We start from the raw sequence: 110,709 nt of genomic DNA, 5'->3' as shown, positions 1-110,709 counted from the left end.
GCATCGGCGGCATCGGCCTGAACGGCGAAGAGGCTGGCGAGCAACAGGGGAAGGATGCGCAGTGGGCTCATGACGGAATCTCCTGATGATTGGCTAGTGATAATCGTAGTCTGCTTTGGGGAATGCGTCATGGGATAATCCGCGCTTTTTACGGGAACCGGCATGGCGCTCAAATCCACCATCTTCAAGGCCGAATTGCAGCTTGCCGACCTCGACCGTTCGCATTTTGGCGACTACACGCTGACCATTGCCCGACACCCATCGGAAACCGATGAGCGAATGATGGTTCGCCTGCTCGCCTTCGCGCTGAATGCGTCGGAGACGCTGACTTTCGGGCGCGGCCTGTCGGCGACCGAGGATGAGGCGGACCTGCAGGAACTTGACCCGACGGGCAGCGTCGAGCGCTGGATCGACGTCGGGCTGCCTGACGAGAAGGCGATTCGCCGGGCCTGCAACCGTTCGCGGCATGTGATGGTGCTCAGTTATGGCGGGCGGACCGCTGAAATGTGGTGGCAACAGACTCAGGGCAAGGTGTCGGGGCAGAAGAATCTGCGCGTGCTGTCGTTGAGCGTCGAGGAGGGCAAGGCGCTGGCTGCGCTGGCGGCACGCGGCATGCGCCTGCAATGCACGATTCAGGATGGGGTGATCTGGCTCGGTGGCGATCAGGAACACGTCGAGCTGGCACCGAGAGTTCTCTTCGATAGCGATTCGGCATAGAATCCGAAGACGTTTTTGTGGCTCCGAGCAACTTTCTTGAGAGGTGACTATGGCTGCTAATGATGAAGACGAATCAACCGCGGTAATCGTCGGGGTATTGGCCGGGATCGTGCTGGCCGTTGTGGCGGTGGTTTATGGGGCGAGCGCCGGCAAGAACGTTCAGGCTGCGGCAAAGCCGGTTGCCGAGCAGGGCGAGATCGCACCGGTAGGCGAGGCGCTGGCCAAGGTTTATTTCGCCCTTGGCGCTGCGGTGCTCGACGAGGCGGACAAGGGCGTCGTCGCCAAGACGCTGGAGGCATTGGCGGCCAACCCGAAGGCCATCGTGCTGCTTTCCGGGTTCCACGATACTTCCGGCGATCCGGCCCAGAATGCCCAGCTGGCCAAGCACCGTGCGCAGTCGGTGCGCGATGCGCTGGTGGCGGGCGGCGTTGCTGCCGAGCGGATCAAGTTCCGCAAGCCGGAATCGACGCTGGGTACGGGTAGCCCCGAAGAGGGCCGGCGGGTCGAAATCCGCGTCCAGTAAGGGTTTTGTGTCTGGCGCAGGGCGAGCCTGAATGGCTCGCTTTTTTTTGCCATGTGAAATCCGTGTTTGGTATTTACTCCTGAGGCTGGCCCATGGATTGGGTGGAAAGTTGACTGGTCCCATTTTGGGACTATACTTCACCAATGCATATCGTTGCCGTCAAATTCTTGAGAGCGTTCTGGGAAAAGTACCCGGATGCAGAACAATCGCTCAAGTCTTGGGCCGATGAAGCGAAGAGGGCCAGGTGGGCGCAGCCCTCGGAAATCAAGGAGCAATACCGGAGCGCAAGCATCCTCAAAAATCGCCGGGTAGTGTTCAACATCAAGGGCAATGATTACCGACTGGTGGTGTCTGTTGCCTACCAATACCAAGCGGTCTATGTGAAATTCATCGGTACACACAAGCAATACGATGCGATAGACGCTGAAACTGTAGAAATGGAGGTCTGACATGGAAATTCGCCCGATTCACACCGAGGAGGACTACAAGGTGGCGCTACGCGAAGTCTCTGCCTATTTCGACAATGAGCCGGCTCCCGGTACCCCGGATGGCGACCGTTTTGAAATCCTGCTGACGCTTGTTGAGGTCTACGAAGCCAAGCGCTATCCGATTGATTTGCCCGATCCGGTCGAAGCCATCAAGTTCCGCATGGAACAGGCTGGGCTGACCCCGAAAGACTTGGTGCCAGCCATCGGCCGGCTGAATCGTGTCTATGAGATTCTGAACCGCAAACGGCCACTGACCTTGAGCATGATTTGGAAACTGCACCAGAAACTGGGCATTTCCGCTGAGTGCCTGATTCAGCCGCCCAAATTGCCATTGGCCGCCTAATCCCAATTGTGTTTGCACTAGGCTGCGTGTATCTGGGATGGGAGTTTTTGCTGCGCGCTTATAACGCGCAGGCTGGTCATTTTTAAAGAATGACGGTGATTTCTTCGCGGCGGACGAGATCCTGTTCCATCTGCAGGCCGTCCATATCGAGGGCGTCGTGCGCTGCCAGCAAGCCGACCGGGTGGCCGGCCTCATCAACGACGGGAATGTGCCGGAAGCCGCCTTCGTACATGAGGTGCAGGGCATGGCCGAAAGGCTTGTCGAGGCCGACGGTCTGGATGTTTCGGGTCATGATGGTGCTGACTGCGGTATTGGCCGGGTCGCAGTTGTTGGCGACCGCACGAAAAACGATGTCGCGTTCGGTGCAGATGCCGGCGAGAACGCCATTGTCTACGATGAGAATTGCCGATGAATGCCATTCCTTCATGATGATCGCAGCTTCACGCACGGTGGTGCCGGAGACTGTGGTGGGGAATGGCCGTCCTTTAATGACTTCACTAACCAGGCGGTTTGGCATGTTGGATCCTTTCGCTTCGGGTTGAGTAAATTTGCAGCATCAACCTAGGACATGGGGTAGCTACCTAAGTTCGCTTGCTGTTGGGCTCAATCCGGAAAGAACGACGTGCCTCGCTCTGGCCTCTGCTTCCGGCCGTTCGCCTAGCGCTTGATCAACGTCCAGACAAATTCGGCGCCGGCTGAAAGCAGGTCGATGGCGTCGATGATGCCGGCGTTTTCCGGCTCCTTCAGGCGTTTCTGGCGTGAGATTTCACGTTCACGCATCACGATGGCGTCGCCGAGCGCTTCGACGTCGCGTGTCGTGCGGCGTACTTCGGCATGCTGGTAGCGGCTGAGCGCCTGTTCGACGGCGGACGGGTCGAGGATGGTGATCGGCGCCCGGCAGTGGCCACAGGCGTGGTCCTTGCGGATATCGACCGGGGCGCCGCAGCCCATGCAGCGGATGATGCCGACTTTGGCCGACAGTTCGTCGATTTCGGCCGGGTTGAGCTGGCGGACGAAGCCCTTTTCGATCATGAACTGGGCGAAGGTGGTGAAACGACCATGTTTTTGCAGGCAGCGATGGTAGTTGAACTTGCCGCCGTGCTTGGCGACATCGAGGCCATGCAGGAGCTTTTCACTGCAGCGCGGGCATTTCAGCGGGTCGCGCAGCGGAGTGCGTTGGTCGTCGTGGTGTTCATGCAGCAGTTCGAACAGTTTGATGGTGCCGCCCGGTGTGATCTGCACGCTTTCAAACTCGTCGAACCAGATGCCTTGGCAGTTGAAACAGAGGTCAAGGACGACAGTGCCATGCAACAGGCGCTCGAAGGTCTTTTTGACCATCGGCTGCTGGCAGGAGGGGCAGGGCGTGGGTTTCATGGTGATTGGATACGGGGCAACAGGCAAGACTATAGCCGGGCTTTGGGCGTGCTGGCGCGCCTTCCTGCATCAGCATCCGCTAAAATTCGGGCTCCACCCAATTTCCCGGATGTGCCATGAAGATCGCTGATCCCGCGCAGACTGCGCTGTGCAATGAAATCAAACTGTTGCTCGACACATTGCCGCTCGATGGCGCGCGTGTCCTCGAACTCGGCTGCGGCAAGGCTGAAAAGACGCGGCTTTTGGCGGAAACCGGGCGGCCGAGTGAAATCATCGCCCTCGAAGTCCACACCATCCAGCACGCGCGCAATCTGGAGATTGCCGATCTGCCGACGGTGCGCTTCAGCCACGGTGGTGCCGAGGCGATTCCGGTCGACGACGCCAGCGTCGACATCGTGCTCATGTTCAAGTCGCTGCATCACGTGCCGGTGGCCGACATGGATCGCGCCCTGGCCGAGATTGCCCGCGTGCTCAAGCCGGGCGGCCTGGCGTGGATTTCCGAACCGGTCTTTGCCGGCGACTTGAACGAGGTCTTTCGCCTGTTCCACAACGAGCAACTGGTCCGCGAGGCGGCCTTTGCGGCGATCTGCAAGGCGGTGGCTTCTGGCAGCCTGAATCTCGACAAGCAGATGTTCTTCAACACCCGCAGCTATTTCGAGAGTTTTGCCCAGTTCGATATCCGGATGATCCAGGTCACGCACACTGATCACCAACTGGCCCCCGAACTTTACCGGCAAGTGCAGGAAAAGTTCGAGTCCTTCATGGGACCGGACGGCGCCACCTTCCTTAATCCGCAGCGCGTCGATCTGCTCCGCAAGCCGGCCTGATCAGGCGGCGGGGCGGATGGTCCCGAGGTTGAGCGTCACGCCCTTCTTCATCTTGCCGACGACGTGCATTTCGCAGGCTTTGCAGTCGAACTTGAGAATCAGCTTTTCGTTGCCGTTGATCAGCGTCATCGGGTCCGGCTTGAGGTGTTTCACTTCCTTCGGGCACAGGTTGAAGCTGTAGCGCAGGCAGTGGCGGGTGATCATGAGCGAGACCATGCCTTTTTCGTTGCCGGCCTCGTAGGCTTCCTCGATCAGCTTGACGCCGTGTTTCTCGTAGAACTGGCGGGCCTTGGCGTTGAAGACGTTGCCGAGATAGGTCAGTTCTTCCTGTGGGTAGGGCGCCGGGTTGGCGGCCGGGGCGGCGCGCGGCGGGCGCGGGTGGCTGGCGATGCGGGCGGCTTCGAGCTGTTCGGTGGCTTCGCGGCGCAGGGCGTTGATGGCGCTGACGGGTAGGAACCAGGGCTGGCTGAGCTTTAATTCAACCGGCTCGGCGACGAAAATGGTGTTGCCGAATTTGCCGAGGTTTTCGGTGAGCTTGGCCATCGCCGCTTCGGGGTTCTGGGCCAGTTGCCATTCTGATTTTGGCCCGTTTTTCCGGTTGACCGTAACATTCACGCCATCTTCGTCGGTCAGGGTCAGCGTGAAGCCGTCTTCGGTTTCGGTCAGCACCGGTTTGACTGAAATGCGACGGTCAGCCGATTCTTTCTCCAGTGAGCGCTCGAATTCCTGGTCACGGTTGCGGAAGAGGCTGGCGCCCTCGGTCAGTTCTTCAGGCATTTCGGCCGGGAACAGGGTTTTGCCATCGGCCCGGTTGATGCGCATGCCGACGACTTCGCCGTGGGCGTCGTAGAAACAGACGCCATCGCCGTTGTTGAAGGGCTTTTCGGCATTGACGGTGAAACAGCCGTCGCCAATCTCGACGACCTCGCCGATCAGTTCACCGACGAAACTGGGCGAATCGAAGGCGCCGATGTCGTCCTGACGGTCGTTGGCGAAATAATCGGTGTAGCCGCGGTTGAATGTCTTGTCCGGCTGCGGCGTGAAGGTGTAAGTGCTGCGACCGCTCGAGGCGCGGGTGAATTCCGGGTTATTGGCGATGATCTGGTCGAGCAGGCCGCGATAGTGCGCGGTGATGTTCTTGACGTAGCTGAGGTCCTTGAGTCGCCCCTCGATCTTGAAGGAGCAGACGCCGGCGCGGGCCAGTTCGAGCATGTTGGCGGTCTGATTGTTGTCCTTCATCGACAGCAGATGCTGGTTCTCGGTGATGGTTTTACCCTTGTCGTCGACCAGGGTGTAGGGCAGGCGGCAGGCCTGCGAACACTCGCCGCGGTTGGCGCTGCGCCCGGTGTGGGCCTGGCTGATGTAGCACTGGCCGCTGAATGCAACGCACAGCGCGCCGTGAACAAAATATTCCAATGAAACATTGGTTTGCGAAGCAATATTGATAATTTCGTTTAAGCTGCATTCGCGCGCCAGAACGACCTGCGAGAAGCCGACATCTTCGAGAAACTTGACCTTGTCGGCGTTGCGATTATCGGTCTGCGTGCTGGCGTGGAGCTGGATCGGCGGCAGGTCGAGTTCAAGCAAACCCATGTCCTGGATGATCAGCGCATCGGCGCCGGCTTCGTAAAGTTGCCAGGCGAGTTGGCGGCTGTCTTCGAGCTCGTCGTCGCGCAGGATGGTGTTGAGCGCGACGAAGACCCTGGCGCGAAAGCGGTGGGCGAAATCACAGAGCCGTTTGATTTCGGCGACATCGTTGCCGGCGCCGTAACGGGCGCCGAAAGCCGGGCCGCCGATGTAGACGGCGTCGGCCCCGTGTTTGATGGCTTCAATGCCGAAATCGGCGTTCTTGGCCGGGGCGAGGAGTTCGAGGGGGTGTTGAATTCGGGTCATGGCGCCTTAGTACGTGAAACGCGGCGCAAGTTCTTCGATATTGAACTCGCGCAGGATGGCTTCGGCCCGTTCGCGGGCGTTTTTGCGGGGCGCGTCGCGCTTTGAAGCGATGATCAGCTCGTTCTTCATCGAGTGTTCCCAGCCGACCAGTTCGGTGACGGTGACGTCGTAACCATGCGATTCGAGCAGCAGGCAACGCAGGACGTTGGTCAGGTGGCTGCCGAGTTCGCGGGTATGGATCGGGTGTCGCCAAAGCTCGGACAGCGGTTTTTGCGACAGCGATTCGTTCTTTCTGGCCCGCATCGTGGCGGCGACTTCGGCCTGACAGCAAGGGACGAGGACGATATGGCGGGCGTTCTTGGTCAGGGCGAAACGGATGGCGTCGTCGGTGGCGGTGTTGCAGGCGTGTAGCGCTGTCACGACATCGACGCTGGCTGGCAGCTCGCTCGCAGTCAGCGAATCCTCGACCGTGCAGGCAAGGAAGCGCATGCGCTCAAAGCCAAGCCGGGCGGCCAGTTCGCGGGATTTCTCGACGAGTTCCTGGCGCGTTTCAATGCCTATGATCTCGCCTTGGGCACGATTCTTGATACATAAATCGTAGAGGATGAAACCGAGATACGACTTGCCGGCCCCATGGTCGACCAGCGTCTCGGCGCCATCCAGCAACGGTTCGATGAATTGGTAGAGGTGATAGACCTGTTTGAGCTTGCGCCGCGTGTCCTGATTGAGCTTGCCGTCACGGGTAAGGATGTGGAGTTCCTTGAGCAGTTCGATGGACTGCCCGGGACGGATTTCGGGAATCTCGGCGGTGATATTTGGCTTCTTCATGGGGCGACATTATCGCATTCAAACTTCTGTCACTTTCGTGTCAACCGAATCAAAGTCGAGTCGTTATACGGCTCATGGTGATCAAACACCGCATACCTACGGAGATAGATAAATGGGCAGTCTGAGCAACGAATCCTTCGATCAATTCCTGGATTCCCTGAAGAAAGCCGGTATTACGATTTCCAACGAAGCCGAACTGCGCGAGCGGCTGGCTGAAGCACAACGCTGGCGTTTTGCCTTCCAGACCCTGGCCGCCAACGGCAAGATCATCGGCATCAGCTTCGAAGATCAGTCCGAAGGCCGCAACGAAGCCGAAATTGCTCGCGCTTTCAACGAATTCCATTTTTCCGAGAAGTCCAAGGCGGTTTTCTCCGCCAGTCTCAAGCACTAAGACTTCAAGTTTCGGCCTTCCGCGTCGGCGGGGGGAAGAAGAAAAAACGGGCGCCATGCGGCGCCCGTTTTGCGTTGACTGCTACGGTCAACCCGAAAAAATGGCCGAAATTGAAATTTCGGCCATTCGTTTTTAGCGAGTGATCGGCTTGTAGCGAATCCGCTTCGGCTTGGCGCCTTCTTCGCCGAGGCGCTTCTTCTTGTCTTCTTCGTATTCCTGGAAGTTGCCTTCGAAGAAATTCCACTGCGAATCGCCTTCGGCCGACAGGATGTGCGTGCAGATCCGGTCGAGGAACCAGCGATCATGGGAAATGACCATGGCGCAGCCGGGGAACTCGAGCAGCGCGTCTTCCAGGGCGCGCAGGGTTTCGACGTCAAGGTCGTTGGACGGTTCGTCGAGCAGCAGGACGTTGCCGCCGGTCATCAGCGTCTTGGCCAGGTGCAGACGACCGCGTTCGCCGCCGGACAGATTGCCGACCTGCTTGCCCTGATCGGCGCCCTTGAAGTTGAAACGGCCGATGTAGGCGCGCGACGGCATTTCGAACTTGCCGATTTGCAGTATGTCGCTGCCCTGCGCCAGCTCTTCGAAAACGGTCTTCGTGCCGTCGAGGCAGTCGCGTGACTGATCGACGTAAGCCATCTTGACCGTCGGGCCGATGTCGACCGTGCCGGAATCGGGCTGCTGCTGGCCGGTGATCATCTTGAACAGCGTCGATTTACCGGCGCCGTTCGGGCCGATGATGCCGACGATGGCGCCAGCAGGGATGGTGAAGCTGACGTTGTCCATGAGCAGCTTGTCGCCGAAGGACTTGGTGACGCCGTTGAACTCGATGACCTTGCCGCCCAGACGGTCGCCGACCGGGATGAAGATTTCCTGCGTCTCGTTGCGCTTCTGGTATTCCTGGCTGGACAGTTCCTCGAAGCGGGCGATACGGGACTTGCTCTTGGCCTGGCGGGCTTTCGGATTGCTGCGCACCCATTCCAGTTCCTGCTTCATCGCCTTCATGTGGGCGTCGATCTGCTTGTTTTCCGTTTCCAGGCGGGCTTCCTTCTGCTCCAGCCAGCTGGAGTAATTGCCCTTGTACGGAATGCCGTGGCCGCGGTCGAGTTCGAGGATCCATTCGGCCGCGTTGTCGAGGAAGTAGCGGTCGTGGGTGACGGCGACGACGGTGCCCGGGAAGCGGACGAGGAACTGCTCCAGCCATTCGACCGATTCGGCGTCGAGGTGGTTGGTCGGTTCGTCGAGCAGCAGCATGTCGGGCTTGGCGAGCAGCAGTTTGCACAGCGCGACACGACGCTTTTCACCGCCGGACAGGTTGCCGATGACGGCTTCCCAAGGCGGCAGGCGCAGGGCGTCGGCGGCCAGTTCCATCTGCGCTTCAGTATCCGAGCCGGCGGTGGCGATGATCGCTTCCAGGCGGGCCTGTTCCTCGGCCAGCTTGTCGAAATCGGCTTCCGGGTCGGCGTAGGCAGCATAAACCTCGTCGAGCTTGGCCTGGGCCTGCATGACTTCGCCGAGGGCAGACTCAACTTCCTCGCGCACCGTCTTGGCGGCATCGAGTTGCGGTTCCTGCGGCAGGTAGCCAATCGAGACGCCGGCCAGGTGCTGCACCTCGCCGTCGTATTCCTTGTCCACGCCAGCCATGATCTTGAGCACGGTCGATTTGCCCGAGCCGTTCAGGCCGAGCAGGCCGATCTTGGCGCCGGGGAAGAAGGAGAGGGAAATATCCTTGATGATCTGCCGCTTGGGCGGAACGATCTTGCTCACGCGGAGCATGGACATGACGTATTGAGCCATTGAACAACCTACCTGTCGTCGTAAAGATTAATGATGCGCGAGTCTACGAGGCTTCAATGCAAATGACCAGCCTCCCGAAGCTCGGGGGCTGGTCATTTGCATTGAAGCGAAGGGAAAACTGACTAGAAGTGAAGACTGCCCAGCGGACGGTGCAGCAGCACGGCCGGCGCATCGACCCGGGGGCAGGTGCGCACGGTGCCGATCTGCGAGAAACCGAATTCCCGGCGGTAGTAGGCCGCATGTCGCGGATTGACTTCGATCACCGCGTCGGTCACGCCAAAAACTGCCCGGGCGTATTGATAGCTCGAGCGGAAAAGCGATTTGAGCAGTTCGGGGTCATGGGCATCGACATCGACCGCCAGTCGCGTCACTTCGCAGAGAACGCGGGAAGGCTTGCGCAGCCCGGAGAGTTCCTCGGCATAGAGATTGTCGGCGAGCAGGCCGGCGCTGGAATCGCGGGAAGCGGTCAGCGTCGCCACCAGTTCTCCCTCCAGCCAGACACCCAGCGTGGCGTGATTCGGGTCTTCGATCAGCTGTCGTGCCGGCGAAGTCCGGTAACCGCGCCAGGCGTACATGCGGCGTACCAGGGCACTGCAGGCCCTGTGCTGGTGGTAGGTCACGGCCGGGGCAACGACCAGTTCCGGCAGCTCAAAACCTTCGCCCGACCCGAGCGAACCCGCCAGCAAGGCGGCTGGCATGATGCCGGAGCTGAGCGGGGAGGTCGAAGGTATGACGTCCTGCATAGTCTGCATTCTAATGTTTATGCTATTTGCAATCAACCGGCGACGGCAACGGCACTCAATGTTTTCGCCGGTTCATCGCGGAGGTGAAAAGGCGTCGATTTCTCGGCCGACAGGGCGTTGATGTCGCCGCATAGTTCGCCGCCTTCGTCGATGACCAGCTTGCCGTAGCGGATCTTGCCGGTGACTTTGCCGGTGGCGTGGATGATCAGTTGCGAACGGGCTGTCAGTTCACCTTCGAAGTGGCCGTGGATTTCGGCGATGTCGATGCTGACCTTGCCCGAAAACGAGCCATTGTCGGCGATACGGATGACGCGGCTGTCCATGGTCGCTTCGACGCGGCCTTCGACGACCAGCGTGTCGCAATCAAGAATTTCGGCGCCTTTCAGTTTGACATCGGGCCCGACGATGAGACGGGCGCCCATGACGTTTTCCGCCAACGATTCGGTCTTTTCCGGCTGGGGAGCTGGCGCGGCCACGGTGCTGCTTGCCGCAGCAGAGGCGTTAGGGGTGCTGGTGGAGCTGCCCAGAATGTTGTTGACCTCCTTGCGGGTGATGACGTCATTGCGGTTGTTGAGGATCGGTTTGTTGAACATGGTGACTCCCGTCTTGAGGTTTCAGTGAATGGCGGACCGGAACTCCATTGCGATAAGCGTGCCATGCATGTACAGCATTGTTTAATCAATGGCTTACGATTTATATTAAAAGTTGTTTCGCGATTCATTGCCGAGATCTGTCGTGAAATTGCGACAGATATTTTTGGTTTTCCCGGCAAAGGCAGCTAATCTAGATCAGTAGCCTGTCGTGAAATTGCGACATGTTTATAATCGATTGATTTATAAGTGATAAAGCGGTCTACGTGGCGACTGGTGAGCGGATTTTTCCAGCGCCCCAACAGCCGTCTTCGCCCGCATGGCGGTTTAAACTTCAGTTTTAAGACACAAAGCGCCGATGAATCGAATTTCCTTCCGCCAGGGCATGTTGCTTGGCTTTGCCCTGATCGTCCTGCTGTTGGGCGGCGCGGCGGTGCAAAGCTGGCTCGTCGTCGAGCGGCTGGTCGATCAGAGCCGGCGCAGCAGCGAGCAGGCCATCCAGTTGACGGCGTCGATCCAGGAGCTTGGCGAACGTACCGTCGATATCGAACGCAGCGCGCGGCAATATCTGGTGCTCGACAACCCCGTTTTCCGCCTGCGCTTCGACGAACACCTGAGCCAGTCGCTGGCGGTCGTCGACCGGCTCGATACGCTGGCCGCCGAACCGCTCCAGCCCTTGCTCGGCGGTTGGCGCATGGTGGCCGAGGCGTTGCGCAGCGGTCTTGATCAGAATATTCCGCAAGCCGAGATCATTCCGCTGCTGGCCCGCATGGCTGAGCTCGATGGCCTGTTGAAGCAGGCTGGTCAGCGCTGGATCGAAGGGCAGAATCGCAAGTCGCTGGAAGACCTCGAGACCAACCGCTTGCGTCTCGGCGGGCGCATTGCCCTGGCCCTCTGTGGCGCGCTGCTCGTCGCGCTGGCCATGGGCTGGTGGCTGGTTCGGCCGGTGCGCCACCTTGAGCAGGCCATCATCCGGCTCGGCGCCAGCCGTTTCGATGAAGCCATCACGGTCAGCGGCCCGGCCGACTTGCGCCAACTCGGCAAGCGGCTGGACTGGTTGCGCCAGCGTCTGGCCGAGCTGGAGGCGGACCGCGAGCGGGCCTTGCGCCATGTCTCGCACGAACTCAAAACGCCGCTGACGGCACTGAAGGAAGGCGTCTCGCTGCTCCGCGAGGAAGTCCCCGGACCGTTGGCGGCAGGGCAGCGCGAGGTGGTCGATATCCTCCAGCACAACGTGATCGGCCTGCAGCAGCAAATCGAAAGCCTGCTGACGCTCAATGCCGCCGCCTTCGAGGCGCGTCGCCTGCAAATTGCCCCGACCCGGCTGCGCCGGCTGCTCAGTACGGTGGCCCAGCGCCGCGAACTGCACAGCCAGTCGCGACAGTTGAAGATCGTCATCGAGTCCTCGCAGGAAACGGCCATGCTCGACGCCGAGAAAATGACGGTCGTACTGGACAATCTGTTGTCCAATGCCATCGATTTCAGCCCGGAAAACGGTGAAATCCACCTCTCGGTCAGTCACATTGAAGGCCTCTGGCGCTTCGAATGTATCGATCAGGGACCGGGCGTCGCTGAGGAGGACCAGCAACGCATTTTCGATCCCTTCGTCCAGGGCCAGCGCGTCGCACCGGCGCCGCGCCAGGGCAGCGGCGTTGGTCTCTCCATCGTGCGCGAGCTGGTGCGGGCGATGGGCGGCACGGTGTACCTCGTCCCGCAAGAAACGGGCGCCCATTTTTGTGTGGAAATACCTGATGAGCAGTAAATACCCGACGTTTTCCCGCCGCGTGGCGGTTTTCATTTTTGGCCTGTTTTTCGGGTTGACCGTAGCAGGCTGCGCTTCCGGCCCGCTGGCCAGGAAACTGCACCTCGACGACCCCAGCCCGGAGGGCGCGCTGCTCTATAACCAAAGCCTGTCGCGCCTGACGCCGGCCGAGCTGGGGCGCGAACGGTCGGTGCTCGTCGCCGTGCCGCAGACGCCCTTCACGCAGGTCAGGATGGCGCTGCTGCTTGGCCATCCGCGCGTCCAGCAGGATCTCGGCAAGGGGCTGGCGCTGCTCGAAGGCGTACTCAAATCGAACGAACCGGCAGCGGCGCCTTTTCACCCGCTGGCCCGGCAACTCGCCGACAACTACCAGGAACGCATGAAACTCGAAAGCCAGCTGGAAAAACAGGGCCAGCAATTGAAAGACAGCCAGCGCAAGACCGCCGAGCTGCAGGAAAAACTCGACAGCCTGGCCAATATCGAACAAACGCTGATCCCGCGCCCGCGCGTAGTCAGTCCGAACGGAGGCAAGCGGTAATGGCCGGCGCCCACGTACTGGTCGTCGATGACGACGAAGATATCCTCAAGCTGCTGACCATGCGCCTGAGGGCCAAGGGTTTCCGCATCACCGCCGTCGGCTCGGCCGAGCAGGCGCTGGCCCAGATCGCCGTCGATCCGCCGCGCGTCGTCGTCAGCGACGTTCGCCTGCCTGGGCTGGACGGCCTGGCACTGTTCGAGGAAATCCGCCGGACCCGGCCGACACTGCCGGTCATCCTGCTTACCGCCCACGGCAACATTCCCGATGCCGTTGCCGCCACCTCACGCGGCGTTTTCGGCTACCTGACCAAGCCTTTCGACAGCCAGATTCTGCTTGAAAAGATCGACCGCGCCCTGCAACTCTCGGCGCCAACCTCGCACCCCGGTGACGAGCCATGCGCGGCAGGGAAGGGCGACGACGCCTGGATGGAAGGCGTCATCTTCCGCAGCAGCAAGATGGCCGAACTGATGGCCGAAGCGCGCATGGTTGCCGCCTCCGACGCCAGCGTGCTGATCCGTGGCGAAAGCGGCAGCGGCAAAGAGGTGCTGGCCCGCGCCATCCACCGCGCCAGTCCGCGCGCCAAGGGGCCGTTCGTCGCCATCAACTGCGGCGCCATCCCCGAACAACTGCTCGAATCCGAACTCTTCGGCCACGCCAAGGGCGCCTTCACGGGCGCCGGCGCCAGTCGCGTTGGCCTGTTCCAGACCGCCAACGGCGGCACGCTCTTCCTCGATGAAATCGGCGACATGCCGCTCGCCCTCCAGGTCAAGCTGTTGCGCGTCCTGCAAGAACGCGTCGTCCGGCCGGTCGGCACGACCAAGGCCGAGCCGGTCGATGTCCGTCTGCTCTCGGCGACCCATCGCGACCTCGATCTCGCCATGGCCCAGGGCCAGTTCCGCGAAGACCTTTATTATCGTCTCGACGTCGTGTCGCTGACCCTGCCGCGCCTTGATGAGCGGCGCGAAGACATCCCGCTGCTCGCCCTGCATTTCGTCCAGCTGCTCGCCGGCAAATACGGCAAACCGGTCAACGGCTTTGCCCCCGAAGCCCTTGAAGCGCTGGCCACGGCCGCCTGGCCGGGCAACGTCCGACAACTGTTCAACGTCGTCGAACAAAGCTGCGCGCTGACCTCGACGCCGTTGATTCCGCTGACGCTCGTCCAGCGTGCCTTGCGCGTGCCGGTCATGGATGCCCTGAATTACGCCGAAGCCAAGCAGCGTTTCGAGCGCAACTACCTCGTCCAGTTGCTCAAACTGACCGACGGCAACGTCGCCGACGCCGCCCGCCTGGCCGAACGCAACCGGACCGAGTTCTACCGTCTGTTGCAGAAACACGACCTGACGCCAGCCATGTTCCGCAGCGAAGGCGATAGCCCGCCGTCAGGCGGAGACAGGCCGGGGCCGGCCTAGCGAAACAGCGCCGTCATTCCCGCTTGCGCGGGGATGACAGTTTCCCGGGGATTTCTCCTCGCGCCAAAAACAGCTGTCGTTGCCGCACGACGGAATGCCCGTCGTTGAAAACGCAATACTTATTTAGTGCGTTGATTTAAAACAAAAATAAATGGCTGGCACGGACTTCGCAATAGTCTGATGGCAATCAACAATAAAAGGGAATAGCCATGTTCAAACGTCACCTCATGGTCGCCAGCATCACCGCTGCAGCCACCTTTGCCGGCCTCGGCCTTTCCGCCTTCGCCACCGACGACCCGCAACTGTTGGCCGCCATGGTGGCCAACACCGAAGCGCAGGACGCGGCCCTCATCGACAAAGTCGAAACCCTGCTGCGCACCGACATCGACCTGGCCGGTTCGCAGTTCCGCATCCTTGCCAAATCCGCCGTCGTTACCGTTGGCGGCTCGGTGCCCGACGAACATGCGCTGCGCCGGGCCCTCGACCTCGCCAGCGGCGTGCGTGGCGTGCGTGAAGTGCGCAACGCCATGGAGGTCGACGTCCCAAAGTAAGGGGAGGGGGCGATTCCAGCTTCCCGAGGGCGCTGCTCAGACTGATTCCAGAGTTACCAGTAGGGCCCCTTCGGCGACTGTATCGCCCTCTATGACGTGTATTTGCACCACCCGGCCAGCGTGCGGGCTGGGAATATCCAGCGCCACCTTGCCGGTTTCCAGCGTCAGAATGTTGTCGTCGCGCTCCACCATGTCGCCGATCTTGACCAGCAACTCCAGAATGAAGACGTCACCGCTCGCGCACGAGCCGCAACTCGACCAGCACTCGGGGTATTTCGGCATGCGAACGAAGGAGAAAGACATCAGCTTTTTTCGGCGGAAACCTTGCATTCTACGCCAGCCTCCGTATAATGCGCCGCTCTGACAGTGCGCCCGTAGCTCAGCTGGATAGAGTACTTGGCTACGAACCAAGGGGTCGGGCGTTCGAATCGCTCCGGGCGCACCAGCAGAACAACCCGCCGAAGGTTGAAAATTTCGGCAAAGCAGTAAAAAGCAGTTTAGGTGTGCGCCCGTAGCTCAGCTGGATAGAGTACTTGGCTACGAACCAAGGGGTCGGGCGTTCGAATCGCTCCGGGCGCACCAAAAATTCATGAAAAAGCCACCTTCGGGTGGCTTTTTTGTTTCCTGTGGGAAAAAAATAGGGTTCAACTCGCTCTTTGGTCTAAGCGCCCGATAAATGAGCAGTAATGCCTCGGCGCCTATGCCAAAGAATGTTGGCAGCTGTTTGTGCCCTTAAGCGTTAAAACCTGGAGTCGTTTTCACAGGGAATCCCATCATGATCGCCATCCATTTTGGTGCCAGGGCAGTTCTTCGTAAAAAACTCAGCTTCCGCTCTTGATGTCATTTGGCTGCAATGCTGTCGCCCGTCACAGGCAAATTGTTGAGGTGGAGCGGGAGCGATCTGTGCTGTGTCGCGGGGCTGTTCTGACTGGGAAAGTCGACTGGGGGGCAAATCAGACTGCTGATTTTTTCCTATTTTGCGTGGCTCCTCGATTTGGATATCTTTGCCCAATAACGAGTGAGTGTTTTTTTCATGGTAGAACTGCCATGCTCCAAAAATAATGACGGCAATGAAGAGAATTTTTTTCAATTCTGAATCCTAGAGGGGGCTCACGGTTGTTAGCTGAAGCCGATCAGTCCGAATATAAACAGATATGTATATTTGGATTATGCCTTCAGAATCTATCAATTCGCAATGAAACAGCCTCTGATTGGACTGTATTTGCGCTGATCAACTATGAACTAGGCGGTTGGGGGGAAATCACTCCGGGCGCGCTGGTCAAACAAAAAAATGGCACTTCCAACGAAGTGCCATTTGTTCAGCCTTTGATTTTCGTTCAGCGCCCGCCCGACCGATTTTGTTTTTGGCCGTTTTTTCCGGTTGACCGTGGCATTCCACCCGGGCGGGCTGCCGGCCTGGCGCCGGGACGTTTGGGGGCGTCGTCGAAGCCGACCCAGTTGCTCGGTGTGCCTTTGCCGCCTCGGCCGCCGGCTACCTTTGGTTTTTTGATCTTCTTGGCGGCGATTGCAGCGGCGCCGGTCAGCGGAATGCGGTGGTCGGGTTCGAAGCCCGGTTCTTCTTCGCGGCTTAGCGTTTGTTTGAGCAGTATTTCGATGGCAGCGAGCATCGGGGCTTCGTCGGCGCAGACCAGCGAGATGGCTTCGCCGGTGGCGCCGGCGCGGCCGGTGCGGCCGATGCGGTGGATGTAGTCTTCGGCGACGATGGGCAGGTCGAAATTGACGACTTGCGGCAGGTCGTCGATGTCCAGCCCGCGGGCGGCGACGTCGGTGGCGACGAGGATTTGCACTTCGCCGGCCTTGAAGCTTTCCAGCGCACGCAGGCGGGCCGGTTGCGGTTTGTCGCCGTGGATGGCATCGGCCTTGATGCGCTTGGCGTGCAGGATGCTAACCAGTTCGTCGGCGCCGCGCTTGGTCTTGACGAAAACAAGCACCTGGCCCCATTTCCGGTCCTTGCGCATGAACAGGAAGAGTTCGGTCTTGCGCTTCTTGTCGACGGGCACCATCCACTGTTTGACGGCCTTGACGGTGCTGTTGGGCGGGCTGATTTCGATGGTCAGCGGGTTGCGCAGGCGGGCTTTGGCCAGGCTGCGGATGACTTCGGAGAAGGTGGCCGAGAAGAGCAGGGTTTGCCGCTTTTTGGGCAGGGCGGCAAAGACGGCGTCGAGTTCGTTCGAGAAGCCGAGGTCGAGCATGCGGTCGGCTTCGTCGAGGACGAGCACCTGCACCTTGTTGAGTTTGAGGGCGTTCTGGCTATACAGATCGAGCAGGCGGCCGGGGGTGGCGACGAGGACATCGACGCCACGGCGCAGGCGCATCATCTGCGGGTTGATGCTGACGCCGCCGTAGGCCGCGTAGGTGCTGACGCCGCTGTGTTCGCCGTACTGGCGGAAGCTGGCGTGGACCTGTTCGGCCAGTTCGCGCGTCGGCACGAGGACGAGGGCGCGCACGGAATTGCTGCCGACCTTGATATCATCGGTGGCCAGGCTGTGCAGGATGGGCAGCGCGAAGCCGGCGGTCTTGCCGGTGCCGGTCTGGGCTGCGGCCATCACGTCGCGCCCTTCAAGGATGGCGGGAATGGCTTGCTCCTGAATCGGCGTCGGCGTCTTGTAGCCGAGCGTTTCGAGGGACTGGAGCAGCGTTTCGGCAAGGCCGAGGGCGGAGAAGGTCATGGGCGGGGAGGGGGAAAGCAAATGGGCAATGAAGGGGCGAGTTTAACCCGCCCGTGTAGCGAGCGTTTAAACGCCGGCGGCGAGGCCTTTGCGCAGCAGCATGTCGACCACTTCGTTAATGCCGCCTTCGCTGGATTCAGCGAGCGTGCGCAGTTGTTCGGCCAACTCGGCATCGAGTTTGACGGCGAAGGGGATGAGGCCCTTCGCCTGGTCCAGCTTGCGCTGCTCCTTGCGGTCGAGGACGGTGCCCTGGCCGAAACGGTCGGGGGTTCCCGCTTGTTTCATGTTGCGGTCAATCTTGCTGGCAAGGCTTTTGTAGAGATCGGTTCTTTTCATGGGGAGGCTCGGGTGCGTGGCGGTATTGGTTACCGCCACTGGGTTGCAGCCGGCCGGCGGCAGGCTGACAAGCGTGAAGCGCGATTACCGCCGCGTCAGCAGCAGGCCACACTCCAGGTGGTGCGTGTAGGGGAACTGGTCGAAGACGGCGGAAGCGGCGATCTGGTGGGTATCTTGCAGGGCGGTGACGTTTTCGAGCAGGGTCTGCTGGTTGCAGGAAATGTACAGGATGCGGTCGAAGCCGCGAGCCAGTTCGAGCGTCACGGCGTCCAGCCCGCTGCGCGGCGGGTCGACAAAGAGCGTGGCGTGGCGGAAGGGGGCGAGGTCGATGTCTTTGAGGCGCGTGAATTCCTCGCGGCCGGACAAGGCATTACTGAATTCCTCGCTCGACATGCGGGCGATGGCAACGTTTTCGACCTTGTTGGCTTCCAGGTTGAATTGCGCGGCATGAACGGACGACTTGCTGACTTCGGTGGCGAGCACCTTATCGAAGAGTGGGGCCAGCGCGATGGTGAAGTTGCCATTGCCGCAATACAGCTCGACCAGATTGCCGCCAATGCCGGCCGCCTGCTGGCAGGCCCAGCCGAGCATCTGGCGATTGACGCCGCCGTTGGGCTGGGTGAAGCTGCCTTCGACTTGCTTGTAGCGTAGCTGGCGGCCATTGAGTTCGAACTCTTCGAGCACCCAGTCACGGTCGAGTACGCGCTTCTGGCCACGGCTGCGGCCGATGATCATGATGCCCAGTTCGGCTGCCATCTCCCGGGCGGCGGCCTCCCAGGCTTCGTCGAGCGTGCGGTGATAGATCAGCGTGACCAGCATGTCGCCGCTCAAGGTGGCGAGAAAGTCGGCCTGGAACAGGCTGCGGCGCAGCGTCGGGCTGACGGCAAGGCGGTCGCGCAGGCGCGGCATCAGGGTGCAGATCGATTCGGCGGCCGGTGGGAAGGTGTCGAGCGCGATCGGCACCTTTGGGGCTTCCGGGTCGAACATCGCGTAGTCGAGGCGGTCGCCATCGTGCCAGATGCGGAATTCGGCGCGCAGCCGGTAATGCAGCGGCGTCGAGGCATGGGCAACGGTATTGGTCACGCCGAGCGACGCAAAGGTCTGCTCGAAATGGGCGAGTTTGCCGGCGAGTTGGGCCGGATAGGTGGCGGGGTCGTAAACGGGAAGAGGCATGATTTAGCGGGAGTTTTGGCGGTGCCAGGCCGGGTTTTTGGGCGGCAACCGTGAGCGAAGGGCGAAATATACGCTGGTCTGCCGGTCAGGGGGAGTATTGCCGCCAGCCCCGGAGGAAAAATGGCCGTCGACCGGCGAAGATCGCCGCAATGGTGGCTTTTTTAACTTTCAAACGGTATAAAGTTCGGGTCTCGCCATGAGATATCGATCATTCACAGGATAGTCATGAACGTCGCTCACCGAGTTGTAAATGCCCTTCTGGCGCCCATGCTGCTTGTTCTCGCCCTGATTTTGCCCGTGCCGTCGCTGGCCAGCGATCATGGCGGCGGTGGCGGCGCACCGGAACCGATGGTATTTACAGTCAATCTCGGTACCGAAAACTATTTGCAGTTCGGGCTGATCCTGGAACCTGCCGTTCCGGAAGCAGCCGGCGCCATCGCTGCCTACAAACCGCGGATCCAGCATGAGATCATCCTGCTGCTCTCGGGCAAGGAGGTAGCCGGGCTGCGCACTCTGGCGGGCAAGAAGGAACTGATCGAAGAGCTCATTGAACTGGCCAACCACGCCATTCATGAAGACGAGAAAACCGGGATCAAGGAAGCCTTGTTTACCCAGTTTCTGATCCAGTAAGCAGGACTGCCGTTGCCGATGAAGTCGTATTCAGCACCGATAGAGGCGGCTCTTGATGCCGTGGCCGAGCACCTTCGCCACGCGCGGAGCGCCTTGTTCATTACCGGCGCGGGGATTTCGGCCGATTCCGGCCTGCCGACCTATCGTGGCGTTGGCGGCCTCTACGACAGCGAGGCAACGGAAGAGGGCTTGCGCATCGAGGATGCCTTGTCGGGCGAGGTTTTTGCCATGCACCCGGAGATCACCTGGAAATACCTGATTCAGATCGAAGAAAACTGCCGTGGTGCCAAACCAAACGCCGCACATTTCGCCATTGCCAGCCTGGACGAGCATCTCGACCGGGTCATGGTATTCACGCAGAACGTCGATGGCCTGCACCGTCAGGCCGGTAGTCGCGAAATCGTCGAGATTCACGGCAACTTGCAGGAACTGGAATGTACCGAATGCAGCCATGAAGAAGCCGCTGCCGACCTGAGCGGGCGGGAAGTGCCGCCCTTGTGTCCGCAGTGCGGCGGTGTCTTGCGGCCGAAGGTGGTGCTTTTCGGCGAAGCCCTGCCGGAGGAACCGCTGGATCGTTTCATCGACGCCTTTCAGCAAGGTTTCGACATCGTTTTTACCATTGGGACGTCGAGCATCTTTCCCTATATTACCCAGCCGGTCGTGTTGGCGGCCGGCAGCGGCATTCCGACCGTCGAGATCAATCCGGCGCGCACCATGCTCACCGATATCGTCGATTTTTACCTGCCGCTCGGTGCTGCCGAAGCGATGACCGCGATCCTCGAAAGAGTCGGCCTGGAGCCGCGTTCCGGCTGAAGCGTTGGGAATTTCCAACACATTTTTTCAGGTAATTGGTGCAGTGCACAAAAAGCTGTTGACAAGTGTTTTCCTGTGATTAGAATGGAGTCATGCTGCGGCGCAACATAAAGGCCAAGGCGAATAGATCACCCCAACCTCAGGAGATTCATCATGTTCACCAAACCCGAAGATTTCGCCAAGTCCAGCATCAATTCCGCTCTGTTCTTCGCCAACACCACCTTTGACGGCATCGAGCGTCTGGCCCTGTTGAATCTGGCCGCTGCCCGTTCCGTTTTCGAAGGCGCCATGTCCAACGTCACCGCCCTGCTCGGCGCCAAGGATGTCCAGGCTTTCGTCAGCATCCAGAAGGAACTGGCTTCGCCGTCCATCGAAAAGGGCATGGAATACTCGCGTAACGTGATCGCCATCGCTGGCGAAACCAAGGACAAGCTGGCCAAGGAAGTTGAAGCCAAGGTTGCTGAAAACGCCGCCACGGTTTCCGGTCTGGTCGAAAAGGCTCTGGCTTCCGCTCCGGCTGGTTCCGAAGTGGCCGTCGCTGCCGTCAAGACCGCGATCAAGTCCGCCAACGAAGCCTACGAAGGCCTCAACAAGGCTGCCAAGCAGGCTGCTGAAGTTGCCGAAGCCAGCGTTGCTGCTGCTACCAGCGCCACGATGAAGGCTGCCAACGTCGTCGCCGCTCCGAAGGCTTCCAAGAAGGCTGCCTAAGCACCTTCTGCCTGGACATCAAAAACCGGAGCCTGCCTTCGGTTTTTGATCAAAAAAGCCCTTGGTCATCAAGGGCTTTTTTCTTTTCGACATTGGAAGGATTCGCCATGCCACATACCCACGCCCACACGAAGGCGGAAGCCATCCACGAGGCCCTTGAGGTTTTCGAGGAGGCGCACCACCATCAGCCGGACGCCCATGAAAAGGCCCGCCTTGTTTCGGACACGATCAAGGAATGGGAGCATGAAGAGGTTGAAGCCCTGCATGCGGGCGATACAGCCGCCTGATCGGGCTTGCTGAAAAGACGACCGGGCCGGCTCAATATCGAGTCCGCCCGGTTTTTTCTTATTTGCGCGGCGCTTTCATCGGCTTGCCCTTGCCGCCACGGTTGCCGCGACAGAATTCCAGGCGTTCGCCCTTGAGCTTGCCGGCAATTCCATCGACGACCGGAATGATTTCTTCCAGCGCCGTCTTGCCGGGGTCGGCATCGATCAGCTTGAGACCGCGGCCTTTCGGCAGCTGGCGAACTTCGTCGATATTGAAGACCAGCGCGCGGCCATCTTTGGTCACACAGGCAATTTCGCCTTGCGGCGCCGGGGCGAAAACGACAGGCATTTCGCCTTCGGACAGCGTCATGAAGGCCTTGCCAGCCTTGCCGCGTGACAGGAGATCGGCACCCTGGCAGCGGAAGCCGTAGCCGCCGCTGGCTGCAACCAGATACAGCGCTTCGTTCTTGATCGCCATGGCCAGGCAGGGTTTGCCGCCATCCTGGAAATCGGCCAGCGAGGTGGCCGGAACGCCATCGCCCTTGCCGCCGGGAATGTCCGAGGCGGGGATCGAATAGGCGCGGCCCTTGGTGTCGAGCAGGATCAGGTTATCGACCGTCCGGCAGGGTAAACAGGCCAGCAGTTCGTCGCCGGAGCGGAAAGAGAGTTGGGTCGGATCGATGTTGTGGCCCTGGCGCGAGCGCAGCCAGCCGTGTTTCGAAACGATCAGCGTGGTCGGCTCGTCTACGATGGAGACGGTCTTGGCATCCGACATGGTGACCTTGTCGGCGGCTTCGATGAAGGTGCGGCGGTCGTCACCATATTTCTTGGCGTCGCCTTCGATTTCAGCCGCAACGCAAGCGCGCAGGGCTTCTTCGGAATCGAGCAGCTTGTTGAGGCCGGCCGCTTCTTCGCGCAGCTTGGCCAGCTCTTCGCCGATCTTGATCCCTTCCAGCCGCGCCAACTGGCGCAGGCGGATTTCGAGGATGTCTTCGGCCTGGATTTCGGACAGCTTGAAGTGCGCCATCAGATCGACCTTCGGGTCGTCCGATTCGCGGATGACCTTGATCACCTTGTCGATGTCGAGCCGCACCGCCAAGCGGCCTTCCAGGATGTGGATCCGCTTTTCGGCGGCGGTCAGGCGGTGGCGCGTGCGGCGCTCGACGGTAGCCAGCCGGAAGCGGCACCATTCGGCGATCATGCTGTACAGCGATGCCTGGCGCGGCGTGCCATTGACGCCGAGGACGGTCAGGTTGATCGAGGCGTTGGTTTCGAGGCTGGTGTGGGCGAGCAGCATGCGCACGAGGTCGTCCTGGCCCTGGCGCGACGAAGCCGGTTCGATGACCAGGCGAACGGCGTGTTCCTTGCCCGATTCGTCACGCACGCCGCTTTCCGAAATCGACGACAGGAAGGCGGCTTTCAGGTTGAGCTGTTCCGGCGTGAACACCTTCTTGCCGGCTTTTTCCTTGGCGACGGGGTTCGAGCAGGCTTCGATTTCCGACAGCACGGTGGCCGTCGACACGCCCGGCGGCAATTCGGTGATAACCAGTTTCCACTGGCCGCGGGCGAGGTTTTCGATTTTCCATTTGGCGCGCACGCGCAGGCTGCCGCGGCCGCTGCGGTAGGTGGCGGCGATTTCTTCGGCTGTCGAGATGATCTGAGCGCCACCCGGGTAATCCGGGCCGGGGATCAGCGCCAGCACCTGTTCTTCTGTGAAATTCGGGTCTTTTATCAGGTTGACCGCAGCATTCGCCACTTCGCGCAGGTTATGGGCGGGAATTTCGGTGGCCATGCCGACGGCAATGCCGGAAGCACCGTTGAGCAGGCAGAAGGGCAGGCGGGCCGGGAGCAGGGCTGGTTCATCATTGGCGCCGTCGTAGTTGGGCTTCCAGTCGACCGTGCCTTCATCGAGTTCGGCCAGCAACAGTTCGGCAATCGGCGTCAGTCGGGCTTCGGTGTAGCGCATGGCGGCGGCGTTGTCGCCGTCGCGCGAGCCGAAGTTGCCCTGACCATCGACAATCGGGTAACGCAGGCTCCAGTCCTGCGCCATGCGGACCATCGCGTCATAGACCGACGAATCGCCGTGCGGGTGGTATTTGCCGATGACGTCACCGACGACGCGCGCCGATTTGACGTGGCGCGGGCTCTTGTACAGGCCCATCCGGTGCATGGCGTAGAGAATGCGGCGCTGCACCGGCTTCTGGCCGTCGGCGGCCGAGGGCAGGGCGCGGCCGGTGACGACGCTCATGGCGTATTCAAGATAGCGGCGGGCGGCGTAGTCGGCTGGCGAGGGAATGTCGCCGGCCGGGCCGCTGGCGGATGGGGGCAAATCAGGTGGGTCGATGTCGCCCGCTTCGCCGGCAGGGGATTCGTTCATGACTGGCAGGGCGGTTTCCGCTGCGTTTTCGGCAGCCGGAAGTGGTTCCGGACTCGCTGCGAGTTCTGTCTCGGCGGCAGGAAGTGGGGCGTTCGGGTCGAAAAGTTTCAACTGGTCGGTCATGGAATTCTGTCTTTACGGCGCGGTCTAAACAAGGTGCGTGCGGATGGTAACCGAAAGAGCGGCAGATGCTGTATCGGTCATGCGGTCTGTACTCCGTTGAGCCGTGACAGATGAGGATCGGCGACCCGGCATGGTCGTTGTGTCGCTTGCCCTGTTCGTATCTATTGGGGATAATCGATGTGAATATGACTTTTGTCTAAGTAACTGAAGATAAAAACAACGTATCACGTTTATTTTTTACGGTTTGGGCGGCGCCCTGCCGTTTTTGGAGTTGTCCCATGCGGCTGATTCTCCTTTTTTCCTTCCTTTGTGCGTCCGTATTTGCGCAAGCAGAGCCGGAACGCACCATCCGTATTTGCGACGATACCGGCTGTTCTGATCGTCCGCGCAGTACCACCACTTTCGACCCCAATGCCGGCGGAGATCCCGAGGCCGAGCGTCGCCTGGCTGCGCTGAAGGCGAAAGCCGAAAAGGATCCACGCGCTGCCTATGATCTGGGCTTGCGTTATTTCCGCGGCGATGGCGTGCGCCAGGACAGCTACCAGGCGCTGCAATCGATGCGCGATGCGGCTGAGCGGGGCGATCTCAAGGCGCAGACGGCAGTCGGCAAGCTCTATCTGATGGGGCTGGAGGAAATGGGTTCCGATCCGGCCGAGGCCGAAAAATGGTTGTCGATCGCCGCCGGACGGGGCGACAAGGAGGCCAAAAAGCTGCTTGCTCAGGCCAGCACAGCCAAAAAGAACGAAGTTGCCTATCGCCGCTGGGTGGATACGCAGCGTGTGTATTTGCGCGAGTACTGGCAAAGCCGCTACACCTACCGTTGGTACTGGAACAACAGCGGCTGGTACTACCGTGACGATTATTGAACCGATTTAATGACCCAACAGAAAGTTGAAAATCATGAACGCCAAGAATTCCCCTCTTTTTGTCAGTGCTGCGGCAGCCTTGATGCTCGCTGGTTGCGGTGGCATGGTTCAGACCGGCAATGCGCCAACGGCGGCGACCGGTGCGGCGGCGGGCGGCACCAGCGTCGGCGCCAATCCGAGCCTGGAACGTTGCCCGGCGCCGCTCGGCACGCTGGCCGTCGATGACGGTCGCAACAAGGACTGGTACGGCGCCTTCGGCCGGGCGACCAAGGTCACCACCATCGAGCCGCTGATCCGTCTGGCCGTGCAGCAGTCCAACTGCTTCATCATCACCTCCATCGGCAATGAGCGCCTGGACAACAAGATGTCGGCGATTACGGACAAGCAGCGCAACTCCGGTGAATACCGGGCCGGGTCGAAGCAGCAGAAGGGCCAGCGTGTCGCGGCCGATTACTTCATGGAGCCGTCAATCGTCGTCGATCAGTCGCCGACCGGCCGTCTGGCTGGTGCCGTTGGCGGTGCGCTGCTCGGCGGTCGTGGCGGCCAGGTGATCGGTGCTGGCATGGAAAGCAGGGTTTCGGTCGTCACCCTGTCGCTGTTCGACATTCGCTCTTCGGTGCAGATTGCCATTTCTGAAGGCAATTCGACGGCCACCAACTTCGGTGCCGTGCTCGGCGCCTTCGGCGGCGGTGCGGCCGGCGGCCTGGGCGGTTTCTCGCAGACGCCGGAAGGCAAAGCGACCGTCGCCGCCTTCGTCGATGCCTACAACAGCATGGTTATCTCGCTGCGCAACTACAAGGCGCAGGACGTCAAGGGCGGCCTGGGTCGGGGCGGTACGCTGAAGGTGAATTAATCCGGGTTTCAGCGCGACGAAGCGCAATGGAAAAAAGCGCCGCTAAGCAGGCGCCTTTTTCATGCGCGCAAATTTCAATTTTTGCCGAAATTTCCGGTTGACCGTGGCATTCGCTGCACGGGGCGCGAAGTGGGGTGCTTAGGCCGGCGTTTCGCCCAAACGCTCGGCAAGGAAATCGACAAAGACGCGAATCTTCGGCGGCAGGTGGGTTTGCGGCAGCCAGATCGCCCAGGCCGTCTGGCCGAAGGGGCTGACCGGCGTCCATTCGGGAAGCAGCGGAATCAGCCGGCCATCGGCGATTTCGCGATCGACGGCGTAGTTCCAGACCAGCCCGATGCCCATGTCGGCGAGCAGCAGGTCGCGCACGACTTCGCTGTTATTGACCACGACGTTGCTCGTTACGCGCACCCGCGCCTCTTCGCCAGCGCGCTGGAAACGCCATTCGCTGCCCAGTTCGCGCAGGCCGTAATGCAGGCAGTTGTGGCCGGCGAGGTCGGCCGGCGTTTCGATTTTTTGGCCTTTTATCGCGTTGACCGTGGAACATAGCCGGTAGCGTACGGGCATCAGCGCCTTGGCCACCACTTGGTCGGGCGGCGTGCGGGTCAGGCGCAGGGCGACGTCGTAGCCTTCCTCGACGAGATCAACGAAGCGGTCGAGCAGGGTCAGTTGCAGCTCGATTTCCGGGTAGCGGGCGAGGAATTCGGGGATCAGCGGCGCCAGGCAAAGCTTGCCGAAAGTGACCGAGGCGGTGACGCGCAAGGTGCCGCGCGGCGCCTCGACCAGACCGGCGGCCAGGCGGGCGCTTTCGTCGAGCAGCGCGACGCCCTGTGCGGCGCGTTCATAAAGCACGCGGCCGGGTTCGGTCAGCGACATGGCGCGTGTCGTGCGCTGCAGCAGGCGCAGGCCGAGCTGCTTTTCGAGCCGGTTGATACGCTTGCTGACGGCCGATTTGGTCAGGCCCATGGCCCGCGCCGCCGCTGAAAAGCCTTGCGTATCGACGACCCGGACGAAAACGGCAAGGTCGGACAAATGATCGAGTGGGTTGATTGTGTCCATATAGAAACAAACCGTTATTTATTTAGCTGATTGTAGCGAATAACGCCTGGTGAAATGATGCAGGCGTCACTTCAACCGGAGAAAACCATGCCCCTGATCAACATCACCCTGGCCGGCGCCAGCCTCGCGCCGAGCACCATTCAGCACTTGCAGCAGGAAACGACACGCCTCATGCAGAGCATCCTGCGCAAGGAAGCGGCGCTCACCGTGGTCAGCTTCACGCAGTTGCCGGCCGGCGCCTTCTCGGCCAACGGACAGGCCGTCGCCGCTGCAGCCAGCCTGCAGGCGATGATTACCGCCGGCACCAACAGCGCGGCCGAAAAGGCTGATTTCATTTTTGCCGCAAAATCCCTGTTGACCGTAGCAATCGGCCAAACCGCCGCGCCGATCTACGTCGCGCTGCACGAACTGCCGGCCGAAAGCTGGGGTTACGATGGGCAAACGCAGGCGGCGCGCAAAGCCGGGAAGCTGATTGGAGAAGCAGCATGACCGCCCGCACCCTGCGCCAGATCGTCGGCGTCCCGGCCAGCCTGCACGCCGGCGCCACCCTGGATGCCGCCAAAACCGCCGTCGTCTTCATCGACTACCAGAACGAATACCGCAGCGGCCCGCTGGCGCTGCCTAACGAGCCGGCCGCCAGCAACGCCGCCCGCCAGCTGCGCGCCTGGGCCGACCAGGCTGGCATTGCTGTCATCCACGTTCTGCATCGCGCGCCGGCCACCGCGCTGATCTTCGCCCCGGATTCCGAAGGCGCCGCGCCCATCGCCGGCCTGGCTCCGGGCGAGGGCGAAGTCGTCATCCACAAAAACCTGCCCTCGGCCTTCACCGGCACCGGCCTGCTCGATGAACTGCAGGCACGCGGGGTCGAAACGCTGATCATCGCCGGCTACATGACCCACAATTGCGTCGACTCAACCGCCCGCGAAGCCTTCCACCGCGGCTACCGGGTCGGCATCGTGGCCGATGCCAGCGCCACGCGCGATCTGCCGGGGCCGGATGGCCGGACGATTCCGGCGGCGACGGTACACGCTGCCGTGCTCGCCGGGCTGGGAGACAGGATTGCCGAAATCGTCGATGTGGCGACGCTGGCGGCGATGAAAGTGGTTTGACGGCAGGTTGAAGTCGGTTAGCCGTGACTCCCACGGTCAACCGGAAATAACGGCAAAAAATGAAATTTTGCCTGGCCACGGAGGCTCATTGCCGAAAGGTTGGGATTTGTAAAAATCCCTTCATATAAATTCACCCAACCTGTCGTCGAATGCATCTAACATGAACTTGGTGCCCGGGTTTTTACGGGCAGCATTTGTTCAATCGGTCGCACAGGAGAAATAGCATGGGAATTTTCAGTAACATTCTGGCCAAACTGGGTTTTGGCGATGACAAGACGGAAGTGGTCGCCGAGGCCGCTCCGGCCGCCGTCGAGGCGCCCGTAGCCGCCGCGCCGGTGGCGATTAGTGCCGTCGATGTCGTGGCCAAGCTGGAAGCGCTGGCCAAGGCCAATCCGGAAAAACTCAACTGGAAGGTGTCCATCGTCGATCTGCTCAAGCTGCTCGGTCTGGACAGCAGCCTCGGTGTGCGCAAGGAACTGGCTGCCGAACTCGGCTGTCCGGCCGACAAGATGGGCGATTCGGCGCAGATGAACATGTGGCTGCACAAGACCGTGCTGCAGAAACTGGCTGAAAACGGCGGCAATATTCCGGCTGAACTGCTGTAATTTTCCTGCCCGGGTTCAGTTCGAAGGCTCGCTTCTGGCGAGCTTTTTTCTTTGGCGGTTTAACCGGCGAGGTTTTCGTCAAGCAGGCGTTCGCATTCGACCATCAGTGACTCGGCGATTTCCGAGTGATGGTTGGGGTCGAGCGATTCCATCATTTCATGGGCCGTGTACATGCCGGCTTCGCGCGACAGGCTGCCCTGAATCTGGCGGGCGAGTTGGTCGCTAAGGCCTGAGAGTTGCCGGCGTTCGGCGAGCGGCATCTTGTTTTTCGAGCGCGACAGCCAGTCGGCGGCCAGGCTGGCGCCCTGGGCTTCGGTCAGCCACTGGCCGTATTCGTAAAAAGCCGTCAGGCGCTCGGCGGCCAACGCGAAAATCAGCGCGATGCGCATGCCGCGTTCGGTCATCGACGGGCTGGCAGGCTTCTCCCAAGTCATTTTTCACCATCTTTTGTTATCCTGCCGCACCTTATCACGGCCGCCCGGCGGAATGCCCTGAATGCCACTGAACACCCTTGAAGACCTGCGCGCCGGCAAGCTGGCCGGGAGCCGTCGCCTCAAACTGGCCAGTGGCCTGAGCGAGTTTCCGCGCGAAATTTTTGGTCTGGCCGAGACGCTGGAGATTCTCGATTTGTCTGGGAATGCGCTGGCCACGCTGCCCGACGATCTGCCACGGCTGTACAAGCTGCGCATCCTGTTTTGTTCGGACAACCGGTTCACCGAATTGCCGGCGGTGCTCGGTCAGTGTGCCGCGCTGGACATGGTCGGTTTCAAGGCCAACCGGATTCGGCTGGTGCCGGCTGCGGCGCTGCCGGCCAGGCTGCGCTGGCTGATCCTGACTGACAACGAGTTGGTCGAACTGCCGCGCGAAATTGGCCGCTGCACCCGTTTGCAGAAGCTCATGCTGGCCGGCAACCAGTTGCGTGCGCTGCCGGCCGAGATGGCCAATTGCACTGGGCTGGAGTTGCTGCGCATCGCGGCCAACGAGCTTGCGGCTTTGCCCGACTGGCTGCTGACGCTGCCGAAACTTTCCTGGCTGGCCTTCGCCGGCAATCCGTTTTGCCAGGATGTGCCGGTTCAGAACGGCGTTTCACCCATTCATTGGGATGACCTCCACGTCAGTCATCAACTGGGCGAGGGCGCTTCCGGCGTCATCCATCATGCCGAATGGCGCTCGGCCGGCGGCGCGCAGCCGGTAGCGCTCAAGCTGTTCAAGGGCGCGATGACGAGCGATGGTTTGCCGCTCAACGAGATGAACGCCTGCATGACAGCCGGTGCGCATCCCAATCTGATTCCGGTCCTCGGCAAGCTGGCGGCGCACCCGGAGGCGGCGCACGGGCTGGTCATGGCGCTGATCGACAGCAACTTCCGCAACCTGGCCGGGCCGCCCAGCCTCGATTCCTGCACGCGCGACGTTTATCCGGCCGAGTCCAGTTTCGACCTCGACGACGCCATTCGCCTCGCGCTCGGCATCGCCTCGGCGGCCGAACACCTGCACGCCCAGGGCATCACGCATGGCGATCTGTACGGCCACAACATCCTGCATGGTACCGATGGACAGGCGCTGCTCGGTGACTTCGGCGCCGCGTCCTTCGTGCCGTCCGATGATCCGCTCGTCGCCAAGGCCCTGCAGCGTATCGAGGTGCGGGCGTTTTCGTGTTTACTCGAAGAATTGCTCGAACTTTGCGGGCAGAGTGCCGATTCCACGGTCAACCGGAAAAAAGCTCAAAAATTGAAATGCCTGCAAGCCGATTGCGCGCAGGAAAACGTCTCGGCCCGCCCGCTGTTTGCCGAAATCGTTACTCAGCTCAGTGCGTTAATGCCGCGCTAACCACGCGCGGAAAACTGTCTCAGCTGACAAACCGGTAGCCGACACCGGATTCGGTCAGAATGAACTTGGGCCGCGTCGGATCGTCCTCGATTTTTTTCCGGACATGCCCCATGTAAACACGAACATAGTGGCTGTCCTCGATATGGTTTGGCCCCCAGACCGCCTTCAAGAGCTGGCGATGGGTCAGGACGGAATCGGGATTGGCGATCAGGTAGGCGAGCAGCCGGAACTCGATCGGCGTCAGGTGAATCTGCTGCCCATCCTTTTCGACGATGCGCTTGCCCAGATCGACGCGAACATTGCCGAATTCGAACACCGACAGGCCCGTCGTTCCAGCCCGGAAACGCCGTCTCAGGTGGGCGCGGACCCGGGCCAGCAGCTCGGCGGCGCCAAATGGCTTGATCAGGTAATCATCGGCCCCGGCATCGAGCGCCGCCACCTTGTCGGCTTCGGCCGTGCGGGCCGAGAGGACGATGATGGGAATTTCCGACCAGGTCCGCAAATCGCGGATCAGGTCGATGCCGTCGCCATCAGGCAAGCCAAGATCGAGCACGACGAGATCGGGCTGCCGGGTGCCGACTTCGATCAGCCCCCGTGCCACCGAATCAGCCTCGAAGACCTCCAGTTGCTCGGCCTCCAGCGCCAGTTTGATGAAGCGGCGAATCTTCGCTTCATCCTCGACGACGATCACGGTCGGTGTGGCGGTAGACATTCAGCAGCTCTTCTTTTTCTCGAGAACTTCCTCGGGATCTTCCTCGACATCGAGCGCTGGCGGGTTGCCCCTGGGCAGCGTGAACATGAAACGCGCCCCCCCTTGCGCCCGGTTTTTTGCATGGATTTCGCCGCCATGCGCTTCGATGATCGCCCGGCAAATGGCCAGCCCAAGCCCGACACCGCGGGTGGTGCCTTCCGGCTGGCCGCGCTCGAATTTCTTGAAAATGACTTCCTCTTTGCCTGCCGGCAGTCCGGGGCCATTGTCGTCGACCCAGACCTCGATCATGCGCTCCCCGACCTTGGCGCCTACTTCAACCAGGCTGCCGGCCGGGGTGTACTTCACGGTGTTTTCCAGCAGGTTGTAGATGACCCGCTCCATGAGCACGGAGTCGATATTGACCAGCGGCAGGTTTTCATCGAGCAAGACCTTGATCTGGTGCTCGGCAAAGGCGCGCTCGAGGGTTTTCAAGGCGCTGACGACCACCTCTTCCAAAGGCTGCCATTGCCGATTCAACTCCACCCGGCCGGACTGCAGCTTGGCCATGTCGAGCAGGTTGTTCACCTGGCCACTGATGCGTAGCGCCTCTTCCTTCAGGGAGCGGGCAATCTCGGCCTGCGGGCCGGTCGGTGGCGGCCGGGTCAGGAACATCGAATCGGCAAGGCCGACCAGCACGCTCATCGGCGTCCGCAAATCGTGCGAAATGGCCGACAGCACCGAGTTGCGCAGACGTTCGGATTCCATCTGCACGGTCGTGTTCTGGGCCACCTCGACGTAGTGCACGCGCTCGAGCGCGATGGCGATCAGCGAGGCAAAGGTGTCGAGCAGTCGGCGCTGTTCCGGGACCAGCAGGCGATCCGTATGGCGCACTTCGAGCGCCAGCACGCCACGCAAACGCATCGGCGCCTTGAGCGGCAAATACAGGATGGGGCTGGCGGCCAGCGTATTGGTGCCCTGGCCGGCTGGCTCGGCATGATCGAAGGCCCACTGGGCAATGCCCATGTCCACGGCGGGCAGGCCATTGGGCGAGGGCAGGGCCGGTTGCAGCCGGTCGTTGTCGTCGGTCAGCAGAAAGGCAGCTTTGGCGCCCAGTTCGGCCACAATGAAGCGTTCGCCGATTTCGGCAATCTGCTCGGGCATCAGCGCCGCCGACAGATCGCGCGACATTTCATAAAGCGAGCGAACACGCTGCTCGCGGCGCATCGCCACCTTGGCCTGGTATTTCGAGCCAGCCGTCAGCTGGCCGGTAATCAGGCCAACCACGAGCATGACGACAAAAGTCATCAGATATTGCACGTCGTTTACCGCGAAGGTGAAGCGCGGCGGCACGAAGAAAAAGTCAAAAATGGCGACTGCCAGAAAGGAGGCCAGAACGCCCGGGCCACGACCATAGCGCACGCTGACCAGCACTACCGCGAGCAGAAAGACCATGACGATATTGGGCAGATCGACAATCGGGAAGATCAGGGCGGCGCCAAACCCGGCCAGTGCACAACCGGCGGCCGCCTTGGCGTAGGCCGGCCATTGTTGGGCGATGTTGTCGACCACACTTTCCTCATCCGACCTGGCCGGCTCCCTTTCTGTATCGGAACGTGCTACCTGAAGGACGTCAAGGTCGGGGGCTCGCTGGCCGACACGGTCGGCGAAAGAGCGGTACCAGGGGTGCCATGGACGCGGGTGATCCCGGCCGACAAAGATTTTCGACAGATTGTGGTCGCGGGCGTATTTGACGGCGACTTCTTCCGCAATGTTTCCCGACAGCGTCGCCGTCTGGGCGCCCATTTCTTCAGCCAGCTTGAGGTTGCGCAGGATGCGGTGGCGGTTCGCTTCCGAAAGGCGCTGCAGGGCCGGGGTTTCAATGTAGATGGCGTGCCACGGCGCTTCCAGCCGGCTGGCCACGCGGGCTGTGGTGCGGACAACTTTCTCCGCAGATGCACTTGTTCCGATGCAGGCAAGCAAGGAATCCCTGGTTTGCCAGACGGGCGAAACCGACTGGTCACGCCGATACTGCAACATCTGGTCGTCGACCCGGTCAGCCGTGCGGCGCAGGGCCAGTTCGCGCAGGGCGATCAGGTTGCCCTTGCGGAAGAAGTTGCGGATGGCCCGCTCGGCCTGATTGGCCAGATAGACCTTACCCGACTTCAGGCGCTGCAGGAGCTCATCCGGCGGCAGGTCGACGAGCACGACCTCGTCGGCGGCATCGAAGACCTTGTCCGGCACGGTTTCCCAGACACGAATGCCGGTGATGCCGCTGACCACGTCGTTGAGGCTTTCCAGATGCTGGACATTGACGGTCGAATAGACATCGATGCCGGCCGCCAGCAATTCGTCGATGTCCTGCCAGCGCTTGGCGTGGCGCGAACCGGCGACGTTGGAATGGGCCAGTTCGTCCATCAGGATCAGCGCCGGCTTGCGAATCAGCGCCGTGTCGAGGTCGAATTCCCGGAGGATGCGATCCCGGTAGGGAATATCCCGCAAGGGCAGATACTCCAGGCCATCGGCCATGGCCTCGGTTTCCATCCGGCCATGGGTCTCGACGATACCGACAACCACATCCACCCCGGCCAGCAATTGCTGCCGGGCCGCGCCGAGCATGGCGTAGGTCTTGCCCACGCCGGCCGAGGCGCCAAAAAAGATCTTCAGCTTGCCGCGTTTGGCCTTCGCCTCCGCCTCATTGAGGCGATTCAGCAGTTGGTCGGGATCGGGACGTTGGTCAGCCATTCGTATTTATCCTGTCAAAGCCATCCGACACGCCTGAAATTCGCGTACAGCGCCGTGCAGGAGGCACTGATAGCCAGCAGCGCCAGCGGGTAGCCAAACTCCCATTGCAGTTCGGGCATGGCCTTGAAGTTCATTCCCCAGACACCGGCAAAAGCGGTGGCGACGGCAAAAATGCCGGCCCAGGCCGCCAATTTTTTGTTCACTTCACCATCTTCGATGGTCACCATGGAAAGATTGACCTGGATGGCAGTGCCGATGGTGTCCCTGATGTTGTCGAGCGAGGCGTTGATCCGGGCGAGGTGATCGTAGACGTCGCGGAAGTAGTCGCGGCTGTTGGCGCACACCTCCGGCCCACGGCTGCCCGAAAGCTTGGCGGCGGCCTCCATCGTCGGCGCGACGGCATGCTTGAGGAGGGTGATCTTGCGTTTCAGGTCATAGAGCCGTTCGATATTGCTGCGGGCCGCGCCCTTGGCAAATATTTGTTGCTCGATTTCATCGAGTTCCGACTCCAGCCGGTCCATGATCGGAAAGTAGCGGTCGACAACCGCATCCATCAGGGCATAGAGGACGAAGCCCGCCCCGTGACAGAGCAGATGCGGCTCCCGCTCGCAGCGTTCGCGCACCCCGAGAAAACCCTGCTGGCTATGGTTTCTGACCGACAGAACGTAGTTCCGGCCGACGAAGACATTGACCTCGCCGATATTGAACTCGCCATTGTTCTCTTCCAGCAGGTGCATGACGGCGAACACCGAATCGCCATACTCCTCGATCTTCGGCCGCTGGTGACCATGCCGGGCATCTTCGACGGCCAGTTCGTGCAGGGCGAACTCTTCCTGCATCTGATCCAGTTCCTGCGCTGTCGCATCGCGCAGCGCCACCCAGACGAAGCAATCCGGCTTGGCCAGATAGTCGCTGATTTCCTCGACAGCCATGTCGGCCAGGCGCGAGCCGTTTTCGTAGGCGACACAATTGATCAGCATGTTTTATCCCCGTTCTTGACGACAACCCCCATCCTGCCCGTTTTTACCTGTTTCAGCGAGCACCCGGGCCCGGACCAGGCTGGGGAAAATCGTCTTGCAGTGAGGAGAGCAGGTCAATTGATGTCCGTAGGCCAAACGGTCAAGGAGCGGATGCACGGCATGCCGGCTGCCGCAAACCGGACAGATATGAAATGCCATGGCAACTTAGGCTGCATGTTCGGCATAACGCGCCAAGGCCACCGCCTGATCGGCGATCGCCGACGAAACGATAAAGGTTTCCCGGCCGCGAACATTGCCCAGGCTCAGCGCCAGACTCACCGCCGCGACACCTGCCACGGCCATCCGCACCGGATTTGCATAACCGGACAGAAAGGCCCTGATGCCTTCAATCCCCATTCCCGTTGCCGGGAACTTCGTTACCACGGCAGCCTTGCCGGGTTCCAGGGCGGCGATTTCCAGCGAGTCATTGGTCGAGGCGATGCCGATGCATAAGTCCGAGTTCATGTTGTCCTTCACTTTCGATTGATAAACAGCCAGGCCAGTCCCAGAGGAACGAGGATGGCCCCCACGGCCAGCAGGAAATTGACGGTATCCATGTTTTCTCCGTTTAACGGACCAGACACACGAAGAATGTTAGGCAAATCGATTTCAAGATTTTGCAAAATATCGAATGCCGGACATAAAAAGAACGTAAAAATCCGGACGGTCGGAATCAGGCCGGGAGCGGCCAGGCGTCGAACTGCTTCTTGGCCTGGGCAGGCAGGGAGCATCGGCACAAGCGCTCGCGGAATCCGGCGTCGGAGAACATTTGCGTGGCGTCGGCCAGGATGCGCAGGTGCTCTTCGGTGGCCTGCTTGGGTACGAGCAGGACAAGAACGTCGGAGACCGGCTCGCCATCGGGCGCAGCAAAGGGAATCGGCGAGGCGAGATGGAAGTAGGCCAGCTGTATCCGCTCAAGATCCTTGATGCGGGCATGGGGTACGGCAATGCCGTTGCCCAGGCCGGTCGATCCGACTTCTTCCCGCCGGGACAGGCTGAGTACGACCCAGGCTTGCGGCATGCCGTGCTTTGCCTCCATATGCCTGCCGATTTCTTCAAAGAGCTGGCTCTTGGTCGTCACATGCAGGTCGAAAATGATGTCGTCGGCACCGAGAAGTTCGGAGATGGTATTCAATTAGCGTTCCTCCTCAGGATGATGCACCCGCCATCGTTCGATACATTGGCGGTGAAAGGGAGCGGGCACCCCCACTTTTTGCTCATACGAAGCCCGCTCCGATTTCTTAACGAAGTGAATCAAGCGCGATATTGAGTTGCAGCACATTGACGCGGGGTTCGCCGAAGACGCCCCATTGGCGGCCTTCGGTGTGCTGGTCGACCAGCGTCCTGACAGCTTCCCGCGGAAGCTTGCGTATCCGGGCAACGCGTTCGATCTGATAATCGGCGGCAGCAGGGCTGATGTGCGGGTCGAGACCGCTGGCCGAGGCATTGACCAGATCGGCCGGAATCGGCAGCTTGTTGTCGGGATCGGCCGCCTTCAGGGCGTCGATCCGCCCCTTGACGGCATCGACCAAGGCCGGATTGAGCGGCCCCTGATTGGAGCCGCCGGAAGCGCTGGCGTTGTACGGCATCGGCCCGGTGGCCGAAGGGCGGCCCCAGAAATACTTGGGATCAGTGAAGTTCTGGCCGATCAGACTGGAGCCGACCGCCTTGCCATCCTTGACGATCAGGCTGCCACTGGCCGCCTCGGGGAAGGCGGCCTTGGCGATGCCGGTCACAGCGAGCGGATAGACGACGCCGGTGACGGCGGTGAGCAGCACGAAGAGGCTGACGGCGGGACGCAACAGGGTTTTCATGGGTTTTCTCCTCAGGCCAGACCAACAGCGGCAATTGCCAGGTCGATCAGCTTGATGCCGATAAAGGGAACGATGACACCGCCCAGGCCGTAGATCGCCAGGTTCTGGCGCAGCAGGGTCGCCGCACCGAGCGGGCGGTATTTGACGCCCTTCAAGGCCAGCGGGATCAGGAAGACGATGATCAGGGCGTTGAAGATCACCGCCGACAGGATCGCCGAGGCCGGGCTGGCCAGGCCCATGACGTTGAGCGCGGCGAGTTGCGGATAGGTCGTCACGAAAGCCGCCGGGATGATGGCGAAGTACTTGGCGATATCGTTGGCGATGGAGAACGTCGTCAGCGAACCGCGCGTCATCAGCATCTGCTTGCCGGTTTCGACGACCTCGATCAGCTTGGTCGGGTTGGAATCGAGGTCGACCATGTTGCCGGCTTCCTTGGCCGCTTGCGTGCCGGTGTTCATGGCCACCGCGACGTCGGCCTGGGCCAGCGCCGGGGCGTCGTTGGTGCCGTCGCCGGTCATGGCGACCAGCCGGCCTTCGGACTGATACTCGCGAATCAGGGCGAGCTTGGCTTCCGGCGTCGCTTCCGGCAGGAAGTCGTCGACCCCGGCTTCGGCGGCGATGGCGGCTGCCGTGATGCGGTTGTCACCAGTCACCATGACGGTCTTGATACCCATCTTGCGCAGTTCGGCGAAACGTTCCTTGATGCCGCCCTTGACGATGTCCTTGAGTTCGATGACGCCCATGACGCGGGTGCCGTCGGCGACCACCAGCGGCGTGCTGCCGCGGCGGGCGACTTCCTCGACATAGCCCAGTACGGATGGCGGGAATTTGCCGCCGAGGGCTTCGACATGCTTTTTGATGGCATCGGCGGCACCCTTGCGCACTTGGCGACCGGCCATGTCCACCCCGCTCATGCGGGTATGGGCCGAGAAGTGCACAAAGTGGGCATCCAGGGCGTGAATGTCGCGCTCGCGAATCTGGTAACGCTGTTTGGCCAGTACCACGACGCTACGGCCTTCCGGGGTTTCGTCAGCCAGCGAGGCGAGCTGGGCGGCATCGGCCAGTTCGGCTTCGCTGACGTCATCGGCTGGCAGGAAAGCGGAGGCTTGGCGATTGCCAAGTGTGATCGTGCCGGTCTTGTCCATCAGCAGCACATCGACGTCGCCGGCCGCTTCGACGGCGCGGCCGGAGGTGGCGATGACGTTGGCCTGCATCATGCGGCTCATGCCGGCGACGCCGATGGCTGAGAGCAGGCCAGCAATGGTGGTCGGGATCAGGCAGACGAGCAGCGCAATCAGCACGGTGATACTGATCGGCGTACCGGATCCGGCCACGTCGACGCTGAACATCGAGAAGGGCAGCAAGGTAACCACGACGCCAAGGAAGACGATGGTCAGCGCGACGAGCAGGATGGTCAGGGCGATTTCGTTCGGCGTCTTCTGACGCTTGGCGTTCTCGACCATGGCGATCATGCGGTCGACGAAGGTTTCGCCGGGATTCACCGTGACCCGGACGACGATCCAGTCGGACAGCACGCGGGTGCCGCCGGTGACCGCCGAGAAGTCGCCGCCCGATTCGCGGATGACCGGTGCCGATTCGCCGGTGATGGCGGATTCGTCCACCGAGGCGACGCCTTCGATGACTTCGCCGTCGGCAGGGATGGTTTCATGAGCCTGGATCAGAACAACGTGATCCTTCCGCAGCTCACTCGCCGGGGTCATCACCCACTTTGCATCATGCTTCGGCTCAAGCAGCTTCTTGGCCCAGGTTTCCTTCTTCAGGCCGCGCAGCGAAGCAGCCTGCGCCTTGCTGCGGCCTTCGGCCAGCGCTTCGGCAAAATTGGCGAAGAGCACCGTGAACCACAACCAGATGGTGATCATCAGGATGAAACCGGCCGGTGCCTCGCCCTGGCCACCGAGCGCTTGCAGCCAGAGGATGGTGGTCAGGATGCTGCCGACGTAGACGACGAACATCACGGGATTACGCCATTGCACGGCCGGGTTGAGTTTGCGGAAGGCATCGGCGACGGCCGGAACGGCCAGCGCCGGATCGAACAGGGTAAAAGTTTTGCGTGTCATGTTTTTCTCCCCAAGCGCTTAGTGAGCGGCCGAGAGCACGAGGTGCTCGATGACGGGGCCAAGGGCCAGCGCCGGGACGTAATTCAGGAGGCCGACCAGCAATACCGTGCCGATCAGCAGCGTGACGAACAGCGGGCCATGTGTCGGCAGCGTGCCGGCGCCGACGGCGATGCGCTTCTTGGCAGCCAGCGAACCGGCGATAGCGAGCACCGGCACGATCACGCCGAAGCGGCCGAACCACATGGCAATACCGAGCATCACGTTGTAGAACGGCGTGTTGGCGGACAGGCCGGCGAACGCGCTGCCGTTGTTGTTGGCGGCCGAAGTGAAGGCATAGAGGATTTCCGAGAAGCCGTGGGCACCCGGATTGGCGATGCCGGCCCGGCCGTCGGCGAGCATTACCGCGATGGCGGTGCCAACCAGCACGAGCAGCGGCGTGACCAGGATGGCGATGGACACCATCTTCATTTCGAAGGCCTCGATCTTCTTGCCCAGGTATTCAGGCGTGCGACCGATCATCAGGCCGGCGATGAAGACGGCCATGATGGCAAAGACGAGCATGCCGTAGAGGCCAGTGCCAACGCCGCCGAACACGACTTCGCCGAGTTGCATGTCGATCAGCGGAACCAGACCGCCGAGCGGTGTGAACGAATCGTGCATCGAATTGACCGCACCACAGGAAGCCAGCGTCGTAATGGTGGCGAACAGGCCGGATTCGGCGATGCCGAAGCGGGTTTCCTTCCCTTCCATGTTGCCGGTGGACGCATCGACGCCCAGCTGGGTGAGTAACGGATTGGCCTGCTGTTCGAAGTGCATGGCAGCATAGGCCAGGGCAACGAACATCAGGGTCATCGCCGCGAGCACGGCCCAGCCCTGGCGGGTGTCGCCGACCATGCGGCCGAAGGTGAAGCACAGCGCAGCCGGAATCAGGAAGATCGACAGCATCTGGATGAAGTTGGTCAGCGGCGTCGGGTTTTCAAAGGGATGCGCCGAGTTGGCGTTGAGGAAACCTCCACCGTTGGTACCCAGCATCTTGATCGCTTCCTGCGAGGCGATCGGGCCCATGGCCAGCGTCTGGGTTTGCGTCTGCACCGGTTCGGTGACGACAGCGCCCTTTTCATCCTTGAGCGGCTGGCCGGCATCGTCGACTTTCGGTGTCTCGAAACTGGTCACTTCCAGGGTCGTCACATCCTTGTAGGCGTCGAAATTCTGGATGACGCCCTGGCTGGTCAGGAAGACCGCGTAGACGATGGAAATCGGCAGCAGGATATGCAGCGTGATGCGCGTCAGGTCGACCCAGGCGTTGCCGACGGTCTTCGCCGTATGGCGGGCAAAGCCGCGGATCAGGGCGATGACGACGACGATGCCGGTCGCCGCCGACAGGAAATTCTGCACGGCCAGCGCCAGCATCTGGGTCAGGTAGCTCATCGTCGCCTCGCCGCCGTAACCTTGCCAGTTGGTGTTGGTGGCAAAGCTGATCGCCGTATTGAAGGCAGAGTCCGGGCTGACATTGGCGAAAGCCTGCGGATTGAGCGGCAGATCGGCCTGCAGGCGCTGCAAGGCATAGACGGCCAGGGCGCCGAGGACATTGAACAGCAGGATGGCGAAAGCGTATTTCAGCCAGCCCATTTCCTCGTCCTGGCGGATGCCGCACAGGCGATAGATCGGACTTTCGATCTTGCCGGCGAAACGGAAGCGACCTTCCATCACGTTGGCGATGTAAGTCCCCATGGGTTTGACGGTAAGCAACAGGACGACCAGAAAAAATCCGAGAAGTATCCAGGCATGATTGCTCATGAGAAGTTCTCCGGGTTGATCAGCGCGGCGATCAGATAGACCAGCAGGCCAACGGCGACGGCGCCGCTAAGAATGAAAAGCCAGGTCATTTGGCACCCCCGAGCCGGGCACAGCCGGCAGCGAGACCGAGCATCAGGGCAAAGAACAGCCCGATACCGGCGAGATAGACGAGATCCATAAGTACACCCCATGTTGGTATTGCGACAGGGTCATACTAGGAAAAGCGCTATCAAAGTTTTCGAAAAAGCTGGGGGTGGGGGTGTAAAAAAACGGTAAAAAGCGGATGGATCAAGTGTATAGACGGCGCTTAACGAGGAGTCTGCAAAGCCCGGGCGATGAAGTTTCGGGCGACGCGGGACTTCGGTACTTTTTCGTCGAACCAGCTACGCACATCCTGGTCGAGGCAAATGCCGTGCATGTAGTTGTAGAGCGCCTTGTTGAGCGCCTTGCCGAGGCGGTCGTGATCGACGCCGGTGGGGTCGATGAAATGCACGTCGTTTTTGCCGAACTTGCCGGGCGGTAGCGGTTGCAGCTTGATGCCGTATTCGGCCGGGTTCTGTCCGACGGGGGAATGCACGGTGCACGTAAAGCGGTGGAAAAAGCCGGACTGGATGCAACCTTCGGCGAATAGCTGGCGGACGTATTCGAGGGCATCGACCGTGTCCTGCACGGTTTGCGTCGGGAAGCCGTACATCAAATAAGCATGGACAAGCACGCCGGCATCCGTGAAGGCGCGCGTGACGCGGGCGACCTGATCGACCGAGACGCCTTTTTTCATCAATTCGAGCAGGCGGTCGGAGGCGACTTCCAGCCCGCCGGAAATGGCGATGCAGCCGCTGTCGGCGAGTTGCAGGCAGAGTTCGGGCGTGAAGGATTTTTCGAAGCGGATGTTGCCCCACCATGAGATGGCCAGGTTGCGTCGCTGGAGTTCTTCTGCCAGGGCGCGCAGGGCTTTCGGCGGGGCGGCTTCGTCGACGAGATGAAAGCCGGTGTGGCCGGTTTCGGCGATGATCTGTTCGATGCGGTCGACCAGAACCTTGGCGCTGGCGGCGTCGTAGCGGCCGATGTAGTCGAGGCTGACGTCGCAGAAGCTGCATTTTTTCCAGTAGCAGCCGTGGGCGACGGTCAGCTTGTTCCAGTGGCCGTCGGACCACAGCCGGTGCATGGGATTGAGCATGTCGAGCAGCGACAGGTAGCGGTCGAGCGGCAGGCCGTCCCAGGTCGGCGTGCCGACTTCCTCGAAGGGAATGTCCGGCTCGCTGGCATTGAAGTAGCGCACGGAGCCATCGACGCGGGTAAAGGTGCGGACGAGGTTGAGACGCGGGCGCTGACCGGCGAGGTGTTCGAATAGCGCGAGCAACGGTTTTTCGCCATCGTCGAGCGTGACGTAGTCGAAGTAATCGAAAACGCGCGGCTCGGCCAGTTCGCGCAACTCGGTATTGACGTAGCCGCCGCCGAGTACGGTGATGATGTTTGGCCGGTAAGCCTTGATCGTCTGGGCGATGCGGAAGGCGGCATAGACCGAGCCGGGGAAGGGCACGGAAATGAGCACGATGTCCGGATTGCTACGGTCAACCGGAAATTTTGCCAAATTTTGAAGTGTCGTATCGACCAGGGTCGGCGGTGCGGCCAGCGCCGTGGCCAGCGGATTGAAGCTGGCCTGGCTCTGGGCCAGCGATTCGGCGTAGCGGACGAATTCGAAGCGGGTGTCGACCGCCTCGCGCAGCACGTCGGCAAGGTCGTTGAGGTAGAGCGTGGCCAGATGCCGTGCCCGGTCCTGCACGCCGAGCGAGCCGAAAGCCCAGGCCAGCGGGTCGCCGCCGTCTTCATCGAGATAGTTGTCGAGCGAAGCGAAGCGCGGCCCCTCAGGCAGGAAGGCGCGGGTGCAGATGCGGTGGGCAATCGAGCCGTCACGACCCTGCAGCAGTGCGACGGCGGGGCCGATGCTGGCTTGGTAGCGCTCGAACTCGTTGAGGAAAATCTTGATCGTATTCGAACGCTTCTTGCCGGGGATCGCTTCCGCCGCCGCCTTGATCTTCGGCAGGCCGGCCGGCGAGAGCAGTTCCAGCACGAGCGCCAGGGCCAGGTCGGTCTGCTCGGCATGAAAGCCGCGCGAACGCAGGAAACCGGTCAGGTAGGCGGTCGCCGGGTAGGGCGTGTTGAGCTGGGTCATCGGCGGGATGATGCTCAGGATGCGGGGGGGGGCAGCAGTCATGGTGGGGCGAATGATAGGGGAAGCGGCGCGCTTGTAAAGGGACTGAAACCTTGGCGTGTTTCAATGCCCGCCCTTTCATGCCTAACACTGTTTCCAGATGCTGCCATTCAAAGTCGCTCGCCAGGCCATTCGCGTGGTTTTCCTGATCCTTGCTTGTTCGCTCCTGACATTGTCACACGGTGCATTGGCTGCCGGAAAGGAGGGTGGGACCGGGCTGGTTGCCGGTGATATCGTCAGCGCCGGTCGCCTGCGCATGCAGTCGCAACGCCTGGCCAAACTCTACCAGCAGGCCGGCATGGGCTTGAATGCGGCGCAGGCGATGCAGCAGATCAAGGTTTCGGCGAGCGAGATCGATAGCGAATTCGGTCGCCTTGATGCTTCTGTGAAGAAGCCAAATGTGCGGCGGGTGCTGACGCGTTGCGATGCGCTCTGGCAGGAAATGCGTACAGCCTTGAAACTGGCGCCCGGCCCGGTCAGTACCGAGCGGATCAATCAACTGGCCGACGAACTGATGATCCATACCGGCAAGCTGAGCATGCTCATCGAAGCTGAAGGCGAAACGCCGGTCGGTCGCCTGATTGACCTCTCCTCGCGCCTCAACATGCTGTCGCAGCGTCTGGCCAGGCTCTACCTGCTGGCTCAGGGTGGCAATCTCTCGCAAGGGGTGGCGGTAGACATCGAGCAGGCGCGCAAGGAGTTTTCGACCGGCCTCAGCGAACTCGATACGGCCCGCGAAAACTCGGCAGCCAGCCGCGACGCGATCGGCCTGGCCAAAAATCAATGGATATTTTTCGAGAGCGCCATCAACCGGCTACGCGTTGCTGATCGCGGCGACGGCAAGGCCGTGCAGAACGTCGCGACGAGCAGCGAACGGATCGCCCAGGTGCTCGACCTTGCCAGTTCGCAATACGCCCGGGATTACAGCGAAGCTACGCGCCTGCTTCGTTGAAACTGATCAGATCGACCTCGGCCGCTTCCGTGCGCAGCGGGATCAGCGCCTGGTAGGCCGCCGAGTTGAACCAGCCGTCGGCCGCTTCGGCATTCGGAAAGCGGATGACGACCGTATCGCTGTGGCGATGCTCGCCGCCGAATACGGCCAGCTTCTCGCCGCGAAAAACCAGTTCGGCCTGCCACGGGGCCAATGTCGCCGGCACCTGACTGCGGTAGCTGGCCCATTTTTCGGCATCCTTGACGGTGATGTGACCGATCACGACGTTCATGACTATTCCCACGTGCTGGTTGAATTGGCCAGGCTGCGCAGCAAATCATCGTCCTTGATGCGCACGGCGATGCCGCTGCCGTGTGGCGCGACCACCGCCGGGAAGGCCAGCGCCTGCCAGACCCGCGCTTCGACGATGGCGTTGGCGCCCATGCCTTTTGCCTGTTCGGCCAGAAGTTTTGTGGCCTTGCCAGTGCCGCCGGGCCAGCGCGACTCAACGTGGAGTGCGCCAAGCGGCTCGAACTCACCCTGGGCCGGCAGAGCGCTCGTGGTAACGAGCACCTTGGCATCGAGAGGGTTTGCGCTTGAGCCTTTCGGAAACGGGGTGACCCAGGGATTGCCGTAGGTCGCCCTGGCCGGGTCGAGCAGGATCGACTGCGCCATGACAGGCCAGCCTGAGACCAACAGCGTGATCATCAGGCAAAGGCGAGTCAGGACGGTCCTGGTCATATGCGCGGTGCTCAGATCAGCCCGAGGCTTTCCTCAACGCCCAAGTGCACGTTCATCGCCTGTACAGCGGCACCCGAGGCGCCCTTGCCGAGGTTGTCAAGGCGGGCGATGAGCAGCATGCGCTCATCGTTGCCGAAGACAGCGATATCGACGCGGTTGGTGTCGTTGTTGGCTTCGACGTTGTAGAAACCGCCGTCGGTGGTCGCTTCAAGATCGACCGGCAGGACGCGGATGAACGGCTCGCCAGCGTAGTAGTCGGCGATGATCTTCTGCACATCAGCCGGCGTTGCCTGGCGCGTGAATTGCTGCGGGTGGATATAGGCGGTGACGGCCAGACCCTTGTAGAACGGCCCGACGATAGGCTGGAAGATCGGTGCCACGGTCAACCCGGTATATGCCTGCATTTCCGGCAGATGCTTGTGGGCCAGGGTAAGGCCGTAGGGGCGGGGAGCATCGATACGTTCCGGGCTCTGGTACTGGGCGATCATCGACTTGCCACCACCGGAATAACCGGTGATGGAATTGGCCGCGATCTGCGTGGCGGCCGGCAGCAGGCCGGCGGCGACGAGCGGGCGCAGGGCCAGGATGAAGGCGCTGGCGTGGCAGCCGGGGTTGGCGATGCGCTTGCTGGCGCGGATTTTCGCCCGTTGCTCCGGCGCCAGTTCAGGCAGTCCGAAGGTCCATGCAGGATTGACGCGATGCGCCGTCGAGGCGTCGATGATGCAGGTATTCGGGTTGTCGACCAGCGTCACCGATTCCTTGGCCGCCTCGTCAGGCAGACAAAGGAAAGTAACGTCGGATTCGTTGATCAGCCGCTTGCGTTCGGCCAGATCCTTGCGCTTGTCAGCGTCGATCTTGAGCAGCACGACATCGCTGCGCTTGGCGAGGTACTCGTTGATCTGCAGGCCGGTCGTGCCTTCCTGGCCGTCGACAAAAACTTTATAGGTCATGGTGAATCCGCTGAGTGGGAGCAAAGATGGAATTCTGGCAGAAATTCGTTACGCTTAGGCGAATGCGAGTGGTCAGCGCCCGAGTTTTTGCTTGATGGCGGCGAGGGCCATTTGTGCTGCCCGCTCGCCTTCGATCATGGCGTCGTTACGGGCCGCGAAATCCCAGGATTTTACGTAGGGCAGCTTTGGCCGGATGACGATATCGGCGCCACGCAGCTCGTTGGTGCCGATGGCGCTGCCCATGATGGTCGTCGTCTGCCAGATGATGGCAGTCATGCTGTCCACCGGCTGGCCTTCGGCCCTGGCCGAGATATCGACGGCGATGACGAAGTCGGCGCCCATGTCGCGTGCGGCCTGGACGGGAATCGGGCTGGTCAGGCCGCCATCGACATAGCTCTTGCCGCGAAACTGGGTGGGCTGGAATACACCGGGCACGGCCGCCGAAGCGCGTACGGCCATGCCGGTGTCGCCGGTCCGGAAGACGACGCGTTCGCCGCTATTGAGGTCGGTGGCGACTGTGGCAAACGGCTTGCCCAATTTCTCGAGCGGACGATTGTGCAGGTGCTGGTTGATGAAGTCCTGCAAGGCTTCGCCCTTGAGCAGGCCGCGCCCGCCCAGCGTCCAGTCGGCGAAGATCTTTTCGTCGAGCTGCTGGGCGATCTTCTGCATGGTGAAGGCGTCGTAGCCGGCCGCGTAGAGCGAACCGACCACGGCGCCGGCACTGGTGCCGACCACGTAGTCGGGAACGATGCCGTGCGATTCGAGCATCTTGATCACGCCGATGTGGGCAAAACCGCGCGCCGCGCCGCCACCGAGGGCGAGGCCGATTTTCGGGCGGGGAGGTGCCGCGGGCTTGGTAGGCTGGAAGACAGAGCAGCCGCCGAGCAGGAGCAGGCTGGCGCTCAGCAGGCGGCGACGGTTAGTGCAATGAAGGGGCGTGATCTGATTGGCCATGTTCAATCCAACACGAAGACCATGCCGAAGGCGCCGGCCGAGGTGAGCTTGTCATTGACCGTAGTGTAGGAGCCGACGCCGAGCGAGTGATATTGCGAGACAAAGGAGGTCAGGTGGCCGATGCCGAGCACGCGCTCGATCTGGCTGCGTTCGGCGATGACCTGCTTGATCCTGTCCCGGTGTTTCTCCGGCGACGGATTGAGCGCGAAGGCGAGGGCAATGACGCCGGCGGTGACGATAAGGGGGGCGGTGACTGATTTGGCCATGGGGTGATTGCGGAAATATTCTGCGGAAATTCTCAGGCCGGATTCTCCCGGGTTTACGACTGTCCGGGAGTGACTGCTTGTAACAGAGCGGTTCGCTCAGGCGTCAGCCTTGAGTTTACTGGCACATGCGACGAATCTCGTCTTCCTTGATCGCTTCTTCAATTTGCATCAGCACGGCATCGACATCGGCAAGGCTTTCGTCGATTTCAACATGACCCGTCAAAACCTGGTCCGGCTGGAGCGAACCGCTTTCGTACAGCGCCCAGATTTCCTTACCGTACTGGCTGTCGGCGAGTGAGGGGGCAAAGGTACTGAAATAGCTGCGCAGATTGTTGACGTCGCGTTCCAGCATTTCGGCCGCCGTGCTGTTGGCCGCGGCATCGATGGCTTGCGGCAGGTCGATGATGACCGGACCGTTTGCATCGACGAGGATGTTGTATTCCGACAGATCGCCGTGAATGATCCCGGCGCACAGCATGCGCACCACCTGATTGACCAGCATGGCGTGAAACTCCAGTGCCACCGCTTCGCTCAGGGCGACATCGTTCAGCCGCGGCGCCGCGCCGCCATCGGCATCAACCACCAGATCCATGAGCAACACGCCGTCAAAGCAGATGTAGGGCTGCGGCACGCGCACCCCGGCGGCGGCCAGCCGATACAGCGCATCGACCTCGGCGTTCTGCCAGACTTCCTCCTGCATCTGGCGCCCGTAGCGGCTACCTTTTTCCATGGCCCGCGCCTGCCGGCTGTTCTTGACCTTGCGCCCTTCCTGATAGGAGGTCGCCTTGCGGAAGCTGCGCTGTTTGGCATCCTTGTAAACCTTGGCGCAACGAATATGCTCGCCACAGCGGACGATATAGACGGTCGCTTCCTTGCCGCTCATCAACTGCCCGAGCACCTCGTCTACAAGGCCTTCTTCAACGAGGGTGGTGAGTCTTTTCGGGGTTTTCATTGGTTGGTGGAGGCTTTGCTTATTTGGACTGCGTGGGATGAAAGCGATTCAGGGTTGAAAGGGCATACTTAGCGTTCAGAATCAACATTGAACCATGGTCGCCAAATGCCAACCAAACGGTCTTCCTCAAAGAAACGTTCAGCGATTGCATTTTCTGGGAAGTCTGTATTGAACGAGAAACCGACTGATTGGAATATCACATCCAGCGGATTCTGCTCGTCGGGAAATATGTGTTCGACTCCAAAGCGCAACTGACATGACGTAGTGCATGGCTTTGCCTTGATATTTAATGGGTGCGCCTCATGCAGACGGCCTGGAGAGCCGCGCTTAATATGTAAAGAAAAGCGCTTCTTGATGTTCGTGGACTTGCCTATGTATAGGCATGGGTACTGGAGGTTAGCCGGCCACCAGTCTCTGTACTCGACGTCAACCGGTTGCTCTTTTGGGCCTTTGAGGACGATATTTCTGTTTCCTGCCATCAATTCGGCTTTTGGTGATAGCCACCAGAAAGCATACACGCCAGGCTCTTCCGGCAAGTCGATGGCTTGGCCGCGAAATATCTGTGCTACTGGGCGAATCGATGCGGCATTGTGCATTTGGGATGCCTTACATTAGCGGGTAAAGAAATAGGCGATATGCACCCCGTTGCCATTTTCCAAATGCTCGAGTCGACAATCAAACGTCAGCCTCAACCAGCCCGCCATCCTTTTCCATCCACGCCCGGCGGCCGGCGGCTTCGCCCTTGCCCATGAGCAGCGTGAAGGTGGCGGTCATTTGCTTGATGGTTTCGCGGCTGGCCTGGAAGGGGACGAGGCGGCGGGTGTCCGGGCACAGCGTGGTTTCCCAAAGCTGGTCGGGATTCATTTCGCCGAGACCCTTGAAGCGGGAGACGGTGATCTTGTTTTCGGAGACGCCTTCGTCGCGCAGCTTGGTCAGCGTCTGTTCCTTTTCCGCTTCGTCGAGGCAATAGACCTTGCGCGTATGGCCGCGGGCTTCGACGTCGACGCGGAAGAGCGGCGGCTGGGCGACGTGGATGTGGCCGCGCTCGACCAGGGCCGGGAAGTGTTTGAGGAACAGTGTGAACAGCAGGACCTGGATGTGCGAGCCATCGACGTCGGCGTCGGACATGACGATGATGCGGCCGTAACGCAGGCCGGAGACATCGACCGTGTCGATCTGCTCGATGCCGTGCGGGTCGACGCCGACCGCCACAGAAATGTCGTGCACTTCGTTGTTCTTGAATAACTGGTCGCGGTCGACTTCCCAGGTGTTGAGCACCTTGCCGCGCAGTGGCAGCACGGCCTGGGTTTCCTTGTCGCGGCCTTGCTTGGCCGAGCCGCCTGCGGAGTCCCCCTCGACGAGGAAGACTTCGTTGCGGGCGATGTCGTCGGATTCGCAGTCGGTCAGCTTGCCGGGCAGCGTGGCAATGCCCGACGATTTCTTTTTCTCGACCTTCTGCGTCGATTTCATGCGGTTCTGCGCCGCCTTGACGGCCAGTTCGGCGATCTTTTTGCCGAAATCGGCGTGGCTGTTGAGCCACAGTTCGAACGGGTCGCGCACCATCTGGGTGACCAGCTTGTAGGCGTCGCGGCTGGTCAGCTTTTCCTTGGTCTGGCCCTGGAACTGCGGGTCAAGGACCTTGGCCGAGAGCAGGTAGGTCATGCGGCCGCAGACGTCTTCCTGCGCCAGTTTGACCTTGGCGGGCAGGATGGCATGGTGTTCGGCGAAAGTCTTGACCGCCTCGAACACTCCGGCCTTCAGTCCGGCTTCATGGGTGCCGCCATCGAGCGTCGGGATAAGGTTGACGTAGCTTTCTGGCTTGCCGCCGCCTTCCTCGAACCAGGCCATGGCAAAGGTGGCGCCTTCGCCGACGGCGAAACCGTTGGCACTTTCAACATGTTTTTCGCCGACGAAAATCGGTGCCACCGGCGTGCCCACCATCATTTCGTTGAGGTAGTCGGCCATGCCGTTCTCGTAGCACCAGACTTTCTTTTCCTGGCCTTCGATGTCCAGTTCGACCGTGACGTTGGGCATCAGCACGGCCTTCGAGCGCAGCAAATGCTCAAGTTGGGCCAGATTGATCTTGGGCGAATCGAAATACTTCGGGTCGGGCTGAATGCGCACTGTCGTACCGGTGTTGCGCTGGCCGCAGTCGCCGATCCGGCTCAGCGGTTCGGTGACGAAACCGGCGCCGAAGGCGATGTGATGCACGCCGCCGCCACGCTTGATCTCGACTTCGAGGCGGATCGACAGCGCATTGGTAACCGAAACGCCGACGCCGTGCAGGCCGCCCGAGAAGCGGTAGGCGTTACCAGCGTCCTTCTTGTTGAACTTGCCGCCGGCGTGCAGCTTGCAAAAAACCAGTTCGACGGCCGGCCGGCCTTCTTCCGGATGGATTTCGACCGGGATGCCGCGGCCGTTGTCGCTGACTTCGATAACGCCATCGGCGCGGATGGCGACCGAAATTTTCTTGGCGTAACCGGCCAGCGCTTCGTCGGCGGCGTTGTCGATGACTTCCTGAACGATGTGGGTCGGGCAGGTCGTCCTGGTGTACATCCCGGGACGTTCCTTGACGGGTTCAAGGTCTTTCAGGACACGGATGGAGGAGGCGGAGTATTCAGACATTCGCTTTGAATTTTGGGCAAAAAAGCCGGTCGACCGTAGGAGAGAGTGCGGGCAGGATTCTAGCCGTTTTCCGGGCAAGCGCACGGCTTATGCGCCATGGCATAATTGCTGTCCCTCCGGGTTTGCCGAGGAGTCATCATGGAAAAGAAAATGTCCGATGCAAGCTATCAGCCGCGCCGCGCCGATCGCCGCGTGTGCACGCATATTGCGCCGCCGCCGTATGAGACCCGCGATGGTCGGGTAATGACCGACCGCCGTTCGGCCATCGACCGACGGGCTTCGTGGATTCGCGAATTCTCGCTCGAGACGTCGCCGGATCGGAAATCCTGAGGTGGCCGGCGCCAGCCTGCTCGTCCTCATCGACGACATTGCCACCATCCTTGATGACGTGGCCGTATTGACCAAGGTGGCAGCCAAGAAAACGGCCGGCGTGCTGGGGGACGATCTGGCGCTCAATGCGCAACAGGTCGCCGGTGTCGCAGCCGAGCGCGAATTGCCGGTGGTCTGGGCCGTCTGCGTCGGCTCCCTGAAAAACAAGCTGATTCTCGTGCCGGCGGCGCTGGCGATCAGCGCCTTCATCCCGTGGGCCGTGACGCCCTTGCTCATGATCGGCGGAATTTACCTGTGCCTCGAGGGTGTCGAAAAGCTGGCCCACCCGTGGCTGCACAGCGAAGCGGAAGACGCCGCGCACCATGCCGAGGAATTGGCCGCGGTAGCCGATGAAACGGTCGATATGGCGGCTTTCGAGGCGGAAAAGATCAAGGGCGCCATCCGCACCGATTTCGTGCTGTCGGCCGAAATCATCGTCATCGCGCTGGGCACCGTCGCCACCCAGCCCTTCACCACGCAATTGACCGTGCTGGCCGGCATCGGGCTGATCATGACCATCGGTGTTTATGGCATCGTCGCCGGCATCGTCAAGATGGACGACGTCGGCGCCTGGCTGCTGCTCAAGGGGCGCGGCTTCATGAAAGTCATCGGCAAGGGGCTGCTGCTGGCGGCGCCGAAACTCATGAAGACGCTGACCATTGTCGGCACGGCCGCGATGTTCCTGGTCGGCGGCGGTATTTTGTCGCACGGTATTCCGGCGGTGCATCACGGCATCGAGCACGTGGCTGAAATGAGCGGGATGATGAGCAGTGTCGTTTCAATGTCGCTCGATGCGGTCGTTGGCGTCGTGGCCGGTGCCGTGGCCTTGCTCGGCATGCTGGCGTTTACGGCCGTGCGCGGCAAATTCAAGGGAGTTCAGGCATGAGCAAGGCGCTGCGTCTGTCGGAAAAGTGGTTCCGTTTTGGTTTATGGATCGTCGCCTTTGTTTTCGCCAGCTTCCTGATCGGGCTGGGCGGGACGATTGTCGAGAACCTGCCGAAGGTTGAGCACCACGTTACGCTCGATGATTTCATCGACCAGCAGGCAGCGGCGCCGCTGCGCGCCGAACTCAAGGCGATGCAGGAGAAACGCCAGATCGCCCAAGATGCCCACGATCAGGCGCAGCTCAAGCACAACGGCGCCCGCGCCAACTCGGCCGCGGCGCGTGACACCTTCAACAACTGGCTGGCGACGCGCCATGCCACCAAGCGCCTGGAGCAGGACGCCGAGCTGATTGAACGCACGCAGGGGCTTGATGAGCTGAAGATTCTTGAGCGCAAGGCGCTGTCCGATGTCGAGCGCCAGCAGCAGAGCCTGCTTGACGCCCGTCAGGCCGAGGACCGGGCGCAGCGCGACCTGCGCGAACTGGAGCGGGAGGCGTCGACCAAACTGGTTTCCGAGCAGCGCAGCCAGGAGTTGCGCGTCTTCCTTTATCGCCTGACGCTGACCCTGCCGCTGCTCGCCGTCGCCGGCTGGCTGTTCGCCAAAAAGCGCCAGAGCACGTGGTGGCCGTTTGTCTGGGGCTTCATCTATTTCGCGCTATTCGCCTTCTTCGTCGAGCTCGTGCCCTACCTGCCGAGTTACGGCGGCTATGTGCGCTACGCGGTAGGTATCATCATCACCGTGCTCGTCGGGCGTTACGCCATCATTGCGCTGAACAGATACCTCGAAAAACAGAAGCAGGCCGAGGCGATGCCCGATGTCGAGCGCCGCAAGGAACTGAGCTACGACACGGCGCTCGCCCGGCTGGCCAAGAAAGTCTGCCCGGGCTGCGAGCGGCCGGTCGATCTGGCCAATACCGCCATTGATTACTGCCCGCATTGCGGCATCTGCCTGTTCGACCATTGTGGTCGCTGCCAGGAACGCAAGAGTGCCTTCGCTCATTTCTGCCACGCCTGCGGAGCGGCGGCTCAGGGTGGCGCCGGCTGAATTGGTTTGGCCGGGTGACTTCCACGGTCAACCGGGAAAAAAGCCCAAAATTGAAATGTTGGCCGGCCGCTTACAAGCGGTAACAATTTGACGTCGGTTCTTCGCGTCCGCCCCGCGTTATTCACTTACTACCCCACAGCAGGAGAGAAGTGATGAAAAGAATTATTGCCGGCCTACTCGTCGCGATTACGCTCAGCGGTTGCTTCCCGATATTCGTCCCGGTTGGCCATCATGGCGGCCACCACGGTCACCATGGCCATTACGGCCACCGCAGGTAAGCGGCACTGTCTCAAATGGCCAGCCGTGACGGGCTGGCCATTTCGTAAAACCCTTAAATCGGCACCACATTCAAGCCACCGTTGCCGAAATTCTCGGGATTGGTGCCTGTGACAAACAGCCTGAAATCGTTGTGGGCGAAATTGCCGATGACCTTGGCTTGATTCGCCAGCAGGGCACCGACATCGCCTTGTGGTTCCAGCGTATTGCCATTGAAGGCGCAGTTGAAGCCCGGATAGAGATCTTCCTCGCTGTCGATGCGATTGTTGGTCACTTGCAGGTTGTGCCAGACCGGCAGGGTGCCCTGGGCCGTATCGATCACCTTGGACAGCGCCTTGCCGCTCATCCGTACAGCCTGGAGCGCGTTTCGTTCGAGAACCAGGCTGCCGCTGTCATCGAAGGTCACGGCCCCCGCTTTGAGGGCGGCACTCAGGCGTTTCAGTTGATTATCGGTGACATCGGGAAATTCGTCGGATTCGCCGAACAGCGTGATGCGGCCACGCACCCGGTTGTTGATCAGGCTGGCATCGTCGGTGTCGTCGAGCGCCAGCGCAAAGGCCGGGGTGCCGGCGCGCAAGGCGTTGGCAAGTTGATCGAGCGCCTTGTTCAGGGCCGCCGCCGTTGAATTCCGGCCGACTACGACGCTCAGGTTGTTGAGGCTGGTCTGTTCGCGGCTGCTCAGGTTGACCAGGTCGTTGCTGCGCAGGAAGGTGCTGATCTCGGCTACCATTTTCTTGCGGTCTGCCGCGCTGAGGGCGGCGATGGCTTCGGCCGCCTCGTTGAGGTTGCCATCAAGCGTGGCGGTGGCGCGGAAGGCGTTCCGGTGTGGCGCCAGGCTGGGAACGCGCTGGGCAATGAAGTCCAGTTTCTCGTTGTTGTCGGGGGCAATGGCGAAAATGGTGCAGTCTTCGATCAACAAACGCGAGCTGCCGGCGATTTGCAGCAGGCTGCTGCCGGTGGCCGATCGGCCAAGGAAATCGACATTGCTGAAATCGACGTCCTGGCATTTCAGGAAGCTGAAACTGCTCGGCTCGCCGGAGTTGGCCAGCGTGAAGTCCTTCAGGCTCAGCGACCCGAAAGTGTCGAATTTGAACACTTCCTGCTTGAGGATCAAACGGCTGGCCGGGCCGGCGCCGTGGATGCTGATGTGGTGACGAGGCGTTCCTGTCAGGCTCAGGCCGTCGGCCAGGCTGTGGTTGCCGGGCAGCAGGCAGATGCAGATGTCGCGGCGGCCTTCGTTGATCAGCGCGCGCAGGGCGACATCGAGATTCTCGTATTCGCCGGCCAGCCCGACCGTGACGCAGCAACCACCGCCTGAGGTCCGCTTGCACAGCGTGTCGATGGCGAGCTGCACGGTGTAGGCCTCGGCCGCCAGCAGGTCGGCACAATCGCTCGGGTCGTAGGCGACGCCGCTGGCCAACGCCAGTTGGGCACTGAAGTGCACCGGCAAGTAGCGACCGGCCACCACCTGGCCGGCGACCAGCAACTCGGCGGTGACGTGCTGGACGGGTTTGGTTGGATCGGAGTCGAGTGACCAGGCGATGCTGGCAACGCCATCGGCCAGCGTATCGACCTCCTGAATTTTTGTGCCGTTGGGCAGCAATCCATCGCTAGCCGTAAAGCGTACCCGCGCCCCGACGACCGGGAACTGGCCGTTGGCAACACCAACCTGCAACGGGCTGGGCAGCGCGACCTGGGCTGGGCTGTTGGCCGGGTTGGTCTTGATGCTCTGACCATCGCCGCCGACGTAATGGAGCTGGGTCAGTTCGGTCAGGCTGGGGAAAAGCGGGCGGCAGTCCGACTTCAGAATCCAGGCGCCAGCCTTGAATTCGAGCAGGGCCAGTTTGGCGAAGGCGCGCAAAACTCCGGCCGGCGAGAGAAAGGCCGGTTTATTGTTTTCCAGTGGCCATTCGATGGCGGCCGTGGCGGTACGGGCCGGGATCAGCCAGTAATCGCCGATCCGGTAACTGCCCGGGGCGAATTTCAGTTCGATGCCGTCCTGCGCCAGTTCCTCCCAGCCGGTAGCCGAGTTGATGGCCGAGGTGCTGATTTCGGCGACGCCATCCCAGCGCCGGACGCGCGGATTGCTTGGGAACATGGCCTGGTCCAGGGCATGGCCGATCAGCTTGGTCAGGTCGACGGTGACGACATTGCCTTCGGTGCGGATCACCGGCACGAGCGGGCCCGGTTGGCCGAGCAGTTCGTGCGTGTCGTCGTAGAACTCGACCCAGCAGCCGGCGGTGATGGCCAGCACGTCATCGCGGCCGATGCTGGCGACCTCGAATTCGTTGGCGATCGGGTCGTTGAGCCAGCGGACGACCCGGCTGGCCAGGCTGCCGTTGTCGCGCGACCACTTGTAGCTGGCCTTGCCGGTGACGCTCGCGTCGTCGTGAATCTCGACGCGGTAGAGATGATTTTCGAGCAGCCGGTAGCCGGCTTCCGGCGGCAACTGGCAGGGCGTTTTGGGCGGGATGCTGGCTTCGGCCCGGGCGGCCAGGCGACCGTCGGGTGCTGCGGTCAACGTGTTCCAGGCGGCAATATTCGATGACAGGCAGGTGAGCGGCGCCCCAAGGTCGCCGGCGCGCAGCAGCTTGACCTGCCAGACGGTCTTTTCACGAGTGCAGGTATCGGGCCCGCCGAGCGCCACTTCGCGCATGCTGGTGTCACCCACCGGCAGGTCGAGCGGGCTCAGGTGGCGCTGCCAGGCTTCAAGATAGGCCAGGTAGGTGCCATCGGCCGGCGCCACCGCATTGCCGGCGTTGAAGACGACGACGCCGGTGATGCTCGCCGCCGTGACGCCGACCGGCGGTAGCGGTAACAGCGATGCACCGGCCGGCAGCACCGGCGAGGCGGTGTCGGGGAGGTCGGGCTGGTTGGCAACCGTCGTGGCAGCCGGGTTTTCACAGAGCAGACCATCGACGTAGAGACGTCCGGCCGAGATGCTCAGATCGGTGCCGGCAGGCGTCAGGCCAAAGCCGGGGTTGTCGATGGGCACGGCGACCGGGCCGAGACTGTCGCGCGTCTCGATCTCGATGCGATGGTTGAGGATGTCCTGCTGCTCGTTGAAATCGGCGTCGAGCTGCACGCGGCCCTGCTGCATCCGCACGCTGCGGTAGCGTCTGGCCTTGTCGAAGGTGGCGCGGCTGAGGTCGGCTTTCATTGTGTCTCTCCCGGTTTTTGTCTAGGGATACTGAATGGGGCTAATTGACGAAAATCGCGGCCGCTTCGAGGCCGAAACGCAGGTATTCATCGAGCGCCAGCGCCAGATTGGCTTCGCGCTGCGGCTGCTGGAGCAGGTTCCAGACGCCCATCTCGGCGCCGTTGTCGGCGCCGGTGCGGATTTCCGGGGCAGTGGTTCGCGTCAGCTGGCCATAGGCCGGCGTGTCGAAGCGGGTGCTGGTGAAGGCGGGCGTCACCCGCGTTGCTTCGCGGGCGGCCTCGGCGGCGGGCAAGTCGGCCATGACCAGATCGGGCTGGCAGCGATGGCGGCGTGGGGTCACTGATTTCGGCGGCAGATAACTGTAACGGACGCAGCCCTCTTGCCGGCGGGCGATGGTGACCAGTCCATCGAACAGGCAGTTGCTGGCCTCCAGCCGGCCGGCAGCCGTCGTGCCGAGCAGGGTGCTGGCGATGACGCTCAGCGGGCTGTCGTCGACATCGAGCGCGAGGTTGCCGCCTTCGCCATCGATCAGGCTGTCACGCAAGACGACGGCGGCGAGTGGCCGCTTGCTGCGCAGCGGGCCGCTCAGGCAGCGGTACAGGCTCAGCGTGAGGTCGGTGCCGGTGCCCGTGTGGGCGACGCCGCCCTTGTTCGGAACCAGGCTGCAATGGCGTAGCGTGACGGCGTTCAACTGCCCTTGCAGATTCAGGGCGCCATCAAGCAACAGGCCACCGAGGCTGAGCCGCGTGCTGGCGTTGCCTTTGAGCGAAAAATCGCCTACGAGCACCGGGCGCCGGCCGGGCGCCGCCTGGATGGCGAGGTGGCTGTCGGGCAGGTTGAGCACGGGCGCGACGGTTTCCGTCGCGTCGGTGTTGAGGACGACCAGCGTGCGTTTTCCAGCGATGACGCGGTTGACCGTATCGGCCGGGTTGGCCGGGGCATTGAAGGCCGAGGCCAGTGTCGGCACCGCGGCGCTGGGGATCTGGATGACGACGTCGAAATCGGCCGCCGCGGGCAGGGCCGCCAGCGGATCGTTGTCGCCTGGGCCAGGGCGCCGGTCGTAGGGGCCGGCCCCGATGTCGCCGGGGAAAACGTAGGCGTAGCCGACTTCGACACTGCTCGCCGTGACGCCGTCAGGCAGCGCCAGGCGACCGCGCCGGGGGTCGATGCCGACTAGCACGCCGCCGGCGGCCGGGAAAGTCTTGGTCAGTGGGCCAACCTTGTGGACCTTGAAGGTGAGCGTGGCTGGCGGGCGCCGCCACTCTTCAGGCACGACCGTGGGAATCGGGCTGAGGTCGCAGATGACCAGGTGTTCGACCAGCACTTCGCTGTCGTCGATCCAGACGCGCAGCACCGGGCCGCCGCCGGCTTCGGCGAAATACTGGTCGTCCGGGTCTTCGCCGTCGGTCAGCGCTTGCCGGCGGGCTTCGAGTTCGGCGTGCAGGTCGCGCCAGTGCAGGGCTTCCGGAACGTTGATTGGTTCGGCCAGATGGCTGATGTCCGTCTCGGTGCGTGGCCGGTTGAACAGCGGCTGGTCGAGGCCGAGCGGGTCGAAGGTGTAAAAACCGGGCCGCGTCGTCGCCGGGCGGGCGGTGGCGCGCTGCACCGGGTAGGCCTGCAGGCGCCAGAGGAACAGGCCGACGTTTGGCAGGTTGTAGCGACCGGCCGGCAGGGCGCGAATGTCGGCGGTGTGGGCTTCCGTGCCGAACGGGCCGTCGATGCGGTCGAGTGGCCGGGGCTGGCGCAGGTCCGGGGTACGCAGGGAATGCGGGCGCAGGTGATTGAGGTATTGCGTCGTCGACACCCGCTCAAAGAACTCGACGGCACGGGCGCGCCAGCCGGTGGTGTCGAAGGCCAGCTCTTCAAGGACGAGCGCAGTGCCCTTGCGTCGGCGCAGGCGCAGGGTGTTGGCGACGAGCGCGCGCGGGCCGAAGGCAGCGGTGCCACCGACGGGATAGAGGGCGCGCACGCCGAGCAGGTCGCCGATGTAGGGGACGACCCAGTCTTCGCAGGTTTCGATGAAGGCGTTGTCGTAGAGCCGTTCGATGTCGGCTTCGACGAGCGCACCCTGGCGGGCGATGACGCCGAGCAGGGCGCGCAGCGGGTCGCCCGCTTCGGCGTCACGCTCGCGGTAGAAAGCGGGGAGCAGAGCAAGCAGGGTATCGGCGTCGAGCTTCATGACGTGCGCTCCGTGAGGGTGACGGCCGTTGGGTCGATCAGCAGCAGATCGGCCGGTTGCAGGCTGTTGCCCTGCCAGCGGGCGCTGCGAGCCGGGATGCTGCCATCGGGGCCGTTCGAGGTGAGGATGGTGAGGCCGGAGTCGACTTGAATCAGTTTGTCGAGATCGGCGCCGATAACGCCGGCGACACCTTGCAGCGCGGCCAGTACCTCGCTGCCGGTGACCGGTTGGCCGAAGGCGCGGGCGGCGAAACCGAAGGCGGTGGCAAGGGCTTGGCTGGCAGCGGCAAGAACTTTCTCGGCTTCGTAGTCAGCAGCGATCCACAGCCCGGCGGTCAGACCGAAACGCAGGTCGCGGCTGGGGCTGACACGCAGCGGCTGGTACGGCGGCCGGGCGCCGTCGATGGCGACGAGCAGGTTGCGATAGAGCGCGGCATTCGGGTCGAGCGGGGCACCGTCGGTGCCGGCGACGGTCAAATGGACCATGCGTTGTTCGCCGTCCCAGAGCCAGACGGCCTGGGCCTTGCCTATGCCGGTGAAGGCGGCGGCGAAATCTTCGAAATCGCGTAGCGAGACGATGCGGTCGAGCGTTCTGACCCGCAGCGGGGCGTTGCGCCGGGCTTCGTCGCCGGCTTCGGCATTGGTGCCGCCGCTGGCGGCGACCGGGTTGGTGACAGCTTTAAGGCCGGGTGGCCGGGTGAGCAGCATGCTGATCTGCTCGGCCTTGACGTTGCCGGCCGTGCCGAGGCCGACGCGGTAACGCGCTTCGACATTGCCGCTGCCGGTGGGCAGGCGGGTGCCATGCACACCGTCGCCGAACTGCACGGTGGCACTGCCGTTTTCGTCGAGCTTCACGGTGTAGGCACGCTCGGTCGGGCCGGGTGCGGTGAAGCGCGGCGCTTCCTGCCAGAGCAGGCCGTCGACGCGGATTTCGAGGGTGCTCGCCGTGCCGCTCGGCGTGGCGGCGGTGATGTAGGTCAGCGGCCCCTGGCGCAGGGCGAAACGTTGCAGGCTGCGGCTGCCGTCGCCGCTGCCCAGAGGCTCGGGTTGGATGCGCATCTGCTTGCTGTCGCCGGCGCTGGCCGGGGCAAGGTTGGCGTTGATGCGGACGGTGGATGGCAGGTAGGCGTGGGTCAGATCGCTGTCGAGCAGCAATTGCGTGCGGCCGCTAGTGCTGTCGTTATGCTGGATGCGGACGATTTCGGCAGCCGGGGCGAGTGCCACGGTCAACCGGAAAAAATCCTCAAATTCCAAATTGGCCGTCTTGCGGTCGCGGGCGATGCGGATGGCGGCCAGCGCGTCACCTTTCTTGAGCCGGCTCAGGGCCTTGGCATTGGCCGGAACGTCAGCCAGCACGAGGCCGGAGATGGCCAGCCAGCGGCCTTCCGGTAGATCCGGCTCGTAGCTGGCGAGGTCGATCAGGTGACCCTGCAGGAAACCGGAGAGCGGCCGGGTGGCCCAGTCGAGCGGCTCGGACTGGCCGAAAGCCGTGGTGCTGCGGACATGGTTGTTGAAGGTGTCGCGCAGGTTTTCGCCGCTCAGCGTCAGGCGGGTGGCGGTGGCCGAGACGGTGAAGTCGGCCCGGGCGTCGTCCTCGGTGCTGACGATGCGATAGACCTCTTCGTAATTCGGGATGGACATGACGGCCCATCCGTCGGCCAGCCATTTCGGGTAGCTGGCGTCGAGGTGAACGGTATGGATGTCCCGCGGGTAGAGGCGGGCGGCGGGAATGATGGCCTGCGTGACACCTGGTCCGGACCACGCCAGCTGACAGGTGGCGCCGCCAGCATTTTCGTAAAACTCGAGGCGAATGTCGTGTTTGTGGTTGGCGCGCAGGCTGACTGTGCAGGTATGTACGCCTGGGGTGTCGGTCCAGTCGTTGATGAGCAATTCGCCATCGATCCACAGGCGGACCCCGTCGTCGATGGTTGCATAGAAGGTATACAAGCCGCTGCTTGGCGCCTCGACCCAGCCCGACCAGCGGGCGCAAAAGTTGTCGGTGGGAACGCTCGGGTGAGGGCTGCCGCCGGTCCAGGTCGACGAGTCGACGGTCGCGTCGGTTCGACTCAGTATCAGTTCGCGGAATCCCTTGCCCCGGTAGTACTGACCAAGGAGCCCGGTGCCGCTGGCGCTGCCGGCTGGCGGATCGGAAATATCGGCCAGCGTGAAGCCCGGCCATTCCGGATGCTGGCTGATCGGCGGCCTCGCATCGTCGTCCATGCCGAGGTAGGTGGCGCGCAGGTTGGCCGGCATCGCCCGCCAGTCGGGGGCATTGTGGCCGAACAGGTGGGCGCGGGCGCGCAGGGCGTAGCAGCGCGGATTGGTGCGGGCCGGATGGACGCCATGCCAGGGTTTGCCCAGGCCCCGATCGAGCGTGACGACCGTGTAGCCGATGTCTTTCGGGTCGCTCGGGTCGGCGGGCAGCACTTCGCGCAGGCGGGTGACGCGGCGGAAATCCCAGTTTTCGTTGCCGGGGTCCTTGGCACGTTCGTCGCCGACGATGAGCAGGGCGTCGCCGGCCTGCAGGCGGGTTGCCGTGCCGGCCAGGTAGATCGTGCGCAGGCCCATGCGCGGCGGGACAGCCTCGGCGGCCAGCACCGGCAGGGAATTCCAGCGCACCTTGGCGTCGATCGCTTCGAGTGTCTCGAAGGTCTGTGCTGTTTCGTCCTGGCCGGGCACGCTCTGGGCGCGGGCGCCGATGTCGATGCGGGTTTCGAGCGGCGCGCCGGGTGCGGTTTCGAGTGTGAAGGCGAGCCAGGTCGATGCCGCCACGCCAGGGCGCAGTTCGTAGCCGATGGCGCGGGCCAGTTCGAGCACCGAGCGGCGTTCGGTGGCGGTACGCAGGTAGTTCTCGTTGCCGATGCGTTCCTGGTAGAAGCTCAGCACATCGAGTACGGCGGCCCAGCTGTCGAGCAGGGCGATGGCCGGGTCGTCGCTGGCGCGGGTGGTCAGGCTTTCGAGGGCGGGTTCGTCAGCGAGGTCGGCCAGCATGCTTTGCCGGAAGCGGCCGTGGGTGCCAACGCGCAGCGCCAACGCCGGCTGGCCGGGCGGCTGGATGTCGTCGACCGGGGTGAGCGGCGTGACGCCGGCACAGCAGCCGCAGTTGTCGGAAGTGCTCATGATCCGCCCTCCACAATGAAGCTGATCTGGCCGTTTTCAGGAAAATTGAGGTCGCCGTCGGCGCGCAGGACTTCGAGTTGCGACGCAGTGATGACGCCAGCCGCCAGTTCGCCCTTGGCGCTGCGTCCCCAGCGCTGGAAGCGGCGGATATCGACCGAGGCGACGCCGGCCACGGCCATGGCTCGGGCGACGACGGCAGACAAATAGAGCGGCGTGCCGAAGGTGAAGCCGTCGGGGTGGAAGAAGCCGGGCCGGCCATGGCGGTCGACACCGGCGGTGAAGGCTTCGAGCAGCGCGGCTTTGACGTCGGCGGCGAAGTAGCCGCTGGCGACGCAGATTTGCAGCTGGATATCGAGTGGGACATGCACCGGATCGGCGAATTCGAAGTCGTAGCCAGCCAGCCGGAAACGTTCGAGGAAGGCGCGCATGGTCGCTTTAAATGCAGCGTCGACCGGCTTGCCGGCGCGGCGGTCGAGCATCAGGAAAACGGTGTACCAGCTGCCCGTCCAGCGCAGGCGGGCAGCCGCGCGTTGCACGTCAGGGTGGCGTTCGGCGGCGCGGGCATAGTCGTCGGTGGTGACGGCGCGCTCCTGCGTACGGAAGGCTTCCGGGGCATTGAGGCGGATGGCGTCGAGCGTTTCCGGCTCGGCGCCGCCCTGGGCCGGCAGCGGATTGCGTAGGGACTGGATGCCGAGCATCAGGCTGGCATCATCACTGACCAGGGCGCTGATGGCTTCGGCGCCGACGTTGCCGCGCGGCCCGCCGCCCAGCCGGTATTTCGCCAGCAAGCGCTGTCCGGTGATCGGCGCGGCGCCGAACTGGTTGTCGCCGAAACGCAGCCAGGCGCTGCCGTCGTTTTCTGTTTCGACGACAAATTCGCGGGCGAAGCGCTCGCTGCCGAGCAGGTCGCGTTGCGGCGTCCACGGCGTTTCGTCGGGATCGGGCTGGTCGCCGAACAGGCTGGAATCATCGGCCAGCAGCATCATGTCGGCCGGGCGGGCTCGGCGGGGTTCCTGCGTCAGGACGCGGCTGGCCGAGAGCGGCTGCTGGTCGTTGGTCGCCACGTCGTGATCGTAGGGCTCGGCGAAGGCGAGGCCGGATTCCCTGAGGCGCGGCCGGTAAGGCAGGCGCAGGGACGCGGTGCCGCCATCGCCCACCTCGGGCGGTTCCATTGTTTGCCAGGGCCGCGTCAGGCCGTGGTCGGCCAGCACGACATTGCCGCGGGCGACGGCGATGGTCTGCTTGACGAGGGCGCCGCCGATTTCGAATTCATGGCTGACGCAAAGCGGGAAGGGCAGCGCATCTTCGTTGTGCCAGTTGATGAGCAACAGGTCGGTGTTGGTCAGGTCGTCGTGGCCGGGGCTGACGGCGGTCAGGCGCACAGGGTGGCGGTGGCTGGCATCGAGATCGGCCGGCTTGCCGGTGGTCGGGCTGAGTACTTCTTCGAGGATCAGCACGTCGCCGGCCGCAAGCGCCAGGGCAGGCGTGTTGACCAGCGCCGCCGCCGTCGTGCCGCGTGGCAGGCAGTAGGCCGGGTCGGCAAAGTCGTGGATGGCGATTTCGCTGTGCGCGGCGTGCAGGACCTGGTCGTGCAGGGTTTCGAAGACCTCGATGCCGGGTAGCGGCAACTGGTCGAGCAGGTCTGTGCGGCGGACCGGGTCGCCGGCGCCAGCCGCAGCGAGCAGCGCCGTGCCGGCCGGGATGGTTTTTGCCTCGGCAGCGGCGTCGACCGTAGCCGTCACGAAAACACGGGCGTTGCAGCCGTCGTGCAGCGGGTAGTCGAGCAGCCGGGCATGGCGGCGCAGGGAAGTGCGGCGGCGGGCGGTGCCGAGGTAGGCTTCGGTGGCCGCGGCATCCTGCGTGTAGGAAAGATGGTCGCCGACATAGGCCAGGGTTTCGACCAGCGCCACCGTGAAGTCGGCCGGGCTGCGCTCGGCAAAACCGGGCACCAGTTGCGACATGCGGTCGAGCATCAGGCGGCGGAAGCTGTCGTAATCCTTGGCCAGATAGTCGAGGCGCGGTTCGGGCGGCGTGGCTGGCGGGCAATCCTGAACGTCGGCGCAGTCGAATTCGGAGGGGCAGCCGGCCTTGAAATTGATGCGGATGGTGGACAGGCAGATGTCGAAGCCGGGCGCTGGCGCTTCGGCGTCAGCCGGGTCGATCAGGCTCAGCGTGTACCACGAGAAATCGCCAGCCTGCTCGACCTTGAGGCGAATTTCGCGGCCATTGATGACCGGCTCAGCGGCCAGCGTGATTCCGGTAATCCGCACGCCGCCGTCGATCCGCACATTGGCGCGGCCGATGCCGCTGACCGGATGAGCGCAGACGACGCGCAGGCTGCGCTGGTCGACCGAGGTGATCTCGACGAAATCGATGCCGTTCTTGCCAACTGGGTTCTGGTCGCGCAGCAATTGCAGGCGGCGCGGGTTGTCGCTGCGGAACTGGCGGTTCATGGCGCACCCCGGGTGAATCGGGTCAGCCTGCGCTCCTGGCCCCGGCGGACGATGTACTGGACATCGACGGCCAGCGTGCCTTCGTCGTGCTCGACATTGACGCCTTCGACCACGATGCGGTCGCCCAGCCATTGCTGCAGCGCGCTGTGCACCGTCATCTGGACGGCGGCGGCTAGCGTGTCGCTGTTCGGCGCGAAGACCAGTTGCAGCAGGCCGCAACCGAAATCGGGCCGATTGACGCGTTCACCGGGGACGGTGAACAACACCTGTTCGATCATGTCGCGCAGATGCGCGTCGTTGTCGGCCTCGCCGCTGCGGCCGCGCTGGTCGGGCTGGAAGGGAAAGTGGAGGTTCATTTCAGGTTCCCATCACGCGCGTCTGCGTCACGGCGACCGTCATCGGTGTGCCGGTTGGCGCGCAGATCGAGGGCGAGGCCTGGAGCAGTGCCGGCTGGCCGCCGATCAAAACGCGAGTCGCGCCCATCAGCCACTGGCCGGTGACGCAGGGGCCGTTGCCGGCAGTCGGTGGCGGCATGGCGCAGCCGGCGATCATGTAGGGTGGGCCCATTGTGGTGGCCGGCTGGCCGGAGAGCAGCACGCGCGGGTTGGGCGCGCTGGGCGTGGCCTGGCCGCCGTGGGCACAGAGGACGGTGGCGCCGAGGTGAAGGAGGAATCCGGGCATGGTTGTCTCCGTTCAGATGACCGTCAGGGCGCCGTTGTTGATATTCACCGTCGGGCCGGTGAGCATGATGGTGGCGCCCTGGCCGTTGGAAATGGTGATGCCGATTTCGCTGATCGAGATCATCGCCCCGGTCATCGTCTTGAGCAGGATGCCGCCGGTCGGGCCGGGCAGGTCGGAGATCATCAGCGTGTTCTGGTTGCCGGTCTGCATGACGATGCTCGGCGACACCGGCAGCCCGGCCAGGGCCAGGGCCGGCACTTCGGCGGCCGAGCCCCAGAAGCCGCCGACCCAGATCGGATAGTCGGCGTCGCCCTGCTCGAACTCGACCCAGACGCCGGCGCCGACCTGTGGCTGGACGAAGACGCCGCTCTGGATGCCGGCAAATGGGACGCAGGGCATGGCCCATGAGGACAGCGTCGGGCCGAGGACGTCGGGCACCTGGACCTGGATGCGTCCCATCTGCATGGGGTCGATGTTGTTGAGCACGACCCCGCGGAACTTGCCGTAATGGCGTGTTTTTTCAGTCATGCCGGCACCAGGGGAAGGGTTGAGATCAGGCCGTTGCGGGCCAGTGAAAAGCTTTGCTTGAACTCGCCGGCTTTCAGCTTGCTGCTGACTTTCTTGACGTAGTAAAGGCCGTCGAAGGACAGGCCGGCGCCGCGCACGCCGACCAGCTGGCGGGCTTTCAATACATGGCCGTAGCGCAGTACGTCGAGGCTGCCGTCGCCAGTCACCGCATCGGCCGACGAGCCAGCCGCCGCGGCCAGTCCCTTGCCGAGGGCGGCGATGGGCGACAGCTTGGCCGTTTCCTTCATCAGCTTGAGGCTCTTGGGCATCGGCGGAATCAGGCCGAGCGGCGGGTTGGCCAGGCTGACATCGGGGATGGGCAGCGGGATCGGAAACTTGGTGATCGGGTTCTGGATGAAAACGATGGGCAGTTCGGCCCCGGACTGGTTGACCGCGAAGGACAGCGAATCGACGTTGCTATGCACGTCCATGCCGAGATTGAGCGCCGGCTGGACCAGGCCGAGGCGGATCTCCGGCCCCCAGTAGGCGACGTTGGCGCCGGGCAGCGGGCCGGGTTCGATGTAGAAGACGTGGCCGGCTTCCTTGGCCAGCGCGCGGATGTAGGCGAGGTCGGTGCCTTCATGCGTCGGGATGCGCTCGACCGGGATCGGGATGTCCTCAAACAGCGACGGGATAATGATCGGCAGCATGCCGTACAGGCCGTAACGGGCGACGATCAGCGCGACGCGGGCGGCCGGCGGCATCGCAGGGTAGGGCAGGCCGCTCATGTCCTGCTTGTCCATCGCCACCGTCAGGTCTTCGCCAGTGATGGTCAGCCGGCTCTGGCCGGGTTCGTTGGCGCCGGTGATTTCCTGGCGGGTGATCAGGCCGTCCATGAGCACCGTCGGCAGGCTGTTCATGGTGGCGACGAGGATGACGCGCAACCACGGCACCTGGCCGCCGGCGACGAGCAGCAGGGTATGCAGCGGCGAGCGGTTGTCGACGACGAAACTGAGCTGGAAGCCGCTCGGCGTATCGGCCGACGAGGTGACCTCGACGCTTTCCAGCGCGTCCATCAGCGGCTTCGGGGCCGGGATCGGGACGCCCGGGCCGACCAGTAGCGTCAGGTGGATGCCCTTAAGCACCGCCGCCTCCGAGGCCGGCCGGCAGGGTCAGGCGCAGTGTGTCGCCGGGATGTTCCAGATCGGACGGCACCTGGGCGCCATTGCCGTCGGCGATGCGCCAGTACTGGATCGGGTCGCCGAGATTGGTCGCGGCCAGCCGGTCGAGGCGGTCGCCGCCCTGGACCTGAACTTCGCCGACGGTGACCAGCGTCGCCGGGTCGGGGATGAAGCGGCGGCGCAGATAGACGATCTTTTCGCCATCCGGGCCAGCCAGTTCAGCCGTGGCGACGCCGTTGTAGCGGCTGTTGGGCGGGAAGCGTTCGATGCTCATGGCAATCCACTCAATCCCAGCGAAGCAAGGCTGCCGAGGCCGGCATCGGCCGCCAGGCGTTCCTTGCGCTGCTGATAAACCATATAGAGATGGCCGCCCTTGTCGTTGAAACCGAGGTCGCCGACATGGAGGACCTTGAGGCTCAGCGAAACCTTGGCGCGGATGGGGTTCAGCGCGCTGTCGAACGCCTCTTCGGTAATCGAAAAATCGGTGATGCGCACCGGCACCACCCGTTCCTTGCTCCACACGAAGAGGGTTAGCGGCGCCACCGTCGGAGCGATTTCGAGCGTGCCGAGACTGAGCAGCGTGTTGTTCTGGATCAGGGTGTCGCTGTCCGGATAAACGATGGTTTCCAGCGCCGCCAGTTGCGGGTGGATGCCGGATGACACGGTCTTCGGATGCTGGTCGGGGAATTCCAGCTGATCGGTGGCGTCGATTTCGGCTTCGAGCTTGAAGGTTTCGGTTGGCGGGCCTTTCAGGCGCAAGGGTTCGGAAAACGGGCCGCCCGATTCGGTGGCCTGCGGTTGCAGCGTTCGGGTCAGCGTTTCCGGGTTGTACTGCAGCGAAATGACCCGCTGCACGGCGCCGCTGGCCGGGTCGATCAGGATCAGGCCGCCGCGCAGAAGCTTTGCGGAAAGTGGGCCGCTCATGCTCCACCGTCTTCGGTCACGGTTACGCCGGCCGCGCGCAGGATGCCGATCACCAGCGCAGCAGTGGCTGCGCCGGCAGCAGCGACAATGGCCCCCGCTTCACAGACGCCGCTAATGAAACAAGCGGCGATGGCAGCGATGGCCGCAGCGGAGAGCAAGGCAAACAACCAGGCAGGCAGTAGTTCTCGGACGCGTGCTACACCTGATTCATCACCGGACTGATCGCGGCAGTTGCAACCGTATGTGATACCGCCCCATTGACACATCCCGCGCCGGCCAGTCGCGGTAGTACAGCGGGTGCCATTGCAATTCGAACCGACTTTTCCGGCGCATTCGCCTACCCGTTGAATGGCGGCAGGGGCAGCGCTGATGCCCCCGACTGAAGTGCGTGGGAGGGCGTTGGTTTGGCCCCGCTTGGTGGAAAAAACAGGGGGGAGCGAATTGCTGACGCGATCGGCAATGCGGTCAGCTTCACGCTCAAAGCCTGAATCAGTCCGCCCGATTTTGAGTGCGCCGCCATTTGCCGGCATGGCCGACTGCTGCACGACATGGGTCAGTTCATGGGCGATCAGATGGCGCCCCGACGGGCTGTTCGGCTGGAACTCGCTGCTGTTGAAAACGATGTCGGAGCCGACCGTGAAGGCACGCGCACCAACGGCTCTGGCCGACCGGGCGGCCAGGCCGTCGGTATGGATGCGCACCTGGCTGAAGCTGTGGCCGAAACTGCTTTCAAAATGCTCGCGCACTTCGTCGGGGAGCGCTTCCCCGCCGCTACGCAAGGCTTGTTCGACCACCGCCGGGGCGTGTTCGTCGTCAATCTGGGATTGTGCCTTGCGCTGGAGAAGCAGCGACTTGCGTTGGTCATCGTCAGTTTGCTTGCTGCCGCCGCAGGCACACTTGCGTAACAGGGTGCGTCCCTTGGCTGGGGTTTTCGTCTGGCGTTCGGCTTGCGGTGCTGCTGTCATGGTAGCCATGGCACGCTCTCCTCAACGTGATTTGTCGGTTCCCGGCGGGCGGCTTGGGCCCATGGGGTTCTTTGCTTCGCTCGATGCCGGCATCAGGGCGCGTCCGATGGCAGCTGCCTGGGCTGCAGGTAGCGAGCTCGCTGTGCTGATTTGTAGTTTGCTGCGGGACTCGATCTGACATGTCTGGCCACCTACCGCGCCTGTACGACGAACCAGTTCTTTTTCCAGGGCAGCGATGAAGGCGCGACGCTCGGCCGGGGTGTAGCCCGGCAGACTTAGCTGATCGATGTGGAGGTGAATCTTGTTCATGCCCAGCCTCGCGTTTCGGCATCGGCCAGTGGCCGTTCGCGTTTGGATGCCTCGGCATGGGCGGCCTGCAGCAGGTGGCGCATGGTCACCGGTTCGCCGGCATCGGCGGCGAGGAAGGCGGCGTTAAGCGCGATGTTGCGAATGCTGCCGCCGGTCATCGAGAGGCGGGAAAGCTTGTCGAGATCCAGGTCGCGGGTTGGCGTGGCGGCCGGGAAGACGCGCTGCCACAGGGCCAGGCGCTGGGCCTGATCGGGGAAGGGGAAGTGCACAACGAAACGCAGGCGGCGCAGGAAAGCCGGGTCGAGGCTGGATTTGAGATTGGTGGTGAGGACGGCCAGCCCGTGGTAGGCCTCCATTCGCTGCAGCAGGTAGCTGACTTCGATATTGGCATGGCGGTCATGGCTGTCCTTGACTTCGGTGCGCTTGCCGAACAGGGCATCGGCTTCGTCGAAAAGCAGGATGGCACCGCAATCCTCGGCGGCATCAAAGACCTTGCGCAGGTTCTTTTCAGTTTCGCCGATGTATTTGCTGACGACCGCCGACAGATCGATGCGGAAGAGGTCAAGTTGCAGCGTATGGGCCAGCACTTCGGCGGCCAGCGTCTTGCCGGTGCCGCTTTCACCGGCGAACAGGGTGGCCAGACCCAGTCCGCGATTGCCCTGGGCGGCGAACCCCCATTCTTCCTGTACCTTGAAGCGCTGGCGCAGGTGGGCGGCGATCTGGCGCAGCATGGCGAGTTGGGCTTCCGGCAACACCAGGCTGTCCCAGCTGGCCTTGGCGTCGAGCCGTTGGGCAAGCTTGTCCAGGCCGCCGCGGCTTGCTTGCCGGCACCCGTCCCACAGTGGCGTCAGGCTCGCTGTGTCGGCGCCATCGGCAGGCATGGCCAGCGTGCTGCGCAAGGCATGGGCGATGCTCTGGACAGACTGGCTGCCGAGACGGAAATGGCTGGCGGCGCGCTCCAGTTCGGGGACGGCGCGGGCTGAACCGAGGGCATCTATCCACAACTGGCGGCGTTCGCTGCTGTCCGGCTTGTTGACGGGGTGGCGCAGGGATAGTGTGGTCAGCGCCGGTGCCGTCGGGGAGGCAACCAGACAGAGGCCGCCGACCCGTTCGAGCAGGGCGTGGGCCGCATCGCTGGCTGACGAACCGGGATCGGCGATGACCACGAGCAGGGCGGTGCCGAGCAGCGTGGCTTCGCGTTGCCAGAGGGTGATCAGTGCCGACCGTTCTTCGGCGCCGGGCGGTATGTCTTCGGCCAGCAGTGTCAGGCATTGCAGGCCGAGGGTTTCGGCGACGCGGGCGGCAATGTCTTCCTGCGCGGCCGGGTCGTCGCCTTCGAGGATGACGATGGGGATTTCTGTTTTTGTCTCATTTTCCCGGTTGACCGTAGCAAGCACTGCGCGCGTCGTCGCGGCATGCGTGGCGGCCTGCTGTGGCAGGCTGCGTGCCGGGCGCAGCAGGTGGACGAGACGGGTATCCAGCTCATTGATGCCGCCGAGGAAATGCAGTATCCGTTCGTCAATGCGCAAGCGCCCGGCGGCCAGGCCGGTACTGTCGTCGACTTCGAGCAGACGCCAGCGGCGTAGCGGGCGTTGCGGCGTCAGGGCACTCCAGTGCGGAGCATCAAGGGCGTTTAGCGCCAGACTGAAGCTGATCGACGGCCGGCAGTCCTTGCCTTGGGCCGCGCTGCAGATGCTGGCCAGTTCGCCATCCATTTCGAAACCGGCACAGAGGAGCAGCAAGTCGCGCTCGAAGGTGGAAAGCCCGAAGGCGCTACTCAGCCAGTCAATGGCGCCTTCGCTGCGCAGCGCCAGACGGGCTTCGGCAATGGCCGGCAGCGGGTCGGTCTGGTTCGGCATGGCCTTGCCGTTTGCTGCTTGCAGTCGTTGCTTGAGCCGCGTGAATTCGGCGACCAGCAGTTGCTGGTTGGCGATGGTCCAGTCCTGGGCGAGCGGGGCGTTCATGGCAGGGTGATCCGGCGGTCGAGATAGGCAGTCGGCGTTGCCATGCGGTCGATGATCGGGCTTTCGAAACCATCGACCCGCAGGCGTACCAGATGGGTGCTGCCGGCCTCCGGTGCGTCGGCGATCTTGAACGTTAGCCGGCTGGTGGTGGCGGTGAATTGCTCGGCGGCGATTTCGCGTTCGCCGAGGATCAGGGCGGCAGTCTGGCCGGCGCGTACGGGTGGCGCGACATCCAGGACGAGCGTCACGGCGGCGCCGTTGCGGGTGGCGTTGAAAGGCGGCAACACAGCTTGGGGGGCCAGCGCCAGTGGTAACTGGTTGGTGCGGCGGGCCTGAGCGTCGCCAAGACCTTGAACGGATAGTTCGATGCGGTAGAGACCGACCGGCAGGTCGTTCGGGACGATGAGGCTGACCTTGGCGGAACTGCCGCTGATGACGGGAACACTGCGGCTGATCTGGAAGGAGGCGAGGCTGAAGGTGACCTGTCGGTCTACGCCATCGAGATGATGTCCTTCGAGCCTCACTTCGCCGCCAGGCACAGCGACTGGCTGGCGACCCGCCGGAACGACCGCCTCCAGCGTGGGCAGGGGCGGGGTCAGGCCGCTGAAGGCCAGCACGCCACGTTCGCGCTTCGAGACCGGGTCGGTCTCGCCGCGGCTGAGGACCGGCAAGGGGCTGCGTGCTGATTTGCTGGACTCGATCAGTACGACCGAGACCTGGAAGGCGATGGTGGGGCGGTAGTGCGCCTGCAGGGCCGACCAGAGTCGGGACATTTCTTCGGTACTGAGCGCGGAGGGGGTTATTTTGAGCAGTTCGACCTGCTCCGCGAGATCGGCACCGCGCAGGCTATGGTAAATGGCGGGCAGGGCGGCGCCATCGATGACGGCCGGGTTAAGGGCCCGTCGGATGGCGGCGCGCGGCAGTACGGGGGTTTCATGCAGGAGTTGCAGGGCGTAACCGAGCAGCACCTCGGCTTGCAATTCGGCCCGGCCGTAAGCGGTCAACAGGTAGTGCAGATCAAGGGCCAGCGGCGGGTTGGTACTGCGGTTGCCGGTGGCATCGCGCGACGGCAGGGCGGCATTTCGCAATGCGGCGTTCGGCGTGACCTGATGGAGAAATAGATTGAGCTGAGGGCCGTCGGCATCGTCGAGAGGGATCGTGTCGGGCGCCCGCGCGCTGACAACGACACCGGCTCCCATGGCGTCAGTGATGGCCTGGTCGATCATCCCGGAGTCGAGCAGGTCCTTGATGACGGCGGTGACGCCGGCGATGGCCAGGGCGTTGCTCATGAGCGGCCTCCGTGGCGGCGGGCCAGGTAGTCGGACAGCGACAGCGGCGCCGGGCCGCGCGGGCGTGGCGGCTGGGCAGCCGGCGCCGGGCGGCTGGGCGGATTGACTTCGAGGCGGCCGATGGTGATGTGCACTTCGGGCGCGCTGTCGGTTTCCGGCGTGGTGGCGGGGTGCTCGCGACTGGCTTGCGGGCGGACTGCGCTGATCGCCGCGGGGCGCGGGCTGGCTTGGCGCTGCGTGATAACTGCGGGCGGCGTGGCGGTTTCAGGTGACTTTTCCGGATGGCTTGACTGATCGCTGAGCAGTCGGGTGACCAGGCTTTCTAGGTCGGTGACAGCGGCCTGGGCGTTTTCGGCCGGGTGGCGGGCTGCAGGCCCCGGCTCGGGGTGATGCGGGACGGGTTTTTGTTCGGCTGTGAGCTGGCTGGCGGCGGTTTTGCCGGTGGGTGGCGTGGCTTGCCTGTCGGGCGCTCTGTCGAGCAAAGCTCCCTCGGGTGACTGCCGGGCGGCTATTCGGGGCGGCTGGCCGATGCTTGGCATCGAGGTTTGCGTTTCGAGGCGGGCGGCAGGCTCAGTATTGTCGGCAACGATGGGCGCCGGCAGCGCATTGTCCGCCACCTGCTCGCTGCGCCGGGCGTTTGGCGACTGCTCCAATCCTGGGCGCTCGATTGCCGCGCTGGCGGGCGGGGCTTGGTGGCTGGCCGCTTCGGCGTGGGCAAAATCGGCCGGTGGTGCCGCGTAAGGCAGCGCGGCGCGCGACTTGATTTGCGGGGCGAGACCCAGGCTGCGGGTGGCGAGTTGGTGGAGGAAGCCGCGCATCGTCGTCTCAGCCGATCATGTTCAGATAAGCCGCCCGACGGGCCGGGCTGAGGGCCAGAATTTCGGCCTCCCGCCAGCCGTAGGCGCTGGCTAGTCTATGGACGGATTCGAGCAACTGGTGGGCGCGGTTGCCGAGTTCGTCCCAAAAACAGGCGCCGACGTCGAGCGCGGCACTCCATACGTCGCCGCAATCGGCGCATTGCATGCCGATCCGGATATCGGCGGCCGGGTCGAGCGCCTCCATGTGCGATTCGAGTTCGCCGACCAGGGCCGGGGAGGTTTTCATTTTTGGGCTTTTTTTCCGGTTGACCGTGGGAACGTCAGTCAATCCGCCTTCATCGATCCGGCAACGATCCAGCAGCCAACAAACCGCGGTTTCCGGGTTCGGGGCATCGAGAATCATCGCTTGATCGCGGCTGCTCGGCAGCCGCCATTGCTGGCCATCGAGCTTGATGCGGGTGTTGCTGTCAGGCGTCGGAAGTCCGTCGAGCAGCGTTTCGCCATCCAGCCTGAACTCCATCAGTGCACCGCACGACGGGCACGGCGCGTAGCCGTCCAGCGCGCTGCCAAACGTGGCGTTGCGCAGGGCGAGCAGATTGACTTCGCGCCAGCCGACCGGGCGGTCGGCCAGTTCGTCGGGCGCTTCTTCCGGCATGGCCAAGGCCAGCGCCAGCAGCGCGCGGTCAATCGGATGGCGTGTCTGTCCGGCGTCCCACAGGGCGAGAACTTGAGCAGCACTTAACGGGCGCATGGCGCGGTTCCATTCGCGTTGTTAACCCGGCTCGACAAAGCTCGGCTCAGCCGGTTCGGCGACTTCGTAGTCGCGCTCCCAGCCTTCGTTTTCGAGCTTGATGTGTTGAATCGCCACGGCGTTGGCATTGGCGTCGAGGTCCGGCAGCGCCTGGTATTCCGACACCCAGCAGCGGAAAATCTTGTAGGCCAGCGCCAGTTGCCCGGCCTCGTTATAGACCTCGATGATCAGGTCCTTGCGGAAGTCCTTGAGCGAAACCTCGCTGCCCAGGCCCGAGCCGAGGTTCCAGACCTTGTTGGCCCATTGTTCGAAATTGGTGTCGTGGGTGACGCCACGTTCGAGCGTGATGGCCTCGAACTTGGTGCGGCCGGGTGATTTGCGGCTGCTCGACGGATCGCCACCTTCGCGGTGTTCGACGACTTCGGTCGAGCGCTTGAGCGATGAAACCTTGCTGATCCCGGCGACGTAGCGGCCATCCCATTTGACGCGGAATTTGAAGTTTTTGTAGGGATCGAAGCGCTGGGCATTGACGGTGAACTGGGCCATTTTTTATCTCCTCGTTATTCGCTTCAGAATCAAACCTGAATCTGTCCGGCCAGTTGCTGGATGCTGATGACCACGAATTCGGCCGGCTTGAGCGGCGCGAAGCCGACCAGGATGTTCACCACGCCGCGATTGATGTCGTCCTGCGTCGTCGTTTCGCGGTCGCATTTGACGAGATAGGCATCGCGCGGCGAACTGCCCTGAAAGGCCCCCTGGCGGAACAGGCCGTTCATGAAGGCGCCGATGTTGAGGCGAATCTGCGCCCACAGCGGTTCGTCGTTCGGCTCGAAAACCACCCATTGCGTGCCGCGATAAAGCGACTCCTCGATGTAGAGCGCCAGACGACGGACTGGCACGTACTTGTATTCCGAAGCCATCTGATCGGCGCCGCGCAGGGTGCGGGCACCCCAGGCAATCGCGCCATAGACCGGGAAAGTGCGCAGGCAATTGACGCCCAACGGGTTGAGGCTGCCGTTTTCACCATCGGTCATCGGCACGGCCATGGACTGCACGCCGGCCAGGTTGGCATCGGTCCCGGCTGGCGCCTTCCACACGCCGCGATTTCCGTCGGTACGCGCGTAGAGGCCGGCCATCGTGCCGCCGGGCGGGGTCAGGCGCGGCTTGCCGTTCTTGAGCGGATCGGCGACGTAGGTCCAGGGGAAATAGACCGCAGCGTGGTCGGATTTCGGCAGTTCCGTACCGGACGCCGCGGTGACCATGGTGGCGACGCTGGTGGCCGTGGGCGGCGCATCGACGATGAAGAAGGCGCGGCGTTCCTCGCAATACGAGGCGGCATCGGCCAGTACGCCGGGGTCGGTGATGCCGGGCATGACGAGGATGTTGAAGAGGTCGGCGTCTTCCAGCGCATACAGCCCTTCGCGATTGGCCCGGCTGCCGATGAAGGCCGGATAGACATCGGCCGGCCCGTAAGGCGTTTCGGCGCCGCCGCCGAGGAAGGCATCGGTCGGCGGTGTCGCTAGTGTGGCACCGGCCAGCAGATGCAGGCCGGCGGCGATGTCGTTGATCGGGGCGGCGCTGACGGCGATGGCCGAACCGGCACCGCGCGAACCGCTGGCCAGGACCAGCGTGGTGGCGGTCGCCGTGGCGGTGAAGTTGGCGTAGGCCGGGTTGCCCGGTTTCAACGCGCGCACGGCGGCTTGCAGCCGGCTGGCCATGTCGCCGAGTTTGGCCGCGAGGTTGGCACCGGCCGCGGCTGCACTGCCGAGATCGACGACATCCGGGCCGTAGCCGTCGAGGCTGATGCGCAGGCTGGTGTGGGTGGCGTCGGGCAGGGTGTCGAGATCGGTGGCGGCAAAGGCGCCGCTGGTCAGCGTTGCCGGGTCAGGCAGTGGCACCGGGCGAATGCTGGCGACGGCATCGACTTCGACGCCGCCATTGGCGACGCCGAGCTTGAGCACGCCAGCGGCGTTGTTGCTGCTGCCGGGCAGGATGCGGACGGACGAGAATTCGCCGCCGGTACCGGAGGCCATGACCAGCGTGCTGCCACTGCGCGTGCAGGAAAAATCATCCAGCGCAGCCTTGCCGCCGGCCTGCGCCTTGACCTTGAGGCGGATCGCTTCGGCCAGCGCGGTGAGGCGCTGGGTTGCAGTGCCGCCGGCAATGTCGGCCGGCAGCGTGATGCTGACGGTGACCGGCGGCAGGCCGTTGACCACGACGCGGAAATCGGTGTGGGTGGCGTCGAGCAGGGTCTGGACATCGGCCAGCGTGCCGCTCGTCGAGGTGCCGGCTGCCAGGCCGTTGAGCGTCAGCTGGGGAACGTCCCGGCTGATCTTGACCAGCTGCGACACGCCATTGACCAGATCGGGCAGGTAGCGGGCATCGGCCGAGTTCATCGAGACATTCGCATACTGTTCGGCCCGGCCGTCGCTGCTGCGGATGAACGTAATGTTGAAGGTGCTGCCCGGATTGGCTGTCGCATGATCGACGCGGACCTGGATGCTGTTGCCCGAAGCGCCGGCATCAAGCGCCGTGACGGTCAGGACTGTAATGGGCGTCGCGTTGAGCAGTGCCCGGCTGGCTGGCGCGGCGCTCTTGACGACACGGACGATCCACGCATCGGTGCCGCCGTTGATGAAGAACTGGCGCACCCCGTAGCTCATCTCGGAATCGGCCGAAAGGCCGCCGAAAGCGCGCTCGAAATCGGCAAAGCTGAAAATTCGGGTGGCCTTGTTGATCGGCCCTCGGGACGCGGCGCCGAGGAAGGCGGCGACCGAGGTGGCGACGCCGGCAATGGTGCGGACTCCGCTCGAAACTTCCTGGATATAAACCCCGGGGGAAGCAAGCTGTACGGGCATGACGGGCTCCTTTCTGCGGGACGGCCAGCGGCCATTCCATTCACGATCTCATCGATACTTCTGCCGGCCCCGGCGATGTTTGCGGAAACAATGCTCCCGCTGCCATCCGGGTTACCACCAAAAATCCCTCAAGTCGGGATCGAAGGGCGGGGCGGATCATCGATCCAGCCACGCCAGGGCAGGAGCCCTGAATATCTGCCCCGTGTCATCGAGTGACGCGGGTGAAAGTGTCATTGCCTGCTTTGTAAGGCCGGCCGAATGCGGTCGAATATGAAGCCTGTTACAACATCGTGCTGCGTCAGAAAGTTCGTTCTAAAAAGTTGTGGTTTCTGGATTTGCTGCCCTACGGAATTCAATGTGAATTAGCGTATAAGCATATTTGCATGCGGTTTCGGGTCAAACTGAAACAGTGTTGTAAGGCGGTGGACGGTGATGATGAGGAAATAGTTCAATTCATCATGAATAAAAATATTTATTCATGCGAAATATATTCGATGGTTTCCGGAAAGTCACCTGTCATTTTGTTGGCCGTGCGGAGAGACGCATGCAGACTCGTGCCAGGTCTCTTTCGGCCAATTGTTTTTTGCCGGTGCCGCTTCAGTTCGCGGCGGTCCGGTCCCGGGGCGTGTTTTGTTCCGACCAGAATCGCGCAACCTGGTCTGCCGTGATGCGTCTCTTTTTGACGCCGTCAGCGAGTACCTTTTCGGCGTCGGCCTTGCGGCCGTAGATGAGATAGACCTCAGCTTCGACCAGCGGGCAGATTTCTTCTTCCATGGCGAGCAGTTCGGACTGATCCGGCCGTGAAAAAACCGAGGAATCAAATTTCGGGTATTGCACCGGCGCGCTGTCGGTTTTCCTGAAGAAGGGCATCAGGATGGAAAGGCTGATCTGCCGCATGAAGCCGGTGACCGGCGCGAAGTGTGGTGTCTTGTGTGTCATGTTGATTTGGCCCTGGTCTATGCATGGGTGAGGTACTCCGTTTGCTATCGCAACTACCGGGCCAAGTTGCAAGGTGTTGATATTCAATGGATTTGTTTTGTGCGCTGGTGGCGTGCTGTCGCTGCATGGCGACAGCCAAACGCCAGAATCTAGCCAGACCCCGGTATTTGCCGGGCTTTGACCTGTCTCTGAATCACGACAACATCGGGAGTTGGCGTTGGCGTTCGCCGTTGAGCAACGATCAGCCGAGCAGCGTGACGACGATTTCCCGACTATGTCCCTGCGTCCGGTGCTCGAACAGGTAGATGCCCTGCCAGGTGCCGAGCAGCAGGCGGCCGTCGGCAAAGGGGACGGTCAGCGAAACGCCGGTCAGTAGCGAACGGGCGTGGGCGGCCATGTCGTCATCGCCTTCGAGGTCGTGGCGATAGGCCGGGTCGCCGTCCGGCGCCCAGCGTTGCATGAGGGTTTCGAGATCGTGGCGGACGCTGGCGTCGGCGTTTTCGGTGATGGCCAGGCCGCAACTCGTATGGCGTACGAAAATATGGGCAATTCCGGCGTTGACCGTGGCATTCCTGACCACGGCGGCGATTTCCTCGGTTATTTCAAGCGAACCGCGCCCGCGGGTGGTGATGGCGAGTTGATGTTGCTCGGCCATGCTGCCGCTCAGTCCTTCTTGAGCAGGCCTTGCAGCGCGGCGAACGGGTTGTGCGTGGCGCCGCCACCGCGCTTGGTGCTGGTGTCGGTGTAGCCGCGGTCGGCCTCAATCTGCTTCTGGTGCTCGTTGTCGTGGCAGTAAATGCAGAGCAGTTCCCAGTTGCTGCCATCGTTCGGGTTGTTATCGTGGTTGTGGTCGCGATGGTGAACGGTCAGTTCGCGCAGATTGGTCGTGGTGAATTCACGGGCGCAGCGGCCGCAAATCCACGGATAGATTTTCAGGGCGCGTTCGCGGTAGCCCTCGGCGCGGGTGTCGGCGGCTTTACGGGCGTCGGCGACGATCTTGTCGAGGCGTTTGTGATCGATTGAGCTCATGGCTGGAATCCGTTGATGTCGGGGTAAATATTAACCTGCGTCTGAAGGGCCGCGACGGGAGATCTCAGATTCCCAAGCGCTTGAAAAAGTCCCTGACCATGCCTGGCAGCGATTCCACGTCCAGCTCTTTGACCCCCGTGTCACTGTTGAATTCGTCGTAGATCCAGTCGCCGTTGACGAAGGAGACACCAGCCGGTGGCGATCGTTCGCTGACCGGCTTGCCGGCGAGCGCCTGGCGCATGTAGTCGATCCAGATCGGCAGGGCCAACGTTGCGCCAAACTCCCGGGCACCCAGGGATTTGGGCTGGTCGAAACCCATCCAGGCAACGGCGACGACATCGCTGGCGTAACCGGCAAACCAGCCGTCGAAGGCATCGCTCGTCGTCCCGGTCTTGCCCGCTACGTCGGGGCGCCCGAGGCGCTGTCCAGCCAGAGCGCCGGTACCGGTATGGGCAACTTCGCGCAGCATGCTGTCCATGATGAAGGCGTTGCGGCTGTCGATGACCCGTTGTTCGTCCTGCCGGACAAGTGGCTGCGGCGTTTCCTGCAACACGTTGCCGCGGCTGTCAGTGATCTTCTCGATCAGGTGCGGCGTGACTTTGTAGCCGCCATTGGCGAACACGGCGTAGGCCGCAGCCATCTGCAGCGGCGTGACCGAACCGCTGCCCAGGGTCATGGTCAGGTCGGCCGGATGCTTGGTGGCATCGAAGCCGAAGCGCGTCAGATAGTCGCGCCCGTATTGCGGCGTGATCGCCCGCAAGAGCCGCACGGCGACGACGTTTTTCGAACGGGCGAGGGCGCGGCGCAGGCTGATCGGGCCATCGTAGCCGTCATCGTTCTGCGGATCCCAGGTTTTGCCGTTGTCGCCGGCCGGCAGCGAGAGCGGCGCATCCTCGACCTGGGTGGCCGGTGAATAACCTTTTTCCAGCGCCGCCGAATAGACGAAGGGCTTGATGCTCGATCCCGGCTGGCGCCAGGCGCTGGTGACATGGTTGAACTGCTTGCGCGAAAAATCGAAGCCGCCGACCAGAGCGCGATAGGAGCCGTCTTCGGCGTTAATGGCGACAAAGGCCGCTTCGACCTCAGGCATCTGGCTGATCGACCAGCGGCCCTTGGCGTCGCGGCTCGCCCGGATGACCGAACCGACGCGAATCCGGGTCCCATCCTTGACGTTGGCCTGCAGGGCGCGGGCAACGAAACGCAAGCCGTCACCGGTGACTTCGATGGTGTCGCCGGAGGCCGGTTCGGCCCGGACTTTCTTGCCAGAGACTTCGGTGACGACCGCGGCGATCAGGTTGTCGCTGTTCGGGTGCTTGGCCAGGATGCGGTCGATGGCGTCGTCGCGCTCGTCTTCGTCATCCGGCAGGTCGATGAAATCTTCCGGCCCGCGGTAGCCGTGGCGCTGGTCGTAGGCCAGCACGTTGCTGCGCAGGGCATTGTAGGCAGCGTTCTGCTCGGCACCGTTGAGCGTGGTGTACACGTTGAAACCACGCGTGTAGGTCTCATCCTGGTATTGCGCGAAGACCTCCTGACGCACCATTTCGGCGACATGGTCGGCATGCACGGTCAACAATTGTCGGTCGCTGATCTTGAGGGGCTGGGCCACCGCCTCGGTGTATTGCGCTTCGGTGATTTTGCCAAGCACGCGCAGGCGCTTGAGGACCAGCCCCTGACGGGCCTTGGCGCGGACAGGATTGACGGCAGGGTTGTGCTTGGCCGGGTTTTGCGGGATGCCGGCGAGCATGGCAGCTTCAGCCAGCGTCAGCTCGGGCAGTGCTTTGTTGAAATAAGTCCGGGCGGCGCTGGCGAAGCCGTGGGTGCGCTGGCCGAGGTAAATCTGGTTCATGTACAGCTCAAGGATCTGGTCCTTGGTCAGCGCCGACTCGATGCGATAGGCGAGCAGCGCTTCGGTCAGCTTGCGCTTGACGGTCTTTTCCCGGGTCAGGAAGAAATTGCGCGCCACCTGCATGGTGATCGTCGATGCGCCCTGATGAAAACCGCCAGTCAGATCGGCGACCAGCGCCCGCGTGACGCCCCGGTAATCGACGCCGCCATGCTCGTAGAAGCGCGAATCTTCGATGGCCAGCAGGGCATCCTTCATGACCTGCGGGATTTCCTGGATGGGTACGAAATCGCGGCGTTCCTCGCCGAATTCGCCGAGCAGCGCGCCGTCCGCCGTGTAGATGCGGAGCGGAATTTTCGGCCGATAGTCGGTCACGATATCCAGCGGCGGCAGGCTGGGCAGTACTGTCAGCAGCATGTAGGCGAACAGCGCGACGAGCAGCAAGGCGCCGTTGACACCGATGGCGACGAGGGTGCGCGGCAGCTGGTCGCGATAGTTGGCCGTGGCCAGCGGGAGCGTCAGGAATTTGACGATGGTCGAAAAAAAACTCAATTGCAATCCTGCCAGGCGTGCCTGGCGAACAAGTGTCCGGCGGGCGGTTTATGGCGCTGGTTGGCCAGTCGCCGAGGCCGCTAGTTTAGCCGCAATGCGCAGCGTGGACCGCTGGCCGCGCCCCGATCCTGTCCGTAGAATCCGGATTCACCCATTTACCAGGCGTCACCACCATGCCCCGCATCAAGATCGAGCTACCCGAACACTTCAGCTTCTCGACCGACATTCCCATTTATATCGGCCACATCAACTACGGTCACCACCTCGATAACGCCCAGTTGATCGCATTGGTGGCCGAGGCGCGAGTGCGTTTTTTCAAGTCGCTGGGTTACACCGAACTTGATGTTGAAGGCGTCGGCATCGTCGTCGCCGATGTGGCGGCGCAATACCGCTCGGAAGCCTTCCACGGCGAAACGCTGGTCGTCGAAATGGGCGCCAACGATTTCAACAAATACGGCTGCGACCTCGTCTGGCGCCTCAGCGACAAAGCCAGCGGCCGTGAAGTGGCGCGCGGCAAGCACGGCATCATGTTCTTCGACTACACCGCCCGCAAGGCCACCTCGGTGCCGCCGGGCTTCCTTGCCAAGGTCGGCGCCTGATGATTCCGATCCGTTACGTCGAGCCGGTCTTCCGTCCGCCGAGCGAGGCGGAATCGCTGATCCTGCCGGTGACGGATGGCTGTTCGTGGAACAAATGCACGTTTTGCGAGATGTACACGGCGCCGCAGAAGAAATTCCTGGCGCGCAGCGAGGATGAGGTGCTCGAAAGCATACGGCTGATCGGGCAGAGTTACGGCGGGGAGATCCGCCGGGTTTTCCTCGCTGACGGCGATGCGCTGGTGCTACCGACCCGGCGGCTGATTGCCATTCTCGATGCGATCCGCACGCACCTGCCGGCCGTGCGGCGGATTTCGTCGTATTGCCTGCCGCGCAATCTGCGAAAAAAGTCGCAGGCGGAAATCGATGAGCTGGCTGCGGCCGGGCTGAAAATGGTCTATGTCGGCGCCGAGTCGGGCGACGATCAGGTGCTTGCTGCGGTCGACAAGGGCGAAACCTTTGAAACTACCCGCGAGGCGCTCGACAAACTCGGCGCGGCGGGTATCACCCGTTCGGTAATGATTCTGAACGGGCTGGGTGGCAAGGCATTGTCGATGCAGCACGCGGAAAATTCGGCGCGGCTGGCCAATGCGACACAGCCGGAATATCTGGCGACACTGGTCGTCAGCTTTCCGCAGGGCGAGGAGCGTTTCCGCGCCGGTTTTCCAGGCTGGGAAGCGCTCGATCAGCATGAGCTGTTCGTCGAGATGGAGCGTTTTTTGTCCGGGCTGGAACTCAAGCGGACGGTGTTTCGCAGCGATCACGCTTCGAACTGGCTGGTGCTCAAGGGCACGCTCGGTGCCGACAGGGAACGTCTGTTGCAGCAGGTCCGCCAGGCCATCGCTGCGCCCGAAGGCGCCCGCCTGCGCCCGGCTTGGGCGCGTGGGCTTTAACCATCGAAGTTTCCATGCTCTTGCCGTAGTCAAGCTATAAAACCCCGGCTTGGTCGCCGTGCCTTGTGTCGTCCTGTTGCCCGGTCATTCTGTTGCCCGGTCATTCTGTTGTACTTCAAATTTGAAAACGCCATACTGCCTTTGCAAGGCACTGCGGTTGATTCACCAATTGAATTATCTGGCCGGGCTGCTGTCCAGTGATTCCGTTGTCGCGGCCATGCAGCCGGCCATGAGCCGACTGGCGCTCAAACTTTGTGAGGAAATGATGACCAATAAAATGATTCCCACGCTGGTGTTGGCTGGACTTCTGACCGGCTGCGCGACGACCGTTACCCACACTTCGCTGACTGATAGCACCCTGTTGGCCCAGGCTTCGTCAGGGGCGCTGGCCATCAGCGACGGAGCCGTCATTACCGACAACGATGCTTCCTTCCTGTCCAAAATCCGCTTGGTCGAGGAGGCAAAGTCGTCGCTTGACCTCACTTACTATATTTACGCCGACGACCAGAGTTCTGCGGTGCTCTCCGAGGCGCTGATCGCCGCAGCCCGGCGCGGCGTGAAAGTTCGCCTGCTCACCGACTATCAAACCAATTACAAGCGCCTGGATATGTTCACGGCCATGGAACGACGCGGCAATTCGGGCAAGGGTAGCCTGGCGGTACGTTTCTACAACCGGCCGACACGGAACATCGTCAAGGATGCCGTTTACATGACCATGGGTTGTGGTCAGGCTGGGGCAGCCACCAAAGAGGCCTGCTCCGCCGACAAGATGGCGGCTGTGGAAAAGCTGTTTGCCGACGAGCAGATTGAAGGCGTGCCGGCCGCAACCATCAATGCTTCCAACGTCAACACCGGGCCTTCCGGGCTGCTGCTCTCGGGGCTCTATGGCCGGAATGCCAACCTGATGACGCTGGCCATCCAGCAGGGACAGAACATCGATCCGAAAGCTGCCGGCCAGGCTGGCAAGGCGACGCCCGAGCAAAAAGAAAGCCTCAAAAAGCTGGGCAAACTGTACTGGCAGTCGCGCACCGCTCCTGTTTTTCAGCGTGTGCAGGCGAACCTGGGGCTATTGATGGCGGAGCAGTTGTACTCCAGCCAGATTGTGCCGGTGAAAAACGAGCTGTTTTCAGCCCTGCCGATTGACCGCAAATTCAGTGCAGAAGAAAAGCTGGACTGGGATCACATCACCGACTTCACTCACCAGAAACTCCTGCTCGCTGACTCGAGCCGGGTGCAACTGGGCGGGCGCAATGTCGAAAATTCCTACCACATGCATCCCAATCCCCTGATCGAAAAGTATGTCTTCATGGACACCGATCTGGTGGCTACGCTGACCGGCGATGGCGGCAAGGTCATCGCAGATGCTTTCGACGGGCTGTGGAACTTCAAGAGGATGGTGGCGACCCTGGACGAGATTCGCACCCATGCACCCGACGATGTGCTGTGGAATCTGGAAGCCTATACGACGGCTGAAAACGCCTGCACCAAACTGAAACCGGGTGCCAAACATGACGCCTGCGTCAATGGCAAGTTCAAGCTCGCTGCCATGAGCCTGGATCAGCGCGTCGAAGCGGCGACCCAGCGCATGGCGCAGAATGCAAAGGCCTACAAGACGGCTTACGCCGGAACTGTCCAGTCAAGCCAGCACCTTGCCGTCGACACCTCGGCGCGCCTTTACTACCTTGAGAACCTGCCTTTCGACAAACGCCTGCCACCCGCCAGTCGCGTTCGGCTCTACGGCGCCCAGGCTGGCCAGGAGGGTGATAGCGGCAAACACATCACCGAAATCTGGCTACAGGCGCTCTCCGGCATCTGTAGCAAAGCGACCGTCGACCAACCCCAGATGGTCATTCTGCACAGTGCCTATTTCTTCCCGCCGGCCAATCTTGCATCCAGCCTGGCCGCCCTCGTCGATGGCAAGCAGGATTGTTCACACGTCACGGTAAGAGTGATCACCAATTCACTGGCCACCACCGACCTGACCCCGGTCAATTTGCTGGCACGCCATGCCATCAAGGCATTTGCCGAGGTGACCGGCTTGCAGCATGGGACAAGCCGGGCCGCCCGCTTTGAATACTACGAATACCAACCGCCGGTCGGGAACCATAACCTCTCACTGCACAGCAAGGTTTCACTCTTCGGCGACCAGCTGATCGTCGGCTCGGCCAACGCAGACGTGCGCAGCTACATGATGGACACCAACAACGCCATGCTGGTGAACAACGCGCCCAAGCTCGTCGCGGCCTATCGCAGCTTCGTTGACAACATCCTGGCAACGCCGGGAAGGGTGAAACGGGAAAACAGCTACTTTGTCAGCACGCCCCGCTCGACCATGATCCAGGAAGACTTGGAAAGCCTGCACGCGACACTCAAGAAATACCACATGGACAAGCGTCTGGATGCCGAGCAGATGAAGACGCTGGATAGCCGCTTCCTTGGCTTGCTCGATGCGGCCTACAACCTGACGCGGGCGGCCATTGATCCGAATGCCAGCGAAGCCGCTCGCCGCGACGCTCAACAGAAATTCAATGACTTGTTCCAGCCGATTTGATTATTAGGCGATTTTGATTTTATTTGGCAGGGGTTTCCGCGCTGGCGCGGAGCCCCAGCCAGTCGAAACTATTTCATTTTTAGCCGAAATTTCCGGTTGACCGTGGGAATGGGCAAACCCGGGCCTAAACCGCTTTGCCAACCCGCAAGGCGCTAAAAATCGCCAGAGTCTGCAGCACGGCAATGCCAATCAACACCTCGCCAAACCGCCGCCCATCCATTAGCCCGCCAAAGATGACCGGCGCCATGGCCAGCCCAAGGTCCAGCCCGGAATAGACGAAGCCATAAACCCGTCCATAGGCTGATTTGCCAAAGCGCGCCGTCGCCGCCTTGCGCACCAGCAGATCACGCGACGGCCCGGCGACGCCGGTACAGAAGCCGATGCCACCCATCAGCGGCAGGATGGTCCAGCCCGGAAGGATGCCGATGGCGAGCAGGACGGCGAGCAGGGCGGCGATGCCGAGGGCGCCGGCGATCAGGTTTTCGTGGGCGTTCTTCTGGGCGAGGAAGCCGCCGAGGATGATGCCGGCGGCGCCACCGACCAGATAGGTCGACAGGGCCAAGGCGGCCGTCGTCAGCGACAGGCCGTAGATGGCCTGCAGGATGGGGCTGGCGAAGTTCTGGATGGCGCCGAATGCCGCCGTGATGAGCAGGAAAAAGAGGAAACACAGCCAGACAGCACGCGAGCCGAGGAAGGCGAAGGTCGGCGATTTCGCTTCGTCGCTTTTAAGTGCCCGATGGTCATGTGCTTCGTTGATGGCTTCCCGGCGCCAGAAGAGCAGGGCAAGGGCGACGATGGCAACCAGGCTGGCGCCGAGCGCCGCATTGCGCCAGCCATAGGCCGCGGCGATCCCGGTCATGAAGACCGGCGCCGCGGCCCAGCCGAGGTTGCCGGACAGGCCGTGCACCGAAAAGGCGTGGCCGAGCCGGGCATGCGACACGCGGTGGTTGAGCACCGTGAAATCGGCCGGGTGAAAGACGCTGTTGCCGAGGCCGGCCAGTGCGGCGGAGGCGATCAGCATCGGGTAGCCGGTGGCGAAATGCAGCACGACGCCGGCCAGCGCAAAGCAGCTGATCCCCCCGCCGAGCACCCGCGCCGCGCCGAAGCGGTCAACGAGAAAGCCGGCCATCGCCTGGCCGATGCCGGAGACGATGAAAAATACGGTCATCGTCATGCCGATGCCGGTGAAACTGAGGTCGAAGTCCTGCATGAGCCACGGAAAAAGCGGCGGCAGCAGCAGGTGGAAAAAGTGCGAAACACCATGCACGAAGCCGATCAGGGTGATCACTTCGATGTCGCTGCGCTGGGGTGCGGGCAGGGTGGCGGTCGTCATGGCGAAAGTCCGAGTAAAACGTTAAGGATTACAGTCTAGCGTTGCAAGCCATTGACCGTGATGCGACATTCGGACAAAAATTATCGCAATGCAGACAGACCTCTCCTTCGACGCCGTACCCCGCCGCGCCCCAACCGCCGAGTTGCCGATGACGGTCAACCTGCGTTGCCCGCCGGCCGATGTCTATGTGCCGCCGCATCGCCACGACTGGGCGCAGCTGGCCTATCCGCTGCGCGGCGGCATCCGCATTTCGGCGGCCGGCATGACCTGGCTGGTGCCCGCCTTGCGCGCCGTGTGGATTCCGCCGCATATCGAGCACGATCTGCTCATGCTCGGCGAAGTCGAATTCCGCACCGTTTATATCGCCCCCGAAGTGGCCCCGCTGCCGCTCGATACCTGTTCGGTGATCGAGGTTTCCGACTTGATGCGGGCGCTTTTCGAGGCGCTGAGCGAGGCTGACGGCGACGGCCAGGAGGCGTCGCAGCGCCAGCGTCAGGTGACGGCATTGCTGCTCACCGAAATCCGCCGCGCGCCGCCGCTCTCGCTGGGTTTGCCGATGCCGCAGGACCGGCGTCTGCAAGCCTTGTGTCAGGCGCTGATCGATGATCCCGCTTCCGCGCTTTCGCTGGCCGAATGGGCAGCCCGCGTCGGTGCCAGCGAGCGGACACTGGCCCGCCTCTTCGTCAGCGAACTGAACCTGAGCTTCGGCGCCTGGCGCCAGCAATTGCGCCTGGCCCGGGCGCTCGACCTGATCGGCCGCGGCCGCCCGTACGGCGAAGTCGCGGTGGAACTGGGCTACGCAAGCCAGGCCGCCTTCTCGGCCATGTTCAAGCGCGCCTTCGGCGTGCCACCGGGGCGCTTCATGCAAGAACGCAGCACGCCGCCCACAGGCGAACTGCGTAACGACTGACCAGAGAGATCGGAACTGTAGCAGCCGGCAGGGCAATTGCATGAACGTGGACTCCCTCCCCTTCAAGGGGAGGGTTGGGGTGGGGATGGGGCGAAATTGCCCGTTGCGTTACATGGAATGGTCCATTTCCTCCTGCGGCGGACACAGCTACACTGCGCCTTTTGCTGACGGATGCATAACGATGGAACGCTGCCCCTGGTGCGAAGGATTCGACCTCTACCGCGAGTATCACGACACCGAATGGGGCCTGCCGCTGCGCGATGATCGCGCCTTGTTCGAACTGCTGATCCTCGAAGGCGCACAAGCCGGCTTGTCCTGGGCCACCGTGCTCAAGAAGCGGGCGCACTACCGGCAGGTATTCGACAACTTCGACCCGCACAAAATTGCCCGCTACGACGAGCAAAAAGTCGCCGCCCTTCTGGCCGACCCCGGCATCATCCGCAACCGCGCCAAGATCGCTGCGACAATCCAGAACGCCAGAGCCTACTTGGCGCTGACCGCCGAGGGGCAATCGTTCAGCGATTTCCTGTGGTCTTTTGTCGACGGGGCACCGGTGCAAAACGCCAGGTCATCGTTGGCCGAAGTCCCCGCCAAAACCGCCCAATCCGACGCCCTGAGCAAAGCCTTGACCCGTGCCGGCTTCAAGTTTGTTGGCTCGACGATTTGCTACGCCTTCATGCAGGCAACGGGGATGGTCAATGATCATTTGGTCAGTTGTCCGCGGTATGAGGAAGTGCAGGGGCGCTGATTTTTGCAATGCTCGTCGTGGCTGTGCATGCTGTTGTCGGCGCCAATACCCCGGAGCCTCGAACTGCTCAGAAACGCGGCTTTCCCACCGTGAAAACCGGATAATGGCGGCCAATTCGTTTTGAACGCTATTTTGGAAGCCCCGCATGGAAATCAAGGTCAACTTTCTCGACAAGCTTCGTCTTGAAGCCAAGTTCGACGACTTCACGGTCATCGCCGATCAGCCCATCCGCTACAAGGGCGATGGCTCGGCGCCGGGGCCGTTCGATTACTTTCTGGCTTCATCGGCCTTGTGTGCGGCTTACTTCGTGAAGCTGTACTGCGACACGCGCAACATCCCAACCGAAAACATCCGCCTGTCGCAGAACAACATCGTCGATCCGGAAAACCGTTACCAGCAGATTTTCAAGATCCAGGTCGAATTGCCGGCGGATATTTCCGCCAAGGACCGGCAGGGTATTTTGCGTTCCATCGACCGTTGTACGGTGAAAAAGGTGGTGCAAACCGGGCCCGAGTTCGTGATCGAGGAGGTCGAAAATCTGGATGCCGATGCGCAGGCCTTGCTGACGCTAAGTCCGGATTCGGCAGCGAGCACCTATATCGCCGGCAAGGATCTGCCGCTGGAGCAGACCATCGCCAACATGTCCGGCGTTTTGGCCGGCTTGGGCATCAAGATCGAAATCGCTTCCTGGCGCAATCTGGTGCCCAACGTCTGGTCGCTGCATATCCGCGATGCGCATTCGCCGATGTGTTTCACCAACGGCAAGGGTGCAACCAAGGAAAGTGCGCTGGCGTCGGCGCTGGGCGAATTCATCGAGCGGGCGAATTGCAATCACTTCTACAACGACCAGTTCTGGGGTGAAGAGATTGCCAACACCGCCTTCGTGCACTACCCGAACGAGCGCTGGTTCAAGCCGGGCCGCAAGGATGCGTTGCCGGCCGGGATTCTCGACGAATACTGCCGACAGATTTACAACCCCGATGGCGAGCTGCGCGCCTCGCATCTCTATGACACCAATTCCGGCAATACCGAACGCGGCATCTGCGCGCTGCCCTATGTGCGCCAGTCTGACGGCGAAACGGTCTATTTCCCGACCAACCTGATCGACAACCTGTTCCTGAGCAATGGCATGAGCGCCGGCAACACGCTGGTCGAATCGCAGGTCCAATGCCTGTCGGAAATTTTCGAACGGGCGGTCAAACGCGAAATTATCGAAGGCGAAATCGCCTTGCCCGATGTGCCGCCGGAAGTGCTGGCCAAATATCCCGGCATCCTGGCCGGCATCGAGGAACTGGAAAAGCAGGGCTTTCCGGTGCTGGTCAAGGATGCGTCGTTGGGCGGCGAATTTCCGGTGATGTGCGTCACCCTTATGAACCCGCGTACCGGCGGCGTGTTTGCCTCCTTCGGTGCACACCCGAGCCTGGAAGTCGCGCTGGAACGCAGCCTGACCGAGTTGCTGCAAGGGCGCAGTTTTGAAGGCCTGAACGACCTGCCGCGGCCGACCTTTGAAAGTAATGCCGTCACCGAGCCGAACAACTTCGTCGAACACTTCATCGATTCCAGCGGCGTCGTCTCCTGGCGCTTCTTCAGCGCCAAGGCCGATTACGAGTTCGTTGAATGGGACTTTTCAGGCCACGGCGAAAACTCTAACGCCGACGAAGCCGCCACCTTGTTCGGCATTCTCGAAGACATGGGCAAGGAAGCCTACATGGCGGTCTATGACCAACTCGGCGCCACCGCCTGCCGCATCCTGGTGCCGGGTTATTCCGAAATCTATCCGGTAGAAGACCTGATCTGGGACAACACCAACAAGGCGCTGGCCTTCCGCACCGATATCCTGAACCTGCATCGCCTCGACGATGCCAGCCTCGAAGCCCTGCTCGAACGTCTGGAAGACAGCGAACTCGACGATTACACCGACATCATCACCTTGATCGGCGTCGAGTTTGACGAGAACACGGCCTGGGGTCAGCTGACGATTCTCGAGTTGAAGCTGCTGATCAATCTCGCCTTGCAGCAATTCGAAGCGGCGCACGAACTGGTGGGCACTTTCCTGCAATACAACGAAAACACGGTCGAGCGCGGATTGTTTTATCAGGCCTTGAACGTGGTGCTTGAGGTGCTGCTGGATGACGAGCTGGACCTGGCCGATTACGAGGTCAATTTTCGCCGAATGTTCGGCGACCCGCGGATGGACGCGGTGCTGGGCTCGGTGGACGGTAGCGTGCGCTTCTTCGGTTTAACGCCAACGAGCGTGAAACTGGAAGGGCTCGACAGGCACCAGCGCCTGATCGACAGCTACAAAAAACTGCACGTGGCACGGGCCAGTTCTGCGCGGTAAGTCAAGGTTCGCCTAAGCCGGGTTGCGGACATAGGGCAAACCTCAGCCGCTTCTTACGCCCCATCCTTCTCCAACTTCAGTGACGCCGAGTTGATGCAGTAGCGCACCCCGGTTGGTGCCGGGCCGTCGTCGAAGACGTGGCCGAGGTGGGCTCCGCAGTCGTGGCAGGTGACTTCGGTGCGGATCATGCCGACGCTGCGGTCGACGTGTTCGTCAATCAGTTTTTCGTCGTTCGGTGTGTGAAAGCTCGGCCAGCCGCAGCCGGAATCGAACTTGGCTTCCGAGCGGAAGAGCGGGGCGCCGCAGCAGATGCAGTGGTAGGTGCCTTCTTCGTGGGTGTCCCAGTATTTGCCGGTGAAGGCGCGTTCGGTGCCTTTCTGGCGGGCGACGCGGTATTCGGTTTCATCGAGCTGGGCACGCCATTCGGCGTCGGTTTTTTCGATTTTCGGCATGCTTTTTTCCTCGTGGTGGCCAAGTCTGACCAGCGTGGCAGGCGTAGGTTCAGGCGGTTTGGCTCTGGCGAAACTGGGCGACATCGCGGCCCGGCGGGATGCCGAACATGCGGCGATATTCGCGGTTGAATTGCGAGGGGCTTTCGTAGCCGACGTGGTGCGCCGCCGAGGCGGCATCGGTATCGCTGACCAGCATCAGGCGGCGGGCTTCCTGCAGGCGCAGCTGCTTCTGGTATTGCAGAGGCGTCATGGCGGTCAGCGCCTTGAAATGATGGTGCAGCGACGAGCGGCTCATATTCGACAGGCTGGCCAGGCGTTCGATGCTGAGCGGCTGGTTGAGGTTGGTTTTCAGCCAGTCGATGGCGCGGACGATCTGGTGGCTGTGGCTGCCACTGGCGGTGGCTTGGCGCAGGCGCGAACCGAGGGGGCCGGCGAGCAGGCGGTAGAGCAGTTCGCGCTCGATGATCGGGGCGAGCACCGGGATGTCGGCTGGCGTATCGAGCAATCTGGCCAGGCGCAGAGCGGTGTTCTGGATGTCGACGCTGAGCAGGCCGACGGCAATGCCACGGTCAACGCCTTCCACGGCCCGATTTTTGGGCATGGCGGCGGTCAGTTCGTTGATCTTCAGTGGGTCGATGGCGAGCCCCAGGCCAAGGTAGGGCTCGGTGATGGAGGCCTGTGTGATGCGCGCAAAAATCGGCAGATCGACCGATGAAATGAGGTAATGGCGGGCGTCGTAGTCGTAGGTGTCGTCGCCGACCGTGATGCGCTTGGCGCCCTGGGCCATCATGGCGAACACCGAGGTCATGATGGCGCAGTTCGGCACGTCGGTGTTCGATCCGCGGAAAAGCTTGAGGTCGGGAATGGCCGTGTCGACAGCGCCGTCAGCCGGGCAGTGGCGGCTGATGATGGCGGCGAGTTCCGCGCGCTGGCGCGCCAGATCGGCGTTTTCCATGGCGTTGGAATCATTTGGGCGGGGCGTGGTCAGAACGGCAGTATCCATGACCGGAGAGTAGCGGTTTTGGCGCTGGCCGGCGAGAGGCTGCGGACATGTTCTGGAGGATCAGGCAATAAATCTGCACGATTGGGTTATCGCTTGCCGCCTTGCCTCGCCCACACTATTCGCACAAACAGCAGCCACGGGATGGCTGCTGATCCCCTTCCGACGAGGAGTATGCAGATGATCAAACTGACTATTAACGGCAAGGCACATCAACTCGATGTGGCGCCCGATACGCCGCTGCTCTGGGCGCTGCGCGACACCTTGCAGATGACCGGAACGAAATATGGTTGCGGCCAGGCGCTGTGCGGCGCCTGCACGGTGCATGTCGATGGCACCCCGGTGCGCGCCTGTTCGACGCCGGTCTCGGCGGTGGTTGGGCGCAAGATCAGGACCATCGAGGCGGTCGATACCGAGCGCGTCGGCAAGGTGGTGCAGGAAGCCTGGCGCAAGCTTGATGTCGTGCAGTGCGGCTACTGCCAGTCCGGCCAGATCATGAGCGCCGTGGCGCTGCTCAGCCAGAACCGCAAGCCGACCGATGCAGACATCGATACCGCCATGTCGGGCAACCTGTGCCGCTGCGCGACCTATGTGCGCGTTCGCGCTGCCATCCATGAAGCCGCCCAAGCGCTGGCCTGAGGAGATACATCATGAGCGAAATCGTTATTGAAAACCTCAGCCGTCGCCGTTTCCTGCAAGGCAGCGCCGGCCTGACGCTGGGTTTCTGCCTCCCGGCCGTCGCAGCCGCCGCTGCAGGCAAATTGGGTGCCGTTGCCACGGTCAACGCCGAAATTAACGCGTTTTTGAAAATCGGCAGCGACAACAGCGTGACGGTCATGTCCAAGCACCTCGAAATGGGGCAGGGCACCTACACCGGCCTGGCCACCATCCTGGCCGACGAGCTCGATGCCGACTGGAAGAACGTTCGTGTCGAAGGTGCCGCGGCCGATGCCAAGCGCTACAACAACACTTTCTGGGGCCCGGCCCAGGGCACCGGTGGCAGTACGGCGATGGCCAATTCCTGGGACCAGATGCGCAAGGCCGGGGCAAGTGGGCGGGCCATGCTGGTTTCGGCCGCCGCCAAGCGCTGGAATGTCGGCGCAGCGGAGATCGTCGTGCGCGACGGCATCGTCAGCCATGCCGGCAGCGGCCGCAAGGCGAGCTTTGGCGAACTGGCGCTCGATGCCGCCAAGGAAACCGTGCCGACTGAGGTCAAGCTCAAAGACCCCAAGGATTTTCGCCTGATCGGCAAGCAGGCCAAGCGCAAGGACAGCGCGGCCAAGACCAACGGCACGGCGCAATTCACGCAGGACGTTTTTCTGCCCGGCATGCTGGTTGCCGTGGTCGCCCATCCGCCGCAGTTCGGCGCCACGGTGAAGTCTTTCGACGCGACCAAGGCCAAAGCGATCAAGGGCGTCGTCGAAGTCGTGCAGATTCCGCAGGGCGTTGCCGTGCTGGCCACCGATACGTGGAGTGCCAAGAAGGGGCGCGATGCCTTGTCGGTCAGCTGGGACGACAGCAAGGCCTTCAAGCTGGGCAGCGACGAAATTCTGGCCAAGTACAAGGAAATGGCCAAAAAGCCCGGCCTGATTGCCGCGAACAAAGGCGACACGGCGAAAACCTTTGCCGGCGCCGCCAAGGTGCTCAGCGCTTCCTTCGATTTTCCCTACCTCGCTCATGCCGCGATGGAGCCGATGAACTGCGTCGTCCACCTCAAGGCCGATGGCTGCGAGGTGTGGAACGGCGAGCAGTTCCAGACCGTCGATCAGGGCCGGGTGGCTGCGCTGTTCGGCCTCAAGCCGGAGCAGGTCAAGCTCAACATGCTCTATGCCGGCGGCAGTTTCGGGCGCCGGGCCTGCACGCAGTCGGATTACGTGCAGGAGGCGGCGCATATCGTCAAGGCGATCAACGGTCGTGCCCCGGTCAAGCTGGTCTGGCTGCGCGAGGACGACATGCGCGGCGGTTTTTACCGGCCCATGTTCCACCACGCGCTGGAAGCGGCGCTCGATGGCAGCGGCAAGCTGGTCGGCTGGCATCACCGGCTGGTTGGCCAGTCGATCATTGCCGGCTCGCCGTTCGAAGGCATGTTGATCAAGGATGGCATTGACCACGTGTCGGTCGAAGGGGCGGCCAATCTGCCGTACGCCATTCCCAACCTGCTGGTCGATCTGCATACGCCAACCGATATCGGCGTGCCGGTGCTCTGGTGGCGCTCGGTCGGTTCCTCGCACACGGCCTACTCGACCGAGGTTTTCCTCGACCAGGTGGCGGCGGCGATGGGCAAGGACCCGGTGGCCCTGCGCCTCGAATTGCTGACCGAGCACCCCAAGCACGCCGGCGTACTCAAGCTGGTGGCCGAGAAAGCCAACTGGGGAACGCCGCTCAAGGCGGCCGCTGGCGAGCGGCGCGGCCGGGGCGTGGCAGTGCATGAATCGTTCAATTCCTTCGTCGCCCAGGTGGCCGAAGTGACGGTCAAAAAAGACGGCTCGATCAAGGTCGACCGCGTGGTGTGTGCGGTGGATTGCGGCACGGCGATCAACCCGGACAACATCCGTTCGCAGGTCGAAGGCGCTGTCGGGTTCGCGCTTTCGGCCGCCATGAGCGGAGAAATCACGCTCAAGGGTGGACGCGTCGAGCAGGGCAATTTCGATACTTACCCGCTACTGCGCATCGGCGACATGCCGAAGGTCGAAGTTCATATTGTTCCTTCAACCGCCGCCCCGACCGGCATCGGCGAACCCGGTGTACCGCCGCTGGCACCGGCCGTGGCCAATGCCATCGCTGCCGCCACCGGCAAGTTCCTGCACAAGATGCCGTTCAACACCGCCGAGTTGGTGGCCTGACATGGACAGCCTGGATACGCAGGTCCTTGACGCCGCCCGCAAGTGGGCGGCGGCCGGGCATCGCTTCGCGCTGATCACCGTCGTCCGGACCTGGGGTTCCGCCCCGCGGCCGCCGGGCGCCTGGATGATCCTGCGCGACGACGGGCAGGTGCAGGGCTCGGTTTCCGGCGGCTGCATTGAGGACGACCTGATCCGGCGGGCGGCGGACGGCGAGTTCGTGGGTGGAATGCCCCGACTGCTGCGCTACGGCGTGACGGCCGATGAAGCGCATCGCTTCGGCCTGCCCTGCGGCGGCACCTTGGAACTGGTGCTCGAACCAGCGCCCGATGCCGCCTTGCTCGAACAACTCGCCCAGCGCATCGGCACCGGCCAACTGGTGCATCGGCGGGTTGCGCTGGCCACCGGCGCGGTCAGCCTCGAAGGCGGCAGCGCCGGCGACAGCCAGCAATGGGACGGCGAAACACTGGTCACCCTGCACGGCCCGGCCTGGCGGCTGCTGATCATCGGCGCCGGGCAGATTTCGCGCTACCTGGCGACCATGGCGCAGGCCCTCGGCTATCGCGTTTATATCTGCGACCCGCGCAGCGAGTATGCCGACGGCTGGGACGTTCCCGGCACCGAGCGAATCGCCGCGATGCCCGACGATGCGGTGACCGAACTCAGCCTCGACCCGCGCAGTGCCGTGGTGGCGCTGACCCACGATCCCAAGCTCGACGACCTGGCCCTGCTCGAAGCCCTCAAGTCGCCAGCCTTCTACGTTGGCGCGCTCGGTTCGCAGGCCAACAACAGCAAACGCCGCGAACGACTGCTGCAGTATTTCGACCTGTCGCAAGCCGAAGTCGATCGCCTGCACGGCCCGGTCGGCCTGCCCATCGGCAGCCGCACGCCGCCCGAAATCGCCGTCTCCATCCTGGCCGAAATGACCGCTTTGAAAAATGGGCAAAATTTCCGGTTGACCGTGGAAGTCCCCGATCCCTACGCCTGTCGCGTCGTATGAGCCAGATTGTCGGTATTCTGCTGGCGGCCGGCAGTAGCCGGCGTTTCGGCGCCGACAAACGGCTGCATCCATTGCCCGACGGCACGCCGATGGCTCTCGCCTCGGCGCGGAATCTGGCTGCCGTTTGTGCCCGAACCATCGTCGTCATCCGGCCCGATGACACGGTACTGGCCAGCCTGCTGGTGGCCGAGGGGCTGGAAACAGTTGTCTGCGATGCGGCGGAGCAGGGCATGGGCCACAGCCTGAGCAGTGGCGTCGCAGAAAGCGCCGGTGCCGCCGGCTGGCTGGTCGCGCTGGCCGACATGCCTTACATCCAGCCGGCCAGTTACCACGCAGTTCTTCACGCCATGCAGGACTGGGCGGCGCTGGCCCGGCCGATCCACGATGGAAGTCCTGGTCATCCGGTCGCCTTCGGCGCGGCGCATCTCGACAAGCTACTGGCGCTGACCGGCGACCAAGGCGGCAAGGCCATTCTCGAGGCCGATCCGGTGGCAGTGGTGCTTTGCTCGGTCGATGATCCTGGCGTGCTCAAGGATATCGATGTGCCGATGCAAATCGAAACTCCGGGTAGTCCGGCCGGAGCGCTTTCCGCTTAGCCAAATGGCAGCCAGAGGCTGCGGGCAGGGCGGTTCTGGGCTATCATTCTCCAATTGCCGAGGACCAAAGCGATGAATCCAACACCCCTGACCGATGCCGATCTTGACCGGCTTGAAGAACTGCTCGAATCCGAAGTTTTCCAGGGCGAGGCCATGCGCCTCGACGAAATTCAGGCCATGCTGTGCGCCGTTGTCAGCGCCCCCGAGCCGGTACCCCCGGCCATCTGGCTGACCGAAGCCCTCGGCAAGGGCCTCGAAGCCGGCGGCAACCCGGACGTCGAAGCGGCGCTTGAACTGCTCATGCGCCTCAACAACGACCTCGCTGCTGCGCTGCTGGCCGACGAAACCATCGCCCCGGTGCTCTATCCGCTCGACGAAAGCTGCACCGAATACGACTACGAAGCCTGGGCTGATTCCTACGTCTTCGGCGCCGGTCTGGCCGGCGACTGGTACGAAATGGCCGGCAAGCACGCCGACGACCTGTCCGAACTGCTCGAACCCCTGTTCCTGCTCAACGGCATGCTCAAGGAAGATGCCGAAAAGAGCGGCGAACGCTGGTTCCCGCCGGCCGAAGAAGCCCGCCTGGTCGCCGACATTCAGGAAAACCTGCCGGTCATCGTCCAGACCCTGTACAACTTCTGGCGCAACAAGCGCACCGGCGGCACCGTCCAGCGCGAAGGCGACAAAGCCGGCCGCAACGACCCATGCCCCTGCGGTAGCGGCAAGAAATTCAAGCAGTGCTGCGGGAGTCCGGAAAAGCTCAACTGATTGGCGTCTAGCCGGCTTTCATCCCCGGTATAAGCGGTAGCGCAAAGAGCCCCGAAAGGGGCTTTTGTCTTTTCTGACCAGATAATTTCTGCATTCTGCGAAGAGGAAACCACCAAGCTTTTGGGCTACATCAGCAACTGAATAAGGAGATCTGAGTTTCTCCGAGGCTGCCGAGCAATAAAGCAAAACGGGAGCCGAAGCCCCCGCTTGTGTGTAGCCTGAAAGGGCTGTCAGGCCGATGCGTTGTTATTGCGTTTGCGGCTTGCAATACCCGCGATCAAACCAAGGCCTGCCAACAGCATGGCATAGATTTCGGGTTCGGGGACTGCTGCGACGCTCAGATTGATGTTGTCGACTTGGGCATACACCGAGCTGAAAATAATCTTGTTAAGGCCCTTGAAGCTGTCGTTGAAGGTCAGTGTTTCCAAGGTCTTGGTGGTGTTATCCAGTGTGAAATTCTGATTGACGTAACCACCTGCAGCCGGGTACCCATAGACACTAAAGGAGTTGCCCGCCCCGCCGGTATAAAAAGATGCCGCGTCCATGCTCACCAGATCGAACGTGCCTCCACCGACCCGTTCCAGTACGAAGGCGCTGCCGTACTGGTAAATGTAGTCGGAATAGACGCCTGGGGTGCCGGTCCAGTTGGCGTTCTTGTCGGTGGTGGCATAGATGGTGCCGCCACCATAAGTGAACGATACCCCGGAGCGGGTGATCAGGCTGAAACCGTCTTCGACATAGGGCTGGCCAACCGTAACAATGGGGTTGTTAGTCGTCGTGGCCAGTGAATTGAAGTCGATCACAGCGGCACTTGCCTGGCCGGACAATACGCCAAGGATCGTGCAGAAAAGGTATGCGGGGTAGCGAGTCAATTTCATCTCGGATTCTCCGGGTCGAATTTACGTGGTTCTTGTTAAGGACAGTCCAGCCAAATGCAAATCAGGCTAATGCTTATTGCGTAATACTCCCATTTCCATTATTGGCAGAGCAATAGTCCGAAAGGGCTAAAACCGAGGTTGGGCAGACCCGTCTGCTACCGCGGCACTCCTGCCGGTGGAAAGGTACCGATGGCTGACAGCAACGGGCACAACAGAGCCACCCGCTGGCATTCTGCGATTAGAAATCGCTGGCTGCTTTGTGGTGAAGACTACCAAGTCCCAGAAGACATCCCGGTGACAGCATAAGAAGCTGACTAGAGATCGCCGCCTTGTTGTTGCGCCTGGGCGAGGCGCATGGCGTGCCAATCCTGGCTGGGTGCTGAAGCGTTTGGCGTGACTGGGGTTTGTTGCGGCTGCTCCTGCGCCACGCCTAGCGCTCGGCGATGGCTAGCGGGGTGATGTCGGTGCGGCAGAGTCCTGCCAGTTCGGCTACGACGCGATTTATACCGTTGCCGACCAACCACCAGGCTTGCCCATAGGTGCGTACCGTCACACCGTGCTCGGCGCACAGCTGGATCGCCTTCTGGCGAAGTTCTTCAATTTTGTTTGTCATTTGAAATCCGTATTGTCTTTGTCTCCGGAGATACGGACTCTAGCAGTTATTTATTACGGGTATTTTACGGTTGTTGCCCGATGACGATGGCGCCGTGCTTTATTCGTTGCCTATTGACTGGCACTTTCCCTTCGCAAAAAGGCTGTTCGTCTCCGGAAGAATATTTGACGAATTGCCGCCGCAGGCTACGCTTGAACTGTGGGTTCGAATGGAAAGGTGATTGTCATGACAAGACTCTTTTTTCTCGTGTATCTGTTGCTCGCCTGTTTGCTGCCTTCGCAGGTGTTGGCACAAGGTGGTGCTTACGCGCTTGTCGAAAAACAGTATGGAAATGTTACCTATGTCAGTGGCGGAATCGGTGACGAGGAGCGGGATGAAATCCGCTTGCGTGAAGTGGATTTCAATCTGAAGCTTCTTTTTTCCGAGCGCGATGGTTCCTATCTTGGGAGTGTTGATGTGGTCGTGCTCAATCCCAAGGGCGAGAAGGTTCTTGAAGCGAATTCGGTGGGACCGTTCCTGCTCGCCCGGTTGCCACGGGGCAGCTACGTGATCAAGGTTTCGATGAACGGTCAGGAGCAACAAAGAAAGCTGTCGATCAGCGAAAAGCGCAGATCGGAAGGTGTTTTTCGCTGGTAACCGCCACGTCCCAAAAAGGGGGCAGCATGAAAAAGGCCGTTCATCCGAACGGCCTTTTTGACGTTTAGCCCAGATCAACCGGCACGAATATTCGCGACTCGCCGCGTTCGATCAGGATGGCGGCTTTCTTGCCGGATTTGGCGATGATGCCGCGTAGCTGCTCGATGTCGCCGATTGGCTGGCCATTGACCGAGACGATGATGTCGCCCGGGCGAATGCCGGCGCGGCCGGCGGCGCCGCTGGCTTGTTCGACGAGCAGGCCGCCTTTGACTTCGGCCTGGCGCTGTTCTTCCGGGGTCAGCGGGCGGACGGCGACGCCGAGGCGGCCTTTGTCGGCGGATGGGGCTTCGCTGGATGCCACTTTTTCCTCGCCGAAGCTGCCGACCTTGACGTCGATGTTCCGTGTTTCGCCCTTGCGCCAGACTTGCAGGCGGGCCGTTTCGCCAGGCATCTTGGTGGCGACGGCAGCCGGCAATTCGCCGGCGGCTTCTACAGCTTTGCCGTCGATGCCGAGAATGACGTCACCCGGTTCCAGCCCGCCCTTGGCGGCCGGGCTGCCTTTTTCGACGGAGGCGACCAAGGCGCCGGCCGGCTTGGCCAGGCCGAAGGTGTCGGCCAGCGACTGATTGACCTCCTGGATGCTGACGCCGAGTTTGCCGCGCTGGACCTTGCCGTGGGCGACGATCTGTTTCTCGACATTCATCGCCACTTCGATCGGGATGGCGAAGGAGAGGCCCTGGTAGCCGCCGCTGCGCGAGTAGATTTGCGAGTTGATGCCGATCACTTCGCCGTTCATGTTGAACAGCGGGCCGCCGGAGTTGCCGGGGTTCACCGCGACGTCGGTCTGGATGAAGGGCACGTAGCTGCCATCCGGCAGATTGCGCGACTTGGCCGAGACGATGCCGGCGCTGGCGCTGCTTTCAAAGCCGTAGGGCGAGCCGATGGCGAGCACCCATTCGCCGACCTGGGTTTGCAGCGAGGTGCCGAGTTTCACGGTCGGCAGATTTTTGGCGTCGATTTTGAGCACGGCGACGTCGCTGGCCTTGTCGAGGCCGAGCACTTTGGCCTTGAATTCGCGCTTGTCGTTGAGCTTGACGGTGACTTCCTCGGCGCCGTCGACGACGTGGGCGTTGGTCAGTACCGTGCCGTCGGCCGTGACGATGAAGCCTGAACCGAGGCCCTGCATCGGCTGCCGGCTTTCCGGCATCTGGCCGCGGAAGTGGCGGAAGAACTGGAAGAACGGGTCGTTCGGGTCCATCTGCTGGAGGTCGGGGCCAGTGGCCGCGGTCTTGCGCGTGCCGGTGACGCTGATATTGACCACGGCCGGGGCGTTGCTGGCGACGATGCTGCGCATGTCGGGCAGGCCGTTGGGGATGGCGATGTCGACGGCCGGGGCGGCGACGGCTGCGGTCGGCGGGGTGGCTGCGTTGGCGTGGCCGAAAGGTACGTTCTGGCCAAGCGAATAGGCGCCGCCGAGGGCTGCTGCAACGGCGACGGCGGCGACTGTCATTTTCAGGGAATTACGGTTCATGCTTACCTCTTGTTGAGCGGGTTTGGGGAATGTTGATCAGCGATTTCGACCGTGGAGAGAGAGCCGGTTCGCATGGGCCGCGTGGTCGTTGGCTTTGAGCCGGGGGCCGTGTTCGTTCGGGCTGCGTTTGGCAGGTTCGCGGCTGGCCTCGCTGGCGAAGGCCGGGGCGCCGAACAAGGCGCCGAGGGAACTAGCTACGACCAGCGAACGCAACAGCTTGCGGCTCGATCCGGCGACGCGGCGCGGCGGTCTGAGGCTGGCGGGGGCCTGCATGAGGCCGAGGTGCTGGCGGGATGCCAGTATGAATCGGGCAAGGGTCTGTTCTTGCCAATGGGGATCAGTCTGCATCGGTCACTCCTTTTGCAAAAATCAGTAGACCCGCAGTTTTGCCCCGATTGGATTTTTTTCGATGGGTGTTTTTGCGACGATTTGTATCAAATTTTTACAGAGCGCCGGATGCCACGGTCAACCGGAAAAAACAGCCAAAATTGAAATCGGCAGCGGGCCAGAAAGGGGGCCCGATGTGCAATCGATTGCCGTTTGTCATGGGGTCGTAACACGCGGCGCTTACTTTCGGGAAATTCCAAACCGACCCGCGCCGACATGAACGCACCCGCACCGCAAAACCTGGCCGTACCCGCTCTCAATCTGACCCTCAAGGACCGCATCGACCAGAAGATTTTCGACGCGCTCTATTCGCGCTCGCTGGTTTACAACACCTGCTGGGAAGACCCGGCGGTCGACCGCCAGGCCCTGCATCTCGGGCCGCAGGACACGGTGATGGTGATCACCAGCGCCGGTTGCAATGCGCTCGATTACGCCCTGCAGGGGCCGGCCAAGGTTTATGCGATTGACGCCAACCCGCGCCAGAATGCGCTGCTCGAACTCAAGATGGCGGGTATCCGCAAGCTTGGCTTTGACGACTTTTTCGCCATTTTCGGCAGCGGCTATCACCCGAATATCAAGAATATCTACCGCCACCAGTTGCGGGCCGAATTGTCCGATTTCGCCAGAACCTACTGGGATCGCCGTTTCAACTGGTTCTGCAGCCGTCACGGCAGCTTTTATTTTCATGGCCTGGCCGGCTTCGTGGCGCGCGGGTTCCGCACCTATTTCCGCATGCGGCCGGCGCTGGCGCAACGGGTGACCGAACTGTTCGCCTCGACCAATCTGGTCGAACAACGCCAGATTTACGATGAAAAAATCGCCAGCGAGTTGTGGACGCCGGTCATCAACTGGGTGCTCAACCGCCAGCTGACCATGAGCCTGCTCGGTGTGCCGCATCCGCAGCGCCGGCTGGTCCAGGGCCAGCACCCGGGCGGCGTTTCCGGCTTCATCCGCGACGCCATCGAATACGTTTTCCGCAACCTGCCAGTCGGCGAAAACTATTTCTGGCGCGTCTATCTGACCGGCAGCTACACCCGCGACTGCTGCCCGTCCTACCTCAAGGAAGAAAACTTCAACGCGCTCAAGGGCGGCCTGGTCGATTGCATCGAGCCGCACACCTGCACCGTCACCGAGTTTCTGCAAGCCGGCGACGAGCCGATCACGCGCTTCGTGCTGCTCGACCACATGGACTGGATGAGCTGCTACTACCCGGCGGCGCTGATCGAGGAATGGAATGCCATCTTCGAGCGGGCGGCGCCCAAGGCCCGCCTGTTGCTGCGCAGCGCCCACGCCAACCCGCCGTTCCTCGACTGGGTGACGGCCGGGCCGCAACACAAGCCGCTCAAGGAAATGCTCAACTACGAGACCGAACTCGCCGCTCGTCTGCAAGGCGACGATCGTGTGCATACCTACGCCGGGTTCGTCGTTGCCCAGCTGGCGGAAAATGGCCGCGGCTGATCTGGCGGCCGACGCCCGCATTCTGTGGCGCCTCCTTTGCGGGCAGCCGAAATCCGGCAGCCACGCCGAACGCCTGCAGGCTTTCTATGCGCCGCAGGCCGACCGTTACGACGTCTTTCGTGAACGCCTGCTGCACGGCCGCCAGGAACTGATCGAGCGGCTGGGTCTTCAGCCCGGCGCCCGGGTCGTCGAACTCGGCTGCGGCACTGGCAGCAGCTTGCTGCGGATCGGCGCCCGGGCCGGCCAGTTTGCCAGTTTCGACATGGTCGACCTCTGCCCGGCCTTGCTCGACGTAGCGCGGCAACGGGCGGCCGGCCATGAACGAATCCGGGTCATCGAGGCCGACGCGACAAGCTGGCAGCCCGATCAGCCCGTCGATTTCGTTTTCATGTCGTACGCGCTGACGATGATTCCCGACTGGTCGCGGGTGATCGCCAATGCCCAGGCCATGCTGGCCCCGGGCGGGCGCATCGGCGTTGTCGATTTTCATCTGCCGGCGGCCGGCGGCCGATTGAGCAACGCCTTCTGGCGCAAATGGTTCGGCCATGACGGCGTGCATTTGTCGGGCGAACATCTGGCGATGCTCAGGGGTATGTTCGCCGAGCAGTTTTCAGCTGAGTTGCGGGCGCCGGTTCCCTACCTGCCGGGCGTTCAGGCACCGTATTACCTGTTTGTCGGGGAGCGGGGTGATCTGGCGGGCGAGGGGAGTCAGTTTCAAACGACGTTGCCGGAATGGTTGAAGAAGGCGGGCTGAAGCCAACCGTCGGCGTATTTCCTACGCCGACGCCTCCAGCAAAGCCGTATCCTCGTGTGAATAAGCCGGCGCACAGCAGCACAGGATGACCAGCGCCGCTTCCCCCGTATTCGCCACGCAATGCGGCGTGCCGGGCGGGATCAATATGCTGTCGCCGGGGCCGATCGGGAATTTGTCGGCGCCCAGCGTCATGATTCCCGTGCCGCCGGTGACGTGGTAAATCTCTTCGGTCACTTCATGGCGATGCAGCAAGGTCGTGCAGCCGGCCGGCACCAGCGCTTCGGCCAGGCTCTGGTTTCGGGCGCCGTGCTGCGCCGGGTGCAGGAGTTCGCGGATTTCCGAGCCGTCCTTGGTGATGTAGGGACGGATCGCGTCGCGTGAGGTTTTCACCTTACTTGCCGCCCCACGGCTGGATCGGCACGGTCGAGATAGCGTTGGCCGGGGCGCCTTCGATAATCTTGCGGCTGATCGCCATGTAAATCAGCACGTTGCGCTTCTGGTCGTAGAAGCGATGGACATCGGTTTCCTTGAAGAAAATCGAGGTGTCGTTGCTGAACACGATTTCGTCTTCCGAGAGCTTGGCGGGCAGGGTGATCGGGCCAACCTGGCGGCAGGCCAGCGAGAACTGCGATGGATCTTCGGCCAGCCCGAAGCTGCCCTTGACGCCGCCGGTGCGAGCCTGGCTGACGTGGCAGGTCACACCGGGAATCTTCGGGTCGTCGTAGGCGTAAATGCAGACCCGGTGATTGGCTCCGATCAGCTTCCAGGTCGTCGTCGCGCAGCCGATTTCTTCGGCGGCGGCAGGCAGGGAGAGGGCTGAGAGGGCGGCGATAACAAGGGCGGCGGCGGTTTTCATGATGGTTCCGTTCAGGATGGTCGGGTCGATGATAACGGAATCAGCTTGCCGACGTATTTCGTGAGGATTTTGTAGATATCGCGGTCGAAGGCCGGGCGCGGGCTGTCGAGCAGGGCGTGCAGTTCGTCGTCGGAACGGGCGGTGCCGACGTAGCGCCAGCCTTCGATGAGGTGGATTTCGTCGCCTTCGCGGACCAGCCCGGGGCCGGCGAAGGGCCAGGCAACGAGCTTGAGGCCGACGAGTGCCGAGATCAGGCGAACGGTGTGTTTGGCGTAGGGTTCGGCGCCAACGCAGGCGCCTTTGCAACGTCGGAGCTGGTGGCCGAAACAGGGCTTGCCCGGTTTGGCTTTTTCCAGCCCGAGCAGGACGTCACACAGGTTGTGCGATTCGGCCAGGGCGTGCAGCACCTTGTTGGCTTCCTTGGTGGTCTTGAACAGGCCATAGCAGGCGCTGGTCAGGCCGGCTTCGATGTCAGCCAGCGCCATGAGCTGCGGCCGCAACCAGCCTTCGCCTTCATCGATCAGTGTCCATGTGCAGGCCTCGTCGTTCTTGCGCAATTGCCGGTTGTGCGACGGCTGCAAAGCCTTGACCAGAGCCGATTCCTTGAGCAGGGCGCCGATTTCGCCGGCCGTTTCGATCCAGTCGATGCGCTTGACCTGCTGGGCCAGTTCCATTTCCTTGGCGGCGCTGTGGTCGCCGGCGAAATGCGAAAGCACGCGCTGGCGGATATCCTTGGCCTTGCCGACGTAGAGCGGCAGGTTGTTTTCGCCGTAGAACAGGTAAACGCCGGGGCCTTCCGGCAATTCGTCGATGATCCCGACGTCGAGATGCGGCGGCAGGCTGGGGTGGGCGTTCTGAGCCTTGAGTGCGGCCTCGATTTGCTCGTTGCTACGGTCAACGCGAATTTTTTGCCAAAATTGAAATATCAGTTGGGCGTCGGCCAGCGCCCGGTGGCGGGCATTGGCTTGCAGGTCGTGGCGCTCGATCAGGCTGTCGAGGTTGTGGCGCTTGTGTTCGGGAAAGAGCGTTCGCGAGAGCTTGACGGTGCACAGCACCGAGGCGCGGAAAGTGATGCCGAGGCGCTTGAACTCGTTTTTCAGGAAGCCGTAGTCGAAACGCGCGTTGTGGGCGATGAACAGCCGGCCTTCCAGCCGCTTCATGGTTTCCGCCGCCACCGCCTCGAACGGCGGCGCCTCGGCCACCATGTCGTTGCTGATGCCGGTCAATTGCTCGATGAAGGGCGGAATCCGCATGCCGGGATTGACCAGTTGCTGCCATTCGCGAACGCTGCCGTCGGCATCGACCTCAACGATGCCGATTTCGGTGATGCGGTCATGGGTGGCGGTGGCGCCGGTGGTTTCGAGGTCTACGAAGGCTAGGGGTCGCATGGACGGATTTTCTCACGGACGGCCGGTCGAGTTGCCCCGGGTGGGAAAATTCACGGGGGTTCAATCCATCTGTAAGGAATCCCTGTCGCCAGCGACTAATGGGAACCACTGAGAAATCAGACCGTCCACTTCAGGCGGAAGGCGGTGATCGGGCGTATTGGTCCGATCAGCCTCCCTCGCCAGCGAAAGGCAAGCAATGTCACCCCGAGGACTCGTTCAAGGACTTATCCTGGCCATCTCCAGCAGTTTTCTGATCGCCGGCTGCACCGATGGCGAAGCTGCCGCCAAGGTGGCCAAACCAGCCATGCCGGCCGTTACCGAGAGCATCGTGCTCGGCATGGGCTGTTTCTGGGGTGCCGAAAAGCGCATGTCAGCCATTCCCGGCGTGCTCGATGTTGAAAGCGGCTACGCCAACGGCGACATTGCCGGGACCTACGATGCGGTGCTGGCCCACGAAAAAATGCTGCAATGGGGCAAGACGACCCAGCGCAACCATGCCGAAGTGGTCAAGGTCACTTTCGATCCGGCCAAGGTCGATGTCGAAAAAGTGCTGATCCAATTCTGGGAAAGCCATGACCCGACGCAGGGCAATCGCCAGGGCAACGATGTTGGCACCAATTACCGCAGCGCGGTGTATACCAATAGCGATAGTCAGCAGGCCGTCGCCCTGAAAACCCGCGACGTTTATCAAGGTGCCCTGACCGCTGCCAGGCGCGGCAAGATCACCAGCGAAATCGCGCCGCTGAAAACGTATTTTTCGGCCGAGGAATACCATCAGGATTACCTGCAGAAAAATCCGAACGGCTACTGCGGTTTGGGTGGCACGGGCGTCAAATACCCGGTCGCCGGCGCCGCCACGCCGATGCCGAAAGCGGCCGTCAAGGCGCCACGACTGGACGCCAAGGCGCTCAACTTCGAGCGCCAGCTGATCGTCTTCGAAGGCGAAGACTGCGCCTACTGCCGCAAATTCAAGGCCGACGTTCTCGACCACTGGCAATCGCCAGTCGCCGTCGTCAGCACCCTGAACCCCGAGCCGCCAGCCGGCTGGACTTTGGAAAAGGCGCTGTTCGCGACGCCGACCATGGTGCTCTTCGAGAAGGGCAAGGAGGTCTCGCGTTACACCGGCTACAGCGGCGAAACGCCCCGTTTCTGGAAATGGCTGGGCTTCCACCTGCTCACCCCGGCGCAGCAGAAAATCGCCTTCGAGCAGGGCACCGAGCGCCCCGGCACCGGCTCCAATCTCGATGAAAAACGCGCCGGCACTTTCGTTGATCCGATCACCGGCGTCGCGCTTTTTCGCAGTGACACCAAGTTCGAGAGCGGCACCGGCTGGCCCAGCTTCTTCAACCCGCTACCCAGCGCCATCACCCTGCATGAAGATATCAGCATGGGCATGAAGCGCGTCGAAGTGCGCAGCGCCAGCTCCGGCATCCACCTTGGCCACGTCTTCGACGACGGCCCGCCGCCAACCCACAAGCGCTACTGCATCAACGGCAACGTGCTGAAGTTTGTGCCGGACAAGGGGAAATAGGCTTTTCGCCGGAGCGTGCCGAGGTCGGGGCGGGCGATTGCGTCCGTACCCGGGCGCTGAACGGCTGGTATGTTGACCGAACGGTGGTCCGGATTAATGTGTTGCAGTTGTTGTGATTGCCCTTTCAAAAACGGCCTGGAGTGATCGATTCAGGCCCTTTGATCATGGGCAATTGCCGGGCACCGCGAGCACCGGCGTCGGAATATCCGGGAGTCGCGCCGGGGCCAATAAAACGTCGAGCCGGGATATTCCACGGTCAACAGGAAAAAACGGCTGAAAATCAAATTTCAACTGCAGGGCCAGCCCATGCACGAGCAGCGAGGCCAGCACAAAATAAGGCAACCCGAAGCGGTGCAGATGCTCGCCGCCGCGGTGCTCAGCCGGCCAGTTTGGGCTGGCCAAACTCAGGGGCATCGCTGGTCTCCCGGCTCATCGGCAGCAGCCGGTGCAGCGCCTGCACATAAGCTTGCAGGGCGCTCAGCCCGCCCGGCGTCAGCGCGTAGAACGACTGTGGGCGACCATCGCCGGTTTCCTTGCGGACCGCGACGTAGTCGGCCGCCAGCAGTTTTTTCAGGTGGGTATCGAGGTTGAGAGTCGGGCAGGGCGAAGGGTATCGCCCTAGCGCAGCCGGAAACGCTCGATTTGGCTGCGAATGGCGCTGGCAAGGCTTTCCAGTTTGCCGGCGGCTTCGGCTGTCCGGCTGACAACGTTGCTGTTGCTGTCGGCGGCGTTGGCCACCTGCTCGACGTTGATGGCGAGTTGCTGCCCGGCCTGCGATTGTTCGGCGACACCGGATGCGATGTCGCGGACGACGCCGGCGGCTTCTTCTGCCGCCTGGCGGATGCCTTCGATGGCCTGGCTGGCTTGCATGCCGAGCGAAGTGCCGGCATCGGCGTCGCCCAGCGCGTCCTTCATTGTGTCCGAGGCGTCCGAGGCGCTGCGCTGGATGCGCTGGATGATGCCCGATATTTCCTGCGTTGCCTGGGCGGTGCGTTCGGCCAGCTTGCGCACCTCGTCAGCCACGACGGCAAAACCGCGGCCCTGCTCGCCGGCCCGTGCCGCCTCGATGGCGGCGTTGAGCGCGAGCAGGTTGGTCTGGTCCGCCACATCGCGGATCAGGCCGACAACGCTACTGATTTCCTGGGCCTGTTCGCCGAGATCGGCGATCTTCTCGGCCACCTGGCGGACCTCATGCGAAATGTGCTCGAGGTCTCGCACCGCTTCGTGAATGACGTCGCCACCGCTGCGCGAGTCGGCGTTGGCGCGTTCAACGACAGCGATGGCGGTTTCGGCGTTGTCGCGCATCTGGTCGAGACCGACCGACATCTGCTGCACCGCCGCCGCCATGCCGGAAGCGGAATCGCTGGTCGCCGTCGCACTGGTCGCCGCGGCGACGGCGGTCTGGCTAAGGTCGCGGGCGACTTTGTCGACGTTGCCGACCTCGTTTTCCAGGGTCTCGAGAATGCGCCGGAAAGAGCCGACCAACTCGTTGAAATTGGTCGCCACAGCGCCAATTTCGTCCTGCCCATGGACCGGCACCCGGACCGTGAAATCGCCACGTTCGACCACCTCGGCCATGGCGCCGCGCATTTCGTCGAGCTGGCCAAGCACGCGCCGCAATACCCAAAAAATGAACAGCGCCATCATGACGAGCAGGCCGAACGACAGGGCGATCTGCGTGTTGGTTTGCACCGACAGGCTACGCGTCGTTTCCTGATGATCCTGTTGGGCCAGGCTGGCCTGGCTCTGGATCACCTCGGTCAGCGCCTGCAACACCTTGTCGAATTTCGGCCCGGCATTGTGCTGGATGTTGCCCAGCGCACTCGGCAGATCGCCGACTTCGATCATCTTGATCGACTGGTCGCGCGCCTTGTTGTACTCGGCAATCAGCCCCTCCAGACCGCTCAGGGCGGCCTGTTGATCCGGCGCTGCGGTTGCTGCCGTGTGCAAGGCCTCCTTCATCGAAGCATCAAGCGCCTTCAGCTTGGTCAAATGGGTAGCGGCGCGCTCCTCCTTTTCTTCGGAAAGGGCAATCAGGATGGTTTGCCGGGCCCGGTGCAGGGCGTCGACAGCTTGAATCAAGGCCAGGGTCGGCGCCGTGCGCTCTTCGTAAATCCGCGCCGCCGCCTTGGCCGCCGTCCGGCTTTGCCAGATCCCGCCCAGTGTCACGAGCAACAGGCTAAGACCGGCGACGATGGCCAGCAGATAGAGCGCTTTGCGAAAGCCGAGTTTTTGCATCAATGCCTATGGCCGGCATCGGCCGGGCCACCCTCAATCAGGTTCAGTGTGGCTTCGCTGCTTGAGCCAAGCGGGCGAAGCGTGGCGGTCGCTACTTGTAATAGCCGGCGCAGACTGCAAGCTCCACGGCCTTCTTGCAGTAGGTCACCTTGTCTTCAATGGCGCCGCTCTTCGGGTTCTTGTACTTGTAATCGACGGTCGCCGAACCACCGCGTTTGACCCCGTCGATGATTTCCTGACGGAACATTTTTCCCGCCGCGTCGGGAACGTCCAGCAGATTCTTGCCAACCAGCTTGGCATTCATCGGGTGAGCAACCATGGTGCCGGTGATGTCGTAGGCGAAGACGTAAATCTCGCCTTTGACGAAACGCCCCTTGGCATTGCCGATTTCGGCCAACCCGGCCGTCTTGTCCTTCGTGACAGCGGCAACCGCATCGCCCACCATCTGAACGGCATCCTCTTTTTCACCGGCAACGGCGCCACCCACCATGCTCAGCACGGCCAAACCAAAGACGACAGCTTTCATGATCATAGCCTCCATCAATCGATTGATCAGCGCCGTCGATCTTACTTTAGATACCGAAATGGCATATGGTAATGACATTGATATATGTCAAAAATGTATCAAAAAGGGTCGCCGGTATCTCGCCCGGACAGCAAGTATTGGAGAAAACCTCAAAACGGCTCTAAAGTTAGCCGCCGCGACTCCTCAACCATTCCTGTCATTTCCCCCGATCATGAGAAAACCCACCCTCTACCAAAGCATCAAGGCCAAGCGCCGCACGCAATCGCTAGTCATCGGCGTCACCTGGTACACCCCGGAAACCTGGGCCGAGGTCAAAGCCACAGCCGTCGATCCCGACTGTTTCGAAGAATCGTTCGAAAAGTGGAAGGCAATGGCTGTTCTGGCCCGCCGCAACTTCCAGCGCTCCGGCGTGCTGGCCATCGAATACCAGATCGTTCCCGAAGAGTTCTTCGCCTGGTGTGCCAAGAACGGCCAGGAAAACAACTCGACGGCGCGCGGCGAATACGTTTCCGAGCGCCTGAGCGCCGTACATAACGGCGAGGCGTAAGCAATCCTGCTGGCTGAACCAGCGGGATTTCAGCTTTCTACTTGCAGTTGTAGAAAAGGGGAAAGGCAGCGCCCCGCAACTCCGGACGAAAGCGCCATTCGGCGCCCACCGTCAAGCCTGCCCCGGTTTATGGTGGCGAGGACAGCCAGGCGCGCCAGCTTGTCTGGTTACGGAGGGGAAGGATATGAGGCGGAGCTGATGTTCGACAACGCTCGGGACAGAGCCGAGGGGCTGGTGTAGCCGGCATCCCGCGCTGCCGCCTTCAATCCTTTACCCGACTGCACGGCGCGCTGGGCAATCGCCAGCCGGATGGTCGAGAGATACTTGCCCGGCGTGGTCCGCATGACTTCGCGAAAGGTGTTGGCGAATGCGGTGCGTGACATGCCGGCTTCTTCGGCCAACAATTCCAGCGTCCATTTATCCTGCGGCCTGGCGTGGATTGCCACCAGGGCGCGGGCGATGCGCGGGTCGGCCAGGCCATTCAACAGGCCGCCAGCGGTTTTCGGGTGGGCGATCAGGTGGCGCAGCAGGCCGATGAACAGGATGTCGCCGGCCCGGTCGAGCAGTGCCGGCTGGCCGCAGCGCGGAGCCTCCAGTTCCGAGGAAATAAGGTTGATGACGTGGCGCAGCGAGGACTCGGCGCCGTCGACCGGAACCACCAGCGGGGTAGCGAATTCGTTGAGCAGCAGCGGGGCGACGGGGCCATCGAGCCAGGCGCGGGCGCACATCAGGCGCTGGAATGTCTCTGCCGACGGGGTTTCGAGTGCATGCGCGGTGTCTGAACGGCAGACAACGATGCACGGAGCCTGAAGCGCAAAGCTGGCGGCAGACAGCAACTGCAGGCGCATCTCGCCTTCCGCAAGCAAGTGGATATGCAGGAAGGGCGGCGCTTCTGCGGCGAAGGCCAGGCTGGCGATGCCGGCTGGCGGCAGGTTGACCTGCACGCGCGGCGCCAGGCCTTGGAGCAGGGCGGAAAGTCGGTCGAGGCGGCTGGCTTGCATCTGTACGAATTGCAAATATAAGTGAACGAATGGTTGCGATCAGTTCAACATAATGGCGCGTATCGGTCAACGAATCACGTGGCGCAGCCCCGACCTGCCACGACGTTTCCAAAGCCGCCCGAAATTCAACGAAAGGATGCCTGATGACTGCTACCGCCCTGATGCCCCGCCACCCCGTTCCCGCGCTCAATGTTTCGCTGACCGACGGCAGCCGTTTCGTCCTCGGCGCCGCGCCGGGAGAACGCTTTGACCTTGTCGTCTTCT

At 62.3% G+C, this 110,709-nt stretch carries 113 protein-coding genes and 2 tRNA genes (2 of these 115 running past the window's edge); 44 read left to right on the top strand and 71 right to left on the bottom strand.

The genetic code is table 11. The features are described 5' to 3' along the window. Nucleotides 1-71: the 5' end (the start) of a DUF3617 domain-containing protein gene (locus tag KI610_RS12525; RefSeq protein ID WP_226495299.1), read on the bottom strand. Its footprint begins 460 nt before the window's first position; 71 of the gene's 531 nt are visible here — the first part of the coding sequence; the start codon lies at nt 69-71; its stop codon lies off the left edge, out of view. Between the two features lie 91 nt (nt 72-162). Here KI610_RS12525 and KI610_RS12520 point away from each other — a divergent pair, with 91 nt between their 5' ends. From KI610_RS12520 to KI610_RS12505, 4 genes are all read left to right on the top strand, one after another. Beyond that, nucleotides 163-717, top strand: coding sequence for a YaeQ family protein (locus KI610_RS12520; protein ID WP_226495298.1), 555 nt, complete (start codon nt 163-165; stop codon nt 715-717). Between the two features lie 49 nt (nt 718-766). Then, nucleotides 767-1,240 (top strand): OmpA family protein, encoded by a 474-nt coding sequence (locus KI610_RS12515; protein WP_226495297.1) that lies wholly within the window; start codon nt 767-769, stop codon nt 1,238-1,240. 143 nt (nt 1,241-1,383) lie between these two features. Beyond that, the gene (locus KI610_RS12510; RefSeq protein ID WP_226495296.1) at nt 1,384-1,689 is read left to right on the top strand and encodes a type II toxin-antitoxin system HigB family toxin; all 306 of its coding nucleotides are present in this window, start codon (nt 1,384-1,386) and stop codon (nt 1,687-1,689) included. A 1-nt stretch (nt 1,690) separates the two neighbouring features. After that, nucleotides 1,691-2,071 carry a helix-turn-helix domain-containing protein gene (locus KI610_RS12505; protein ID WP_226495295.1) on the top strand — a complete coding sequence of 127 codons (381 nt, stop codon included), beginning with the start codon at nt 1,691-1,693 and terminating at the stop codon, nt 2,069-2,071. Between the two features lie 82 nt (nt 2,072-2,153). Here the strand turns inward: KI610_RS12505 and KI610_RS12500 are convergent, their stop codons facing one another. Together KI610_RS12500 and KI610_RS12495 are read right to left on the bottom strand one after the other, a co-directional pair. After that, a complete protein-coding gene (locus tag KI610_RS12500) occupies nt 2,154-2,588 on the bottom strand; it encodes a CBS domain-containing protein (protein ID WP_226495294.1) in 435 nt (144 codons plus the stop codon). Between the two features lie 140 nt (nt 2,589-2,728). Further along, entirely contained in the window at nt 2,729-3,445 is a 717-nt protein-coding gene (locus tag KI610_RS12495) for a zf-TFIIB domain-containing protein (RefSeq protein ID WP_226495293.1), read from the bottom strand. Between the two features lie 116 nt (nt 3,446-3,561). Here KI610_RS12495 and KI610_RS12490 point away from each other — a divergent pair, with 116 nt between their 5' ends. After that, nucleotides 3,562-4,272, top strand: coding sequence for a class I SAM-dependent methyltransferase (locus KI610_RS12490; protein ID WP_226495292.1), 711 nt, complete (start codon nt 3,562-3,564; stop codon nt 4,270-4,272). Here KI610_RS12490 and KI610_RS12485 read toward each other — a convergent pair whose 3' ends face one another. Together KI610_RS12485 and KI610_RS12480 are read right to left on the bottom strand one after the other, a co-directional pair. Then, complete coding sequence (locus tag KI610_RS12485; protein WP_226495291.1) at nt 4,273-6,165, bottom strand: peptidase U32 family protein; 1,893 nt, start codon at nt 6,163-6,165, stop codon at nt 4,273-4,275. It lies immediately after the preceding gene. Between the two features lie 6 nt (nt 6,166-6,171). After that, complete coding sequence (locus KI610_RS12480; protein WP_226495290.1) at nt 6,172-6,993, bottom strand: class I SAM-dependent methyltransferase; 822 nt, start codon at nt 6,991-6,993, stop codon at nt 6,172-6,174. 112 nt (nt 6,994-7,105) lie between these two features. On the opposite strand from KI610_RS12480, the gene KI610_RS12475 reads away from it, so the two are divergent. Then, nucleotides 7,106-7,384, top strand: a complete 279-nt coding sequence (locus KI610_RS12475; RefSeq protein ID WP_226399661.1) for a hypothetical protein — start codon at nt 7,106-7,108, stop codon at nt 7,382-7,384. A 132-nt stretch (nt 7,385-7,516) separates the two neighbouring features. Here KI610_RS12475 and ettA read toward each other — a convergent pair whose 3' ends face one another. From ettA to KI610_RS12460, 3 genes are all read right to left on the bottom strand, one after another. Further along, nucleotides 7,517-9,181, bottom strand: coding sequence for an energy-dependent translational throttle protein EttA (gene ettA, locus KI610_RS12470; RefSeq protein ID WP_226495289.1), 1,665 nt, complete (start codon nt 9,179-9,181; stop codon nt 7,517-7,519). A gap of 122 nt (nt 9,182-9,303) precedes the next feature. Then, on the bottom strand, nt 9,304-9,933 hold the full coding sequence (locus tag KI610_RS12465; RefSeq protein WP_226495288.1) for an N-acyl amino acid synthase FeeM domain-containing protein: 630 nt from the start codon (nt 9,931-9,933) through the stop codon (nt 9,304-9,306). Between the two features lie 23 nt (nt 9,934-9,956). Next, nucleotides 9,957-10,517: a bactofilin family protein gene (locus KI610_RS12460; protein WP_226495287.1), complete on the bottom strand. Its 561-nt coding sequence runs from the start codon at nt 10,515-10,517 to the stop codon at nt 9,957-9,959. Nucleotides 10,518-10,872: 355 nt separating this feature from the next. Here KI610_RS12460 and KI610_RS12455 point away from each other — a divergent pair, with 355 nt between their 5' ends. The 4 genes from KI610_RS12455 (at nt 10,873) to KI610_RS12440 (ending at nt 14,774) form a co-directional block, all read left to right on the top strand. Beyond that, nucleotides 10,873-12,276: a sensor histidine kinase gene (locus tag KI610_RS12455; RefSeq protein ID WP_226495286.1), complete on the top strand. Its 1,404-nt coding sequence runs from the start codon at nt 10,873-10,875 to the stop codon at nt 12,274-12,276. Beyond that, nucleotides 12,266-12,814 (top strand): permease, encoded by a 549-nt coding sequence (locus KI610_RS12450; RefSeq protein ID WP_226495285.1) that lies wholly within the window; start codon nt 12,266-12,268, stop codon nt 12,812-12,814. The genes KI610_RS12455 and KI610_RS12450 overlap by 11 nt, the downstream gene beginning before the upstream one ends. Further along, a complete protein-coding gene (locus tag KI610_RS12445) occupies nt 12,814-14,223 on the top strand; it encodes a sigma 54-interacting transcriptional regulator (protein WP_226495284.1) in 1,410 nt (469 codons plus the stop codon). Before KI610_RS12450 ends, KI610_RS12445 begins: the two co-directional genes overlap by 1 nt. A 209-nt stretch (nt 14,224-14,432) precedes the next feature. Beyond that, a complete protein-coding gene (locus KI610_RS12440) occupies nt 14,433-14,774 on the top strand; it encodes a BON domain-containing protein (RefSeq protein WP_226495283.1) in 342 nt (113 codons plus the stop codon). 36 nt (nt 14,775-14,810) lie between these two features. Here the strand turns inward: KI610_RS12440 and KI610_RS12435 are convergent, their stop codons facing one another. Further along, a complete protein-coding gene (locus KI610_RS12435) occupies nt 14,811-15,077 on the bottom strand; it encodes a biotin/lipoyl-containing protein (protein WP_226495282.1) in 267 nt (88 codons plus the stop codon). 65 nt (nt 15,078-15,142) lie between these two features. Between KI610_RS12435 and KI610_RS12430 the strand changes: the two genes are divergently transcribed. Both KI610_RS12430 and KI610_RS12425 read left to right on the top strand, forming a co-directional pair. Further along, nucleotides 15,143-15,219: transfer RNA gene (locus tag KI610_RS12430), tRNA-Arg, on the top strand. A gap of 60 nt (nt 15,220-15,279) precedes the next feature. Continuing rightward, nucleotides 15,280-15,356 (top strand) — tRNA-Arg (locus KI610_RS12425). Between the two features lie 157 nt (nt 15,357-15,513). Here KI610_RS12425 and KI610_RS12420 read toward each other — a convergent pair. From KI610_RS12420 to trmA, 4 genes are all read right to left on the bottom strand, one after another. Further along, the gene (locus KI610_RS12420) at nt 15,514-15,864 is read right to left on the bottom strand and encodes an excalibur calcium-binding domain-containing protein (RefSeq protein ID WP_226495281.1); all 351 of its coding nucleotides are present in this window, start codon (nt 15,862-15,864) and stop codon (nt 15,514-15,516) included. Nucleotides 15,865-16,111: 247 nt separating this feature from the next. Further along, nucleotides 16,112-17,464 (bottom strand): DEAD/DEAH box helicase, encoded by a 1,353-nt coding sequence (locus tag KI610_RS12415; RefSeq protein ID WP_226495280.1) that lies wholly within the window; start codon nt 17,462-17,464, stop codon nt 16,112-16,114. Between the two features lie 66 nt (nt 17,465-17,530). Further along, nucleotides 17,531-17,800 (bottom strand): hypothetical protein, encoded by a 270-nt coding sequence (locus KI610_RS12410; RefSeq protein ID WP_226495279.1) that lies wholly within the window; start codon nt 17,798-17,800, stop codon nt 17,531-17,533. An 84-nt stretch (nt 17,801-17,884) separates the two neighbouring features. Continuing rightward, nucleotides 17,885-18,973, bottom strand: a complete 1,089-nt coding sequence (gene trmA / locus KI610_RS12405) for a tRNA (uridine(54)-C5)-methyltransferase TrmA (protein ID WP_226495278.1) — start codon at nt 18,971-18,973, stop codon at nt 17,885-17,887. A gap of 225 nt (nt 18,974-19,198) precedes the next feature. Here trmA and KI610_RS12400 point away from each other — a divergent pair, with 225 nt between their 5' ends. The 4 genes from KI610_RS12400 to KI610_RS12385 all read left to right on the top strand — a co-directional run bounded on the left by KI610_RS12400 (nt 19,199) and on the right by KI610_RS12385 (nt 21,411). Further along, entirely contained in the window at nt 19,199-19,603 is a 405-nt protein-coding gene (locus KI610_RS12400) for a flagellar basal body-associated FliL family protein (protein ID WP_226495277.1), read from the top strand. 18 nt (nt 19,604-19,621) lie between these two features. Then, nucleotides 19,622-20,416 carry an NAD-dependent deacylase gene (locus KI610_RS12395; protein ID WP_226495276.1) on the top strand — a complete coding sequence of 265 codons (795 nt, stop codon included), beginning with the start codon at nt 19,622-19,624 and terminating at the stop codon, nt 20,414-20,416. A 153-nt stretch (nt 20,417-20,569) separates the two neighbouring features. Continuing rightward, nucleotides 20,570-21,124 (top strand): phasin family protein, encoded by a 555-nt coding sequence (locus KI610_RS12390; RefSeq protein WP_226495275.1) that lies wholly within the window; start codon nt 20,570-20,572, stop codon nt 21,122-21,124. A gap of 107 nt (nt 21,125-21,231) precedes the next feature. Beyond that, nucleotides 21,232-21,411 (top strand): hypothetical protein, encoded by a 180-nt coding sequence (locus KI610_RS12385; protein WP_226495274.1) that lies wholly within the window; start codon nt 21,232-21,234, stop codon nt 21,409-21,411. 58 nt (nt 21,412-21,469) lie between these two features. Here the strand turns inward: KI610_RS12385 and parC are convergent, their stop codons facing one another. Continuing rightward, nucleotides 21,470-23,890 carry a DNA topoisomerase IV subunit A gene (parC, locus tag KI610_RS12380; protein ID WP_226495273.1) on the bottom strand — a complete coding sequence of 807 codons (2,421 nt, stop codon included), beginning with the start codon at nt 23,888-23,890 and terminating at the stop codon, nt 21,470-21,472. A 278-nt stretch (nt 23,891-24,168) separates the two neighbouring features. Here parC and KI610_RS12375 point away from each other — a divergent pair, with 278 nt between their 5' ends. Together KI610_RS12375 and KI610_RS12370 are read left to right on the top strand one after the other, a co-directional pair. After that, nucleotides 24,169-24,756 (top strand): tetratricopeptide repeat protein, encoded by a 588-nt coding sequence (locus tag KI610_RS12375; RefSeq protein ID WP_226495272.1) that lies wholly within the window; start codon nt 24,169-24,171, stop codon nt 24,754-24,756. Between the two features lie 34 nt (nt 24,757-24,790). Next, nucleotides 24,791-25,609 carry a hypothetical protein gene (locus KI610_RS12370; protein WP_226495271.1) on the top strand — a complete coding sequence of 273 codons (819 nt, stop codon included), beginning with the start codon at nt 24,791-24,793 and terminating at the stop codon, nt 25,607-25,609. 138 nt (nt 25,610-25,747) lie between these two features. On the opposite strand, the gene KI610_RS12365 is transcribed toward KI610_RS12370, so the two are convergent. Next, entirely contained in the window at nt 25,748-26,665 is a 918-nt protein-coding gene (locus tag KI610_RS12365; protein ID WP_226495270.1) for a LysR family transcriptional regulator, read from the bottom strand. A gap of 87 nt (nt 26,666-26,752) precedes the next feature. Between KI610_RS12365 and KI610_RS12360 the strand changes: the two genes are divergently transcribed. From KI610_RS12360 to KI610_RS12350, 3 genes are all read left to right on the top strand, one after another. Continuing rightward, on the top strand, nt 26,753-27,154 hold the full coding sequence (locus KI610_RS12360) for a hypothetical protein (protein ID WP_226495269.1): 402 nt from the start codon (nt 26,753-26,755) through the stop codon (nt 27,152-27,154). Next, nucleotides 27,151-27,774 carry a cysteine hydrolase family protein gene (locus KI610_RS12355; RefSeq protein ID WP_226495268.1) on the top strand — a complete coding sequence of 208 codons (624 nt, stop codon included), beginning with the start codon at nt 27,151-27,153 and terminating at the stop codon, nt 27,772-27,774. The genes KI610_RS12360 and KI610_RS12355 overlap by 4 nt, the downstream gene beginning before the upstream one ends. Before the next feature lie 224 nt (nt 27,775-27,998). After that, entirely contained in the window at nt 27,999-28,379 is a 381-nt protein-coding gene (locus KI610_RS12350) for a DUF3597 domain-containing protein (RefSeq protein ID WP_226495267.1), read from the top strand. Nucleotides 28,380-28,438: 59 nt separating this feature from the next. Here KI610_RS12350 and KI610_RS12345 read toward each other — a convergent pair whose 3' ends face one another. Further along, nucleotides 28,439-28,813 carry a hypothetical protein gene (locus KI610_RS12345; protein ID WP_226495266.1) on the bottom strand — a complete coding sequence of 125 codons (375 nt, stop codon included), beginning with the start codon at nt 28,811-28,813 and terminating at the stop codon, nt 28,439-28,441. A 61-nt stretch (nt 28,814-28,874) separates the two neighbouring features. On the opposite strand from KI610_RS12345, the gene KI610_RS12340 reads away from it, so the two are divergent. Next, entirely contained in the window at nt 28,875-30,206 is a 1,332-nt protein-coding gene (locus KI610_RS12340) for a leucine-rich repeat-containing protein kinase family protein (RefSeq protein WP_226495265.1), read from the top strand. A 19-nt stretch (nt 30,207-30,225) separates the two neighbouring features. Here KI610_RS12340 and kdpE read toward each other — a convergent pair whose 3' ends face one another. The 10 genes from kdpE to KI610_RS12290 all read right to left on the bottom strand — a co-directional run bounded on the left by kdpE (nt 30,226) and on the right by KI610_RS12290 (nt 42,562). After that, entirely contained in the window at nt 30,226-30,918 is a 693-nt protein-coding gene (gene kdpE / locus KI610_RS12335) for a two-component system response regulator KdpE (RefSeq protein WP_226495264.1), read from the bottom strand. Beyond that, nucleotides 30,919-33,639 (bottom strand): two-component system sensor histidine kinase KdpD, encoded by a 2,721-nt coding sequence (gene kdpD / locus KI610_RS12330; protein ID WP_226495263.1) that lies wholly within the window; start codon nt 33,637-33,639, stop codon nt 30,919-30,921. Nucleotides 33,640-33,653: 14 nt separating this feature from the next. Continuing rightward, nucleotides 33,654-34,619, bottom strand: a complete 966-nt coding sequence (corA, locus tag KI610_RS12325; RefSeq protein WP_226495262.1) for a magnesium/cobalt transporter CorA — start codon at nt 34,617-34,619, stop codon at nt 33,654-33,656. A 204-nt stretch (nt 34,620-34,823) separates the two neighbouring features. After that, nucleotides 34,824-35,135: a hypothetical protein gene (locus KI610_RS12320; RefSeq protein ID WP_226495261.1), complete on the bottom strand. Its 312-nt coding sequence runs from the start codon at nt 35,133-35,135 to the stop codon at nt 34,824-34,826. A 196-nt stretch (nt 35,136-35,331) separates the two neighbouring features. Then, nucleotides 35,332-35,793: a PTS sugar transporter subunit IIA gene (locus tag KI610_RS12315; RefSeq protein WP_226495260.1), complete on the bottom strand. Its 462-nt coding sequence runs from the start codon at nt 35,791-35,793 to the stop codon at nt 35,332-35,334. Nucleotides 35,794-35,899: 106 nt separating this feature from the next. Continuing rightward, nucleotides 35,900-36,472: a potassium-transporting ATPase subunit KdpC gene (gene kdpC / locus KI610_RS12310; protein WP_226495259.1), complete on the bottom strand. Its 573-nt coding sequence runs from the start codon at nt 36,470-36,472 to the stop codon at nt 35,900-35,902. Nucleotides 36,473-36,483: 11 nt separating this feature from the next. Further along, a complete protein-coding gene (gene kdpB / locus KI610_RS12305; protein WP_226495258.1) occupies nt 36,484-38,550 on the bottom strand; it encodes a potassium-transporting ATPase subunit KdpB in 2,067 nt (688 codons plus the stop codon). An 18-nt stretch (nt 38,551-38,568) separates the two neighbouring features. Next, a complete protein-coding gene (gene kdpA, locus KI610_RS12300; protein ID WP_226495257.1) occupies nt 38,569-40,347 on the bottom strand; it encodes a potassium-transporting ATPase subunit KdpA in 1,779 nt (592 codons plus the stop codon). Continuing rightward, nucleotides 40,344-40,436 (bottom strand): K(+)-transporting ATPase subunit F, encoded by a 93-nt coding sequence (gene kdpF, locus KI610_RS12295; protein WP_226399476.1) that lies wholly within the window; start codon nt 40,434-40,436, stop codon nt 40,344-40,346. The genes kdpA and kdpF overlap by 4 nt, the downstream gene beginning before the upstream one ends. A gap of 218 nt (nt 40,437-40,654) precedes the next feature. Then, entirely contained in the window at nt 40,655-42,562 is a 1,908-nt protein-coding gene (locus tag KI610_RS12290; RefSeq protein ID WP_226495256.1) for a B12-binding domain-containing radical SAM protein, read from the bottom strand. A gap of 97 nt (nt 42,563-42,659) precedes the next feature. Here KI610_RS12290 and KI610_RS12285 point away from each other — a divergent pair, with 97 nt between their 5' ends. Continuing rightward, complete coding sequence (locus KI610_RS12285) at nt 42,660-43,511, top strand: type IV pili methyl-accepting chemotaxis transducer N-terminal domain-containing protein (RefSeq protein ID WP_226495255.1); 852 nt, start codon at nt 42,660-42,662, stop codon at nt 43,509-43,511. Here KI610_RS12285 and KI610_RS12280 read toward each other — a convergent pair. From KI610_RS12280 to parE, 8 genes are all read right to left on the bottom strand, one after another. Then, nucleotides 43,492-43,782, bottom strand: a complete 291-nt coding sequence (locus KI610_RS12280) for a DUF1330 domain-containing protein (protein ID WP_226495254.1) — start codon at nt 43,780-43,782, stop codon at nt 43,492-43,494. The genes KI610_RS12285 and KI610_RS12280 overlap by 20 nt on opposite strands. A 2-nt stretch (nt 43,783-43,784) precedes the next feature. Then, the gene (locus tag KI610_RS12275) at nt 43,785-44,231 is read right to left on the bottom strand and encodes a hypothetical protein (protein ID WP_226495253.1); all 447 of its coding nucleotides are present in this window, start codon (nt 44,229-44,231) and stop codon (nt 43,785-43,787) included. Nucleotides 44,232-44,242: 11 nt separating this feature from the next. After that, entirely contained in the window at nt 44,243-45,181 is a 939-nt protein-coding gene (gene argC, locus KI610_RS12270) for an N-acetyl-gamma-glutamyl-phosphate reductase (RefSeq protein WP_226495252.1), read from the bottom strand. A 72-nt stretch (nt 45,182-45,253) separates the two neighbouring features. After that, a complete protein-coding gene (locus KI610_RS12265) occupies nt 45,254-46,135 on the bottom strand; it encodes a patatin-like phospholipase family protein (RefSeq protein WP_226495251.1) in 882 nt (293 codons plus the stop codon). Between the two features lie 2 nt (nt 46,136-46,137). Then, nucleotides 46,138-46,401 carry a hypothetical protein gene (locus tag KI610_RS12260; RefSeq protein WP_226495250.1) on the bottom strand — a complete coding sequence of 88 codons (264 nt, stop codon included), beginning with the start codon at nt 46,399-46,401 and terminating at the stop codon, nt 46,138-46,140. A 115-nt stretch (nt 46,402-46,516) separates the two neighbouring features. Next, nucleotides 46,517-47,353 (bottom strand): PA4780 family RIO1-like protein kinase, encoded by an 837-nt coding sequence (locus tag KI610_RS12255; protein WP_226495249.1) that lies wholly within the window; start codon nt 47,351-47,353, stop codon nt 46,517-46,519. Between the two features lie 68 nt (nt 47,354-47,421). After that, nucleotides 47,422-47,949 carry a GIY-YIG nuclease family protein gene (locus KI610_RS12250; RefSeq protein ID WP_226495248.1) on the bottom strand — a complete coding sequence of 176 codons (528 nt, stop codon included), beginning with the start codon at nt 47,947-47,949 and terminating at the stop codon, nt 47,422-47,424. A gap of 79 nt (nt 47,950-48,028) precedes the next feature. Continuing rightward, nucleotides 48,029-49,978: a DNA topoisomerase IV subunit B gene (parE, locus tag KI610_RS12245; RefSeq protein ID WP_226495247.1), complete on the bottom strand. Its 1,950-nt coding sequence runs from the start codon at nt 49,976-49,978 to the stop codon at nt 48,029-48,031. A 138-nt stretch (nt 49,979-50,116) separates the two neighbouring features. On the opposite strand from parE, the gene KI610_RS12240 reads away from it, so the two are divergent. The 4 genes from KI610_RS12240 (at nt 50,117) to KI610_RS20035 (ending at nt 52,554) form a co-directional block, all read left to right on the top strand. Further along, entirely contained in the window at nt 50,117-50,308 is a 192-nt protein-coding gene (locus KI610_RS12240; RefSeq protein ID WP_226495246.1) for a hypothetical protein, read from the top strand. 1 nt (nt 50,309) lies between these two features. Continuing rightward, entirely contained in the window at nt 50,310-51,233 is a 924-nt protein-coding gene (locus KI610_RS12235) for a DUF808 domain-containing protein (protein ID WP_226495245.1), read from the top strand. Then, complete coding sequence (locus KI610_RS12230) at nt 51,230-52,276, top strand: zinc ribbon domain-containing protein (RefSeq protein ID WP_226495244.1); 1,047 nt, start codon at nt 51,230-51,232, stop codon at nt 52,274-52,276. Before KI610_RS12235 ends, KI610_RS12230 begins: the two co-directional genes overlap by 4 nt. A 152-nt stretch (nt 52,277-52,428) precedes the next feature. Beyond that, entirely contained in the window at nt 52,429-52,554 is a 126-nt protein-coding gene (locus KI610_RS20035; RefSeq protein WP_264178891.1) for a lipoprotein, read from the top strand. Nucleotides 52,555-52,607: 53 nt separating this feature from the next. Here the strand turns inward: KI610_RS20035 and KI610_RS12225 are convergent, their stop codons facing one another. The 22 genes from KI610_RS12225 to KI610_RS12120 form a co-directional block, all read right to left on the bottom strand. Further along, nucleotides 52,608-55,712: a DUF6519 domain-containing protein gene (locus KI610_RS12225; RefSeq protein WP_226495243.1), complete on the bottom strand. Its 3,105-nt coding sequence runs from the start codon at nt 55,710-55,712 to the stop codon at nt 52,608-52,610. A gap of 40 nt (nt 55,713-55,752) precedes the next feature. Beyond that, on the bottom strand, nt 55,753-57,891 hold the full coding sequence (locus tag KI610_RS12220) for a hypothetical protein (RefSeq protein WP_226495242.1): 2,139 nt from the start codon (nt 57,889-57,891) through the stop codon (nt 55,753-55,755). Further along, complete coding sequence (locus KI610_RS12215; RefSeq protein WP_226495241.1) at nt 57,888-61,010, bottom strand: putative baseplate assembly protein; 3,123 nt, start codon at nt 61,008-61,010, stop codon at nt 57,888-57,890. The genes KI610_RS12220 and KI610_RS12215 overlap by 4 nt, the downstream gene beginning before the upstream one ends. Then, on the bottom strand, nt 61,007-63,463 hold the full coding sequence (locus tag KI610_RS12210) for a putative baseplate assembly protein (protein WP_226495240.1): 2,457 nt from the start codon (nt 63,461-63,463) through the stop codon (nt 61,007-61,009). Before KI610_RS12210 ends, KI610_RS12215 begins: the two co-directional genes overlap by 4 nt. After that, nucleotides 63,460-63,819 carry a GPW/gp25 family protein gene (locus KI610_RS12205; protein ID WP_226495239.1) on the bottom strand — a complete coding sequence of 120 codons (360 nt, stop codon included), beginning with the start codon at nt 63,817-63,819 and terminating at the stop codon, nt 63,460-63,462. The genes KI610_RS12210 and KI610_RS12205 overlap by 4 nt, the downstream gene beginning before the upstream one ends. Nucleotide 63,820: 1 nt before the next feature. Continuing rightward, on the bottom strand, nt 63,821-64,144 hold the full coding sequence (locus KI610_RS12200) for a DUF4280 domain-containing protein (protein WP_226495238.1): 324 nt from the start codon (nt 64,142-64,144) through the stop codon (nt 63,821-63,823). Between the two features lie 12 nt (nt 64,145-64,156). Continuing rightward, the gene (locus KI610_RS12195; RefSeq protein ID WP_226495237.1) at nt 64,157-64,672 is read right to left on the bottom strand and encodes a phage baseplate assembly protein V; all 516 of its coding nucleotides are present in this window, start codon (nt 64,670-64,672) and stop codon (nt 64,157-64,159) included. Continuing rightward, on the bottom strand, nt 64,669-65,796 hold the full coding sequence (locus tag KI610_RS12190) for a hypothetical protein (RefSeq protein WP_226495236.1): 1,128 nt from the start codon (nt 65,794-65,796) through the stop codon (nt 64,669-64,671). Before KI610_RS12190 ends, KI610_RS12195 begins: the two co-directional genes overlap by 4 nt. Next, nucleotides 65,789-66,106, bottom strand: a complete 318-nt coding sequence (locus KI610_RS12185; protein WP_226495235.1) for a LysM domain-containing protein — start codon at nt 66,104-66,106, stop codon at nt 65,789-65,791. Before KI610_RS12185 ends, KI610_RS12190 begins: the two co-directional genes overlap by 8 nt. Continuing rightward, nucleotides 66,103-66,756: a hypothetical protein gene (locus KI610_RS12180; protein ID WP_226495234.1), complete on the bottom strand. Its 654-nt coding sequence runs from the start codon at nt 66,754-66,756 to the stop codon at nt 66,103-66,105. The genes KI610_RS12185 and KI610_RS12180 overlap by 4 nt, the downstream gene beginning before the upstream one ends. Further along, entirely contained in the window at nt 66,753-67,730 is a 978-nt protein-coding gene (locus KI610_RS12175; protein WP_226495233.1) for an eCIS core domain-containing protein, read from the bottom strand. Before KI610_RS12175 ends, KI610_RS12180 begins: the two co-directional genes overlap by 4 nt. Before the next feature lie 12 nt (nt 67,731-67,742). Next, the gene (locus KI610_RS12170) at nt 67,743-68,030 is read right to left on the bottom strand and encodes a hypothetical protein (protein ID WP_226495232.1); all 288 of its coding nucleotides are present in this window, start codon (nt 68,028-68,030) and stop codon (nt 67,743-67,745) included. Then, nucleotides 68,027-69,994 carry an ATP-binding protein gene (locus KI610_RS12165; RefSeq protein WP_226495231.1) on the bottom strand — a complete coding sequence of 656 codons (1,968 nt, stop codon included), beginning with the start codon at nt 69,992-69,994 and terminating at the stop codon, nt 68,027-68,029. The genes KI610_RS12170 and KI610_RS12165 overlap by 4 nt, the downstream gene beginning before the upstream one ends. Further along, entirely contained in the window at nt 69,991-71,283 is a 1,293-nt protein-coding gene (locus KI610_RS12160; RefSeq protein ID WP_226495230.1) for a DUF4255 domain-containing protein, read from the bottom strand. Before KI610_RS12160 ends, KI610_RS12165 begins: the two co-directional genes overlap by 4 nt. Next, nucleotides 71,280-72,101 (bottom strand): hypothetical protein, encoded by an 822-nt coding sequence (locus tag KI610_RS12155; RefSeq protein WP_226495229.1) that lies wholly within the window; start codon nt 72,099-72,101, stop codon nt 71,280-71,282. Before KI610_RS12155 ends, KI610_RS12160 begins: the two co-directional genes overlap by 4 nt. 7 nt (nt 72,102-72,108) lie before the next feature. Further along, entirely contained in the window at nt 72,109-72,852 is a 744-nt protein-coding gene (locus KI610_RS12150; protein WP_226495228.1) for a hypothetical protein, read from the bottom strand. 21 nt (nt 72,853-72,873) lie between these two features. Continuing rightward, a complete protein-coding gene (locus tag KI610_RS12145) occupies nt 72,874-73,398 on the bottom strand; it encodes a phage tail protein (RefSeq protein WP_226495227.1) in 525 nt (174 codons plus the stop codon). 29 nt (nt 73,399-73,427) lie between these two features. Continuing rightward, on the bottom strand, nt 73,428-75,710 hold the full coding sequence (locus tag KI610_RS12140; protein ID WP_226495226.1) for a phage tail sheath C-terminal domain-containing protein: 2,283 nt from the start codon (nt 75,708-75,710) through the stop codon (nt 73,428-73,430). A gap of 597 nt (nt 75,711-76,307) precedes the next feature. Next, nucleotides 76,308-76,736, bottom strand: a complete 429-nt coding sequence (locus KI610_RS12135) for a hypothetical protein (RefSeq protein ID WP_226495225.1) — start codon at nt 76,734-76,736, stop codon at nt 76,308-76,310. A gap of 154 nt (nt 76,737-76,890) precedes the next feature. Next, nucleotides 76,891-77,304 (bottom strand): secondary thiamine-phosphate synthase enzyme YjbQ, encoded by a 414-nt coding sequence (locus KI610_RS12130; RefSeq protein WP_226495224.1) that lies wholly within the window; start codon nt 77,302-77,304, stop codon nt 76,891-76,893. Between the two features lie 8 nt (nt 77,305-77,312). Next, the gene (locus KI610_RS12125) at nt 77,313-77,678 is read right to left on the bottom strand and encodes a YajD family HNH nuclease (RefSeq protein ID WP_226495223.1); all 366 of its coding nucleotides are present in this window, start codon (nt 77,676-77,678) and stop codon (nt 77,313-77,315) included. Nucleotides 77,679-77,742: 64 nt separating this feature from the next. Beyond that, on the bottom strand, nt 77,743-80,073 hold the full coding sequence (locus tag KI610_RS12120; protein ID WP_226495222.1) for a penicillin-binding protein 1A: 2,331 nt from the start codon (nt 80,071-80,073) through the stop codon (nt 77,743-77,745). Nucleotides 80,074-80,246: 173 nt separating this feature from the next. Between KI610_RS12120 and KI610_RS12115 the strand changes: the two genes are divergently transcribed. From KI610_RS12115 to KI610_RS12105, 3 genes are all read left to right on the top strand, one after another. Beyond that, complete coding sequence (locus tag KI610_RS12115; protein ID WP_226495221.1) at nt 80,247-80,672, top strand: acyl-CoA thioesterase; 426 nt, start codon at nt 80,247-80,249, stop codon at nt 80,670-80,672. Then, entirely contained in the window at nt 80,672-81,562 is an 891-nt protein-coding gene (locus KI610_RS12110) for a radical SAM protein (protein ID WP_226495220.1), read from the top strand. Before KI610_RS12115 ends, KI610_RS12110 begins: the two co-directional genes overlap by 1 nt. 157 nt (nt 81,563-81,719) lie before the next feature. Next, entirely contained in the window at nt 81,720-84,113 is a 2,394-nt protein-coding gene (locus tag KI610_RS12105) for a phospholipase D-like domain-containing protein (protein WP_226495219.1), read from the top strand. A gap of 124 nt (nt 84,114-84,237) precedes the next feature. On the opposite strand, the gene KI610_RS12100 is transcribed toward KI610_RS12105, so the two are convergent. Then, nucleotides 84,238-85,446: an MFS transporter gene (locus KI610_RS12100; RefSeq protein WP_226495218.1), complete on the bottom strand. Its 1,209-nt coding sequence runs from the start codon at nt 85,444-85,446 to the stop codon at nt 84,238-84,240. Nucleotides 85,447-85,534: 88 nt separating this feature from the next. On the opposite strand from KI610_RS12100, the gene KI610_RS12095 reads away from it, so the two are divergent. The 3 genes from KI610_RS12095 to KI610_RS12085 all read left to right on the top strand — a co-directional run bounded on the left by KI610_RS12095 (nt 85,535) and on the right by KI610_RS12085 (nt 89,445). Next, nucleotides 85,535-86,356 carry an AraC family transcriptional regulator gene (locus tag KI610_RS12095; protein ID WP_226495217.1) on the top strand — a complete coding sequence of 274 codons (822 nt, stop codon included), beginning with the start codon at nt 85,535-85,537 and terminating at the stop codon, nt 86,354-86,356. 181 nt (nt 86,357-86,537) lie between these two features. Then, entirely contained in the window at nt 86,538-87,104 is a 567-nt protein-coding gene (locus tag KI610_RS12090) for a DNA-3-methyladenine glycosylase I (RefSeq protein ID WP_226495216.1), read from the top strand. Nucleotides 87,105-87,249: 145 nt separating this feature from the next. Continuing rightward, nucleotides 87,250-89,445 carry an OsmC domain/YcaO domain-containing protein gene (locus tag KI610_RS12085; protein ID WP_226495215.1) on the top strand — a complete coding sequence of 732 codons (2,196 nt, stop codon included), beginning with the start codon at nt 87,250-87,252 and terminating at the stop codon, nt 89,443-89,445. A gap of 53 nt (nt 89,446-89,498) precedes the next feature. Here the strand turns inward: KI610_RS12085 and msrB are convergent, their stop codons facing one another. Both msrB and KI610_RS12075 read right to left on the bottom strand, forming a co-directional pair. After that, nucleotides 89,499-89,897: a peptide-methionine (R)-S-oxide reductase MsrB gene (msrB, locus tag KI610_RS12080; protein ID WP_226495214.1), complete on the bottom strand. Its 399-nt coding sequence runs from the start codon at nt 89,895-89,897 to the stop codon at nt 89,499-89,501. A gap of 49 nt (nt 89,898-89,946) precedes the next feature. Next, nucleotides 89,947-90,900, bottom strand: coding sequence for an AraC family transcriptional regulator (locus KI610_RS12075; protein ID WP_226495213.1), 954 nt, complete (start codon nt 90,898-90,900; stop codon nt 89,947-89,949). A 177-nt stretch (nt 90,901-91,077) separates the two neighbouring features. Here KI610_RS12075 and KI610_RS12070 point away from each other — a divergent pair, with 177 nt between their 5' ends. From KI610_RS12070 to KI610_RS12050, 5 genes are all read left to right on the top strand, one after another. After that, entirely contained in the window at nt 91,078-91,536 is a 459-nt protein-coding gene (locus tag KI610_RS12070; protein WP_226495212.1) for a (2Fe-2S)-binding protein, read from the top strand. An 11-nt stretch (nt 91,537-91,547) separates the two neighbouring features. Further along, nucleotides 91,548-93,740: a xanthine dehydrogenase family protein molybdopterin-binding subunit gene (locus KI610_RS12065; RefSeq protein ID WP_226495211.1), complete on the top strand. Its 2,193-nt coding sequence runs from the start codon at nt 91,548-91,550 to the stop codon at nt 93,738-93,740. Between the two features lies 1 nt (nt 93,741). Then, nucleotides 93,742-94,737 carry an XdhC family protein gene (locus KI610_RS12060; RefSeq protein WP_226495210.1) on the top strand — a complete coding sequence of 332 codons (996 nt, stop codon included), beginning with the start codon at nt 93,742-93,744 and terminating at the stop codon, nt 94,735-94,737. Next, entirely contained in the window at nt 94,734-95,333 is a 600-nt protein-coding gene (locus KI610_RS12055; RefSeq protein ID WP_226495209.1) for a nucleotidyltransferase family protein, read from the top strand. The genes KI610_RS12060 and KI610_RS12055 overlap by 4 nt, the downstream gene beginning before the upstream one ends. A 72-nt stretch (nt 95,334-95,405) precedes the next feature. Further along, nucleotides 95,406-96,101 carry a YecA/YgfB family protein gene (locus tag KI610_RS12050; RefSeq protein ID WP_226495208.1) on the top strand — a complete coding sequence of 232 codons (696 nt, stop codon included), beginning with the start codon at nt 95,406-95,408 and terminating at the stop codon, nt 96,099-96,101. 230 nt (nt 96,102-96,331) lie between these two features. Here the strand turns inward: KI610_RS12050 and KI610_RS12045 are convergent, their stop codons facing one another. Together KI610_RS12045 and KI610_RS12040 are read right to left on the bottom strand one after the other, a co-directional pair. After that, the gene (locus KI610_RS12045; RefSeq protein WP_226495207.1) at nt 96,332-96,979 is read right to left on the bottom strand and encodes a PEP-CTERM sorting domain-containing protein; all 648 of its coding nucleotides are present in this window, start codon (nt 96,977-96,979) and stop codon (nt 96,332-96,334) included. 430 nt (nt 96,980-97,409) lie between these two features. After that, nucleotides 97,410-97,592: a hypothetical protein gene (locus tag KI610_RS12040; RefSeq protein WP_226495206.1), complete on the bottom strand. Its 183-nt coding sequence runs from the start codon at nt 97,590-97,592 to the stop codon at nt 97,410-97,412. A gap of 225 nt (nt 97,593-97,817) precedes the next feature. Between KI610_RS12040 and KI610_RS12035 the strand changes: the two genes are divergently transcribed. Next, nucleotides 97,818-98,228 carry a carboxypeptidase regulatory-like domain-containing protein gene (locus tag KI610_RS12035; protein ID WP_226495205.1) on the top strand — a complete coding sequence of 137 codons (411 nt, stop codon included), beginning with the start codon at nt 97,818-97,820 and terminating at the stop codon, nt 98,226-98,228. A 64-nt stretch (nt 98,229-98,292) separates the two neighbouring features. Here KI610_RS12035 and KI610_RS12030 read toward each other — a convergent pair whose 3' ends face one another. Together KI610_RS12030 and KI610_RS12025 are read right to left on the bottom strand one after the other, a co-directional pair. Beyond that, nucleotides 98,293-99,759, bottom strand: coding sequence for a DegQ family serine endoprotease (locus tag KI610_RS12030; RefSeq protein ID WP_226495204.1), 1,467 nt, complete (start codon nt 99,757-99,759; stop codon nt 98,293-98,295). A gap of 36 nt (nt 99,760-99,795) precedes the next feature. Beyond that, complete coding sequence (locus tag KI610_RS12025) at nt 99,796-100,107, bottom strand: hypothetical protein (protein ID WP_226495203.1); 312 nt, start codon at nt 100,105-100,107, stop codon at nt 99,796-99,798. A gap of 255 nt (nt 100,108-100,362) precedes the next feature. Here KI610_RS12025 and KI610_RS12020 point away from each other — a divergent pair, with 255 nt between their 5' ends. Further along, nucleotides 100,363-101,604 (top strand): DUF3419 family protein, encoded by a 1,242-nt coding sequence (locus KI610_RS12020; protein ID WP_226495202.1) that lies wholly within the window; start codon nt 100,363-100,365, stop codon nt 101,602-101,604. Further along, a complete protein-coding gene (locus tag KI610_RS12015; protein ID WP_226495201.1) occupies nt 101,591-102,358 on the top strand; it encodes a class I SAM-dependent methyltransferase in 768 nt (255 codons plus the stop codon). The genes KI610_RS12020 and KI610_RS12015 overlap by 14 nt, the downstream gene beginning before the upstream one ends. Before the next feature lie 21 nt (nt 102,359-102,379). On the opposite strand, the gene KI610_RS12010 is transcribed toward KI610_RS12015, so the two are convergent. Genes KI610_RS12010 through KI610_RS12000 form a run of 3 tightly spaced genes read right to left on the bottom strand, consistent with a single transcriptional unit; the run spans nt 102,380 to nt 104,602 of the window. Further along, nucleotides 102,380-102,748, bottom strand: coding sequence for a cupin domain-containing protein (locus KI610_RS12010; RefSeq protein ID WP_226495200.1), 369 nt, complete (start codon nt 102,746-102,748; stop codon nt 102,380-102,382). Between the two features lies 1 nt (nt 102,749). Next, nucleotides 102,750-103,214 (bottom strand): CreA family protein, encoded by a 465-nt coding sequence (locus KI610_RS12005; RefSeq protein WP_226495199.1) that lies wholly within the window; start codon nt 103,212-103,214, stop codon nt 102,750-102,752. An 11-nt stretch (nt 103,215-103,225) separates the two neighbouring features. Continuing rightward, complete coding sequence (locus tag KI610_RS12000) at nt 103,226-104,602, bottom strand: 3'-5' exonuclease family protein (RefSeq protein ID WP_226495198.1); 1,377 nt, start codon at nt 104,600-104,602, stop codon at nt 103,226-103,228. A 196-nt stretch (nt 104,603-104,798) separates the two neighbouring features. On the opposite strand from KI610_RS12000, the gene msrA reads away from it, so the two are divergent. Then, nucleotides 104,799-106,133 (top strand): peptide-methionine (S)-S-oxide reductase MsrA, encoded by a 1,335-nt coding sequence (msrA, locus tag KI610_RS11995; protein WP_226495197.1) that lies wholly within the window; start codon nt 104,799-104,801, stop codon nt 106,131-106,133. Between the two features lie 162 nt (nt 106,134-106,295). Here the strand turns inward: msrA and KI610_RS11990 are convergent, their stop codons facing one another. The 4 genes from KI610_RS11990 to KI610_RS11975 all read right to left on the bottom strand — a co-directional run bounded on the left by KI610_RS11990 (nt 106,296) and on the right by KI610_RS11975 (nt 108,897). Beyond that, complete coding sequence (locus KI610_RS11990) at nt 106,296-106,535, bottom strand: hypothetical protein (RefSeq protein ID WP_226495196.1); 240 nt, start codon at nt 106,533-106,535, stop codon at nt 106,296-106,298. Continuing rightward, a complete protein-coding gene (locus KI610_RS20140; protein WP_404827506.1) occupies nt 106,510-106,695 on the bottom strand; it encodes a transcriptional regulator in 186 nt (61 codons plus the stop codon). The genes KI610_RS11990 and KI610_RS20140 overlap by 26 nt, the downstream gene beginning before the upstream one ends. Before the next feature lie 56 nt (nt 106,696-106,751). Next, nucleotides 106,752-108,371 (bottom strand): methyl-accepting chemotaxis protein, encoded by a 1,620-nt coding sequence (locus tag KI610_RS11980; RefSeq protein ID WP_226495195.1) that lies wholly within the window; start codon nt 108,369-108,371, stop codon nt 106,752-106,754. A gap of 91 nt (nt 108,372-108,462) precedes the next feature. Beyond that, nucleotides 108,463-108,897 (bottom strand): cache domain-containing protein, encoded by a 435-nt coding sequence (locus KI610_RS11975; RefSeq protein WP_226495194.1) that lies wholly within the window; start codon nt 108,895-108,897, stop codon nt 108,463-108,465. Between the two features lie 211 nt (nt 108,898-109,108). Here KI610_RS11975 and KI610_RS11970 point away from each other — a divergent pair, with 211 nt between their 5' ends. Beyond that, entirely contained in the window at nt 109,109-109,444 is a 336-nt protein-coding gene (locus tag KI610_RS11970; RefSeq protein ID WP_226495193.1) for a hypothetical protein, read from the top strand. A gap of 167 nt (nt 109,445-109,611) precedes the next feature. Here the strand turns inward: KI610_RS11970 and KI610_RS11965 are convergent, their stop codons facing one another. Beyond that, nucleotides 109,612-110,445: an AraC family transcriptional regulator gene (locus tag KI610_RS11965; protein WP_226495192.1), complete on the bottom strand. Its 834-nt coding sequence runs from the start codon at nt 110,443-110,445 to the stop codon at nt 109,612-109,614. 143 nt (nt 110,446-110,588) lie between these two features. Between KI610_RS11965 and KI610_RS11960 the strand changes: the two genes are divergently transcribed. Further along, on the top strand, nt 110,589-110,709 hold the 5' end (the start) of the coding sequence (locus KI610_RS11960) for a peroxiredoxin-like family protein (RefSeq protein WP_226495191.1). The gene runs 428 nt beyond the window's last position; 121 of the gene's 549 nt are visible here — the first part of the coding sequence; its start codon is at nt 110,589-110,591; its stop codon lies off the right edge, out of view.

It is taken from the genome of Ferribacterium limneticum (assembly GCF_020510565.1).
GTDB classification, from domain to species: Bacteria; Pseudomonadota; Gammaproteobacteria; order Burkholderiales; family Rhodocyclaceae; genus Azonexus; species Azonexus limneticus_B.
The sequence above is the reverse complement of the archived record's forward strand: the minus strand, read 5'-3'. Positions and strand labels throughout refer to the sequence as shown.

Excerpts from the sequence above, each read along its gene's own strand:
- KI610_RS12050 (WP_226495208.1), top strand. The coding sequence starts at position 95,406 with ATGAATCCAACACCCCTGACCGATGCCGATCTTGACCGGCTTGAAGAA.
- KI610_RS12065 (WP_226495211.1), top strand. The coding sequence starts at position 91,548 with ATGAGCGAAATCGTTATTGAAAACCTCAGCCGTCGCCGTTTCCTGCAA.
- KI610_RS12115 (WP_226495221.1), top strand. The coding sequence starts at position 80,247 with ATGCCCCGCATCAAGATCGAGCTACCCGAACACTTCAGCTTCTCGACC.
- KI610_RS12125 (WP_226495223.1), bottom strand. The coding sequence starts at position 77,678 with ATGAGCTCAATCGATCACAAACGCCTCGACAAGATCGTCGCCGACGCC.
- msrB (WP_226495214.1), bottom strand. The coding sequence starts at position 89,897 with ATGCCGAAAATCGAAAAAACCGACGCCGAATGGCGTGCCCAGCTCGAT.
- KI610_RS11980 (WP_226495195.1), bottom strand. The coding sequence starts at position 108,371 with ATGCAAAAACTCGGCTTTCGCAAAGCGCTCTATCTGCTGGCCATCGTC.
- KI610_RS12285 (WP_226495255.1), top strand. The coding sequence starts at position 42,660 with ATGCTGCCATTCAAAGTCGCTCGCCAGGCCATTCGCGTGGTTTTCCTG.
- KI610_RS12390 (WP_226495275.1), top strand. The coding sequence starts at position 20,570 with ATGTTCACCAAACCCGAAGATTTCGCCAAGTCCAGCATCAATTCCGCT.
- KI610_RS12145 (WP_226495227.1), bottom strand. The coding sequence starts at position 73,398 with ATGGCCCAGTTCACCGTCAATGCCCAGCGCTTCGATCCCTACAAAAAC.
- KI610_RS12375 (WP_226495272.1), top strand. The coding sequence starts at position 24,169 with ATGCGGCTGATTCTCCTTTTTTCCTTCCTTTGTGCGTCCGTATTTGCG.
- KI610_RS12350 (WP_226495267.1), top strand. The coding sequence starts at position 27,999 with ATGGGAATTTTCAGTAACATTCTGGCCAAACTGGGTTTTGGCGATGAC.
- KI610_RS12025 (WP_226495203.1), bottom strand. The coding sequence starts at position 100,107 with ATGCAGACTGATCCCCATTGGCAAGAACAGACCCTTGCCCGATTCATA.
- KI610_RS12015 (WP_226495201.1), top strand. The coding sequence starts at position 101,591 with ATGGCCGCGGCTGATCTGGCGGCCGACGCCCGCATTCTGTGGCGCCTC.
- KI610_RS12165 (WP_226495231.1), bottom strand. The coding sequence starts at position 69,994 with ATGAACGCCCCGCTCGCCCAGGACTGGACCATCGCCAACCAGCAACTG.
- KI610_RS12450 (WP_226495285.1), top strand. The coding sequence starts at position 12,266 with ATGAGCAGTAAATACCCGACGTTTTCCCGCCGCGTGGCGGTTTTCATT.
- KI610_RS12345 (WP_226495266.1), bottom strand. The coding sequence starts at position 28,813 with ATGACTTGGGAGAAGCCTGCCAGCCCGTCGATGACCGAACGCGGCATG.
- KI610_RS12060 (WP_226495210.1), top strand. The coding sequence starts at position 93,742 with ATGGACAGCCTGGATACGCAGGTCCTTGACGCCGCCCGCAAGTGGGCG.
- parE (WP_226495247.1), bottom strand. The coding sequence starts at position 49,978 with ATGTCTGAATACTCCGCCTCCTCCATCCGTGTCCTGAAAGACCTTGAA.
- KI610_RS12180 (WP_226495234.1), bottom strand. The coding sequence starts at position 66,756 with ATGAGCGGCCCACTTTCCGCAAAGCTTCTGCGCGGCGGCCTGATCCTG.
- KI610_RS12030 (WP_226495204.1), bottom strand. The coding sequence starts at position 99,759 with ATGAACCGTAATTCCCTGAAAATGACAGTCGCCGCCGTCGCCGTTGCA.
- KI610_RS12255 (WP_226495249.1), bottom strand. The coding sequence starts at position 47,353 with ATGAAAACCCCGAAAAGACTCACCACCCTCGTTGAAGAAGGCCTTGTA.
- KI610_RS12395 (WP_226495276.1), top strand. The coding sequence starts at position 19,622 with ATGAAGTCGTATTCAGCACCGATAGAGGCGGCTCTTGATGCCGTGGCC.
- KI610_RS12485 (WP_226495291.1), bottom strand. The coding sequence starts at position 6,165 with ATGACCCGAATTCAACACCCCCTCGAACTCCTCGCCCCGGCCAAGAAC.
- KI610_RS20035 (WP_264178891.1), top strand. The coding sequence starts at position 52,429 with ATGAAAAGAATTATTGCCGGCCTACTCGTCGCGATTACGCTCAGCGGT.
- KI610_RS12355 (WP_226495268.1), top strand. The coding sequence starts at position 27,151 with ATGACCGCCCGCACCCTGCGCCAGATCGTCGGCGTCCCGGCCAGCCTG.
- KI610_RS12140 (WP_226495226.1), bottom strand. The coding sequence starts at position 75,710 with ATGCCCGTACAGCTTGCTTCCCCCGGGGTTTATATCCAGGAAGTTTCG.
- trmA (WP_226495278.1), bottom strand. The coding sequence starts at position 18,973 with ATGCCTCTTCCCGTTTACGACCCCGCCACCTATCCGGCCCAACTCGCC.
- KI610_RS12265 (WP_226495251.1), bottom strand. The coding sequence starts at position 46,135 with ATGGCCAATCAGATCACGCCCCTTCATTGCACTAACCGTCGCCGCCTG.
- kdpF (WP_226399476.1), bottom strand. The coding sequence starts at position 40,436 with ATGACCTGGCTTTTCATTCTTAGCGGCGCCGTCGCCGTTGGCCTGCTG.
- argC (WP_226495252.1), bottom strand. The coding sequence starts at position 45,181 with ATGACCTATAAAGTTTTTGTCGACGGCCAGGAAGGCACGACCGGCCTG.
- kdpC (WP_226495259.1), bottom strand. The coding sequence starts at position 36,472 with ATGAAAACCCTGTTGCGTCCCGCCGTCAGCCTCTTCGTGCTGCTCACC.
- KI610_RS12100 (WP_226495218.1), bottom strand. The coding sequence starts at position 85,446 with ATGACGACCGCCACCCTGCCCGCACCCCAGCGCAGCGACATCGAAGTG.
- KI610_RS12110 (WP_226495220.1), top strand. The coding sequence starts at position 80,672 with ATGATTCCGATCCGTTACGTCGAGCCGGTCTTCCGTCCGCCGAGCGAG.
- KI610_RS12000 (WP_226495198.1), bottom strand. The coding sequence starts at position 104,602 with ATGCGACCCCTAGCCTTCGTAGACCTCGAAACCACCGGCGCCACCGCC.
- KI610_RS12370 (WP_226495271.1), top strand. The coding sequence starts at position 24,791 with ATGAACGCCAAGAATTCCCCTCTTTTTGTCAGTGCTGCGGCAGCCTTG.
- KI610_RS12185 (WP_226495235.1), bottom strand. The coding sequence starts at position 66,106 with ATGAGCATCGAACGCTTCCCGCCCAACAGCCGCTACAACGGCGTCGCC.
- kdpA (WP_226495257.1), bottom strand. The coding sequence starts at position 40,347 with ATGAGCAATCATGCCTGGATACTTCTCGGATTTTTTCTGGTCGTCCTG.
- KI610_RS12090 (WP_226495216.1), top strand. The coding sequence starts at position 86,538 with ATGGAACGCTGCCCCTGGTGCGAAGGATTCGACCTCTACCGCGAGTAT.
- KI610_RS12415 (WP_226495280.1), bottom strand. The coding sequence starts at position 17,464 with ATGACCTTCTCCGCCCTCGGCCTTGCCGAAACGCTGCTCCAGTCCCTC.
- KI610_RS12250 (WP_226495248.1), bottom strand. The coding sequence starts at position 47,949 with ATGCACAATGCCGCATCGATTCGCCCAGTAGCACAGATATTTCGCGGC.
- KI610_RS12275 (WP_226495253.1), bottom strand. The coding sequence starts at position 44,231 with ATGACCAGGACCGTCCTGACTCGCCTTTGCCTGATGATCACGCTGTTG.
- KI610_RS12240 (WP_226495246.1), top strand. The coding sequence starts at position 50,117 with ATGGAAAAGAAAATGTCCGATGCAAGCTATCAGCCGCGCCGCGCCGAT.
- KI610_RS12150 (WP_226495228.1), bottom strand. The coding sequence starts at position 72,852 with ATGCGCCCGTTAAGTGCTGCTCAAGTTCTCGCCCTGTGGGACGCCGGA.
- KI610_RS12005 (WP_226495199.1), bottom strand. The coding sequence starts at position 103,214 with ATGAAAACCGCCGCCGCCCTTGTTATCGCCGCCCTCTCAGCCCTCTCC.
- KI610_RS12365 (WP_226495270.1), bottom strand. The coding sequence starts at position 26,665 with ATGGACACAATCAACCCACTCGATCATTTGTCCGACCTTGCCGTTTTC.
- KI610_RS12045 (WP_226495207.1), bottom strand. The coding sequence starts at position 96,979 with ATGAAATTGACTCGCTACCCCGCATACCTTTTCTGCACGATCCTTGGC.
- KI610_RS12500 (WP_226495294.1), bottom strand. The coding sequence starts at position 2,588 with ATGCCAAACCGCCTGGTTAGTGAAGTCATTAAAGGACGGCCATTCCCC.
- KI610_RS12260 (WP_226495250.1), bottom strand. The coding sequence starts at position 46,401 with ATGGCCAAATCAGTCACCGCCCCCCTTATCGTCACCGCCGGCGTCATT.
- kdpD (WP_226495263.1), bottom strand. The coding sequence starts at position 33,639 with ATGGCTGACCAACGTCCCGATCCCGACCAACTGCTGAATCGCCTCAAT.
- KI610_RS12200 (WP_226495238.1), bottom strand. The coding sequence starts at position 64,144 with ATGCCCGGATTCCTCCTTCACCTCGGCGCCACCGTCCTCTGTGCCCAC.
- KI610_RS12095 (WP_226495217.1), top strand. The coding sequence starts at position 85,535 with ATGCAGACAGACCTCTCCTTCGACGCCGTACCCCGCCGCGCCCCAACC.
- KI610_RS12520 (WP_226495298.1), top strand. The coding sequence starts at position 163 with ATGGCGCTCAAATCCACCATCTTCAAGGCCGAATTGCAGCTTGCCGAC.
- KI610_RS12205 (WP_226495239.1), bottom strand. The coding sequence starts at position 63,819 with ATGAACCTCCACTTTCCCTTCCAGCCCGACCAGCGCGGCCGCAGCGGC.
- KI610_RS12225 (WP_226495243.1), bottom strand. The coding sequence starts at position 55,712 with ATGAAAGCCGACCTCAGCCGCGCCACCTTCGACAAGGCCAGACGCTAC.
- msrA (WP_226495197.1), top strand. The coding sequence starts at position 104,799 with ATGTCACCCCGAGGACTCGTTCAAGGACTTATCCTGGCCATCTCCAGC.
- KI610_RS12220 (WP_226495242.1), bottom strand. The coding sequence starts at position 57,891 with ATGAAGCTCGACGCCGATACCCTGCTTGCTCTGCTCCCCGCTTTCTAC.
- KI610_RS12480 (WP_226495290.1), bottom strand. The coding sequence starts at position 6,993 with ATGAAGAAGCCAAATATCACCGCCGAGATTCCCGAAATCCGTCCCGGG.
- KI610_RS12490 (WP_226495292.1), top strand. The coding sequence starts at position 3,562 with ATGAAGATCGCTGATCCCGCGCAGACTGCGCTGTGCAATGAAATCAAA.
- KI610_RS12035 (WP_226495205.1), top strand. The coding sequence starts at position 97,818 with ATGACAAGACTCTTTTTTCTCGTGTATCTGTTGCTCGCCTGTTTGCTG.
- KI610_RS12040 (WP_226495206.1), bottom strand. The coding sequence starts at position 97,592 with ATGACAAACAAAATTGAAGAACTTCGCCAGAAGGCGATCCAGCTGTGC.
- KI610_RS12070 (WP_226495212.1), top strand. The coding sequence starts at position 91,078 with ATGATCAAACTGACTATTAACGGCAAGGCACATCAACTCGATGTGGCG.
- ettA (WP_226495289.1), bottom strand. The coding sequence starts at position 9,181 with ATGGCTCAATACGTCATGTCCATGCTCCGCGTGAGCAAGATCGTTCCG.
- KI610_RS12155 (WP_226495229.1), bottom strand. The coding sequence starts at position 72,101 with ATGCGCGGCTTCCTCCACCAACTCGCCACCCGCAGCCTGGGTCTCGCC.
- KI610_RS12195 (WP_226495237.1), bottom strand. The coding sequence starts at position 64,672 with ATGACTGAAAAAACACGCCATTACGGCAAGTTCCGCGGGGTCGTGCTC.
- KI610_RS12055 (WP_226495209.1), top strand. The coding sequence starts at position 94,734 with ATGAGCCAGATTGTCGGTATTCTGCTGGCGGCCGGCAGTAGCCGGCGT.
- KI610_RS12455 (WP_226495286.1), top strand. The coding sequence starts at position 10,873 with ATGAATCGAATTTCCTTCCGCCAGGGCATGTTGCTTGGCTTTGCCCTG.
- KI610_RS12175 (WP_226495233.1), bottom strand. The coding sequence starts at position 67,730 with ATGGCTACCATGACAGCAGCACCGCAAGCCGAACGCCAGACGAAAACC.
- KI610_RS12290 (WP_226495256.1), bottom strand. The coding sequence starts at position 42,562 with ATGACTGCTGCCCCCCCCCGCATCCTGAGCATCATCCCGCCGATGACC.
- parC (WP_226495273.1), bottom strand. The coding sequence starts at position 23,890 with ATGACCGACCAGTTGAAACTTTTCGACCCGAACGCCCCACTTCCTGCC.
- KI610_RS12385 (WP_226495274.1), top strand. The coding sequence starts at position 21,232 with ATGCCACATACCCACGCCCACACGAAGGCGGAAGCCATCCACGAGGCC.
- KI610_RS11965 (WP_226495192.1), bottom strand. The coding sequence starts at position 110,445 with ATGCAAGCCAGCCGCCTCGACCGACTTTCCGCCCTGCTCCAAGGCCTG.
- KI610_RS11975 (WP_226495194.1), bottom strand. The coding sequence starts at position 108,897 with ATGAAAGCTGTCGTCTTTGGTTTGGCCGTGCTGAGCATGGTGGGTGGC.
- KI610_RS12475 (WP_226399661.1), top strand. The coding sequence starts at position 7,106 with ATGGGCAGTCTGAGCAACGAATCCTTCGATCAATTCCTGGATTCCCTG.
- KI610_RS12020 (WP_226495202.1), top strand. The coding sequence starts at position 100,363 with ATGAACGCACCCGCACCGCAAAACCTGGCCGTACCCGCTCTCAATCTG.
- KI610_RS12465 (WP_226495288.1), bottom strand. The coding sequence starts at position 9,933 with ATGCAGACTATGCAGGACGTCATACCTTCGACCTCCCCGCTCAGCTCC.
- KI610_RS12215 (WP_226495241.1), bottom strand. The coding sequence starts at position 61,010 with ATGAGCACTTCCGACAACTGCGGCTGCTGTGCCGGCGTCACGCCGCTC.
- KI610_RS12085 (WP_226495215.1), top strand. The coding sequence starts at position 87,250 with ATGGAAATCAAGGTCAACTTTCTCGACAAGCTTCGTCTTGAAGCCAAG.
- KI610_RS12435 (WP_226495282.1), bottom strand. The coding sequence starts at position 15,077 with ATGTCTTTCTCCTTCGTTCGCATGCCGAAATACCCCGAGTGCTGGTCG.
- KI610_RS12075 (WP_226495213.1), bottom strand. The coding sequence starts at position 90,900 with ATGGATACTGCCGTTCTGACCACGCCCCGCCCAAATGATTCCAACGCC.
- KI610_RS12230 (WP_226495244.1), top strand. The coding sequence starts at position 51,230 with ATGAGCAAGGCGCTGCGTCTGTCGGAAAAGTGGTTCCGTTTTGGTTTA.
- KI610_RS12460 (WP_226495287.1), bottom strand. The coding sequence starts at position 10,517 with ATGTTCAACAAACCGATCCTCAACAACCGCAATGACGTCATCACCCGC.
- corA (WP_226495262.1), bottom strand. The coding sequence starts at position 34,619 with ATGCTGATCAATTGTGTCGCCTACGAAAACGGCTCGCGCCTGGCCGAC.
- KI610_RS12495 (WP_226495293.1), bottom strand. The coding sequence starts at position 3,445 with ATGAAACCCACGCCCTGCCCCTCCTGCCAGCAGCCGATGGTCAAAAAG.
- KI610_RS12340 (WP_226495265.1), top strand. The coding sequence starts at position 28,875 with ATGCCACTGAACACCCTTGAAGACCTGCGCGCCGGCAAGCTGGCCGGG.
- KI610_RS12440 (WP_226495283.1), top strand. The coding sequence starts at position 14,433 with ATGTTCAAACGTCACCTCATGGTCGCCAGCATCACCGCTGCAGCCACC.
- KI610_RS12400 (WP_226495277.1), top strand. The coding sequence starts at position 19,199 with ATGAACGTCGCTCACCGAGTTGTAAATGCCCTTCTGGCGCCCATGCTG.
- kdpE (WP_226495264.1), bottom strand. The coding sequence starts at position 30,918 with ATGTCTACCGCCACACCGACCGTGATCGTCGTCGAGGATGAAGCGAAG.
- KI610_RS12210 (WP_226495240.1), bottom strand. The coding sequence starts at position 63,463 with ATGAACCGCCAGTTCCGCAGCGACAACCCGCGCCGCCTGCAATTGCTG.
- KI610_RS12510 (WP_226495296.1), top strand. The coding sequence starts at position 1,384 with ATGCATATCGTTGCCGTCAAATTCTTGAGAGCGTTCTGGGAAAAGTAC.
- KI610_RS12360 (WP_226495269.1), top strand. The coding sequence starts at position 26,753 with ATGCCCCTGATCAACATCACCCTGGCCGGCGCCAGCCTCGCGCCGAGC.
- KI610_RS12445 (WP_226495284.1), top strand. The coding sequence starts at position 12,814 with ATGGCCGGCGCCCACGTACTGGTCGTCGATGACGACGAAGATATCCTC.
- KI610_RS12515 (WP_226495297.1), top strand. The coding sequence starts at position 767 with ATGGCTGCTAATGATGAAGACGAATCAACCGCGGTAATCGTCGGGGTA.
- KI610_RS12410 (WP_226495279.1), bottom strand. The coding sequence starts at position 17,800 with ATGAAAAGAACCGATCTCTACAAAAGCCTTGCCAGCAAGATTGACCGC.
- KI610_RS11970 (WP_226495193.1), top strand. The coding sequence starts at position 109,109 with ATGAGAAAACCCACCCTCTACCAAAGCATCAAGGCCAAGCGCCGCACG.
- KI610_RS12160 (WP_226495230.1), bottom strand. The coding sequence starts at position 71,283 with ATGAGCAACGCCCTGGCCATCGCCGGCGTCACCGCCGTCATCAAGGAC.
- kdpB (WP_226495258.1), bottom strand. The coding sequence starts at position 38,550 with ATGACACGCAAAACTTTTACCCTGTTCGATCCGGCGCTGGCCGTTCCG.
- KI610_RS12170 (WP_226495232.1), bottom strand. The coding sequence starts at position 68,030 with ATGAACAAGATTCACCTCCACATCGATCAGCTAAGTCTGCCGGGCTAC.
- KI610_RS12280 (WP_226495254.1), bottom strand. The coding sequence starts at position 43,782 with ATGAACGTCGTGATCGGTCACATCACCGTCAAGGATGCCGAAAAATGG.
- KI610_RS12505 (WP_226495295.1), top strand. The coding sequence starts at position 1,691 with ATGGAAATTCGCCCGATTCACACCGAGGAGGACTACAAGGTGGCGCTA.
- KI610_RS12130 (WP_226495224.1), bottom strand. The coding sequence starts at position 77,304 with ATGGCCGAGCAACATCAACTCGCCATCACCACCCGCGGGCGCGGTTCG.